Origin of the sequence: Shewanella sp. GutCb, from assembly GCF_002836135.1 — a bacterium.
In the GTDB taxonomy this organism is placed as follows: domain Bacteria; phylum Pseudomonadota; class Gammaproteobacteria; order Enterobacterales; family Shewanellaceae; genus Shewanella.
In genome coordinates this window covers 1-95,073 of record NZ_PJBL01000011.1, presented here as the reverse complement: position 1 = coordinate 95,073, position 95,073 = coordinate 1, and the positions used below count along the sequence as shown (strand labels likewise).

At 43.3% G+C, this 95,073-nt stretch carries 84 protein-coding genes and 1 pseudogene; 36 read left to right on the top strand and 49 right to left on the bottom strand.

Annotated features, from left to right (window positions below; genetic code table 11):
• Positions 1-302 precede the first annotated feature (302 nt).
• A complete protein-coding gene (gene ccoG / locus CXF86_RS07100; RefSeq protein ID WP_101089506.1) occupies positions 303-1,724 on the bottom strand; it encodes a cytochrome c oxidase accessory protein CcoG in 1,422 nt (473 codons plus the stop codon).
• Between the two features lie 88 nt (positions 1,725-1,812).
• Here ccoG and CXF86_RS07095 point away from each other — a divergent pair, with 88 nt between their 5' ends.
• The 3 genes from CXF86_RS07095 (at position 1,813) to CXF86_RS07085 (ending at position 3,588) form a co-directional block, all read left to right on the top strand.
• Entirely contained in the window at positions 1,813-2,166 is a 354-nt protein-coding gene (locus CXF86_RS07095) for a hypothetical protein (RefSeq protein ID WP_101089507.1), read from the top strand.
• 140 nt (positions 2,167-2,306) lie between these two features.
• Entirely contained in the window at positions 2,307-3,209 is a 903-nt protein-coding gene (locus CXF86_RS07090; RefSeq protein WP_102038667.1) for a 1,4-dihydroxy-2-naphthoyl-CoA synthase, read from the top strand.
• A 181-nt stretch (positions 3,210-3,390) separates the two neighbouring features.
• Positions 3,391-3,588, top strand: coding sequence for a DUF2061 domain-containing protein (locus CXF86_RS07085; protein WP_102038666.1), 198 nt, complete (start codon positions 3,391-3,393; stop codon positions 3,586-3,588).
• A gap of 22 nt (positions 3,589-3,610) precedes the next feature.
• Here CXF86_RS07085 and CXF86_RS07080 read toward each other — a convergent pair whose 3' ends face one another.
• Positions 3,611-4,807: a potassium/proton antiporter gene (locus tag CXF86_RS07080; protein ID WP_101089510.1), complete on the bottom strand. Its 1,197-nt coding sequence runs from the start codon at positions 4,805-4,807 to the stop codon at positions 3,611-3,613.
• A 559-nt stretch (positions 4,808-5,366) separates the two neighbouring features.
• On the opposite strand from CXF86_RS07080, the gene CXF86_RS07075 reads away from it, so the two are divergent.
• The 5 genes from CXF86_RS07075 to CXF86_RS07050 all read left to right on the top strand — a co-directional run bounded on the left by CXF86_RS07075 (position 5,367) and on the right by CXF86_RS07050 (position 9,651).
• Positions 5,367-6,176, top strand: a complete 810-nt coding sequence (locus CXF86_RS07075; protein ID WP_101089511.1) for a phosphate ABC transporter substrate-binding protein — start codon at positions 5,367-5,369, stop codon at positions 6,174-6,176.
• A gap of 97 nt (positions 6,177-6,273) precedes the next feature.
• Positions 6,274-7,179 carry a phosphate ABC transporter permease subunit PstC gene (gene pstC, locus CXF86_RS07070; protein ID WP_101089512.1) on the top strand — a complete coding sequence of 302 codons (906 nt, stop codon included), beginning with the start codon at positions 6,274-6,276 and terminating at the stop codon, positions 7,177-7,179.
• Positions 7,179-8,036, top strand: a complete 858-nt coding sequence (pstA, locus tag CXF86_RS07065) for a phosphate ABC transporter permease PstA (RefSeq protein WP_101089513.1) — start codon at positions 7,179-7,181, stop codon at positions 8,034-8,036. Before pstC ends, pstA begins: the two co-directional genes overlap by 1 nt.
• A 12-nt stretch (positions 8,037-8,048) precedes the next feature.
• Positions 8,049-8,798: a phosphate ABC transporter ATP-binding protein PstB gene (pstB, locus tag CXF86_RS07060; RefSeq protein WP_101089514.1), complete on the top strand. Its 750-nt coding sequence runs from the start codon at positions 8,049-8,051 to the stop codon at positions 8,796-8,798.
• Between the two features lie 577 nt (positions 8,799-9,375).
• The gene (locus CXF86_RS07050; protein WP_101089516.1) at positions 9,376-9,651 is read left to right on the top strand and encodes a hypothetical protein; all 276 of its coding nucleotides are present in this window, start codon (positions 9,376-9,378) and stop codon (positions 9,649-9,651) included.
• Positions 9,652-9,729: 78 nt separating this feature from the next.
• On the opposite strand, the gene glmS is transcribed toward CXF86_RS07050, so the two are convergent.
• The 21 genes from glmS to CXF86_RS06935 form a co-directional block, all read right to left on the bottom strand.
• Positions 9,730-11,559, bottom strand: coding sequence for a glutamine--fructose-6-phosphate transaminase (isomerizing) (gene glmS, locus CXF86_RS07045; protein ID WP_102038665.1), 1,830 nt, complete (start codon positions 11,557-11,559; stop codon positions 9,730-9,732).
• An 80-nt stretch (positions 11,560-11,639) separates the two neighbouring features.
• Positions 11,640-12,410, bottom strand: a complete 771-nt coding sequence (locus CXF86_RS07040; RefSeq protein ID WP_101089518.1) for a DeoR/GlpR family DNA-binding transcription regulator — start codon at positions 12,408-12,410, stop codon at positions 11,640-11,642.
• Positions 12,411-12,560: 150 nt separating this feature from the next.
• Positions 12,561-14,723 carry a TonB-dependent siderophore receptor gene (locus CXF86_RS07035; RefSeq protein WP_102038664.1) on the bottom strand — a complete coding sequence of 721 codons (2,163 nt, stop codon included), beginning with the start codon at positions 14,721-14,723 and terminating at the stop codon, positions 12,561-12,563.
• Between the two features lie 297 nt (positions 14,724-15,020).
• Positions 15,021-16,388, bottom strand: coding sequence for a bifunctional UDP-N-acetylglucosamine diphosphorylase/glucosamine-1-phosphate N-acetyltransferase GlmU (gene glmU, locus CXF86_RS07030; protein ID WP_102038663.1), 1,368 nt, complete (start codon positions 16,386-16,388; stop codon positions 15,021-15,023).
• A gap of 99 nt (positions 16,389-16,487) precedes the next feature.
• Positions 16,488-16,862, bottom strand: coding sequence for a DsrE/DsrF/TusD sulfur relay family protein (locus CXF86_RS07025; RefSeq protein WP_374702328.1), 375 nt, complete (start codon positions 16,860-16,862; stop codon positions 16,488-16,490).
• Positions 16,863-17,170: 308 nt separating this feature from the next.
• On the bottom strand, positions 17,171-17,599 hold the full coding sequence (locus tag CXF86_RS07020; protein ID WP_101089522.1) for a F0F1 ATP synthase subunit epsilon: 429 nt from the start codon (positions 17,597-17,599) through the stop codon (positions 17,171-17,173).
• Between the two features lie 59 nt (positions 17,600-17,658).
• Positions 17,659-19,035 (bottom strand): F0F1 ATP synthase subunit beta, encoded by a 1,377-nt coding sequence (atpD, locus tag CXF86_RS07015; protein WP_101089523.1) that lies wholly within the window; start codon positions 19,033-19,035, stop codon positions 17,659-17,661.
• Between the two features lie 35 nt (positions 19,036-19,070).
• A complete protein-coding gene (gene atpG / locus CXF86_RS07010; RefSeq protein WP_101089524.1) occupies positions 19,071-19,931 on the bottom strand; it encodes a F0F1 ATP synthase subunit gamma in 861 nt (286 codons plus the stop codon).
• 48 nt (positions 19,932-19,979) lie between these two features.
• On the bottom strand, positions 19,980-21,521 hold the full coding sequence (atpA, locus tag CXF86_RS07005; protein WP_101089525.1) for a F0F1 ATP synthase subunit alpha: 1,542 nt from the start codon (positions 21,519-21,521) through the stop codon (positions 19,980-19,982).
• Between the two features lie 14 nt (positions 21,522-21,535).
• Entirely contained in the window at positions 21,536-22,069 is a 534-nt protein-coding gene (gene atpH / locus CXF86_RS07000) for a F0F1 ATP synthase subunit delta (protein WP_101089526.1), read from the bottom strand.
• A gap of 16 nt (positions 22,070-22,085) precedes the next feature.
• Positions 22,086-22,556: a F0F1 ATP synthase subunit B gene (gene atpF / locus CXF86_RS06995; RefSeq protein ID WP_101089527.1), complete on the bottom strand. Its 471-nt coding sequence runs from the start codon at positions 22,554-22,556 to the stop codon at positions 22,086-22,088.
• A 37-nt stretch (positions 22,557-22,593) separates the two neighbouring features.
• Positions 22,594-22,845 (bottom strand): F0F1 ATP synthase subunit C, encoded by a 252-nt coding sequence (gene atpE, locus CXF86_RS06990; protein ID WP_011639455.1) that lies wholly within the window; start codon positions 22,843-22,845, stop codon positions 22,594-22,596.
• A 63-nt stretch (positions 22,846-22,908) separates the two neighbouring features.
• Complete coding sequence (gene atpB, locus CXF86_RS06985; RefSeq protein ID WP_101089528.1) at positions 22,909-23,703, bottom strand: F0F1 ATP synthase subunit A; 795 nt, start codon at positions 23,701-23,703, stop codon at positions 22,909-22,911.
• A gap of 12 nt (positions 23,704-23,715) precedes the next feature.
• Positions 23,716-24,099 (bottom strand): ATP synthase subunit I, encoded by a 384-nt coding sequence (locus CXF86_RS06980; protein ID WP_101089529.1) that lies wholly within the window; start codon positions 24,097-24,099, stop codon positions 23,716-23,718.
• Between the two features lie 223 nt (positions 24,100-24,322).
• Positions 24,323-25,210, bottom strand: a complete 888-nt coding sequence (locus tag CXF86_RS06975) for a ParB/RepB/Spo0J family partition protein (RefSeq protein WP_101089530.1) — start codon at positions 25,208-25,210, stop codon at positions 24,323-24,325.
• A gap of 9 nt (positions 25,211-25,219) precedes the next feature.
• Positions 25,220-26,008, bottom strand: a complete 789-nt coding sequence (locus CXF86_RS06970; RefSeq protein ID WP_101089531.1) for a ParA family protein — start codon at positions 26,006-26,008, stop codon at positions 25,220-25,222.
• A gap of 227 nt (positions 26,009-26,235) precedes the next feature.
• Positions 26,236-26,859 (bottom strand): 16S rRNA (guanine(527)-N(7))-methyltransferase RsmG, encoded by a 624-nt coding sequence (gene rsmG, locus CXF86_RS06965; protein WP_102038662.1) that lies wholly within the window; start codon positions 26,857-26,859, stop codon positions 26,236-26,238.
• A gap of 109 nt (positions 26,860-26,968) precedes the next feature.
• Positions 26,969-28,858, bottom strand: a complete 1,890-nt coding sequence (gene mnmG / locus CXF86_RS06960; protein ID WP_102038661.1) for a tRNA uridine-5-carboxymethylaminomethyl(34) synthesis enzyme MnmG — start codon at positions 28,856-28,858, stop codon at positions 26,969-26,971.
• 460 nt (positions 28,859-29,318) lie between these two features.
• Positions 29,319-29,759 (bottom strand): FMN-binding protein MioC, encoded by a 441-nt coding sequence (gene mioC / locus CXF86_RS06955; RefSeq protein ID WP_101089534.1) that lies wholly within the window; start codon positions 29,757-29,759, stop codon positions 29,319-29,321.
• A gap of 962 nt (positions 29,760-30,721) precedes the next feature.
• Positions 30,722-32,125 (bottom strand): methyl-accepting chemotaxis protein, encoded by a 1,404-nt coding sequence (locus CXF86_RS06945; RefSeq protein WP_101089535.1) that lies wholly within the window; start codon positions 32,123-32,125, stop codon positions 30,722-30,724.
• Between the two features lie 658 nt (positions 32,126-32,783).
• A complete protein-coding gene (locus CXF86_RS06935) occupies positions 32,784-33,428 on the bottom strand; it encodes a LysE family translocator (protein ID WP_101089537.1) in 645 nt (214 codons plus the stop codon).
• A 284-nt stretch (positions 33,429-33,712) separates the two neighbouring features.
• Here CXF86_RS06935 and CXF86_RS23150 point away from each other — a divergent pair, with 284 nt between their 5' ends.
• Both CXF86_RS23150 and CXF86_RS06925 read left to right on the top strand, forming a co-directional pair.
• Positions 33,713-34,234 carry a type II secretion system protein gene (locus CXF86_RS23150; RefSeq protein WP_101089538.1) on the top strand — a complete coding sequence of 174 codons (522 nt, stop codon included), beginning with the start codon at positions 33,713-33,715 and terminating at the stop codon, positions 34,232-34,234.
• A gap of 316 nt (positions 34,235-34,550) precedes the next feature.
• Positions 34,551-35,480 carry a DUF1186 domain-containing protein gene (locus tag CXF86_RS06925; protein WP_101089539.1) on the top strand — a complete coding sequence of 310 codons (930 nt, stop codon included), beginning with the start codon at positions 34,551-34,553 and terminating at the stop codon, positions 35,478-35,480.
• 242 nt (positions 35,481-35,722) lie between these two features.
• Here CXF86_RS06925 and CXF86_RS06920 read toward each other — a convergent pair whose 3' ends face one another.
• On the bottom strand, positions 35,723-38,881 hold the full coding sequence (locus CXF86_RS06920; protein ID WP_102038660.1) for a DUF3427 domain-containing protein: 3,159 nt from the start codon (positions 38,879-38,881) through the stop codon (positions 35,723-35,725).
• A gap of 132 nt (positions 38,882-39,013) precedes the next feature.
• On the opposite strand from CXF86_RS06920, the gene CXF86_RS06915 reads away from it, so the two are divergent.
• Both CXF86_RS06915 and CXF86_RS06910 read left to right on the top strand, forming a co-directional pair.
• Positions 39,014-39,361 (top strand): hypothetical protein, encoded by a 348-nt coding sequence (locus CXF86_RS06915; protein WP_102038659.1) that lies wholly within the window; start codon positions 39,014-39,016, stop codon positions 39,359-39,361.
• 739 nt (positions 39,362-40,100) lie between these two features.
• Entirely contained in the window at positions 40,101-42,689 is a 2,589-nt protein-coding gene (locus CXF86_RS06910) for a helicase-related protein (RefSeq protein ID WP_102038658.1), read from the top strand.
• A 457-nt stretch (positions 42,690-43,146) separates the two neighbouring features.
• Here CXF86_RS06910 and mnmE read toward each other — a convergent pair whose 3' ends face one another.
• From mnmE to rpmH, 5 genes are all read right to left on the bottom strand, one after another.
• Positions 43,147-44,508, bottom strand: a complete 1,362-nt coding sequence (mnmE, locus tag CXF86_RS06905; RefSeq protein WP_101089162.1) for a tRNA uridine-5-carboxymethylaminomethyl(34) synthesis GTPase MnmE — start codon at positions 44,506-44,508, stop codon at positions 43,147-43,149.
• A gap of 115 nt (positions 44,509-44,623) precedes the next feature.
• Positions 44,624-46,258 (bottom strand): membrane protein insertase YidC, encoded by a 1,635-nt coding sequence (gene yidC / locus CXF86_RS06900; RefSeq protein ID WP_101089163.1) that lies wholly within the window; start codon positions 46,256-46,258, stop codon positions 44,624-44,626.
• A 3-nt stretch (positions 46,259-46,261) separates the two neighbouring features.
• Entirely contained in the window at positions 46,262-46,516 is a 255-nt protein-coding gene (gene yidD, locus CXF86_RS06895) for a membrane protein insertion efficiency factor YidD (RefSeq protein WP_101089164.1), read from the bottom strand.
• On the bottom strand, positions 46,483-46,839 hold the full coding sequence (gene rnpA, locus CXF86_RS06890; RefSeq protein ID WP_101089174.1) for a ribonuclease P protein component: 357 nt from the start codon (positions 46,837-46,839) through the stop codon (positions 46,483-46,485). Before rnpA ends, yidD begins: the two co-directional genes overlap by 34 nt.
• A gap of 12 nt (positions 46,840-46,851) precedes the next feature.
• Positions 46,852-46,989 carry a 50S ribosomal protein L34 gene (gene rpmH, locus CXF86_RS06885; protein WP_101089165.1) on the bottom strand — a complete coding sequence of 46 codons (138 nt, stop codon included), beginning with the start codon at positions 46,987-46,989 and terminating at the stop codon, positions 46,852-46,854.
• A 445-nt stretch (positions 46,990-47,434) separates the two neighbouring features.
• Here rpmH and dnaA point away from each other — a divergent pair, with 445 nt between their 5' ends.
• The 5 genes from dnaA (at position 47,435) to CXF86_RS06860 (ending at position 54,747) form a co-directional block, all read left to right on the top strand.
• Complete coding sequence (dnaA, locus tag CXF86_RS06880) at positions 47,435-48,820, top strand: chromosomal replication initiator protein DnaA (protein WP_102038657.1); 1,386 nt, start codon at positions 47,435-47,437, stop codon at positions 48,818-48,820.
• A 19-nt stretch (positions 48,821-48,839) separates the two neighbouring features.
• On the top strand, positions 48,840-49,940 hold the full coding sequence (gene dnaN / locus CXF86_RS06875) for a DNA polymerase III subunit beta (protein WP_101089167.1): 1,101 nt from the start codon (positions 48,840-48,842) through the stop codon (positions 49,938-49,940).
• A 116-nt stretch (positions 49,941-50,056) separates the two neighbouring features.
• Positions 50,057-51,139 (top strand): DNA replication/repair protein RecF, encoded by a 1,083-nt coding sequence (gene recF, locus CXF86_RS06870; RefSeq protein ID WP_101089168.1) that lies wholly within the window; start codon positions 50,057-50,059, stop codon positions 51,137-51,139.
• Between the two features lie 16 nt (positions 51,140-51,155).
• Positions 51,156-53,573 (top strand): DNA topoisomerase (ATP-hydrolyzing) subunit B, encoded by a 2,418-nt coding sequence (gene gyrB, locus CXF86_RS06865; RefSeq protein WP_101089169.1) that lies wholly within the window; start codon positions 51,156-51,158, stop codon positions 53,571-53,573.
• 133 nt (positions 53,574-53,706) lie between these two features.
• Positions 53,707-54,747: an HDOD domain-containing protein gene (locus tag CXF86_RS06860; RefSeq protein ID WP_102038656.1), complete on the top strand. Its 1,041-nt coding sequence runs from the start codon at positions 53,707-53,709 to the stop codon at positions 54,745-54,747.
• Positions 54,748-54,828: 81 nt separating this feature from the next.
• On the opposite strand, the gene glyS is transcribed toward CXF86_RS06860, so the two are convergent.
• Entirely contained in the window at positions 54,829-56,898 is a 2,070-nt protein-coding gene (glyS, locus tag CXF86_RS06855; RefSeq protein ID WP_101089170.1) for a glycine--tRNA ligase subunit beta, read from the bottom strand.
• Positions 56,899-56,909: 11 nt separating this feature from the next.
• Positions 56,910-57,815 (bottom strand): glycine--tRNA ligase subunit alpha, encoded by a 906-nt coding sequence (glyQ, locus tag CXF86_RS06850; RefSeq protein WP_101089171.1) that lies wholly within the window; start codon positions 57,813-57,815, stop codon positions 56,910-56,912.
• 117 nt (positions 57,816-57,932) lie between these two features.
• On the opposite strand from glyQ, the gene CXF86_RS06845 reads away from it, so the two are divergent.
• A complete protein-coding gene (locus CXF86_RS06845; protein WP_101089172.1) occupies positions 57,933-58,493 on the top strand; it encodes a DNA-3-methyladenine glycosylase I in 561 nt (186 codons plus the stop codon).
• Between the two features lie 7 nt (positions 58,494-58,500).
• On the opposite strand, the gene CXF86_RS06840 is transcribed toward CXF86_RS06845, so the two are convergent.
• The 6 genes from CXF86_RS06840 to CXF86_RS06815 all read right to left on the bottom strand — a co-directional run bounded on the left by CXF86_RS06840 (position 58,501) and on the right by CXF86_RS06815 (position 64,696).
• Positions 58,501-59,151, bottom strand: a complete 651-nt coding sequence (locus CXF86_RS06840; RefSeq protein WP_102038655.1) for a hypothetical protein — start codon at positions 59,149-59,151, stop codon at positions 58,501-58,503.
• A 227-nt stretch (positions 59,152-59,378) separates the two neighbouring features.
• The gene (locus CXF86_RS06835; RefSeq protein WP_101089006.1) at positions 59,379-62,579 is read right to left on the bottom strand and encodes an amidohydrolase family protein; all 3,201 of its coding nucleotides are present in this window, start codon (positions 62,577-62,579) and stop codon (positions 59,379-59,381) included.
• A 280-nt stretch (positions 62,580-62,859) separates the two neighbouring features.
• The gene (locus CXF86_RS06830) at positions 62,860-63,303 is read right to left on the bottom strand and encodes an MOSC domain-containing protein (RefSeq protein ID WP_101089007.1); all 444 of its coding nucleotides are present in this window, start codon (positions 63,301-63,303) and stop codon (positions 62,860-62,862) included.
• A 36-nt stretch (positions 63,304-63,339) separates the two neighbouring features.
• Positions 63,340-63,585: a sulfurtransferase TusA gene (gene tusA / locus CXF86_RS06825; RefSeq protein ID WP_101089008.1), complete on the bottom strand. Its 246-nt coding sequence runs from the start codon at positions 63,583-63,585 to the stop codon at positions 63,340-63,342.
• Positions 63,586-63,736: 151 nt separating this feature from the next.
• A complete protein-coding gene (gene ybaK, locus CXF86_RS06820; RefSeq protein WP_101089009.1) occupies positions 63,737-64,204 on the bottom strand; it encodes a Cys-tRNA(Pro) deacylase in 468 nt (155 codons plus the stop codon).
• Between the two features lie 30 nt (positions 64,205-64,234).
• A complete protein-coding gene (locus CXF86_RS06815) occupies positions 64,235-64,696 on the bottom strand; it encodes a GNAT family N-acetyltransferase (protein WP_101089010.1) in 462 nt (153 codons plus the stop codon).
• A 289-nt stretch (positions 64,697-64,985) separates the two neighbouring features.
• Between CXF86_RS06815 and CXF86_RS06810 the strand changes: the two genes are divergently transcribed.
• The 5 genes from CXF86_RS06810 (at position 64,986) to CXF86_RS06790 (ending at position 69,820) form a co-directional block, all read left to right on the top strand.
• Positions 64,986-65,735, top strand: a complete 750-nt coding sequence (locus CXF86_RS06810) for an ETEC_3214 domain-containing protein (protein WP_101089011.1) — start codon at positions 64,986-64,988, stop codon at positions 65,733-65,735.
• 15 nt (positions 65,736-65,750) lie between these two features.
• The gene (locus CXF86_RS06805) at positions 65,751-66,719 is read left to right on the top strand and encodes an LPP20 family lipoprotein (protein WP_102038654.1); all 969 of its coding nucleotides are present in this window, start codon (positions 65,751-65,753) and stop codon (positions 66,717-66,719) included.
• 32 nt (positions 66,720-66,751) lie between these two features.
• Positions 66,752-67,792: a hypothetical protein gene (locus CXF86_RS06800; RefSeq protein WP_101089013.1), complete on the top strand. Its 1,041-nt coding sequence runs from the start codon at positions 66,752-66,754 to the stop codon at positions 67,790-67,792.
• A gap of 9 nt (positions 67,793-67,801) precedes the next feature.
• The gene (locus CXF86_RS06795) at positions 67,802-68,398 is read left to right on the top strand and encodes an LPP20 family lipoprotein (RefSeq protein WP_101089014.1); all 597 of its coding nucleotides are present in this window, start codon (positions 67,802-67,804) and stop codon (positions 68,396-68,398) included.
• A gap of 90 nt (positions 68,399-68,488) precedes the next feature.
• On the top strand, positions 68,489-69,820 hold the full coding sequence (locus tag CXF86_RS06790; RefSeq protein WP_101089015.1) for a transglycosylase SLT domain-containing protein: 1,332 nt from the start codon (positions 68,489-68,491) through the stop codon (positions 69,818-69,820).
• Between the two features lie 73 nt (positions 69,821-69,893).
• Here the strand turns inward: CXF86_RS06790 and fadA are convergent, their stop codons facing one another.
• Positions 69,894-71,057 carry an acetyl-CoA C-acyltransferase FadA gene (fadA, locus tag CXF86_RS06785; RefSeq protein ID WP_101089016.1) on the bottom strand — a complete coding sequence of 388 codons (1,164 nt, stop codon included), beginning with the start codon at positions 71,055-71,057 and terminating at the stop codon, positions 69,894-69,896.
• Positions 71,058-71,075: 18 nt separating this feature from the next.
• Positions 71,076-73,229: a fatty acid oxidation complex subunit alpha FadB gene (gene fadB, locus CXF86_RS06780; RefSeq protein WP_102038653.1), complete on the bottom strand. Its 2,154-nt coding sequence runs from the start codon at positions 73,227-73,229 to the stop codon at positions 71,076-71,078.
• Positions 73,230-74,124: 895 nt separating this feature from the next.
• On the opposite strand from fadB, the gene pepQ reads away from it, so the two are divergent.
• The 4 genes from pepQ to hemG (CXF86_RS06760) all read left to right on the top strand — a co-directional run bounded on the left by pepQ (position 74,125) and on the right by hemG (CXF86_RS06760) (position 78,312).
• The gene (pepQ, locus tag CXF86_RS06775; RefSeq protein ID WP_102038652.1) at positions 74,125-75,447 is read left to right on the top strand and encodes a Xaa-Pro dipeptidase; all 1,323 of its coding nucleotides are present in this window, start codon (positions 74,125-74,127) and stop codon (positions 75,445-75,447) included.
• 57 nt (positions 75,448-75,504) lie between these two features.
• Positions 75,505-76,125 (top strand): YigZ family protein, encoded by a 621-nt coding sequence (locus tag CXF86_RS06770; protein ID WP_102038651.1) that lies wholly within the window; start codon positions 75,505-75,507, stop codon positions 76,123-76,125.
• 92 nt (positions 76,126-76,217) lie between these two features.
• Positions 76,218-77,675, top strand: coding sequence for a TrkH family potassium uptake protein (locus CXF86_RS06765; protein WP_101089020.1), 1,458 nt, complete (start codon positions 76,218-76,220; stop codon positions 77,673-77,675).
• 109 nt (positions 77,676-77,784) lie between these two features.
• Positions 77,785-78,312, top strand: coding sequence for a menaquinone-dependent protoporphyrinogen IX dehydrogenase (hemG, locus tag CXF86_RS06760; RefSeq protein WP_101089021.1), 528 nt, complete (start codon positions 77,785-77,787; stop codon positions 78,310-78,312).
• Between the two features lie 76 nt (positions 78,313-78,388).
• Here hemG (CXF86_RS06760) and CXF86_RS06755 read toward each other — a convergent pair whose 3' ends face one another.
• Positions 78,389-78,694: an ArsR/SmtB family transcription factor gene (locus tag CXF86_RS06755; RefSeq protein ID WP_101089022.1), complete on the bottom strand. Its 306-nt coding sequence runs from the start codon at positions 78,692-78,694 to the stop codon at positions 78,389-78,391.
• Between the two features lie 199 nt (positions 78,695-78,893).
• On the opposite strand from CXF86_RS06755, the gene hemG (CXF86_RS06750) reads away from it, so the two are divergent.
• Positions 78,894-79,436 (top strand): menaquinone-dependent protoporphyrinogen IX dehydrogenase, encoded by a 543-nt coding sequence (gene hemG, locus CXF86_RS06750; protein WP_101089023.1) that lies wholly within the window; start codon positions 78,894-78,896, stop codon positions 79,434-79,436.
• Between the two features lie 85 nt (positions 79,437-79,521).
• On the opposite strand, the gene CXF86_RS06745 is transcribed toward hemG (CXF86_RS06750), so the two are convergent.
• The 5 genes from CXF86_RS06745 to def are packed head-to-tail and all read right to left on the bottom strand — an operon-like array spanning position 79,522 to position 85,178.
• A complete protein-coding gene (locus CXF86_RS06745) occupies positions 79,522-80,964 on the bottom strand; it encodes a TrkH family potassium uptake protein (protein ID WP_101089024.1) in 1,443 nt (480 codons plus the stop codon).
• 28 nt (positions 80,965-80,992) lie between these two features.
• Positions 80,993-82,402, bottom strand: a complete 1,410-nt coding sequence (gene trkA, locus CXF86_RS06740) for a Trk system potassium transporter TrkA (RefSeq protein WP_101089025.1) — start codon at positions 82,400-82,402, stop codon at positions 80,993-80,995.
• A gap of 7 nt (positions 82,403-82,409) precedes the next feature.
• Positions 82,410-83,690, bottom strand: coding sequence for a 16S rRNA (cytosine(967)-C(5))-methyltransferase RsmB (gene rsmB / locus CXF86_RS06735; RefSeq protein WP_101089037.1), 1,281 nt, complete (start codon positions 83,688-83,690; stop codon positions 82,410-82,412).
• A gap of 5 nt (positions 83,691-83,695) precedes the next feature.
• On the bottom strand, positions 83,696-84,661 hold the full coding sequence (gene fmt / locus CXF86_RS06730; RefSeq protein ID WP_101089038.1) for a methionyl-tRNA formyltransferase: 966 nt from the start codon (positions 84,659-84,661) through the stop codon (positions 83,696-83,698).
• A 4-nt stretch (positions 84,662-84,665) separates the two neighbouring features.
• Entirely contained in the window at positions 84,666-85,178 is a 513-nt protein-coding gene (gene def, locus CXF86_RS06725) for a peptide deformylase (RefSeq protein ID WP_101089026.1), read from the bottom strand.
• A gap of 135 nt (positions 85,179-85,313) precedes the next feature.
• Here def and CXF86_RS06720 point away from each other — a divergent pair, with 135 nt between their 5' ends.
• The 3 genes from CXF86_RS06720 to CXF86_RS06710 all read left to right on the top strand — a co-directional run bounded on the left by CXF86_RS06720 (position 85,314) and on the right by CXF86_RS06710 (position 88,055).
• On the top strand, positions 85,314-86,414 hold the full coding sequence (locus tag CXF86_RS06720; RefSeq protein WP_101089027.1) for a LysM peptidoglycan-binding domain-containing protein: 1,101 nt from the start codon (positions 85,314-85,316) through the stop codon (positions 86,412-86,414).
• A gap of 145 nt (positions 86,415-86,559) precedes the next feature.
• Positions 86,560-87,579: a DNA-processing protein DprA gene (gene dprA, locus CXF86_RS06715; RefSeq protein WP_101089028.1), complete on the top strand. Its 1,020-nt coding sequence runs from the start codon at positions 86,560-86,562 to the stop codon at positions 87,577-87,579.
• A gap of 2 nt (positions 87,580-87,581) precedes the next feature.
• Entirely contained in the window at positions 87,582-88,055 is a 474-nt protein-coding gene (locus tag CXF86_RS06710) for a DUF494 family protein (protein ID WP_101089029.1), read from the top strand.
• Between the two features lie 68 nt (positions 88,056-88,123).
• On the opposite strand, the gene CXF86_RS06705 is transcribed toward CXF86_RS06710, so the two are convergent.
• Entirely contained in the window at positions 88,124-89,905 is a 1,782-nt protein-coding gene (locus CXF86_RS06705) for a collagenase (protein WP_102038650.1), read from the bottom strand.
• Positions 89,906-90,028: 123 nt separating this feature from the next.
• On the opposite strand from CXF86_RS06705, the gene CXF86_RS06700 reads away from it, so the two are divergent.
• From CXF86_RS06700 to hemF, 3 genes are all read left to right on the top strand, one after another.
• Positions 90,029-90,592, top strand: coding sequence for a DNA topoisomerase family protein (locus tag CXF86_RS06700; RefSeq protein WP_102038649.1), 564 nt, complete (start codon positions 90,029-90,031; stop codon positions 90,590-90,592).
• 92 nt (positions 90,593-90,684) lie between these two features.
• Positions 90,685-91,248 carry an L-threonylcarbamoyladenylate synthase type 1 TsaC gene (locus CXF86_RS06695; RefSeq protein WP_101089032.1) on the top strand — a complete coding sequence of 188 codons (564 nt, stop codon included), beginning with the start codon at positions 90,685-90,687 and terminating at the stop codon, positions 91,246-91,248.
• Between the two features lie 12 nt (positions 91,249-91,260).
• Positions 91,261-92,175, top strand: coding sequence for an oxygen-dependent coproporphyrinogen oxidase (gene hemF, locus CXF86_RS06690; protein ID WP_102038648.1), 915 nt, complete (start codon positions 91,261-91,263; stop codon positions 92,173-92,175).
• 52 nt (positions 92,176-92,227) lie between these two features.
• Here hemF and CXF86_RS06685 read toward each other — a convergent pair.
• Positions 92,228-92,479: pseudogene (locus CXF86_RS06685) on the bottom strand (globin); the annotation flags it as partial.
• Positions 92,480-92,691: 212 nt separating this feature from the next.
• Positions 92,692-92,928, bottom strand: a complete 237-nt coding sequence (locus CXF86_RS06680) for a globin domain-containing protein (protein WP_102038647.1) — start codon at positions 92,926-92,928, stop codon at positions 92,692-92,694.
• 140 nt (positions 92,929-93,068) lie between these two features.
• On the opposite strand from CXF86_RS06680, the gene aroE reads away from it, so the two are divergent.
• Entirely contained in the window at positions 93,069-93,884 is an 816-nt protein-coding gene (aroE, locus tag CXF86_RS06675) for a shikimate dehydrogenase (protein ID WP_102038646.1), read from the top strand.
• Between the two features lie 10 nt (positions 93,885-93,894).
• Complete coding sequence (locus CXF86_RS06670; protein WP_102038645.1) at positions 93,895-94,173, top strand: DUF1488 family protein; 279 nt, start codon at positions 93,895-93,897, stop codon at positions 94,171-94,173.
• Between the two features lie 9 nt (positions 94,174-94,182).
• Here the strand turns inward: CXF86_RS06670 and CXF86_RS06665 are convergent, their stop codons facing one another.
• Positions 94,183-94,740, bottom strand: a complete 558-nt coding sequence (locus CXF86_RS06665; protein WP_101089036.1) for a gamma carbonic anhydrase family protein — start codon at positions 94,738-94,740, stop codon at positions 94,183-94,185.
• Positions 94,741-95,073: the final 333 nt, after the last annotated feature.

Sequence of the window (95,073 nt, the reverse complement as noted above, 5' to 3'; positions counted from 1 at the left end):
TTTAAGAAGTTTTTCGAGTGATGCTTTCTTAATCAGAAGTCAAAACCGAAGCCCTTAAAGCGCTTGTCACCTGAATCAAATCTCCGAAGAGTTTTAACTCTCTAACACCGCTGCAAGTCCCGTACTACCTAAGTAGCTGGCCTGCTGTGCTGTGTCAGTGGGTGCGAATTATAGGGAATTCCTCAGTAAGCGCAAGGGTCTTTCTTCATAAAAGTGAAACAATCATGCCAACCGCATGGTTATCAAACGATACGTACAAAAAAGGGGCTGAAAGCCCCTTTTTTACCATTTATATCGCTAGATTAGTTACCAAAAAAGCGCGATTCTTGTTTAGCTTCTATAGCACCATCATTAGTTTCTACTTCAAAGTTGATATGTGTCATCGCTCTGGTGAGATCAACTGGGTCAACAGCGATACTGATCGGAAGTGTTAATACCTCCCCGCCATTTAAAGTCACTTGTTGTGGGCCAATCCATTCATAGTTAGTTAAGCCTGCCACTGTCATATTATAGATATGGGTACTTTCGGTCTTATTAAGGATCTTTAGCGTAAAGGTGTTCTCAATTAAACCTTGGTCAGTTTCTCTAAACAATAGGTTACGGTCACGGATAACATCAATGCGGATCGGAGCAATTGTCGCAGTGGCATATATAAAGACTAAAATCATCACCGATAGAATGACACCGTAGCCAACAAGCTTAGGACGTAAGACTTTCTCTTTTACCCCTTCTAACTTGTTCTCAGTGGTATAACTGATTAAACCTTTGTCGTATCCCATGCGTTGCATCGTGGTATCGCAAGCATCAATACATGCACCACAGTTAATGCACTCGTACTGTAGACCGTTACGTATATCGATACCCGTTGGGCAAACCTGTACACATAAGTCACAATCAATGCAGTCGCCTAAGCCCATCGCTTTATGGTCCGCTTTGCGTGATCTTGGCCCTCGCGTTTCACCGCGCTGAGTATCGTAGCCCACTATATAGGTATTTTTATCAAACATAGCAGCTTGAAAACGGGCATAGGGGCACATATGAATACACATGATCTCGCGCATCCAACCGGCGTTACCGTAAGTCGCAAAGGTAAAGAAGATCACCCAGAAATAGATCCCACCACTGGCACTTAAGCTGAATACTTCTAAGTAGACTTCTCGTGTAGGCACAAAGTAGGAAACAAACGTCATTGCGGTTAATAACGATACCAGCAACCAAGCCGCATGTTTTGCCGTTTTACGCCAAAGCTTATTAAAGCTCCATGGCATCTGATCTAGCTTTATACGTTTATTACGTGCGCCTTCGAGCTTCTCTTCAAACCAAATAAAGATAAAGGTCCAAACTGTTTGGGGGCAGGTATAACCGCACCAAACCCGCCCTAGATAGGTGGTAATAAAGAACAATCCAAAAGCTGCTATCATCAGTAGTGCGGCAAGCAAAGTGAGGTCTTGTGGCCATATAGTTAAGCCGAACACATGAAACTTTTGCTCTGCTAAGTTAAACCATACAGCTTGCCTGTCTCCCCAAGGGATCCAAGGCAACAGTAAAAAGAACAGCATCGCGATCCAACCTAAACGTCGACGCAGTGTGCTCCATAAGCCTTCTACAGCCCTTACATAGATTCGATTTCGAGGATTAAACCTATCCGCTTTACTAGCATCTGGTTGATGGATTTTGATTCTTTCTACTTTTGAAAAATCTTTTTTATTTTGCTCTTCGTTCATTTTGTAGCCTTACAGCTTTAATATTGCTAGAAAACTAGCTTATTATAACGCTTATAATACAAGTTATTCACCTATATAGGACTAATTGATGAAAGGCTGGATTTTAATAGCGTTAATTGGCGGTATCCTTTATTACCTCTATACCGAAACGGACACACTTGATGAACCTGTTGCCGAAGTACAGGCTATTTATCAACAAGCTGAGGACAAACTTGATAGCATGACTGGCACGCAAATGAAGCGTATTGACGCTAAAGTTAATCTCTTAACGACTGATATAACAGAACGACTATCGGTTACAGAGCAACAAGCCCTAAAACTCATTAGCCAGTCACAGGTAAAACTAGATGACTATAAAGAGCGCTATTGTGGCAACGGTGCCGAGAGGCACAGTAGCTTTAGTAAAGAAAACCAAACTTATCTATGCGACAAATTGAATTAGGCAGCGATAGCCTAACCAATAAGCCATTGCGATAGATCTCAGTTCACGCATTAGCGATTAATGTTAATTGACCTGAGATCTGATTCCGCCTAGCCTTTACTCATTACTGTTATATAACGAAATGAAAAGGCTAGCTGCTCATGACTGAAAAAGTATCTGATATTTTTGACCCCGCATTATGGGATGTCGTTCCTGGATTTGATTTCGAAGATATTACCTACCACAGAGCTAAAGCTCAGGGAACCGTTCGCGTTGCGATTAACCGTCCTGATTGCCTGAACTCGTTCCGACCAAAAACGGTAGATGAACTTTACACGGCACTCAATCATGCTCGCCAATGGTCTGATGTAGGCTGCGTGTTAATTACCGGCAACGGCCCATCTGCTAAAGGGCAACACTCTTTCTGTGCTGGCGGTGATCAACGGATCCGCGGCAAAGATGGTTACAAATACGAAGGGGCTGAAGAGGGTACGCCAGATGTCGCTCGAATGGGCCGCCTACATATTCTTGAAGTACAGCGCCTAATACGCTTTATGCCTAAAGTGGTTATCGCGGTTGTACCTGGTTGGGCTGTGGGCGGAGGGCATAGTTTGCACGTGGTCTGTGACTTAACTTTAGCTTCAAAAGAACACGCAGTATTCAAACAGACAGATCCTGATGTTGGTAGCTTTGACTCTGGCTACGGCAGCGCTTATTTAGCCAAGATGATTGGCCAAAAACGTGCTCGAGAAATCTTCTTCCTTGGTTTTAACTACACAGCAGAAGAAGCCTTCGATATGGGTATGGTTAACCGGGCTATTCCTCATGTAGAGCTTGAGACCGAAGCGTTAAACTGGGGGAAAGAGATTAACTCCAAGTCGCCAACGGCTATGCGCATGCTCAAATATGGGTTTAACTTACCTGATGATGGTTTAGTGGGACAACAGCTTTTTGCAGGTGAAGCAACACGTTTGGCTTATGGTACAGCGGAAGCTCAAGAGGGACGTGACGCATTCTTAGAAAAGCGTGATAAAGACTTCTCATCATTTCCATGGCACTACTAATTGACAGATTGAGCAATTAATCAGAGATGATGTAAACCCATCAATACATTAAAGATGTTGATGGGTTTATACCCAAAAAGACTTTCCAATCGAATATTCCTATCAAACTTATCTATATAAACCTCTTTCAATTGCAAATGATAATCGTTATCATTTGATTAACTTTTAAAGGAGTACCCTCATGACCAAGACTATGACCTTTGCGATTATTCATTTTAGCGTCGCCTTCACAGTGACTTATTTGCTAACCGGCAGCGTTATCATTGGTGGTGCAATAGCCTTAATAGAGCCCGCTATTAATACCGTAGTGTTCTATTTCCATGAAAAAATCTGGAAAAGTATTGAGTCTAAAAACGCCTTACAAAGCGCCACGGCATAAAGAGTTAGGTTCCAGTGCCACTTTAGTCTTTATCTGAATTGTTCAAACCGAGCTTGTTCGCTAGAGGCGCTATCGCCCCACCTTGGATAAACACAGAGAACAGCACGATAAAGAACACCATATGCACGATTTCGAGCGAACCTGGAACACCCGCTGCGGCAGGAATTAATGCAAATACAATAGGGGTAGCCCCTTTTAAGCCAATGGCCGAAATAAACAATCGCTTCTTCCAGCTCGCTTTTACAAATGGCAGATAACAAAGTTGCACAGCCAATGGCCTTGCAACCAACATCAGCAATATTGCAGGTAATAATGAACTCACAAATACCGCTGCTAGCGACTGCGGGAAGATCTGTAAGCCCAACACAATAAACATCAGTGCTTGAGCTAACCAAGACAAGCTATTAAGGAAGTGTTGATTAACCGATTGCCCACGCTTAATACCATTGCCTATCACTACACCCGCTATATAAGACGCTAATAAGATATTACCGCCGAGCATTTCAGCGCCATAAGTTGCCACCACAAAGCTTGCGAGCACAAAAACAGGGATAAGACCGAACTCGGAAAGATGAATTCGATTAAGTAACGTAACAGCCAGCTTAGCCACCAGCCCACCGACGATTATCGCCACCGATATCTGTGTTACTAATTCAAGCGCAATTTCAGAGGCTATTACCGTTTTACTCGCAGAAAGTGCCATATCGGTTAAGAAAATCACCAGTAACATAGCAACCGGGTCATTAGTTGCAGATTCAAATTCCAATATGGTGTCAGTTTGCTCTTTCAGCTTTAACTTTTTAGATTCTAAGATAGAGAATACGGCGGCGGCATCGGTCGATGACACGATGGCAGCAAATAGCAGGCAGGTGATAAAATCGAAATCAAGCAGCCAATATAAAATGACCGCAAAAAACATCGTGGTAAACAAGACCCCAAAAGAAGCCAATACACCGCCTTCTTTATAGGCCACTTTAATCTTATCAGTTGATGTGTTTATGCCACCAACAAAGACAATAATATTTAGCGCCAGCCCACCAATCCAAGCCGTTTTACCCAAGTCATCATAAACAAAGTTGAACTCACCGTTGCCTAACACTAAGCCCACAGCCATAAAAATAAGCAGTGATGGGATCCCTAATGTTCTTGAAGGGTGATGCAGTAATATTCCGACTAAGATCAAAATAGACATACCAATCATGATCATTTCAGTCGTCATAAAACGTCCTTAAGTAAGTAGAGCTAATGAGAGTGTTAAAACCTAGCGCGTGCGGTGAGCGAAATATAAATCCGCTTTATAACCATTTATGTAGCTTAGTAGACTAAATTGCAATAACCGAATAGGTTGCAATTATCAGCTAATAATTAATGCGGCCAACCGATTACTGTCATAAAAGTTTAACAATAAATTTATCAAGCATTCTTCAACGTTAAATATACTACAAAACACTAGGTTAACCCTTAAATTAAGCTTAACGCTAAGTGAACCCCATGAAGCACACTAGTAAGTTAAGTCACCAAAACCAACTGCAACACATACCAAGCCCTCAAAAGTGGTTTTAAAATAGCATTTAAGAAAAGTCGTCTTAAATGTTACCAATCTAATAAAGTCCCTGCATTTCACTCAAGTAAAGCGCATTTACATTTTCAATTCAGCTTTTACATCAATAAAACACTGTCACCTAACTGTCATATATCTCTGTCTTAATGCAATCGCCTTCAGTGAGGCACTCATTTGGTTTCGTATTTAGACAACTTATAACAGAGTAGGAAAAGTAATGAAAAAAGTTATTAGCTTATTAACCGCTGTCGGTTTGATGGTATCGCCACTGGTTCAAGCTGGCACTGTTACCGTATCGGGTTCAACTTCAGTAGCACACGTAATGGAAGTGCTGGCAGAGAATTACCAAAATACCACGAAGAACAATGTTGAAGTGCAGAGCACAGGATCTTCAGCGGGTATTCGCGCCGCTAAAGATGGCACCAGCATGATAGGCATGTCATCACGCAACGTAAAACAAAGTGAGCTTAGCAGTGACACCAAAAAAGTTGTTATCGCACGCGATGGCATCGCAGCGGCTGTTAACAATGCCAACTTAGTAACAAGTTTAACCCAAGCTCAAATTTCGAAAATCTATCGCGGTGAAATTAAAAACTGGAGTGAAGTTGGCGGCGAGTCACGCCCTATTGTGGTCGTTACTCGTGAAAATGGATCAGGAACTCGCGGGGCTTTCGAAGAGATAATGAAGCTACAACGTAACATCAACGGTCATAAAGTTACCGCTATCACCCCTAGAGCCCAAGTCGGTAATGGCAACGGCATGATCAAGACCATTGTGGCTAACAACCCATATGCCATCGGTTATATTTCATTAGGCAGCGTCGATGACAGCCTACGTGCAATCGATGTTGATGGGGTTGCCGCAACAGATGACAACATTGCCACAGGTGACTATCAAATCGCTCGTCCCTTCATTGTGTTAATGGACAAGAACGCACCGAGTAATGCGCAAGACTTTATTAAATACATCTTGTCTGAAGACGGACAGAACATTGTCGCAAGCGAAGGTTATATCCGCGTTCAATAAGCTTACAAGGTCATAAAAAAAGAGCAGCTTTGCTGCTCTCTGTTTAGTTAATTGATCAGCCGATTATTTATAAGCCGTAAGATATCGAGGCCAAGTGATGAGCACTGCCAGTAAAGCCCGAGCGCAAGGACTGCAACTCGCCCCAGCAAAAAAACATGATTGGAAAGAGCTCTTTTTTCATCTGTTATTTCTAGCCAGTGCCATGATTGGCGTGGTGTCCGTCGCCACCATTGGTTGGTTTGTATTCCAAGAGGGACTGCCTGCGTTTAAAGAAGCTGGCATATTCAACTTGGTTTTTGGTCGTGAATGGTTACCACCAGCCCTTTACGGCATTTTTCCGATGATAGTCTCGACCCTCATATCAACAACGGGCGCAGTAATCATTGGTGTACCTATTGCGATTCTAACAGCGGTCTTCTTAGCGGAGCTCGCTCCTAAATGGTTGGCTGATATTGTACGTCCTGCAGTCGAGCTGTTAGCCGGTATTCCTTCAGTTGTATACGGATTTTTTGGTCTCGTCATTATTGTTCCTGCAATCGAAGTCATCTTTAACATTCCAGCGGGTAACACCATTCTTGCGGGGATCATTGTATTGGCAATCATGATTTTGCCCACTGTAATCACCATCTCAGAAACCTCACTACGCGCGCTACCTCCGGTGTATAAAGAGAGTGCATTAGCGCTTGGCGCATCGCATATTTACAGTATTTTCAAAGTGCTTATACCTGCGGCACGCAGCGGTATATTCACAGGTGTAGCGCTCGGTGTTGCCCGCGCAATTGGCGAGACGATGGCCATTATTATGGTGATGGGTAACGCGCCAGCCATGCCAGGGTCGTTACTTGAGCCCGCAAGAACATTAACGGCCAATATCGCGATGGAGATGTCTTATGCCACAGGCATTCACTCCAGCGCCCTTTACTCAACAGGTATCGTGTTATTGGTGTTCATCGTTTTACTTAACGCTAGTTTGTTATATCTAAACCGTAAGAGGAGCGACTAATGCTTCAAGATAAGCGTATTTTTAATAGAGGCATACAAGACAAATTGCTGTTTGGCGCAATTTGGGCCGCGGCTGCCATCACGATTTTGTTCCTCCTGTGGGTTGTTTGGCACATTTTAAGTAATGGCTTGGCCTATGTTAGCTGGGAGTTCATCACAGGATCCTACACCCGTATTGGTGAAGCCTCGGGTATTTGGGCAATGATAGTATCAACCGTATATATGGTGGGTCTGTCACTCAGCATCGCCGCGCCTATCGGCATTATGACGGCCATATACCTAACCGAATATGCAGCTCCGGGCAGTAAAGTGGTTAAAACCATTCGTTTCTGTACTGAATCACTTGCTGGGATCCCATCCATCGTTTATGGCTTATTTGGTATGACTTTCTTCGTCACAACCTTAGGGCTGGGCTTCTCTATTCTTTCAGGCTCCTTAACACTGGCTATGTTGATATTACCTGTGATTATCCGAACCACAGAAGAAGCACTACTCGCGGTACCTATGAGCTACCGTGAAGGCGGTTATGCCCTTGGCAGCTCAAAAATCTACACTATCTGGCGCCTTATTCTCCCCAGTGCTCTACCCGGTATTGTCACCGCAGTGATCTTAAGCACAGGTCGAGTCATCGGTGAGTCTGCTCCGGTATTTTTAACGGCGGGAATGGTAACGCAAATACCCGAATCAGTTCTTGATTCGGGCCGTACCTTAACTGTTCACCTCTATAAGCTCACGCAAGAACTCTTTACCCAACATGAGTGGGATCAGGCTTATGCCACCGCAACTGTGCTGATTGTATTAGTGCTGCTGCTCAATATGACCACCAAATTCATTGCTACACGTCTAAGCAAATCTTAAAAGGCTATCCCTATGAATAAGCTAGAAGTGAACAACTTAAACCTATTTTACGGCGATAACCATGCGCTAAAAAATATCTCAATGGCAATACCATCACGCCAAGTGACCGCACTTATTGGCCCCTCTGGCTGCGGAAAATCAACATTGCTTCGCACTCTCAATCGCATGAATGACTTGGTCGCAGGCGTGAAGATTGACGGTGATGTGATGTTTGAGGGAAACAATATCTATAAAGATGTTGATGTAAAGCAGCTTAGAATGCGCGTGGGTATGGTTTTTCAAAAGCCTAACCCATTTCCAATGAGCATTTTTGAGAATGTCGCATTTGGACTAAAAGCCCAAGGTGTCAGAGATAAACGAGTTTTAGCTGAAGCAGTAGAGGAATCGCTTCGTAGCGCGGCCCTTTGGGATGAAGTCAAAGACAGGCTCGACTCACCAGGCCAAGGCTTATCTGGAGGTCAGCAACAAAGACTGTGTATTGCCCGTGCCATAGCAATGAAGCCAGAAGTGATCTTGATGGATGAACCCACCAGCGCCCTTGACCCTATTGCAACTCATAAAATTGAAGAGTTAATGGATGAACTGCGTAAAAAATTCACCATAGTGATAGTGACCCATTCTATGAACCAAGCAAAACGCATCTCAGATAAAACCGCTTTCTTCTGGATGGGTGAGTTGGTCGAACACGGTGAAACAAGTCAGATATTTAATCATCCGCTAGACAAACGTACTCAGGGTTATGTCAGCGGAGAGTTTGGTTAAGCTCGTATCTTAAATTTAGACGCCCATTTTCTTACGTGGGCGCACCAATTCTTCGCTTTATCCCCACTGAACAGATTATTTATCATTAGATAAGGATCTACTTAACGTACTAAAAAGCTAACACTTGATAAATTAAACCATTATTGTAAATTCTGTCATTCCGCTTGTGACCAACGTCAGCAAGCACTTCTTTTCAGCCAAAAGTTGATATCGACAGAGTCAACACAGTGTTTTTAGGGTGTATATGCAGGTCGAAATCTATAACAATAAATCACTTTGTTCAGAAACCAAGCACCTTTCTCAAGCATTACTTATCTTACTCTCTAAAGGGCTACCTCTAGATCAACTCCCGCAAGTAAAGGAGTCTATATTGGCAGGCAACGAGTTCGAATTTAAGAACTCTTATATTATTCGCCTATATAAGAAGCCCCTTAAACCGTAAAAATGAGTACAAAAGGTAATCTACAAAAACACATCCCCCTCTAACGGATTAACTTTTGCCGAGTGACTTGTTTAAATTTTGTTAATAAGTTAGCTTCGAGTTATGGGTTAATCATATACAGGGGTTAGAACTTATATGGAAAGAATCAGAGAAGCTCAAGAACACTTAAAAAGTGAGTTCGAAATCTATAATAATGCGGCAGCTAAAAAGCTCCCTCCTCTCGATATTGATTGCCCGGAAAAACTCGAAACCATGCTTGAGTTTGTCACTCGACGAGAGTCATTAAAACAAGCTAAAAAACTCAGCTCGCCACCCGCAGGAAAACTCAAAGCAGCAATCGCTGATACCTTGTTACTGCTGGATAATTTCGATATAAAAATAGCAAAAGAGAAAGGAGCTGCTGAGAAGTAGTTCAAAGCGTTTTTATCTGCATTAAAAAAGCCTCCTAAATTTAGGAGGCTTTTTTTGTTTATGAGTATTTAATCGGGCTTACTCTACGGTGACGGACTTAGCCAAGTTACGCGGCTGGTCAACGTCAGTCCCTTTGATCAATGCCACATGATATGACAATAACTGCAAAGGAATAGTGTAGATAAGCGGTGCCATAAACTCATCACAATGAGGCACAGGGATCACCTTCATAGTATCGTCTGACTCAAACTCAGCGTCTTTATCGGCAAAGACATACATTAAACCGCCACGAGCACGGACCTCTTCAACGTTAGACTTTAGCTTTTCAAGTAGCTCGTTGTTAGGTGCAACGACGATAACGGGCATATCAGCATCAATCAGCGCAAGAGGACCATGTTTAAGTTCACCCGATGCATACGCTTCAGCGTGAATATAAGAGATCTCTTTCAGCTTTAGCGCACCTTCCATCGCAATCGGGTATTGATCGCCGCGACCTAAGAATAGTGCATGGTGCTTATCTGCAAAATCTTCAGCCAGTTCCGCAATCGCATCATCTAAACTTAATGCTTGTTCGACTTTAGCCGGCATCGATTGCAAGCTTTGCGTAATATTAGCTTCCATCTCTGCTGACATACCATTATGGCGGCCAATCACGGTGGTTAGCATTAACAATCCTGCGAGCTGCACCGTAAACGCTTTAGTGGATGCAACACCAATTTCAACGCCCGCTTTCATCATGTAAGCCATATCGGACTCACGTACTAACGATGAACCGGCTGCATTACAGATAGTCAGTGTGGCTTTGTAGCCCATCTCTTTGGCTAAACGCATTGCCGCTAATGTGTCAGCGGTTTCACCAGACTGTGAAATAGTCACTAATAAACTATTCGGGAACAAATGCGATTTACGGTAACGGAATTCAGAAGCAATTTCGACGTTACAAGAAACGCCCGCCCAATCTTCTAACCAATAACGCGCCGCCATACCCGCATGGTAGCTGGTACCACAGGCGATGATCTGTACGTGCTTAATATCTTTTAAGAATTCAGCGGCATTTTCACCAAATGCTGAATCTAGAACTTTACCACCTGCAATGCGGCCTTCAAGCGTATGGGCAATTGCTGTTGGCTGCTCATAGATCTCTTTTAGCATGTAATGACGATATTCACCTTTATCACCCGCATCATGGGTAACTTCAGACTCTTTCATTTCACGCTCAACGGCGTTGCCATCAATATCAAAGATATTAACTTCACGACGAGTCACTTCAGCAACATCACCCTCTTCAAGGAACGCAAACGAGCGAGTAACAGGCAGTAACGCTAGCTGATCAGAAGCGACAAAGTTTTCGCCTAAGCCATAACCAATAACCAATGGGCTGCCACTGCGTGCCACAACCATGCGCTGGCTGTCACGGCGGTCGATAACCACAGTACCGTAAGCGCCTTCTAACTGTTTAACTGTTACTTGAACCGCTGCAAGTAAAGTGTCATGAGTTTTAAGTTCATGATGAACCAAGTGACAAATAACTTCGGTGTCGGTGTCAGATGCAAAGGTATAACCTAAGCCTTTAAGCATGACGCGCAGTTTATTGTGATTTTCGATAATACCGTTATGGACCACGGCAATATCACCTTCTGACTCATGTGGATGCGCATTACGTTCACTCGGCTCACCATGAGTAGCCCAGCGCGTATGAGCAATACCAGTACCGCCAGTCAGCGGCTGCTCTTCTAGTGCTGATGATAATTCCTGCACTTTACCTACTCGACGAGTACGGCTTAATTCACCATTATGAAGTACAGCAACACCTGCTGAGTCATAACCGCGGTATTCAAGTCGTCTTAATCCTTCAACTAGAATTTCTGCAACATCCCTTTGCGCTACTGCGCCAACTATTCCACACATTTTGATTACCTAGACTCTCTAACGAAGAGTTAATTTGAGATTAAAAACTAAAAATTGAATTTAAAAATGGATAACCTCAGTTACCCCACATACGGCGCAAGAATGACTCGCACCCCATGCTTTGAAATACTCTCAACCGCCTCAGTAGGTAGCTTGTCATCAGATACAAGCACACTAATATTGCTCCAAGGCAGTTCTAAATTTGGGATACGTCGACCCAGTTTTTCAGATTCGAGCATCACGATCACTTCGCGTGAGACTTCAGCCATCACCTTACTCAGGCCGGTTAACTCATTGAAAGTGGTTGTGCCACGTTCAAGGTCAATACCATCGGCTCCAATGAACAGTTGGTCAAAATTATAGGAGCGTAAAACCTGTTCCGCTATTTGGCCTTGAAATGATTCCGAATGCGGATCCCAAGTCCCGCCAGTCATTAATAGCGTAGGCTCATTCTCGAGATCATGTATCGCATTGGCCAGAGTGAGAGAGTTAGTCATGACTAACAATCCACGCTTAGCATTTAACTGCGCAATTAAGCCTGAAGTTGTACTGCCGCTATCGATGATAATGCGGTTATGATCTCTTATCAGTTCAGCTGCAACCCTAGCGATAGATAGCTTATTCGGTGCGATTTTGGCACTAAATTGCTGAGTCACTTCATCAGGTACGGCTACCGCGCCGCCATAACGCCGAAGCAAGAGGCCTGTCTTTTCTAACGTGCCGAGATCTTTACGAATGGTGACTTCAGAAGTTTCAAAACGTAAGGATAACTCTTCAACACTCACCTCGCCTTGCTCATTAAGCAGGCTAATAATGCTGTGACGTCGTTGTTGAGTGTTACGTTTATTCATAATTTAGCATTTAAGTTTCGTTTCGAAAGGTGGATTATAGACAAACGAAACTTAAAAGCCAGTTTTGAAACTTATAAAACCTATATAAGCTGAATTTTAGTCAAAAAAAAGCCCCTATCTTTCGATAGGAGCTTTTTGTTATAAAAGAGCTTAGAACTTAGCTTCTAATGCCAAGCTAAAGTTACGACCTTCACCCACTGTGACATCAGTGTTAGTACCACCCGCTAGATAATCAACATCGAATAGATTTTTCACGTTCATACGAACACTGACATCGCTACCCATTATATCCATGGTATATGCCGCGCCCATATCGAAACGAACATAACCGTCTTTACTGATGGTATTGCTGGTATTAGCAAAACGCTCACCCACATAGATAGCACCAAAGTTAAGTGCTAGTGCTTCTGTCATCTCATAACGCGTCCATACGTTGGCAGACCACTCTGGTGCATCAACAGGTGTCAAACCATCTAAGCTATCTCGATCATTTGCGCTAGTTATATATTCAGCATCAAGATACATCATTGAGCCGGTCATAAACCACTTCTCACTCACTTGACCTTGAGCACCCATTTCAAAACCTTTATGGCGTTGCTCACCTTGTTGAGTCGTTTTGTAGATATTGCCATCTTCATCTGGCGTTTCTAGCTCTTGCTGCACGGTAACGTTTGAAACGGTAATATCAAATATGGCACCGGTTAATAGCAAGCTGCCATCAAACAGTTCCCACTTGGTGCCGATCTCGTATTGCTCGCCATACTCTGGGTCAAGGTTCATACGATTGTTAACATCATCTTCATTGTTCACAATCCCTTGTGGAGTGAAGCTCTTAGAGTAGTTTACATAGATACTGCCATTTTCAGCGGGTGAATAGATAACACCAAACTTTGGTGAAACGGCGTAACTGTTACCACCGTCGCCATCTTTCTTTTGTTCGTCATAACGCACACCAGCAAGGACTTGCCATTCATCGTTAATCGTCACGAGATCTTGAACATAGAAACCATAATGCTTATAGCTACTCTCGTATAACGTTTCATCGCGATTATAATCAAGATCAGGCTTAGGTAACGGCTGACCTGGCACTACAGGGATCATATTTTTATCTTTTGGATCCGCTGATACGTAGCTTTCTTTTAACTGACCATAATAGTAATCAAGCATGTTGGCACCAATAAGTAATTGATGCTCAACATCACCAGTGTATAAATTACCAGTGAAATCGATATAACCCGTTTTATGCTGCCAATCATCATAGCGATCGAATGGCTTAATATTGTATCCGTCAGTCATTGCTGTTTCAGAATACTGAGGTGAAGAATCTAAACGCTGACGATTAAACTGTTGATCGTTAAAGCCCGCTTTAACTTGCCACTCATCACTTAGATGGTAAGTTAAGTCAGCCCCCATATTAGAGATGGTATTATCGGTGAACGCCCACGGCTGATCCCAAATAATGTCACTGCCACCAATCAAATCCCCGCTGCTATCTAACCAACCACCACGGTCGATGCCAGTCTTGTCTTGAGTATGGTCATACTTAACTGACAGTAGTAAATCATCAGTGATATCAAACTCAAGGTTTAGATAGCCTAACCAACGATCACGTTCCTGATTAGTGCCATCTTGGTATTCACGCCAGTATTGCGTGTCTTGCTTAACAAGCACGGTGCGATAGCGAATCGTTTCTGATTCATTCAAGCTACCACCGGCATCAAGCTGAAAACGGGTAGAACCATGTTCATCAGTATCAAAACCAATATCTAGCATAGTGTCATATGTCGGCTTTTTGCTAACCATATTGATCAAACCACCAGGGCCAGATTGACCATAGAGCATACTTGAAGGGCCTTTCAACACTTCAACTTGTTGCAAGGTTTCAATAGGCTGTACGTAGTGAGACCATTGCTGTTGACCGTTGATCAAATAACCTGAACCTGACGACAACTCAAAACCACGGATGCTAAATACTTGGCGGTTCCACTTTTCACTGCCTCCCGTCACACTAGAATCGTTAACCAGTACTTCACCTAAATTAGTCGCTAACTGCTCATCGGTAACAAAATCTGGAATAACGGTTACCGATTGCGGAGTGTCAAGAATATCGATATCACCACGCATTGCGCCTGAAGATGAGCCCACTTTATAGTCGTTAAAACTACGTCCAGTAACCGTAATACGCTCGATGTTACTCTCTACAGCAACGTTAGATTCTGCTGTAACTTCTTCAGCAAAAGTCGTTGATGATGCTAAAGCAGCAACAACGGCAAGACCGATACGAGAAAACTTAAAAGACGTCTGAAAAGACATAGCCAACCCCAAAAATGAAACCTAAATGTAATAATTGGGCGTAATATAAATGAGAATTGTTTTTATTTAAGTTTATTTACGCTCCTTTACAAAAATAAGTGACACTCATCAAGCGAAGGTCGAAAAACAATCAGGGAAAGATAGAGTGCACAACATAAGTAACTAAGCGTTACAGAGGCTTAAACCAATGTCTAAGTGGAGAGACCTATAGCGTATAACGAAGTAAAGAGGATTTTAGGATGCAGATGCTAAGTAAAAAGCGACCATAAAGGTCGCTTTTTGGCAGGAGATGTTTAGTTACTTCTTCGAGCGTTTTACCGGTCGTGCCCAACCCGATATATGACGCTGCTTAACACGGGTGATAACAAGCTCATCAGCAGCAACATCTTTGGTAATGGTAGAACCAGCACCCAGTGTCGCGCCTTTACCAATCGTCACCGGTGCAATAAGTTGGGTATCGCTGCCAACAAAGACGTTATCTTCGATAACCGTTAAGAACTTATTAGCGCCATCATAATTACAAGTAATGGTACCTGCACCAATATTGACACCACTGCCTATCTGCGCATCACCGATATAAGCTAAGTGACCCGCTTTAGACCCTTTACCTAATACGGCTTTCTTGATCTCCACGAAGTTACCTACATGGGCATCTTCTTTTAGTTCAGCACCTGGGCGTAAACGAGCAAAAGGCCCCGCACTAGCACTAACACCTACTTTGGCATTCTCGATAATAGAATAAGGTTTAATAACCGCATTATCACTAATTTCACAATCAATAAGAATGGCACCAGCACCAATAGTGACGTTATTCCCAATAATCACTTTGCCTTCGATAATCACGTTGATATCAATCATCACATCCATACCAACAGTAACATCACCACGGATATCAATGCGGGCAGGATCACGCAGGTTAGCGCCTTCAAGCATGAGTTTTTCAGCAGCACGTACTTGGTAAGCACGTTCTAGTTGTGCCAACTGCACGCGGTTATTAGCGCCTTCAACTTCTACCGCAGATTCAGGCTGAGCGGTCGTAATTGCCACGCCGTCTTTATGTGCCATAGCAACAATATCAGTGAGATAGTATTCACCCTGTGCATTGTCTGATGACAATTGGCTCAACCAAGATTTAAGTTGCTTACCGGGAGCTGCCATAATGCCGGTATTGATCTCATTGATAGCTAACTGTTCTGTAGTAGCATCTTTCTGCTCAATAATGCCAACCACTTTATCTGCTTCGCGTACGATGCGACCATATCCCATTGGATTGGGTAGGTTAACGGTCAGAATAGCTAGACCACCGTCTTCTCGCGCTGCGAGCAAGGAATCAAGCGTAGCGGCTTGTATTAATGGCACGTCACCGTAAAGGATTAACACAGTGTCATCATCAGCTATATTGTCATTGGCCTGTGCCACAGCGTGACCAGTACCCAATTGCTCAGCTTGTAAAATCCAATTAAGTTGTTGTTCGCCAAGCTTAGCTTGTAGCTTATCCGCACCATAGCCATAAACAAGCTGAATAGCGTCACTGCCAACGTCATGAGCGGTATCAATCACATGTTGAACCATACTCTTATGAGCAATTGGGTGAAGAACTTTGGGAAGATCTGAGCGCATGCGGGTTCCCTTGCCTGCGGCCAAAATCACGACATTCAGTGCCATTACTAAATCCTTGAGCTGATGCTTGTTTAAAAAAATTTGGAACGCTAATTTTAAGCTAAATGCCCGCTAAAAGCGACTCTACCGTAAAGACTGCAACGATTAAAAGGTCAGCGTTTTGTCAGCCATTAACACCCATTGAGCAAGATCATCCATAGTCGCCACTTCACAGCCATCAATCACCGTTAATTCAGTTAATCCACGAGCATGCATACATGAACCACAAAATTTAACTTCCGTTTTTTGTGCAATGATAATCTCAAGCATTTGCTGAATGTTATAACCTTCGGCTGGATTCTGTTTTGGCAGTACTGCTGTAATAGCATCTGATAACAAAAACAGACTCACCTTCGCAGTTGGACTCTCTTGCTCATTGAGTTGTATCGCCAAACGCAGTGCGTTAAAAAGCTTCTCTGAACCATAAGGGGCATCATTGACGATGATAAGAACGTGTTGCATAGATAGATTCTCTAGCATTAAATAATCACCAGAGGGTAGCATTCAAACAGGAGAGAGGGTTTTACTTAGATCACGTTCTTCCACTAGGTTCTAGGCTTGAGTATTAGTGCTTCTTAGGTGCTAGGTAGGAAGAATAGCGGCGCATAAACCTAATTCAAGTTACCAATTAACTTTTTATGCTTTATCTTTTTTGCTTTATCGGCTCTCATCCTGCTTCTAGACTGGCTTTCCTAGGACCTTTATTAGCTTTTCCTAGAGCCTGCTTTTAACCTTTTTTAAAAACAAAAAAGGCGCCCTTAGGCGCCTTTTTTCATCAAACAATAACCTTATCTGGCAATGTTTTTCTTGATGGTTTCAACAACGCGCAATTGAGCCATAGCCTGAGCTAGTTCAATCGCAGCGGCTGCATAGTTGAAGTCAGCGCCAGCATCTGCCATAGCAGATTCTGCACGACGCTTGGCTTCTTCAGCAGCCTTTTCGTCAATTTCATCGGCACGCAATACCACGTCAGCCAATACTGAAACAGAAAAAGGTTGAACTTCCAGGATACCACCCGAAAGATAAAACACCTCTTCTTTCCCATCTTGCTTGACGATGCGTGCCATGCCAGGTTTGATATGTGTCAGTAGTGGCGCGTGACCAGGCATAACGCCTAGATCACCTTCTGAACCAGTCACTTGTAGATGTGCTACAAGGCCAGAATAGATGCTACTTTCTGCACTTACTATATCAAGTTGTACTGTCATGGCTGCCATCAGTTCTCCTTAAACTAGTGTTCTGCACCAATGTTTTCACATCAGTACAGAATACTCAGTTATTTTTTGTTAGCTTTCTCAACGGCTTCGTCGATTGAACCAACCATGTAGAACGCTTGCTCTGGAAGGCTGTCAAACTCACCCGCTAGAATGCCCTTAAAGCCACGAATAGTGTCTTTAAGAGAAACGTACTTACCTGGAGAACCAGTGAATACTTCAGCTACGAAGAAAGGCTGAGAAAGATATTTTTCAATCTTACGAGCACGAGATACGGTTGTCTTATCTTCATCAGATAATTCATCCATACCAAGAATCGCAATAATATCTTTCAGCTCTTTATAGCGCTGAAGTACAGTCTGCACACCGTTAGCAACATCATAATGCTCTTGACCAACAACCAAAGGATCTAATTGACGTGAAGTCGAGTCCAATGGGTCAACCGCTGGGTAAATACCCATAGAAGCGATATTACGTGACAATACAACAGTCGCATCTAAGTGAGCGAAGGTTGTTGCTGGTGATGGATCCGTTAAATCATCCGCAGGTACGTAAACGGCTTGAACAGAGGTAATAGACCCTGTTTTAGTCGATGTAATACGCTCCTGAAGTACACCCATCTCTTCAGCCAATGTTGGCTGGTAACCTACTGCTGATGGCATACGGCCTAGCAGTGCAGATACTTCAGTACCTGCCAAGGTGTAACGATAGATGTTATCAACAAAGAAAAGAACATCTTTTCCTTCGTCACGGAATCTTTCGGCCATAGTCAGACCAGTAAGTGCCACACGTAGACGGTTTCCTGGAGGCTCGTTCATCTGACCATAAACCATGGCCACTTTGTCGAGAACACCAGAATCTTTCATCTCGTAGTAGAAATCGTTACCCTCACGAGTACGCTCACCTACACCAGCGAAAACTGATAAACCTGAGTGTGCTTTAGCGATGTTGTTAATAAGTTCCATCATGTTGACGGTCTTACCTACACCAGCACCACCAAACAAGCCAACTTTACCACCTTTAGCAAACGGACAAACAAGGTCAATAACCTTGATACCCGTCTCTAAAAGTTCAGTAGAGCTTGATTGATCTTCGTATGAAGGAGCTTCACGGTGGATCACATAGCGATCTTCTTCACCGATTTCACCACATTCATCAATAGGCTCGCCCAATACATTCATAATACGGCCAAGGGTTTTATCCCCAACCGGAACAGAAATTGGTGAACCAGAGTTTACGACCTCAAGACCACGACGCAGACCATCTGAAGTACCCATAGCGATGGTACGAACTACACCACCACCAAGTTGTTGCTGAACTTCCAGCACCAAGCCTTCACTTTCGATCTTTAGAGCGTCATATATCTGAGGTACGGCATCTTGTGGAAACTCAACGTCCACAACCGCGCCAATGACTTGGACAACAGTACCTGTGCTCATGATAAATCCTCTAAAACTTGTATTCGTTACCTAGCCTAAACGGCTGCAGCGCCAGCAACAATTTCCGACAGTTCTTGCGTAATCGCAGCCTGACGAGCCTTGTTGTAAACTAACTGCAAGTCACTAATAAGATCACCAGCATTGTCGGTTGCAGACTTCATAGCAACCATACGGGCTGCTTGTTCAGACGCAATATTCTCAACAACACCTTGGTAAACTTGCGACTCCACATAACGAACCAATAAAGTATCCAAAAGTTCTTTTGGATCTGGCTCGTATAGGTAGTCCCAATGATGAGAAATCTCATCCTCTTCTGACTTTGGCAAAGGTAGCAGCTGCTCGATCACCGGCGTTTGGGACATAGTATTAACGAATTTGTTAAATACCACATACAAACGGTCCAGCTTGCCTTCGTTGTATTCTTCTAGCATCACACGTACTGTTCCGATCAGGTCAGCGAGCTTTGGAGCGTCGCCTAAACCAGATGCATGAGCAGGTACTATTCCGCCAAAATTAGTGAAGAACTGTACGCTACGAGCGCCGATTGGGCAGAATTCAACTTCTACACCAGCTGCACGTTGCTTCTTCACGTCTGCGACAACCTTTTTGAAAAGGTTAACGTTCAGACCACCACAAAGACCACGGTCGGTTGACACCACAATGTAACCAACACGCTTAGCCTCTCTCACCTCTAGATAGGGGTGTTTATACTCGAGAGAACCTTGCGCTACGTGACCGATCACCTTACGCATATTTTCTGCATATGGACGGCTTGCGGCCATGCGTTCCTGCGCTCTGCGCATTTTGCTGGCGGCAACCATTTCCATAGCAGACGTGATCTTCTGAGTGTTTTGAACACTCGCGATCTTGGTTTTAATCTCTTTAGCGTTGGCCATCTTAACTCTCCAATCTGGACCTGAGGTGCCTTACGACACCTCTTTCGATTACCAGGTTTGGGTTTCGACGAACTTGTCCAAGCTAGCCTTTAACTCACCTTCGATATCGGCATTATAGTTGCCAGTATCGTTAATGGTCTTCATAAGGTCAGCATGTTCGCTGTTCATGAAAGAGAGCAAAGACGCTTCGAAATCACCAATCTTATTAAGCTCAACGCTCTTTAAGTAACCTTTTTCAGCTGCGAAAATAGACACAGACTGATCAGCGATACTCATAGGGGCATATTGCTTTTGCTTCATAAGTTCAGTAACACGCTCACCATGCTCAAGCTGAGCACGTGTTGCATCATCTAAGTCAGATGCAAACTGTGAGAACGCTGCAAGCTCTCGATACTGTGCAAGTGCGCTACGAATACCGCCTGACAGTTTCTTGATGATCTTAGTCTGAGCCGCACCACCTACACGAGAAACAGAAATACCAGGGTTAACAGCAGGACGTAGTCCAGAGTTAAATAGGTCTGTTTCAAGGAAGATCTGACCATCAGTAATCGAAATTACGTTAGTCGGTACGAATGCAGATACGTCACCCGCTTGAGTTTCGATAATCGGCAATGCTGTCAAAGAACCAGTTTGGCCTTTAACTTCGCCTTTAGTGAACTTCTCAACATACTCAGCGTTAACACGTGAAGCACGTTCTAACAGACGAGAGTGAAGATAGAATACATCACCTGGGTATGCTTCACGTCCTGGTGGACGCTTAAGTAGCAATGAGATCTGACGGTAAGCAACTGCTTGCTTAGAAAGATCATCATAGACAATAAGTGCATCTTCACCGCGGTCGCGGAAATACTCACCCATTGAACAACCAGAGTATGGAGCCAAATATTGTAGAGCAGCAGCTTCAGAAGCTGTAGCAACAACAACAATGGTGTTCGCCAAAGCGCCATGTTCTTCTAGCTTGCGTACCACGTTAGCAATTGTAGAAGCCTTTTGGCCTACAGCTACGTATACACACTTAATGCCAGTATTTTTTTGATTAATGATTGAATCGATCGCTAGAGCGGTTTTACCGATCTGACGGTCACCAATAATTAATTCACGTTGTCCACGACCGATTGGGATCATAGAGTCAACGGCTTTATAACCAGTTTGCACTGGTTGGTCTACTGACTGACGTTCAATAACACCTGGTGCGATAACTTCAACAGGAGAGAAACCATCGTTGTCGATAGGTCCTTTTCCGTCGATTGGCTCACCCAATGTGTTGACTACGCGGCCTAATAGACCACGGCCAACTGGGACTTCCAAAATACGACCAGTTGTTTTAACTTTATCGCCTTCTGCCAAAGTGGCATAAGGACCCATTACTACGGCACCGACAGAATCGCGTTCTAAGTTCAACGCGATTGCGAAACGGTTACCAGGCAGCTCGATCATTTCACCTTGCATCACATCGGCTAGGCCGTGGATGCGGATGATGCCGTCACTTACTGCAACGATTGTACCTTCGTTGCGAGCTTCACTAACGACTTCGAACTGCTCGATCCGCTGTTTAATCAGATCGCTGATTTCAGTGGAATTCAGTTGCATGCTCAAACTCCCAATTACGACTGCAGCGTATCAGACAGACGCGAAATTTTTCCGCGGACCGAGCCATCAATGACTAAGTCTCCTGCCGTGATAATTACGCCAGCAATAAGGCTGGCATCTATGCTGCAATTCAGCTTAACTTTGCGTGCTAGACGTTTCTCTAAAGAAGCGCTCATGGCCTGTTGTTGCTCAGAGGTTAGCTCTGTAGCTGAAACGACGAACGCTTCAACTTCTTTCGCATGCTCATGTTGCATCTCAACAAATAGTTGAGCAACAGCTGGTAGCACTACTAAACGACCGTTTTCAGCCATTACCTTTAACAGATTATGAGCTTGCTCATTGACCTGCTCACCACAAACTCCAATAAAGAGTTCTGCAAGCTGGTTACTGGCTAAAGAGCCAGCCAATAGAGTCTGCATAGTTTCGTTTTCACTAACTTGTGCGGCAAAATTAAGCATTTCTGCCCAATTCTCTATTGCATCTTTTTCAAGAGCAAATTCAAAAGCTGCCTTTGCGTAAGGACGAGCGATGGTGGTTTGTTCAGCCATAACTCCAACTCCTTATTTAAAGTTCAGCAACAAGTTTATTAACTATGTCACTGTGGGCGGCTTCATCAATCGAACGTTCAAGAATTTTTTCAGCGCCGGCAATAGCCAGTACAGCGACTTGCTTACGCAGGTCTTCTTTTACGCGATTACGTTCAGCTTCAATTTCTGCATAACCTTGCGCGATAATCTTAGCGCGCTCAGTATCAGCTTCGGCTTTAGCTTCATCAACGATTTGAGCTTTACGCTTATTAGCTTGCTCAATAATTTCGTTAGCAGTCGCTTTTGCATCTTTGAGTTGATCAGTGGCTTTCGCCTGTGCCAACTCAAGGTCTTTCACGGCACGGTCAGCATCAGCTAAACCGTCGGCAATCCTTTTTTGACGTTCTTCGATGGCATTCATCAAAGGAGGCCAAACAAACTTCATGCAAAACCACACGAAGAGTAAAAAGGCAACCGTCTGACCGAGTAGGGTAGCGTTGATATTCACAACAGCCTCCTATTAAGTTTAAAGACAGAAGCGTTTATTAAAGCATTGCACCAAGAGGGTTAGTAAAGAGCATAAATAATGCTATACCAACACCGATCATAGTTACGGCGTCTAAAAGACCCGCTACGATGAACATTTTAACTTGTAGCATAGGAGCCATTTCTGGTTGACGCGCAGCGCCTTCCAAGAACTTACCACCTAGTAGGCCGAAACCGATAGCAGTACCTAATGCACCCATACCAATCAACAGAGCAACAGCAATAGCTGTCATGCCTAATACAGTTTCCATCTCTATCTCCAATATTCTAAATCGTTGTTATTAATGATTTAGTTTAAAAATTTACAGCTTTCCTTAATGATCTTCATGCGCCATGCTTAAGTAAACAACGGTCAACATCATGAAGATAAACGCCTGTAAAGTGATAACCATAATATGGAAAATTAACCAACCTAGCTGTAATGTTACACCTAGAGTAGATAATGCCCAGTTAGCACCGTACATCAACGCAATAAGGATGAAAATCAACTCACCCGCATACAAGTTACCAAACAAACGCAGTGCCAATGAAATTGGCTTAGCGATCAAAGTAACTGTTTCTAGCAGAAAGTTGACGGGTATCATTGCCCAATGGTTAAAAGGCTGCATGGTCAGTTCTTTAACAAATCCTGAAATACCCTTGACCTTAATGCTGTAATAAATAATCAGCACAAACACACCTAAAGCCATACTAAAGGTAATGTTTAAGTCAGTCGTTGGTACAACTTTCATGTAAGGGATACCAGCAGCAAGTGCTAGTGATGGGATCCAGTCAACTGGAACCATATCCATGAAGTTCATCATGAATACCCATACAAAAATCGTTAATGCCAACGGAGCAATAACAGGATTGCGGCCATGGAAGGTTTCCTTAACGCTACTGTCAACGAACTCAACTATCATCTCGACAAAACACTGAAGTTTGCCGGGAACACCGGTAGTTGCTTTCTTGCCAACGCTACGGAATAGCCACAAGAACAAAACACCAAGCCCAACCGAAAAGAACAATGAATCAATGTGCCATGTCCAGAAGCCTTCGCCAACACTTAGGTTGGTAAGGTGGTGCTGGATATAGCCCTGCGGTGTTAACGCTTCACCAGTTGCAGCCATGATTCATCCCACTTAACTTTGCTTGAAATATAAAGGAGCTGTCCAATGCATCACTAACGCCAGGGTGTAACATACAAAAAGAGGCATAAAACCAATTTCTATATTGATAAACACAAACGAAAACATTGCTATGGTTAACAGCATCTTTACCGCTTCCCCCCAGTAAAAAGTCTTAACAACTTTAGCTGCGGAGCTTGCTCCCGTATGGGAAAAAGCGAGGGTTGCGAATACAAAATTAGGGAGTACAGCAATAGCACCACCTGCTAATGCAGATATACCATACTGAGCTCCCCACATGGCGAAAAAGAAAACAGAAACACTTCCAGCCACCGCCGCCTGTATCAAAACTAATTTATAGGCTGACCAACGGCCACGACGTGCTAAAACCTTGCTCAATTTATCTTCTCCGCATTATAACTTCCTGTTTCGATGACCGGACGACATATATCCGTATAAACCCGAGGTACAAAAAGCTTGCGAAAGTATACCGTTTCAGTGTTTCAAAGCAAGTTTAACCGTTAGAAAAAGGAGACTTTTAGCGTGATCTACGCCAAAAGTCTAAAAGTGGAGGATTAACAGATGTCACAAAATTACATAATATTGTCGTAACGTCGGTTTTTTAGCGGATTTTACTGATAATACCCTCTAATTCAGCCAAATTTTGATAGTTAATTACCATTTTCCCTTTACCTTTCTTATTATGGGTAAGAGAAACCTTGGCACCTAGTCTTTCAATTAATTGGCTCTCTAGACGGACTACATCGTGATCTTTAGGTGCTTTTTCGACGATTTCAGTTTGATTTAAGGTTTGGTTAACTAATCGTTCGGTTTCGCGAACAGTCAATTCTTTAGAAACGACTAATCGAGCCAAATTTGTCTGCTCGTCACCTTCAATAGCTAACAAAGCACGACCATGGCCCATATCAATATCGCCATACTCCAACATACGCTTAACATGCTCATTGAGACCGTTTAAACGCAGTAAATTGGATACTGTGGCACGTGACTTTCCTACAGCATCAGCAATTTGTTGATGTGTAAGATTGAACTCTTCAATCAAACGATTTAATGCAATAGCTTCTTCCATCGCATTCAAATCTTCACGTTGAATATTTTCAATCAAGGCTATCGCGACTGCAGCTTCGTCAGCGACTTGTTTAACAATACAGGGTATCTTTGCCAGCCCAGCAAGCTGCGAAGCGCGCCAGCGACGTTCACCCGCTATAATTTCAAAGTTTTCAACAGAGACTTTGCGTACCACAATCGGTTGGATAATCCCTTGAGCACGAATTGACTCAGCAAGTTCTTCAAGCGCTTCGGCCGACATGTCTTTTCGAGGCTGATACTTGCCAGGTTGAAGCCTATCAATGTCTAAGGTGATCAGATCATTATTTTTAATATCTTGCTCACCTTCAAACGTTTTAGGTTCAAGTCGCTTGCTGGCGGCATGGCTAGTACTCAATAAAGCATCAAGCCCTTTGCCTAAACCTCTTTTCTTCACTGTCATTTCTCTTCCTTAATCCTGCTCAGCCAGTTCCAATTGCTCTGCTCGGCGAATAATTTCACCAGCCAATGCGAGATAGGCTTTTGCTCCTGCGCTCGATTTATCGTAATACATTGCTGGGGCACCAAAACTAGGCGCTTCAGCTAGACGCACATTTCTTGGGATCACAGTGCGATAAACTTTATCACCAAAATGCTGTTTTAGTTGATCGGATACATCGTTAGACAAACGGTTACGAGGATCGTACATGGTCCGTAAAATCCCTTCGATGTGCAAACCATTGTTTACCATAGAGCCTAACTTAGTGATGGTATCCATCAACGCGGTTAAGCCTTCTAATGCGTAATACTCACACTGCATAGGGACCAATACAGAATCAGCCGCAGACATGGCATTAACGGTCAGCATGTTGAGTGAAGGCGGGCAGTCGATAAAGATATAATCGTAATCATCTTTAATCGGCGCAATAGCATTACGCAAGCGAACTTCTCTGGCGAAAAACTCCATCAGCTTAATTTCAGCGGCAGTGACATCGCCATTGCCTGCAATAAGATCATATTTTCCGCTAGTGTTTCGGCAAACAACTTCTTCGAATGACTTCTCTTCAACCAATAATTCATAGGCGGTGTTTTCGACGGTATATTTATCGATACCACTGCCCATGGTTGCGTTACCTTGCGGATCGAGATCGATCAGCAGCACACGACGTTTAGTTGCAGCTAGAGAAGCCGCTAAATTAACACAAGTTGTTGTCTTTCCGACGCCACCTTTTTGGTTGGCTACGGCAATCACTTTACCCACAATATCACCCTGTAAGTCACTGTTATTGTATTCCGGTCCTCTCTCATTGGCTGTCTAAAAAAAATGAGGGGGAATTAATGCGCATATTTTATATAATTGCTTGAAGCGCTGAAAGATTGCAACCGTTCAGTACGTTTTATCGCTAATGGTTCAAAAAACCATCGTTAAAGATGGTCTAAACCACGACATCAAGCGAGTATATTTCCAGTTTAGAGATGCAGCTTAGATTAACTAACCTTCACTACACGCAGCAAATGACGCTGCTCATCAAGCTTAGGAACAACAAGTTCGATGGTGTCAGCAACAGTAAATCCTGCTGGCAAGTTTGCCAACTCATCCTGACTTAGCTGGCCCTTTAACGCATAAAAACAGCCGTCAGCTTTTGGCAAATGGTGGCACCATTGCAACATGTCTTGAATCGAGGCAAATGCACGGCTCAATACACCATCAAATAACTCTTCAGGTTGATACGCTTCTACCCGACTCTCAATCGATGAAATATTGTTGATCCCAAGTTCAAATTGAACCTGCTTTTGAAAACGAATGCGTTTGCCTAAACTATCAAGCAATACAAATTCTTTATCAGGATTTAAGATCGCCAACGGGATCCCCGGTAAACCCGGGCCGGTACCGACATCAATAAAACGCGATCCTTGCAGGTGTGGCGAAACCACTAAGCTGTCCATGATATGTCGAATGAGCATCTGCTCCGGATCACGTACAGAAGTTAGGTTAAATGCCTTATTCCATTTATTGAGCATGCTAACAAAGTCAACAAGTTGCTTTTTTTGCTGCTCGGTAGCCTCTAGGCCAACTTCAGCCATGTATTCGTTTAACTGGGCAAATAACACTGGTAGTGTCCTCAAAACAATTTAAATCAGATATTCATCGGTATGATGAAGCGCAAAAAAGATGAAAGGAAGCCTCAAAGCTTCCTTTCATCGTGCATAACAAGGTTATTTAGGCGCTTTTTCTCAGTAAACCGCGTTTTTTCAAATGAACTAATAATATTGAGATTGCAGCTGGCGTCATGCCAGGGATACGCGAGGCTTGACCAACCGTTTCAGGTTTGTACTCATTCATCTTTGCAATGACCTCGTTAGACAAGCCTGGGATCTCTTGATAATCAAGATCCAGCGGCAACCCAGTCGTTTCGTTACGGATCGCTTTATCAATCTCGTCTTGCTGTCGCTGAATGTAACCAGAATACTTAACTTGGATCTGTACCTGTTCAGCAGCACGTTGATCTTCAATACCTGGACCAAATCCGTCAATTGACATCAATGTTGGGTAATCTAGCTCTGGACGACGCAGTAGATCTTCAAACGTGGCTTCGCGTGCAATCGGGGTTTTTAGATGTGGATTTAACACATCAACAAGCGGTGATTTGGGGTGGATCCACTGGCCACGTAAACGCTGTAGTTCAGTTTCGATCGATTCCACTTTTTCACTAAATAGCGCCCAACGATTGTCGTCAACTAAACCAAGTTCACGACCTTTTTCGGTTAAACGAATATCAGCATTGTCTTCACGTAGCAGCAAGCGGTATTCCGCACGGCTAGTGAACATGCGATAAGGTTCTTTAGTGCCTAATGTCGACAGATCGTCAACCAACACGCCAAGGTAAGCTTGGTCGCGACGAGGGCACCAAGTGTCTTTGCCTTGAACTTGCAATGATGCGTTCATGCCCGCTAATAAGCCTTGTGCACCCGCTTCTTCATAGCCTGTGGTGCCGTTAATTTGTCCGGCAAAGAATAAACCATTGATGGTTTTGGTTTCTAATGAATTTTTAAGATCGCGTGGGTCAAAATAATCATATTCGATCGCGTAGCCAGGACGCATGATATCTGCGTTTTCCATCCCTTTTATCGAACGAACCAAGTTGAGTTGCACGTCAAAAGGTAAGCTTGTTGAAATACCATTAGGATAAATTTCTGTGGTATTTAATCCCTCTGGCTCAATAAATATTTGATGCGAATCTTTATCTGCAAAACGATTAATTTTGTCTTCGATGGAAGGGCAGTAACGTGGGCCAATGCCCTCGATAACACCTGAATACATCGGGCTACGATCCAGTCCTGCACGAATAATATCGTGGGTTCGCTCATTGGTATGAGTGATATGACATGAGACTTGTGCTGGATGCTGGCTAACGTCACCTACAAACGACATAACCGGCAAAGGATTATCACCTTTTTGCTCTGTCATTTGAGAAAAATCAATGGTGTTTGAGTCTATGCGTGGTGGTGTTCCGGTTTTTAAACGACCCACTCGAATAGGTAACTCACGCAGACGATGAGCTAGGGCAATCGCCGGAGGATCGCCAGCTCGGCCGCCGCTGTAATTTTCTAATCCTATGTGGATTTTGCCACTCAAAAAAGTACCTGTCGTTAACACGACTGCAGGGGCTTCGAACGCTAAACCCATTTGGGTAACAACACCCACCACGGTTTCATTTTCAACCACAAGATCGTCTACCGCTTGTTGAAAAATACGCAGGTTGGGTTGGTGCTGTAAAATCTCTTGGATCTTATGTCGATAAAGGGCTCTATCCGCTTGAGCACGAGTTGCTCGTACTGCTGGGCCTTTGCTCGAATTTAATGTTCTAAATTGAATACCCGCAAAATCCGTGGCAATTGCCATGGCTCCGCCGAGCGCATCAATTTCTTTAACCAGGTGTCCCTTTCCGATGCCGCCGATAGCTGGATTACAGGACATCTGTCCTAAGGTATCTATGTTGTGGGTTAGCAAAAGTGTTTTGGAACCCATTCTGGCAGAAGCTAACGCAGCTTCAGTTCCAGCATGACCACCACCAACAACGATTACATCAAACCGTTCATGAAAATGCATTCGACAGCCTTCGATTGTTAAAAGGATAAAATTCTGTTTCTGAGCGGATCATTTTAGCATTTGCTTTGCCTAAGGTGAACGATCAATTTTGCTTGTTTTGATCAACACTGATCTGCTTAATAGATCTTAAGATCTTTAGATAGATCTCTTATTATGTTTATTATTAAGGGCGGCTTTTTCGGTGGATAACCCGAATTCCTTATTAGAATCATGAGTTAATGAGCGATCAAACCTGTTATTAGATCGCGATCAAACTCACCTAAGCTTGGGGATAGATCGGCTAGTTATCCACAGGGTGGATCATTGACCAGATCGAGGGTGAATTAATACAGAGGTTAATCAGATCTAAATAATAGGTTATCCACATATTTGTTATTTTTTGACTTAATATGTGGATAAGTATGATCTAAACTGTGAGTGCTTTAAAAGTTAATAGGTAAAAGCGATCAAGAAAAGGATCTTAAAGTTGATCTTGCCAGCCGCTCAACCAAGCTAGGGCGGGTTCTTCTGGAATTGGATCGTATTGTACATCGATCTGGATCTTATCCACAAAAACTTGTGCACCGCATAAGGCCAGTGCTTCCACTAATTTTTCGGGGCCTTGGCAAAAAGTATCGTAACTCGAATCACCAATCGCACATAATGCAAATTGGGTGGTCAGCAGATCCGGTTTTTTAGCTAAGATCTCGTCCATAAATGGCACTATATTGTCTGGAAGATCGCCTGCTCCATGAGTTGAACAGGCGATCAACCATAGCGATTTTGGGTCCAGATCATCCAAATTAGGAGCCAAATGTACGATAGTTTCATGGCCTAGATCGTTCAATTGCGCCGACATTTCATCAGCAACATACTCTGCACTTCCTAGCGTTGTGCCTACTAATAGTTCTACTTTTGCCATATATGTTCCTGATCTCATCTTCAACTGAGCTATTTAGTACGTGTTTAATGCATAAGATCGCCACTAATCTATCTAATTTATCGTTACGATCTGCATTATGTTTGCGCTAATCATAAGGTATAAGCCGATTTTTACTAAGCAGATTACCGTTTAATATGTGTAAATGGGGACTGAGGCATTGTCAGTTAACTAAAGTGAAAACAATATAATAGGGTCTATGAAAGTGTGAACATCGACTATGTTAGGTCAGTACTGGCTTGATTTTAATGGAATTGAAGCACTCAATCGAACGATGCCAATAGGTTTATAAGAGTTGCCTAGCAAGAGTGATTACAGTGCTAATCATTGGGTTTATAGAGTGAACGTATTAGCTTTTTATCGCATATAGCAGGTAGTTTTCGTCAGCGTTATTGGTCATTTTCCACAGGGTTAAAGCTCATTCCTTCTGCTTTTACACTGCGTAAACCGTGGGGCGTGAATCTCTTTCGGTGTAACGAAAAAAACGCCAATCGCGAGTCCCTATGGGTAGGTAATGCATCAGATATTCGGCGCTGATATGCCTATCAGGTATGATTTTATTATGCGGTTAAGTGTCGGCATGATCAGCAATCTACCCGGCTTAAGTCATTGGCAGCAGGTATTAATCAATGCTTCTTGATCGTCTACATGTTCGATGACCTCAGTGTTGAGTACAACATCATACTGATTAGTCACACTTATTAGCTCTTTCTCTCCAGTAGTTAATAGTGATTCAGCTAAACGATGCCGATAGTCTACCGTCACGGAGTTACTGTGAGCATGCCAGAACCGAGGCGCAATAGAGGGCCTTGCCTCTGAAATACTACATTCTCGCTGAGCGAACAATTTTTATTCTGATTGGTATAAGATTGATTTTAATGAAAAAAAAGCTGTCGAGTCACGAATGACATCGACAGCTTACATTAATATTAGACGTTAAGATCTTAGACTTTGAGATCTTTCATCAGATTTTCTAGCACATCGGCTTGGCTGTTTAAGGTTTCTATTTCGCTGGCTGTTTGAGTCACCATTAAGGCAACACTTTCTGAACCTGTTCGCACCAGATCCACATCGGAGGCGATATTGTCTGCCACGGCGCCTTGTTCTTCGGCTGCTGCGGCAATTTCAACACTGCGATCGGCGATATATTGGTTCTGACTCGTTATTTGGCTGATGTTCTTACTCACCGACTCCATGAGGGACTCACTGGTTTCGGCTTCCGCGACCGTCTGCTTCATCACTGTAATGAGGCCCTGACTGTTACTCTGCAGTGCTTCGATCATCTTCTGAATTTCTACTGTGGCAGTTTGTGTTCGACCGGCCAGGGTGCGTACTTCATCCGCGACAACAGCAAAACCTCGTCCCTGTTCACCCGCTCGAGCGGCTTCGATAGCGGCATTGAGTGCGAGTAAGTTTGTCTGCTGAGAGATGGCATTAATAGTGGAAACTACATCATCGATCTGTGAGGCACTCGAGTCCAAATCTGCTACGGCACCGGATGCGGCATTAATTTCTGAGGTCAGCTTTTTAATTGCTCTCTGAGTCGACTCTACCTGAGATAGTCCTAATGTTGCGGTTTGGGTAGCATCACTGGTTTGAGTCGAAGAATCATGGGCATGACTCGCCACCTCACGAATAGAGGAGGCCATCTGTTCGGTTGCACTGGCCAGTGAATCGATACGTTCTTGCTGTTGACTGGTTAATGTGGCGTTTTCATTACTACGTTGACGCAACTGAGAACTGATCTGTTGAATAAGGGCGATGGCTTCCTGAGTGGTTTTTACCAATACATGTTCACGTTCCGAAACTCTATCGATCGTCTGAGCAATAATGTTGAATTCATTACGCGCCGGAGCATAAGCAATGCGGGATGCGAGATCGCCATCGGCCAGACGTTTAACAGCATCGTAGATATTAAAGAGGGCACCGCCCATAAATGATCTAATGTAATAATAGCTGATGATGATAAAGCCGATACAAAACAGGATGATGGCGTAATGGCCGAGACCTAAGGTAGAGAAAATCCCTGGTAACGGTTTGGCGCTTATAGACACGTTTGTATTGGGAACTTGAGTGGCGTATGCCCCCTGATTTCCAAGCTTGAGGTTACTGTTAGCGAGAATACCAGACAGCTCATTTTGACTTAATTCTGTTTTAGATATCAGATTAGATACCAAATGAATTTCTTGCTGTAATTGTTTATTTTTCTGATCTTGTTCGGCACTGATTAAAGTTAGGCTAACGATAAGCATTACCAGCAGCGAAGAGAAAAACAGGATTAAAAAATTCTCCTGTAATTTGATATTTACCAGAAACTTGTCTATCCAACGGAAAGCGACTTCTTTCATTATGATCATCCTAAATTTGGCGTGATAGTTGGCTGGCCATCCTGGCTCAAATTATATTGCTTTAACAGTAAGCAGCACTTTGTCTACTTGTTGCTACAGCTTGAAAATATTTTACTTCAATAGATGCTTTGTTAGAACAAGATTGAGGTAAAAGTGTTAATGAAAATTCGATCTAATATCAGGTTTTTCTTCATTTTTTCTGTCACAGAACAAAAGAAAATGGAGTGTTCATTAGCCATCTTCATGATGGTGAACATATCAACTCTTGCTTTATAAAAGTAAAATACCGAGCCTCAAATCAACAAAGTATTAACAAATAAATTATTTGAATACAGCTTATTAAAATAATTTGAAGGTATTTATCTGGCCATCTCTTTTATCACTTTCGAAAACACTATGGCTGGGGGGGAATGAGGTCATCGCTGCCCTCAGCGTATGTTCTTTATCGACCAAACTCGCCAAATATTGAGGGAGTGTTCGCTAATAAAAAAAATAGTTCTAGGTGACTCTTCTGTAAAACGGCTGGGAAAATCTTATGGTTTTGTTTTTGCGGGAGTTGTATCTGAGGATCATGACGGCAAAAAACGAGAAATGACTACGGGAGATTTATTCCCGTAGTCATCTATAACCGGCTGTGCCAGTTTATCAATTATATTACTTAGCTCATGGTTTGAACTTGGGAGGCCAACAACCAGATGGCGAGGGCAAAGAATATAAAGCCCATAAACTTATTCTGATTCGCCCTGAATTTCTCATTTTTCAATAGTGGTTTACCCAGGCTTCCAACCATAGCGACAAGCAGTAGGTTAAACAGTAATCCCATCACATTGAGCAATAAGCCCAAAGCTAGCATCTGCTCACCTGAACTTGCGCTTAGTTGAGTTGAAACAAACTGTGGTAGAAACAATACAAAGAAGATCAGTGCCTTTGGGTTTAACAAATTACTCATCACCGCTCGGCGATATAACTGTTTAGCCAGATTATGTTGTTGTTCTATCTCTGGTGTTTCAGCTGCAGAACTGCGCATGCAATCCCAACCCATCTTCAGTAGATAGGCGGCACCTAAAATGCGTAATAACTCTAGTGCCATTGGGTTCATAGCCACTAAAGCTGACACGCCCATAGCTGCAAGAAAAGTCAAAATAAGGCCCGATGTGGCATTACCTAAACTGGCATACACGCCTACTTTTTTACCATAGCTCAAGCTTGAGCTGGCGATAAGTAACATGTCAGGCCCAGGAATTAACAGCAGGGCGACTACGGTAGTTAAATAAAGAGGAAGTAAAGCCAGATCGATCATCATTAATGCACTATATAAAAGGAAAGAATCAAACAAGGCGCGGATTCTACAGTTATCCAACATGAATGAAAGTCATGTAGTGTTTAAATGAGAGCTACAGTTGGCAGGCTTTGTTTACGCGAGTACAAGCCGCTTTAGGCCTGGCGCGACTCAGGTTGATATTTTTAATAGGTTAGAGGCTGTATTTATTCCTTTTTGCATAATTTGAGTTAGTTAACCATTTGCGAATTACCTTTTTAAAATGGATAGTATTCAATATAATAGTGTTCCACTTATTGTTTAATAAAATGAACTATTCAATGCGGAAAAATGGTTTTACTCTTATAGAGTTAGTTGTGACTATTATTATTTTAGGCATACTTTCTGTGATCGCAGTCCCTCGTTTTATTGAACTACAATCAGATGCTCGAATTTCATCTTTAAAAGGCTTAAAAGCCGAGATGAATGGCGCTATGAGTGTGCTATATGCCAAGTCAGTTTTACAAGGCTTAGAGAGCAAGCCTAAACCCGCTCCAGGTGAAGATAACGTTATCATTATCGATGGTGAAGACATTGATTTAGTTTACGGTTATCCCGCTGCTGATGCCGCTAATAGCTGGAGTAAACTGATCATGGCCAAGTTTGAAGATTCGGTGTTTAACTCCGAACGACCAGCTGATTGGTATTTTAATAATAATCCAGCCAAGCCATTTATCCGTTTTATGCCACAAACTAAGAAATTCAGTGGTGATAATTGCTACCTCAAGTATACCGAGGCACAAAGCCCTACCACACCACCAGTATTTGAGATTGTCGATTCAGGTTGTTAATACGACTCACGTTAATTAGCCACTAATGTTGCAGCATCTTTCCAAAGGGAACTGGGCATAGGGTCATGCCGTTCCCAAGTTATATTCATAGCTTGCGCACCGTTGGTTCCGATTTAGTTAATCTAATTTAAGTTTATAAATCCCATGGTATTTCCATTCTCGTCTCTATTGGACTCTCGCAGCCACTGCATGAGTTGTTTAACCATTTTTTATGCTCAATATTGGCCTATCCGTTGCTATAACCATTTTACTTGGGGCTTTAGGGTCCTCTTTTGCTACTCTATGAGACAACATCACCTTTTACCTTGAATGTAATATGAAATTAGCTGAGATAATGACCACTCTAAGTCGTGGCGACTTAACAACACTCCCTATTGATGCTTTGCAGGCGGCAAGGCTGCAGTGGCCTGAGCTACTGCCGGTTATCGATGAATTGATGCAGAGGTTTATCGTTAAAGAGGAGTTGACCGATCCTGAGTCGAACCTTCTTTTCTTCGGGTTATGCCTTATTGTCGATCGTAAGCAATATAGTTGTTTTGATTCGCTGATCAATCTCACTAACAAGGACGACTGTAATAGTCCGTTAGAAGTGCTACTCGGTGACTTTATCGCTTCAGATCTTTCCACTGCTTACTACATTTTGGCCGAGGGTAAGCCTGAGCAACTTTGTTTATTAGTTAACTCTGATCAAGCGGGCGAAATCGTTAAGATGTCAGCCTTAAGTGCGCTCTTTTCTCAGCTGCATACCGACCAAATTGATAGAGAGACACTTAATCAAAGTGTTCCTGGCTTTATCGAAAATCTGCTCAAAAGTAATCACTCAATAGCACTTTTTGAATTGATTAATCTGTTAATTTCTAATGAGTTTAATCAATACCATAGCCAGTTTGTTGGTTATGTTAAAAGCAAAGTGATAGACGAAGGCCCTGCAGAGAATCAGTGCATCATCGATTGGGATAATCAGTCTATCGGTTATTCAGAGTGGGAAAGTGGTCTAATTAGCGGGGATTATGATGTTATCGACTCCCTAAGCCAGTGGGCGGGTTTCAACTCAGAATCTGATATGAATGATGATGACCTAATGGCAGTTTTTGACGACCTGATGAATACGCCAAAGGAACTTGACGATAGCTATTTTGAAAACCTTGATGCTAAGCAGCCTTTTGTTGCCGATATTCAAGCCGGTCGCAATGATCCCTGTCCCTGTGGCAGTGGCAAGAAATACAAGAAGTGTTGTTTGAATTAGACCGCTGCTAAACAAAGAGTTGGTTGTTGTATATTCATACGGTTGAAAGCATTTTTTGTTAGGTGTTGGTTTAATTTATAATCCGCGGTTCGCAGAAAGTGCAGATGCTTCAGCGAGTAGCCGCAAGTACTTCTGACCTAGGAAATGCCTAATAATGTCGGGAACATTATTGGCCTTGTTTTGGAAGCTCGCAGCCGTATCTACACTTATTATCTAAAAGCTGAATACTTCGGCAATTTTATTTAGCTATTTGCTAGTTTTGCAGCATCTTTCCATAGATAGCTGGGCATAGGTTCATGCAACTCCCAAGTTATATTCATAGGTTGGGAGCCGCTAGTTTCTGCCAAATTGACCCAACCTAAGTTTACAAATCCCATTGTATTTCCATTCTCGTCCTTATTGGACTCTCGTACCCAGAGCATGAGATTTTTACCTATTTTTTTATGCTGAATATAGGCCAGTCCTTTGCCTTTATCTGGTCTGGCTGAGTTCTGAGTTTGCCAATGGAAGTGAGTAGGGCTCATTGCATAATCGTGATAAAGCGTTGTTGGTGAAAAATGTTGATCCGACTTCTGCAAAGTAACAAACAAGAGTTCGACATTGAGCTCTTGTAAATTGAATACTCCTTCGCGACTCACCGCTTGTTTTTCGAAACTTGAACCACCTAATCCCGTAATAATTTGCTCTCGTGTATAGCGAGCATTAAGCTGAATTGGACAGGGAAAGTCTGCTTCAAGTTTTTGAATTTTGGTATCGTTATTATCAAGTAAATAATTGATAATCTGTATTAATTCACTTTGATATTCAGGATGATAAAGTGCAGATAAGCTTTCAGATAAGGATTTATAACCTAGTTTATCACCTGCACAATTCCAAAAATCATAGTGACACATCAAAGCCATTTTCTGCTCTATTGGATCGTCATTATCGATCCACTTAAAGTTATTTATTGCTAGTGAACGAATAAAAATTAGGTAAGTTCTAGCATCACAGCTCATTAAACTGTTGCTAATGGCTTTGTGATAATTTTCGGCGATTGGGGTTTCATCTACTTTTTCTATTAATTTTAGATCGCTTAACAAACGAGTCCACCCTCCACCATCTTTAGGTTTTTTCTTATAAATATCATTAAGCTGAATATTAGGATTAAATTTTAAAAAATTACTCAACGTCAACTTTTGATTTGTATGATGTTGAAAATTATTAATATATGATTTTAATCTTTGCTGGTTTAATGTTGCTTTCCTAATATTTTCTAAGATTATCTCTTTGGTTTTTTTCTGCAGTTCAATGTGGCATCCAAGTGGAAGGTGCGGAAAACCGTGCTCTATTTCTTTGCTTATGGCGGTATGTGTCTTTCCTATTAGGGCTCTGAACTTCTGTGAAAAATCATATTCGGCTCTAGCATTACCGACAAAATCCAACACAGTGACACATTCTTTGCCATCGTTATGGCGTAAGCCTCGGCCTAGCTGTTGCAAAAATATAGTTAAGCTTTCTGTTGGTCGTAAGAAGAGTAGGGTATCTATTTCTGGAATATCGACGCCTTCGTTGAATATATCGACAACACAGAGAATATTAATATTTCCTAATTGCAGATCTTGTCTTACAGCATGCCTTTCAGAAGCATTTTTGCTGGTAAGTACCGCGCTCGGTATTCCTTTGAGGCAAAACTTTTCAGCCATATATCGAGCATGATCTTGGTTGACACAAAAAGCCAATGCACGCATTTCTAAAGGCTTAGTTACAAGCTCATCAATATTTTGAAGTATTTTCTGTAGCCGTTGATCATTTTGGGTATAGAGCTGAGTCAACTCACTTGGGTTGTAACGGCCATTTTCCCACTTAACCTGTCGTAGATCGGTATTATCGTCTATGCCAAAATATTGAAAAGGGCATAAATGCCTTAGATTTATTGCTTCAGGTAATCTGAGTTCTGCTGCTATCACACCACCAAAATCATCCAATATACTTTTGCCGTCATGACGTTCGGGTGTAGCGGTGAGTCCGAGCAAAATAGTGGGGGTAAAATGGTTGATGAATTTTCGATAACTATCAGCTGATACATGATGAACTTCATCAATCACAATAAAATCATAATAATCTGAATGTAGCTTTATATTGTCTATTTGATTATTAAAGCTCTGAATTGATGCAAAAAGTTGATTGTATGAATCTGGTTTATGTTGTCCTACCCATAACTCGCCAAAATTAGGCTGTTTTAGTACAGCTCTAAAACTTTCGAGTGCTTGTTTTAATATCTCTTCTCTATGAGCAATAAATAGAATTTTTGCTGTAGGGTTATTTTGATAGAAACGTTTGAAATCAAAAGCTGATATCAGCGTTTTCCCCGTACCTGTAGCGGCGACTATCAGGTTCCTATTTCGACCATGAATATTCCGCTCAGCATCTAATCGTTCTAATATTTCAATTTGATGTTGATGAGGCGCTAAATCGAAAAATACGGTACTTGAAAGATCTTTATCTCCACGACCAACACTAAGTGAACGCTTTAGCTTGCTACTCGCTTTATCTGAACCATCGAAAAACTCAAATTCAGGTTGCTGCCAGTATGTTTCAAATGTACTGAATGTCTTCTCAATTATGTGTGGGATTTCTTGATTGGTTATCTTTAAGTTCCACTCGAGTCCATTAGTGAGTGCTGAACGTGAAAGGTTTGATGATCCAATATAGCCAGTATGAAACCCTGAATTTCGCATGAATAGATAGGATTTAGCATGAAGACGTTCTTGGTTATGGTTATAGCTTAATTTAACTTCGGTGTTAGGTAACTTAGCTAGCCATTGAACGGCTTTAAGATCCGTTGCCCCCATATACGATGTCGTAATAATTTGAAGTTTATGTTTGTTATTACTCGTAAAAGTTCGAAGTTCATCCATGAAAATTCTGAGGCCGGTCCATTTAATAAATGAAACAATCCAACAGATTCTATTGGAAGATAATATTTCACGCTTTATTTCACTTTCCAGTGAAATGCCTTGGTTACTACCGCAGAATAACTCGCTTTGTGTGAGGCCGGTAAGTGGAGTTATTTTATCAATATGTGCGGATAATTTGGCAGCAACAGGATCTTGTTTATCAAAGATGGCTGTAAGCAGTTTTGCCGGTTGGGCTACGGTGTAATCTGATAAATCTAAATTATCGACCTTTTCCTGAAGCCAATAGATAAGCTCATTAGCAAGCCCTATTTGGGCTAATGGTGAGTCTTTTGTATGTTTTGATTCAGATATTGCGAGATGAAAAACATGAACTAATGCGCGAGTTAACCAAAGAGTTTGCTCGGTGGTTTCTATCTTTCGCTCTGAAAAATAGAAATTATCTTTATCCAGCTTATTACTGATAACTTTAGTTATTAGTTGTTCATAAATACCTGTTTGCATTAAAAAACTCAATTATGCCTAGATTGATAGGAACTATGCCAGGTAGGTTGTTTTTTGCAAGTTACATGTATCAAACTAGTAATTATTTAATAAACTATAATTAAGTATCGAAAAGCTCGTGGGTGTTTCTCTATGCTGCAATACAAACAAGAGTTTGGTGAAGGTTTTGATCTGGGGTTTGAGCTTCGTGACTTCCCGTTTCTGGAGGATAAAAGTTGGAAAGATGAAGCTTGTCCGAGCTTTATGCTCAAAAGTGGGGATAGATACCTAGTCCTCTGGGTCGATTATCCAAATAAAGAGGAACGAGAGAACACGATTACGAGTCGCTACTCCATCGTTACCGCCACTAATCTTGGCTCTGCACACGAACCTGAAATCTACCATGATGAGCATAGTTTCACCCTGTTCGAAACCGAAGAGCCTGAATCGCTGGCTCTATATCTATCCAATTTATCAATCGAACCTTTTTATCCCGTTTAGAAATATCTAAGTCATTCAATCGAAGTGATAATTTAGCATGAGGCAAATAATAGGTTTAATCGCCTCATTTGTTGAGGCGAATAGCCTATTTAATTGACTCATCACTGAAAATATCCGAATCGGTCATCATAAATAAATGCTAAATAGAAGTGATACTCTGCTTATAAGCAGCCAGTGTAGATACAGCTGCGAGCTTCGATGACAGGGTGAGGTATCACGAAGTGATAGTCTTCGAACGTGAGGCAAGGATGCCGAACTGGCTTTTAAACATGGAGGTTGTTTGAAATCGCTGAGCCCACAGGGCCCATTTTGTTCCTTACAAAATTTGGCATTTCCTCCACTGACCCATAGGGATATGGGAAATGTCTTTAAAGCGTCTGGAACGCTTAAGACCCTGTAGGTCAGATGTGCTTGCGGCGACTCGCAGAAGTATCTGCATGGAGGCGATAGATTACCTTTCTGCTAAGCCAAGCATAACTTTATCGAAGAATACAAAAGCTGATGAAACCTAAAAGTTCTTTCAATCTTGTGAACAGACAAGGTGCAGACGACAGGTGTACAATATGTCAAAGCCATGAATAACATCTTCATAAGCCAGCAAACAGATCCATTAGTCCTCAAGTAGCCCAATAAGATCAGCGCCAACATCGCCGGCCCCAAGAATCGTAAATACTTCGATTATAAATTAGCCGATAAGCCTTCCAACCTCTATGTTAATAATTAGCCATACGCGACCACTATGAAAAAGCAGCCTCAAGCCGAACAGTGTCAATCACCGCAAGCTCCTCTTCCCAGCGATTCTTTCGCTATCGACTCTTTACCGATAGATGCACTCTATGATGAGTTTAAATCTGCCATTAAAGACCATCACTTGGTGGTTGAGTCTGATACGGGGTCGGGTAAATCGACGCGTTTACCGCTTTGGTGTGCTGAACCTGAGAGTGATGGCAGAAGAAGGCGAGTGTTGGTGGTGGAGCCTAGGCGGGTGGCGTGCTTGGCGTTGGCGAGTTTTGTCGGCGAGTTAGCTAAAGGCTCTTTATCAAAAGGTGCTAGGCCGTTAAACGTAGGCCATGCCATTCGTTTTGATTCAACTGTTGATGAAAATACCGATATTGCCTTTGTGACGCCGGGTATCGCGTTGCGTTGGCTGTCTATGGAGGGGTCGTCACTGCAACACAATGGTATAGATGAAAAAGCGGGCTTGGCTTGTTTTGATACGGTGATTATTGATGAGTTTCATGAGCGCCGTTGGGATACCGATTTACTGTTAGCATTACTTAAAAAGCGTGCACAACACCGTTTAATTCTCACGTCTGCGACGATTGATGGTGCAAGGTTGAATGACTACTTGTCTGATTCTATTGGAGTTAAGTCCAAGAGGTTGTTGGCAAAAGGTAGAATGTTTCACGTGGAACTAACGTACCAGTCAATGGACAGTCAGCAGTTACCGGATATATCCAGTTTAGAGCAAAAGGTCAAAACCGCACTGACATCACTTCTGAGTAAAACGACTGGCGATGTTCTGGTGTTTTTACCCGGTAAACGCGAAATCCAATCTTGTTTACAGGCGTGTCAGTCTTTATCTCTATCAACGTCATCAACGGGTAGCACACCCCATATTGATCTGGTTGCGCTACATGGCGGAATATCTGCCACTGAGCAACAGTCGCTGTTAGCCAATGCGGATACACAGCGGGTTATTTTTGCGACCAATATTGCTGAAACCTCTTTGACTATTCCTGGCGTGACGGCCGTGATTGATTCAGGGCTTGAGCGGCGCACACATCAACGTAATGGTCGAACGGTGTTGTCGTTGGCCCGAATATCAAGAGCCAGTACTGATCAACGAAAAGGGCGCGCGGGCCGAACTCAAGCGGGCTTATGTGTGCGTTTATGGGGTGAGCACGCGCCATTAGAGGCGATGACACCACCAGAACTACAGCGCGAAGAGTTAGTTGAACCTATGTTGGCCGCGGCATGCAGTGGTGTGCGCTTAGCGGAATTAACCTTTGTTGATGCGATTAACAGTAAACCGCTAGCAATAGCAGAAAGCCGCTTACTTGCTATGGGGGCCATTGATAATCAGGGCAAAGTCACTGCTCATGGCAGAAAGTTATTCCCGTTGCCGATAGATACGCAGTTCGCGCATTTGATTAGTGCTATGCCAGATGATGAATGCACTGAGTTAATGGTGGATTTAGCTGCGGCGATTAGTGTGCCACAGCGTTTGTATCAGCAACCAACGGCAGAATACGATGTTAAGTCGCTGCATGAATGGGAACCGCTGGGATGTGACGCATTTACCCTGGTTAAATTGATTCGAGAGCCGGCTGTCGATTTTGTTAATATTGACCATCACGGCATTAAAGAAGCCCGCAGGCTAGCGAACCAAATTAGACAAGGTTTAGGTCTGCCTAAACTGAATAAGGCCGCGGTGTTAGATCGTAAATCAGAGGCTTTGCGAACTCGTTGGTTGTTGGCGGTGATTAAGGCACTACCAGAACTGGCGTTTGTTCGGCGTATTAAACGGGTACAAGCGTTAGGTAATGGCTTTAGTGAAGTACAGATAGGCCGTGATAGCCGCTTTAGTGCTGAACTTAAAGATTATGCCGGTAAAGAGGCGGCAATTGCTGCGGTGGTATTTGACCAACACTCTATTGCGGGTAAAGGGGTGAAGCAAACATTGAACTTGGCTTCAATAATGGCGCCCATTTCAACTCAGCTAATTTGCCAAGCGGGATTAGGTGAAGACAGGTTAGCTGAAAATAAAGAGCGCTCATCGACGCGTAAAGTGCTTATCGAGCGGCTATATGCTGGCAGAGTGATAGATTCTCGTTTTGAGCGGGCATCGGGTGAGCAGGCGACAGAGGCTATTGCCCGTAGCATTATACAAGGGCGTGAATTGTCAGGTGTTGCTAAGCGCTTAACGGCTGATATTGCGGCATGGAATATATGGTTTGCACTGGGAAAAACAGCAGAGTTTGAAAATGAGATTAAACAGCCTTTAGTGCTCGATACTTATCTTAAAGACAAGCTGGTGCAATTAGGGGTTGAGAGCTTTGAGGATTTAAGCTTGCTTGAGGGTGATGATTTACTGTTTGACGGTATCCCTGATTGGCAGCGCGAAGAGTTTGATCAGCTCTATCCTGCGGTACTGCAATTGCCTGAGCTTAAGTTGACGGTTGCGTATGAACCAAAACGAAAGCTGGTTATTTTAGATTACGTTAAAGGTGGCCGTAAGCAGGGGCCTACACGTTGGGAATTACCGCGCTGGATAGGTTGGAAGATCCAATACCGCAAAGCGAGTCGTGTTATTGATATCAAGTAATATTGGCGTAGATCTTCGAGTAAAGATCAATACGACTAATTGATGATCTTAACTACTGCTGATCCACTTTTACACAGGCTGAAATATTTAAAGTTTTTTTTCTGAGTATAACTTATCAAGAAAGATCTATTTTCTGCATTTTTTTTGAGGATCGTTATTAATGTTCCATCAGATTTAATCATTAAATAACAGTGGTTTATGTAATTTTAGTGCAGAGGGGGAGATCTGTTCACCGATCGTGTTTGCTTGTTGATATCTCTGTTGATACTTGTATTTAACGATCTTACTTTTAGTGGTCTATAAAGGGAGGTTTACAGTTGGCGATCAATTGCGATCGCGGTGTAAATATAGGCTTACATTGGGGGCTTGAATGTCAGTCTAGATCCTGACATTAAGATCTAGACTAAGGGATGTTTTACTGCTGTAGCGGAGTTACAGAACAATATTTTGCAGGGCGTTATTTACCAATACAAAAAGAGCTAAAAATCTTTCCTAATAGGTCATCTGAAGTAAATTTGCCAGTGATCTCCGATAATGCCATTTGAGTCATGCGTAGTTCTTCGGCCAATAACTCGCCTGCTTGATAGACTTCGAGTTGTTCTTTACCTAATTGGAGATGGCTGCTAGCAAGGTCAAGTGCTTCTAAATGGCGACGACGCGCGATAAAACCACCTTCTAGATTACTTTGATAACCCATTAAGGATTTTAGGTGTTGTTGCAGCGTTGCTACACCTAGGCCCGTTTTAGCCGATATACGGTGAACGGGGTGTCCTGCTTCTTCGGTAACATCCAATGTTTCGCCAGTGAGATCGGCTTTATTACGGACGACTGTTATACCTAAGTTTTTTGGTAGGCGATCGATAAAGTCTGGCCAAATTTCGTGAGGATCAACGGCGGTCGTCGTGGTGCCATCAACCATAAACAATACTTGATCGGCGGTTGTTATCTCGTCCCATGCGCGTTCAATACCTATCTTTTCAACGGTATCGACAGTATCACGCAAGCCCGCGGTATCAATGATGTGCAGTGGCATGCCGTCTAGGTGAATATGTTCGCGCAATACATCGCGAGTGGTGCCTGCTATTTCGGTGACAATAGCGGACTCTTTACCGGCGAGAGCATTGAGTAAGCTTGATTTACCTGCATTAGGACGGCCTGCAATAACCACTTTCATGCCTTCACGGATGATAGAACCCTGTTTGGCACTTGCTTGCACTGAATCGAGCTGAGTGATGATCCGGTACAGCGATGCCGCGACTTTGCCGTCAGATAAAAAATCGACTTCTTCATCTGGGAAATCAATGGCAGCCTCAACGTATAAGCGTAGGTTGGTGGTCTGTTCGACAAGTTCGTGTACTTGGGTTGAAAATTCGCCCTGTAGCGAGTTTAAAGCACTTTTAGCTGCTTGTTCGCTAGTGGCATCAATTAGGTCTGCAATCGCTTCTGCTTGCGTTAGGTCAAGCTTGTCGTTCATAAAAGCTTGCTCGCTGAACTCACCGGGTTTGGCGATACGCAAGCCCGTGGTTTCCATCACACGCTTAATGAGCATATCAAGCACGATTTGGCCACCGTGACCTTGAAGTTCTAGTACGTCTTCACCGGTAAATGAGTTAGGGCCTTTAAAATATAAAGCGATACCTTGGTCGATAACCTCGCCTTGGTCATTTTTAAAGTCACAGTAGTCGGCATAACGGGTTTTAGGTATGCGCCCAATTACCGCCATAGCCACATTGCTAGCTAAGTCGCCAGACACTCGAATAATACCGACACCGCCACGACCTGGAGCGGTCGCTTGTGCCACGATAGTATCTGTTGTCATTACTGTGTTTCCTAGTTCAAATATGAAAGGTGATTAACAAAAAGTGTTTCTCATTAAATGAGAAAAGCGGCTGATACCGAAGTATCTAGCCGCTTTGCTTAGTTGGAACTAAGAGTTATTTTAACCCTTTCTTCGCCAAGCCAGCATAGATAATCTTCTGCTGTGTAATCGCGACTAAGTTACCTACCAACCAGTATAGAACCAGACCCGCTGGGAACCATAAGAAGAATACAGTAAAGATAACCGGCATCCACTGCATCATCTTAACTTGCATTGGATCCATAGTCGGTGCCATTGGCTGCATTCTTTGCATCACAAACATTGAGATACCCATTAGAATAGGCATCACATAGTATGGATCTTGTACTGATAAATCAGTAATCCATAACATGAATGGTGCATGACGTAGCTCGTAACTTTCTAACAATACCCAGTATAGAGCGATGAAAATTGGCATTTGTAGCAAGATTGGTAGACAGCCACCCATAGGGTTAACTTTCTCTTTCTTGTACAGTTCCATCATCGCTTGACCCATCTTCTGACGGTCATCACCCATGCGTTCTTTCATTTCCGCAAGTTTAGGCTGTAGATTACGCATCTTCGCCATAGAGGTGTATTGCGCTTTCGTTAGTGGATATAACATGCCACGAACGGTAAGCGTAATAAGGATAATTGCCACACCCCAGTTGCCCACAAATGATTGATAGAACATCAATAACCAGTGAATTGGAATGGCTAGCCACCAAAGGAAACCGTAGTCAACAACCAGATTTAATGATTCAGAGATAGCAGATAGCGCTTCTTGATCTTTAGGGCCGACATAGAACTGGGCTTTAATGGTCTGTTCGCTACCAGGTGCGATATCATATAGCGCGCCACGGAAACCGATGTTAGCTAATCCGCCCGCGCTTACGCTTGAGAAGATAACGTTTTTATCAGTTGCTGGTGGTACCCAAGCAGAAACGAAATAGTGTTGTAGCATTGCTGCCCAACCACCAAGAGTCGATTTGTCTAGGTTCTTATCAGCCATATCGTCGAAGCTGTATTTCTCATAGCGTGTATCTGCTGTTGAGAATGCGCCACCACGATAAGTCGGCATCATCATGCTGCTTTCGCTTTTCTTGATGCTGTGCTTGATTTGGCCATACATCTGAACTTGAAGCTGTGCACTAGAGCTGTTGTTGATTTGGTAAGCAACATCAACATTATGTTTACCGCGGTAGAAGGTAAACATTTTAGTGTAGGTCACACCGTTAGGTGCTAAGTAGGTTAATGGCACATTTAATGTGTCTTGGCCTGCTGCTAAGTCAAAATCACGGGCTGTGCTATCGAAATGTGCACGACCTGTAGTACTGCTGTCGATACCATCACGACCAATTAGACCACTTTGAGCGACATAATAGATGTCATTAGTTTGCTCTAGCAGAACAAATGGGTCTTCAGCTTCTTCTTTCAGTTTATGAGACAGCAAAGCTGAATAAACGATGTCACCGCCAATTGGATCAATTCTGATTTCAAGTTGGTCAGTGGTCACAGTGATGAGTTCTTTAGAAGCGGTAATCACTTCTGGTAATGCTGAATCAGCATTTGGAACATCTGAACTATGAGCATCGGCGACAGTAGACGCCGCTACTGAAGATTGAGTTTGCGCTACAACCGGTTGAGGAGCTTGATCCGTTTGCCATTGTTGCCAAAGTAAAAAGCTGACAAAAAGCAGACCGATAAGCAATATATTGCGTTGAGATTCCATAGCCTATTTATCGCACCTATTTTTTTTGTGAGGGACGGGGTCTTCACCACCCGGATGTAAAGGGTGACATTTTAATATGCGTTTCGCTGCAAACCAACATCCTGTCACAAATCCATGCAAACGAATTGCTTCTATTGCATAGTGTGAACATGTTGGATTGAACCTGCAACGAGGTCCCAGCATGGGACTTATGAGTACTTGGTAGCCACGAATAATCGTAGTTGCTAGCCATTGTAACGGCGAGAGAGTTTTCGCCATAGCTTTTCTACCAATTTTTTGAGTTCTGCACTTTCCATATCAAGTACGCCATTTCTGACGAGCACAACGATATCTACAGCGGGAAGATCATGCTGATGTAAACGAAAATTATCTCTAATTACACGTTTAATACGGTTTCGTTGATGAGCTTTCTTTACATAACGCTTAGCAATCGTTAGTCCTAAACGTGGATGTTGTTCAGAATTAGGAATAGCAAGTAAGGTTATTTCAGCGGAAGACGCTTTGATAGGTTTGGTAAAGACAGATTTAAATTGCGCGGGAGTTAACAAACGTAACTCCCGCGTAAAGGTATAGCTGGTCACTTGCATCTCTACTTAAGCAGAAAGACGAGTGCGACCTTTAGCACGGCGACGTGCGATAACCTTGCGGCCACCTACAGTAGCCATACGAGCGCGGAAGCCGTGAGAACGCTTGCGCTTCAGGTTGCTAGGTTGAAAAGTACGTTTACTCATTATGGCAATCCGTCTTTGTTAGGTTAATAAACCTTAGTCTCTAGAAATTAGAGGTAAGGGCAAAAAAGAGGCCGAATTGTAATCACTTTAATTGAGCACGTCAATACGCAATCGACTTAAGTGATTAAATAATGCCATCTCCGTTTTTTCTTCGAACATTAAAAACTACTATAAAATGTGGATAACTCTGTGAGTTACCACTATATCTAGTGGTTCCACTGATCTAAAAGCAGATCGAAGTTAATCTATTATAGATCGTTCTGGATCGCTTTATAAAGCTGGATTTGAGGGTTTTTGCTATATTTTTGATCGCAGCAGATCCCTTAAGATCGAGATCTTATCGATTGCCTTATCTATCTGGGGATAAATATATTTAAAGGATAGCGATCAGCGTGATCTCACTATAGAATACACCTCTTTTGTAAGATGTTTTGGGGATAAGTACGTGGCGGTTTCACTTTGGCAACAATGTATCGCAAGGCTGCAAGATGAGCTTTCTGCTCAGCAATTCAGTATGTGGATAAGACCGTTACAGGCAGAGATGGAAGGCGATACGCTTGTCATATATGCACCTAACCGTTTCGTTTTAGATTGGGTTAGAGACAAATACCTTAATATCATCAATCAATTCTTTATTGAACAAATGGGTGCTGATGCACCTAACTTGCGCTTTGATATAGGCAGTCGTCCATCGGCTAAGCCAATTGTGCAGGCTACCGCTTCGATCAGAAGTCGACCTGCGGTTAGACAAGCGGTAGAGAAACCTATTTTTAATACTCCGCATTCTGCTCCAGCGCCCTCGGCTAATCATCGTAGCAACATTAATCCGACCTACCAGTTTGATAACTTCGTTGAAGGTAAATCAAACCAATTAGGTAAAGCGGCTGCAATGCAGGTTGCTGAGAATCCGGGCGGTGCTTACAACCCACTGTTTCTTTATGGCGGTACTGGTTTGGGTAAAACCCACCTTTTGCACGCCGTGGGTAATGGCATTATTAAGAACAAGCCTGATGCTAAAGTGGTTTACATGCATTCAGAGCGTTTTGTACAGGATATGGTTAAAGCCCTACAAAACAATGCAATTGAAGAATTTAAGCGTTACTACCGCAGTGTTGATGCACTCTTTATTGATGACATTCAATTCTTTGCCAACAAAGATCGTTCACAAGAAGAATTTTTCCATACCTTTAACGCACTATTAGAAGGTAATCATCAGATCATTCTGACGTCAGATAAGTATCCAAAAGAGATCGACGGTGTTGAAGATCGTCTTAAATCTCGTTTCGGTTGGGGCTTAACGGTTGCTATTGAACCACCTGAACTAGAAACTCGTGTGGCGATCTTGATGCGTAAAGCACAAGAGAGTGGCATTAACTTACCTGATGAAGTGGCATTCTTTATTGCTAAGCGTTTGCGTTCTAATGTTCGTGAGCTTGAAGGCGCGTTAAACCGTGTTATCGCTAATGCGAACTTTACCGGTCGTCCAATTACTATCGATTTCGTCCGCGAAGCATTACGTGACTTACTTGCACTGCAAGAAAAGCTGGTCACTATCGATAATATTCAAAAGACCGTGGCTGAGTACTATAAAATTAAAATGGCTGATATGTTGTCGAAGCGTCGTTCACGCAGTGTGGCACGTCCAAGACAAATGGCGATGGCATTATCAAAAGAACTTACCAACCAAAGCTTGCCTGAGATTGGTGATGCATTTGGTGGCCGTGACCATACAACCGTTTTACATGCATGTCGTAAAATTGCGCAGTTGCGTGAAGAAAGTCATGACATTAAAGAAGATTATGCTAACTTGATAAGAACCTTATCTTCTTAATATCAGGGAGTTGAAACGAATGAAATTTTCTATTGATAGGGATGCCCTATTAAAGCCACTTCAGTTAGTTAGTGGAGCGGTGGAGAGACGTCACAACTTGCCTATTCTGGCGAACCTTTTAGTAGAAGTAAGTGCTCACTCACTTAAGTTGACTGGCACCGATTTAGAAGTTGAATTGGTGGGTGAAGTTCAACTTGAGGGTGACGTCATTGAAGGGCGAACCACGGTTCCAGCGAAAAAATTTCTAGATATTGTTAAGTCTTTACCTGATCTGGTCGAGCTTAAGATTGAACAGCAAGAAAACCGTTTATTGTTACGTTCTGGTCGCAGCCGTTTTACGTTGGCAACCTTGCCTGCTGAAGAGTACCCGAATGTAGAAGCGTTTACAGCTGATATTGAATTTACCCTCAAGCAAGGCACGATGAAGTCCTTGATTGATGCGACTCAGTTCTCAATGGCTAATCAAGATGTACGTTACTACCTCAATGGCTTGTTATTAGAGACCGAAGGTAATGTTTTGCGTGCTATCGCAACCGATGGTCACCGTCTTGCTTTGAGTCATCGTATTATTGACGCCACTTTGCCTGAAAAGCAGGTAATTGTGCCGCGTAAAGGCGTGTTAGAGCTGATGCGCTCGTTCGAAGGTGATGATTTAGATGTCACCATCGCTATTGGTGACAACGCCATTAGAGCGACGACAGCGACTGCTGTGTTTACCAGTAAGCTGGTCGACGGACGTTTCCCTGATTATCGCCGAGTGTTGCCAAAAGGCGGCGATAAGATTGTTATTGCCAACCGTCTGCAGCTTAAACAGGCGTTGCTACGTGCTTCTATTTTATCGAATGAAAAGTTCCGTGGTGTGCGAGTACAGTTAGAAAACAACCTGATTAAGATCACTGCCAATAACCCTGAACAGGAAGAAGCGGAAGAGATCTTAGATGTTGAATACGAAAACACTCCGTTAGAGATTGGTTTTAACGTCAGTTATCTACTGGATGTATTAAACAACTTACCTTCTGATGACGTGCGTATTACGCTTATTGATGGTAATTCAAGCGCACTTATCGATAATCACATAGAGCAGAACTCTATGTATGTTGTTATGCCAATGCGCTTATAACAGACTGTTTTATTCTGCTTTAGAGACCAGATAAAGTACTTCGACACACCGTCGGCTTTATCTGGTATAAATGACCACTTCAGAAAAATCCTCCCCGTTGCATTTAAAGGGTATTAATGAGCCTTAACCGTCTTCATATTGAAGCTTTCCGTAATATTGTCTCTGCCCAGTTGCAGCCAGGTGAAGGGCTCAATTTAATTTATGGCAAAAATGGCAGTGGCAAGACCAGCATTTTAGAAGCCATCTATTTTTTGGGAATGGGGCGCTCTTTTCGCAGTCATCTGTCGCAGCGAGTTATTCAACATGATCAAGATGCGCTGACGTTATTTGCCAATATGCAAACCGGTGAAGAGGACAGTAAGATAGGCCTCAGACGTTTTAGAAGCGGCGAGATTGAAGTTAAAATTAATGGCGATAAAGTGAAACGTTTATCGACGTTAGCGGAAACATTACCGATTCAGGTGATCACTCCCGAAAGCTTTTCATTGCTTTTTGAGGGGCCAAAAGCCAGACGGCAGTTTATTGATTGGGGTGCGTTCCATTCTGACCCTCGTTTTTATGCGGCATGGGTAAATGTACGACGAATTATAAAGCAACGAAATCAGTTGCTCAGGGATGAATCGCCCTATAGTTCGATACAATTTTGGGATAAAGAATTTATTCGTTATGCTGAACTGGTTACCGATATACGAAAGCAATATGTAGACTCGTTAAATGAGCTACTTAAGGGTATAATCGAAGAGTTTTTACCTCAGGTTGATGTGAAGGTTTCTTTTACCCGAGGATGGGATAGTAAAACAGAGTATGCACAGCTGCTCGAGACGCAGTATCCCAGAGATTTAGCCACAGGCTTTACCGTCAGCGGACCTCATAAAGCGGACTTAAGGTTGCGGGTAGGAACACTACCTGCACAAGATGCTTTGTCCCGCGGACAGTTGAAATTGTTAGTCTGTGCATTGCGTATTGCACAAGGAAAGTTGCTCAAACAACAAATAGATAAAAAAAGTATTTATCTGGTGGATGATCTTCCATCGGAATTGGATGCACAGCATAGAAAACTATTGCTACAGCAGTTAGCAGATACCGGGGCACAAGTTTTTGTCACGGCAATCGAACCAGCAGCAATAGTCGATTCGTTAATCACGCCGCCAAGTAAGGTGTTCCATGTGGAACATGGGTGTGTAACGGTAATTGAATAACCGACGAGAGTATAATATGTCAGAGAATAGTTATGATTCTTCGAGTATTAAGGTATTAAAAGGCCTTGATGCGGTACGTAAAAGACCAGGAATGTACATTGGTGATACCGATGATGGCACCGGTCTACATCACATGGTATTCGAAGTGGTCGATAACTCTATCGATGAAGCATTAGCCGGCCACTGTAACGACGTCATTATTACTATTCATGCCGATGGTTCCGTTTCGGTTAAAGATGATGGACGTGGTATCCCAGTTGCGATTCACCCAGAAGAGGGTATTTCTGCGGCTGAAGTGATCATGACGGTACTGCATGCTGGCGGTAAGTTCGATGATAACTCGTATAAAGTTTCTGGTGGTCTTCACGGTGTAGGTGTTTCAGTGGTAAACGCACTCTCTAGTAAGGTGCAGTTGACCATTCGTCGTGACGGTAAGCTTTATGAGCAATTTTACACCCACGGTGTACCTGATGCGCCTGTTAAAGAGATTGGTGATTCGACTAATACCGGTACTGAGCTAAGATTCTGGCCAAGTACCGATACGTTCACCAATGTCCTGTTTCATTTTGAGATTCTTGCCAAGCGTGTCCGTGAACTGTCTTTCCTAAACTCAGGTGTAGGTATTCGCTTAATTGATGAGCGTGATGATAAAGATGAGTTCTTCAAGTACGAAGGCGGTATTAGTGCGTTTGTTGACTACTTAAACGTTAACAAGACACCGGTAAACAAAGAAGTTTTCCATTTTATTCATGAGCGTGACGACGGTATTACCGTTGAAGTGGCTATGCAGTGGAATGACGGTTTCCAAGAGAATATCTTCTGTTTTACTAACAACATTCCTCAGCGCGATGGTGGTACTCACTTAGCGGGTTTCCGTGGTGCGTTGACGCGTAACCTGAACAACTACATGGAAAAAGAGGGTTATAACAAGAAGGGCAAGACTAACGCGACTGGCGATGATGCTCGTGAAGGTTTGACCGCTGTTATCTCTGTTAAGGTTCCAGATCCTAAATTTAGCTCACAGACCAAAGACAAATTGGTGTCGAGTGAAGTTAAAACGGCTGTTGAGCAGACAATGGGTGAGCAGTTAGCTGATTACCTAGTTGAACATCCAAATGAAGCTAAGTTGATTGTTGGTAAGATCATCGATGCATCTCGTGCTCGTGAAGCGGCGCGTAAAGCCCGTGAATTGACACGTCGTAAAGGCGCATTAGATTTAGGTGGTTTGCCAGGTAAGTTGGCCGATTGCCAAGAGAAGGACCCAGGTCTTTCTGAAATATACATAGTGGAAGGTGACTCTGCTGGCGGATCAGCCAAGCAGGGACGTAACCGTAAGAACCAAGCGATTCTTCCGCTTAAAGGTAAGATCTTAAACGTTGAAAAAGCACGTTTTGATAAAATGTTGTCTTCGCAAGAAGTGGTCACGCTGATTACTGCACTCGGTTGTGGTATTGGCCGTGATGAATATGATCCTGATAAGACCCGTTATCACAACATTGTTATCATGACCGATGCCGACGTCGATGGCTCGCACATTCGTACCTTGCTATTGACCTTCTTCTTCCGTCAAATGCCTGAGCTTATTGAACGTGGTTATATCTATATTGCACAGCCACCTTTGTACAAAGTGAAAAAGGGTAAGCAAGAGCAGTATCTAAAAGATGATCCTGCACTAACTGAGTACCTAACGACTCAAGCATTGGATAACGCTAATGTTTATCCTTCGCAAGGTGCACCAGGTATGTCTGGCCAGCCGCTAGAGACATTGGTTAAGCAGTACCGCGAAGTAGAAGCGGTTATTAAGCGTCTTGAAAAGCGTTACCCAACTAACATTGTTGACTTGATGTTGTACCACCCAACATTAACTAACGAGATGTTGAGTGATGAAGCACAAGTTAAAGTTTGGTCTGATGCCTTTATTGCTGACTTAATTGAAAAAGAGTCTGGCGGTATCTTGTATAGTGCAGAGCCTATTCTTGATCCAGAGCGTCAGGTTTATCTACCAAAAATTACTATTCGTAAGCATGGTATTGATACTAACTATCTGTTCACATATGACTTTTTCCAGTCTACCGATTATCAGCGCATTGTTAAGTTAGGTGCTGAGATTGATGGTCTAGTTGAAGCTGGCGGTTATGTTCAGCGTGGCGAACGGACTAAAGATGTCACTAGCTTTATTGAAGCACTTGATTGGTTAATGAGTGAAGCTAAACGTGGTCAATATATCCAACGTTATAAGGGATTGGGTGAGATGAACCCTGAGCAGTTGTGGGAAACTACAATGGATCCAGAGTCTCGTCGTATGCTGCAAGTGACCATTGAAGATGCGATTGGTGCTGACCAGTTATTCACTTGTTTGATGGGTGATCACGTTGAGCCTCGTCGTGAGTTTATTGAGTCTAACGCGCTTAACGTGGCTAACTTAGACGTATAGTCTTATTGCGAAAGTACTTACTTTGCAAATAGTGAAATCGGCGCATACAGCGCCGATTTTTTTTGTTGTATTGCATATTAGTCTTTACCACAGCCTTAACAGTGGTGGATATTATTACTCCCGGTCATCGAAATTGTTCAAAAAAGCGTTTAAAAAGCTGTTTAATATCAGAGATAAAGTGATCATTGAGAAACCTAAAAGTTTCAGCGGTCAAGCAGAATACTCTCAAGCTATCTCATCAGTACCTCCAATAAACAATACTCCTTCAGCCATACCGCCTGTAGCGCCCATCGATATATCAGCACTGTTTTATAGTTTGTTATTTCCTAGCACCTTACAAAATGGTGTGGCTAACGAGTTAGAAAAGAGCGTATTTAGACGGGTAGAGGCAGCACTGTCTTCTCCTAAAGCCATTGCGGAAAGAGTGTTGAAACTCCCGACACAAGTGGCGGCGCTAGATAAACAGTTAGCAGATGAATCCAGCAACACTAAGGTTTTACTGGCGCTCATAGAAAAAGACCCTGTGCTGAGTGTTGAAGTGCTAAAGCTATGTAATGCTCCTTTGTTTAGGCGCAGTGAAAAAGAGATCACCAGTTTACAACTGGCTATTGTGCAACTTGGCCGAGAGCAGATAAGGCGCTTTATTACTACGGCGTTATTGCGGGACTGTATCGAGATCAAAGCCATCTATTTTCGCCGTTTTGGCTCACAGATCTGGCGTCACTCAATGCAAGTCGCTTACCTTGCAAGCGAGTTAACTGATGAAGATGCTGACAGTGCATTTCTATTAGGGCTTATTCATGATGTTGGTAAAATCGCTATCTTCAAGTTGCTATTAGAAGCCTTTAAGCAGGCCGATCCGGGTGAGCAACCTTGCTCAAGCTTATTTCGACAGGTTATGACGGCGAAATCGTTAAGTTTAAGCGCCTTACTTGCCCAGCACTGGCAGTTGCCCGCGATATTTGACGCAGAGCTTGGTCGTTTGGCTGTTGTGGATTCTAAGCCTGTTGGTGGCTTAGCTGAAGTTGTTTGGCGGGCTAACTTAATCAGTGAATGCTCTATGTTGTTTGAAGCCGATAAGCTCAATGAGCAGCAACTTAATCGGTTGTTGCTAGAAGCTGGTCTTGATAGAGGCGGTTTTGATGAGCTACATCAAAAGCTTATTATGTTTTAATTTGCGGTTATCACCTAGGGGCAGATACAAAAAAGCCCCTAATTAAGGGGCTTTTTATTGGGTTACAGTAACAAAATTACATTACTGCAGCAGTGAGATATCAGCAGCATGTAAGAACTGTTCACGTAGGCTAGTAAGTAGCGCTAGGCGGTTGTTCTTAAGGGCTTCATCGTCATCCATCACCATCACATCTTCAAAGAAGGTATCCACGCTTTCACGTAGGTTTGCCAGTAATGCTAGCGCTTCTTGATAGTTAGCCGCAGCAAACAGCGGTGCTAATTGTGGTTGCAGTTCATTTAGCTTAGTGGCGAGGGCTTTTTCTGCTGGTTCAACGAGCAGTGCACCGTCGATAGTCGCAGGAAGTTCACCTTCTACTTTAGCCAAGATGTTTGATACACGCTTGTTAGCGGCAGCCAGTGCTGATGCTTGCTCTAACGTTCTAAAGTGAGCAACAGCTTTAATGCGGCTTTCAAAATCTGCAGGTGCGGTAGGGCGACGAGCCAATACGGCTAGAATAACGTCTACACTCACTCCTTGATCTTGGTACCAAGCACGGAAGCGACCCATAAAGAACTCAAGTACTTGCTCTGCAACCTTGTCGTTCGTTAACGTTTCACCATGTAACTCTTGTGCTTTAGCTATCAAATCAACAAGATCGAGTGGTAAATTGTTTTCTAAACAGATACGTAGAATACCAATGGCAGCACGACGTAGTGCAAATGGATCCGCTGCGCCTTTCGGTGCTTGGCCAATACCAAAAATACCCACTAAGGTGTCTAGCTTTTCAGCCAAGGCAACACTAATTGAGATAGGGGCGGTTGGCACTGTATCGCCTGAGAACTTAGGCTTGTATTGCTCTGATAATGCCACGGCTACCGCTTCAGTCTCACCATTAAGACGTGCGTAATGCATACCCATGGTGCCTTGAAGATCGGTGAATTCCATGACCATGTTAGTCATCAAGTCAGACTTAGATAAAAGTCCTGCACGCGCAGCTTCTTCGCTATTAGCACCAATGCTGGTGGCGATATAACCGGCCATTGCTGATATGCGTTCTACGCGCTGCTTGATGGTGCCAAGCTGCTTTTGGAATACCACAGTTTCTAAACTTGTAAGACGAGACTCTAGTGAGTTTTTCTTATCGGTTTCGAAGAAGAATTCTGCATCGGCAAGACGTGGGCGAACCACTTTCTCGTTACCGGCAATAATCTGCTGCGGATCTTTAGATTCGATATTGGTGACAAAGATAAAGTTAGGCATTAGCTGGCCCGCTTTATCAAATACTGGGAAGTACTTTTGGTCGCCTTTCATGGTGTAAACCAAGGCTTCAGCCGGCACGTCTAAGAACTTCTCTTCGAAGCTCGCCGTTAGCACTACTGGCCATTCAACCAGTGATGTAACCTCTTCCAGTAAGTCGTCTTCTAGATCGGCCACGCCACCTAGTTTAGTCGCTGCTGCTTCTGCATCGGCTTTAATCAGTGCTTTACGCACCTCATAGTTGGCCTCTACTTTACCTTGTTCTTTTAGTGCTGATAGATAGTTGTCGGCATGATCAAGCTCGAAGCTTGGTGTGCCCATAAAGCGATGACCACGAATAACGCGAGCCGACTTTATACCTAACAACTCACCTTCAACAACATCGCTGCCAAGCAGCATCGTCACTGTGTGAACAGGGCGAATAAATTGAGTGGTGTTGTTACCCCAGCGCATAGGCTTAGGGATAGGCAGCTTGTCTAAAGAGCGTTGTGCCATCGCGGCAATAAGGCTTTTTGTTTCAACACCAACCACTTTAGCTTGATGTAGTAACCATTCACCTTTATCGGTTTTAAGACGATCAGCTTGCTCTACAGTAATGCCATTACCACGGGCCCAGCCCATAGCGGCTTTAGTGGGGTTACCGTCTGCATCGAATGCTTGTGCTACTGCTGGTCCACGTTTTTCGACCACTTTGTCAGCCTGAGCTAAAGCAAGTTGGTTAATGCAGATAGCTAAACGGCGAGGGGCTGCATGCCATACCGCAGTTTCAAAGCTAAGCTCAGCTTTTTTTAGTTCATCTGTAAAGTTGCTAAGAAAAGACTCAGCAAGCTTACGCAAAGATTTTGGAGGTAGTTCTTCAGTGCCTACTTCAATCAGTAAGTTTTCAAAATTCATAAGTTATTCCTCTACTTACCGATTGGGAAGCCAAGAGCTTCACGTGCTTGATAGTAAGCTTCAGCAACACCCTTAGCCATGGTACGAACGCGTAAGATATAACGCTGGCGTTCAGTAACCGAAATAGCGTGGCGTGCATCAAGCAAATTAAATGCGTGAGAGGCTTTCATGACTTGCTCGTAAGCAGGTAATGGTAGCGGCTTTTCAAGTGTTAGCAGATGTTGGCAGGCTTTCTCGCAGTCATCAAAATTTCTGAATAACACTTCAACATTAGCATGTTCAAAGTTATAAGCTGATTGCTCAACTTCGTTCTGGTGGAAAATATCACCATACATCACTTTGCCCAATGGGCCGTCTGTCCATACGAGGTCGTACACGTTGTCGACTTCTTGAATGTACATTGCAAGACGTTCAAGGCCGTAAGTGATCTCACCTGTTACAGGCTTACACTCCAATCCACCTACTTGCTGGAAGTAAGTAAATTGCGACACTTCCATGCCGTTTAACCAAACTTCCCAGCCTAGACCCCAGGCACCTAGAGTCGGTGATTCCCAGTTGTCTTCAACAAAGCGCACGTCATGAATGTTCATGTCGACACCTGCGGCAGCCAAAGAACCCAGATAAAGCTCTTGAATATTATCTGGAGATGGCTTTAACACGACTTGGAATTGATAGAAGTGTTGTAGGCGATTCGGGTTGTCGCCATAACGGCCATCAGTAGGGCGGCGACTAGGTTGAACATAGGCACAGCTCATTGGCTCTGGGCCTAAGGCTCGTAAGAAGGTCATAGGGTGGAATGTTCCAGCACCTACTTCCATGTCCAATGGTTGTACGATTGCGCAACCTTGCTGCGCCCAGTATTCCTGAAGGGTCATTATGAAACCTTGGAATGTTTTTACGTCGTGTTTGGTCGTCATATCCGCTTGTCTACTGCCTGGAAGCTTAAATAGAAAATGGTGTCGATTATACCTTGTAGGATTAAGCTTATATAGGTTATTTTTTATCTCATAGATTAAAAATATAGGATTATGACAATGGAAGTGACACGTTGCGGTTGGGTCGGAAAAGATCCTATCTATCAAGAGTATCACGATAAAGTGTGGGGTCGACCTGTATACGACAGCCATGAACTGTTTGCCAAACTCTGCCTTGATGGACAGCAAGCAGGGCTGTCGTGGTTAACTATTTTGAAGAAACAACAGAATTACGAAGCTGCTTTTGCCCATTTTGACCCGGCAATTATTGCTACTTTTGATGACGATAAAATAGAAGAACTGTTGCTTAACCCTGGGATTGTTCGCAATCGTTTAAAGGTGAATTCGATTATTAAAAACGCCAAGGGCTACATGGCTTATGTAGAGCATGGTAATGATTTTTCAGAGTTTTTATGGAGCTTTGTTGGTGGTGAACCCATAGTGAATCATTTTACTTCAAGTAAAGATTTCCCTACACAAACTAGTGAATCAGAAGCAATGTCAAAAGCGCTAAAAAAAATGGGATTTAACTTTGTCGGGCCGACAATTTGCTATGCGTTCATGCAAGCCGTTGGTATGTTCGATGACCACACAATAGATTGTTTTTGTTACAAAAAATAGGTTTTAACTAAGGTTGTGTCATTACTAAATTCGATGGGTCGTCAGTGTGTAAGTAGATAGCCTTAAATTCCACTTCACCAGACTCATTTGTATTCAAACTTACAAAGCTGATGTTGGAGTCAAACCTAGCTAAGTGAGCTTTATTTTCTGCTGATATCTCATCTGCTATTAGCGAGATGGCACATATTCGACCTGCGCATGCTAGGTGTTGGTCAAATATATTCGCCTCTTTAAGTTCTAATAGCTGTTGCTTGAGCTGGCTGTCTCTTTTGATGGCGAGCTCACTGTCTAAAGGTAGATTAGATATGTGCTGAATAAATTTATTCATATTCTTCGCTACCTTTGTTATTGCTCCGCTATTTACAGTACCTTGGCTATTAATAAAGAAGGCATCTGTTGATTGATGATCAGTGATCTCAGAGTATATGCTTGTGTTTGCAATCGGTTGAATTTCTACCTTTTGGTTTTCTTCTGGGCTTTGTTGATTAGATGAGACGAGAGTTGCTGTTATTTTTTGATTGATCACATCTGTAGAATCAAGTGGGGCTATAGACGTTAACTCTGGAGTGGTTGTTGGTTCTTTTATAAAGTAGTTAGTAAAGATGACCGATACGATTATGGTGGCGAATATTAGCGCTATGACATTAACTATTTTCATTTATATATTCCGTTAATTTTTGACAAAGAAGTCCTTTCTCTGTTTTGCAGCATAGAGCAATTAGTCCGTTAGCGGAAGTTTTTGGCATTAAAGAAAAAAGGATGTTCCACGTGGAACATCCTTTTTGGTTACTGGCTTAAAATCTTGATTTTTGTGTCAAAAATAAATTTTCATGAAACTAAAAATCCAGAGCTAAGTTAGCCAGATTGTAAAATTTAAAATAGAGTTTATTTTTCAAAAAAGAATGGTTTTCTCTCTTTCCCATTATTTTTTGAACCGCCATTTAACTGGTCCATCGTTTCCGCATTGTAGAGCTTACCGTTAACCATGGTATAAGTGACGCGATCTGTTACACGGATATCTTCAAGCGGATTGCCGTCGATAACAATCAAGTCGGCCAACTTACCTTGCTTGATTGAACCAATTTGATGATCCATTGCAAAGTGCTTAGCCGGATTAATGGTTGCTGTTTTTAGCACTTCAAGATTACTCATTCCACCTTGAGCGAACATCCACATTTCCCAATGGGCTGCTAAACCTTCTCGCTGACCATGAGCACCAATATTTGACTTAACACCGATTTCGTTCAGTTCATTGGCTACACGTGCAACATTGAAATGATTGTAATGTTCATCGGGTGCAGTAGGGCGACGCATTGAACGCGCATTCAAAATGTCTGATGGGACATACATTGAAAGACGTGGGTGAGCCCAAACATCTGTTTTGTCGTACCAGTAGTTTTCACCTGAGATGCCACCATAAGCCACAACGAGTGTCGGTGTATAACCCACATCAGTTTGACTCCAGAACTGTTTTATATCGCTATAGATATTAGCCGCTGGTAAAGAGTGCTCAATACCTGTGTGACCATCTGCAATCATGGTGAGGTTATGTTGCAGCAAACTACCACCTTCAGGAACGACCATCATCTCAAGTTCGCGGGCTGCGGCGATAACTTGTTGACGTTGGTTACGACGCGGTTGGTTATAACTCTTCACGCTAAAGGCGCCGACTTTCTTTAGGCGTTCTAAGTGGAATTTCGCATCATCTAGTGAGTCAATATGCGATGTATAACCAGGCGCATTGGCACCATACAAGATGGTTCCGGTTGAGAAAATACGTGGGCCAGCGATGTTACCTGCTTTTTGCTGCTCCGATGCGGCAAAAATTTCGGTAGTATCGTTTGATGGATCATGAATCGCGGTCACACCAAGAGATAAGTTCGAGTAAAGTTCCCAGTTCTGCTGTGGGATAATTTCACTTTCACCTTGAGCTCCGTGTGCATGGGCGTCAAACAAACCAGGCATTAGTGTCTTGCCTTTAATGTCGATGACCTTGGCATCACTTGGAATATCGATTATAGATGCAGGACCGACACTGACAATATGGTTATCTTTGACGATAACAGTGCCATTTTCGATGACTTCATCATTCTCCATAGTGATAATGTTGCCGCCAACAAAAGCAATTGTTCCACGTGGAACATCAGCTTTTTTAGTAAAGCCTAGATCGGTAATCTTTGGCTCGACCTTATTGGTATCATCAGTCGCAGTTTCTTTATATTGAATATCGACTTTAACTTGGTAAAGTTCAGGGCCAAGCGTCCAATAAATCTGGTCGTTAGTGTTATTCCAGCTAATGCTTTCGCCTGCGCGAACACTGAGTTGAGTGACGGGTAAATTACTCGCCTTGGGTCCAATTTCAACCGTTTCGCCATGCTTAGCAAAAGGGGTAACATAAACCCTAAAGCGCTCGGCAAAAGCGAGTTGCTTGCCGTCTGGTGAAACTCTAAATTCAGTTGCATGCTTACTGGTGTAATGGACTCGCTTTTCAAATCCGTTTAAGCCAATTGATGCTAACTGCGGTGTTTCGTCACTTTCCATAAAGTAGACGCGTTGGTTATCTGCGCCGAATTGAGGTTGGTAACCCGAAGCTGTGATCTTAGTATTTTTATCGCCATCAACATCAACTTGGTAAAGGCCTGTTTCCTGCGACCAAGTTTTTGGGGTGATATAGCCACCTTTAGCTTTGCGATAAACGACGGTTTCGCCATCGGGTGAAAAGGTAGGTTCTACATACTTACCTGGCTCTTTAGTCAGCACTTTTACGCGCTTATTGCGCACCGTTGCTAGACTCACCGTTCCTTGTTCTTGGTCATCCCAAGTGGTGAATACAATACGCTTGCCATCCCGAGACCATTGTGGGAATAGTTCGCGAAGTTCACTGTCTAGCTTGGTTAAGCGTTCCATTTTTCCATCTGGTAGGCTTTTAACCCAAATCTTACCCAGTGCTTCAAAAGCGACCTTTTTACCGTCTGGTGAGACTTGCGCCATTCTCAACATCTTCACATCGAAGACATCTTTATCAAGATCTTGTTTAAAGCGAACGGCAGGCTGTACTGTGCGTTCTGACTTTACACTGAAAGGGATCTGCTTAACTGTCTTAGACTCGACTTCGAGTTTATTAATTTTACCGTTAGCCCAGAATACAATCTCTTCATTGTCGGCGGTCCAACTCATCGTAGGATATACACCATGAATAGCCCAGGTTTCTTGCATATCACGATCTAGCTCGCCATAAAGTTTTTCTGTTTTCCCTGACTTCAAGTCGAGTAGATACAGAGATGACTGGAAGCCATCGCGTTTGATATAAGCCAGCTTTTCACCATCAGGACTTGGAGTTGGACGGATTGCGCCGCCAGTGCCTTGGATAATAACTTCGATATCGCCCGTTTGGGTATCGTAACGTTTGATTTTGTAGATGCCCTTCACTGAATCTTTAGAATAGTGAAAGGTCTTCCCTGGAGTAGCGTCTTGGCTAAAGTAGATGTAACGGCCATCAGGCGAGTATGCAGGTTCGCCCAAGTCTTTTTGTTCATTCGGTCTTTCAGTTAATTTTACGCCTTCACCACCCGCAACGTGGTACATCCAGACTTCGCCAGCGCCTAAACTGCGGCTACCAGTATAATGTTTACGTGCAACTAGGTATTGTCCGTCAGGACTCCATGCAGGGCTGTTAAGCAGACGGAATGTTTCTTCGGTGACAGCGCGAGGGTTACTACCGTCGGCTTCCATAACCCAAATGTTGTCGCCGCCATCTTCATCAGAGGTAAACGCAATATACTTTCCATCTGGGCTATAGACTGGTTGCATCTGCCAAGCAATACCCTTGGCTAATGGTATTGCGTCGCCACCGTCGACAGGTATCTGGTAGATATCTCCGAGTAGATCAAACACGATGTGTTGACCGTCAGGGCTGACACTGACATTCATCCAAGTGCCTTCATTAACCTCAATCTTAACTTGCTGAAGTGGTGCATTTGCCGGTGCATTCACTTGCCATGTTTTTTTGTCTTCTTCGGCGACAATAGGGGTACTGAAGCTAAGTGCAATTGCTGCATATAGAGGGGTAAGCTTATTTTTTAACATGCTTGTCCTATTTTTTGTTGTAATTGTTCAGGAGTTGGCAGTATTGGTAACAAGTAGAGTCTACTGCGATAACTGTTATCGCATAAATTCGTTAACAGTAAAACAGAAATACTGTTTCAATTAGTTAAGATCTGCTGAACGGTGCAGCGCAGTAAATTAGAATATGGGCCAGTAGGATTTTATTGTGTAGAAGAGGTTGAGTTGAATGATCTGGTGGGGTGTTCAAGGGGACGGCAACCGCTTTGTTTTTACTTAAAGCGGTTATCTACAATATGAGTTGTTATGCTAATTTGAGTGAAACCGTGTCGTTAATAGCAATACAGGCGTTAGTTATTACACGGCAAGTAACTCCGCCGCGCCAATCTGGCTGCAGTGCTTTTTCTAAACCGGGATAGGCGATTTCCATTTTTTTACACGGATCTGTTTCACCTGTTATCTCTAGGGTGAGTTCACCGATGACAAGTTGCTTGCCTTTATCTTCTGCAGAAAACGCAATGCCTTCGACTAGAATATTGGCTCTGCGGGTAAACCAAGGAAGACGTTTATCAACCTCATTACAGGCCAGTTGCCACTGCTCGATAGACATTACGGTCACTTGACGCTTACCTGGACGGCCAAATATGTCATTTTCAACACCCTTGGCTTGAGTCACGGCTGCATGTTCTACCGTTATCATCTCGCCACGTTTTTCTGTTTTATATGCAATACCAATTAGCTTTGCCATCGGAAAAGTCCTTATGTCCGTTTCAGGTAATTAAGGCTATAAGCCTTTCTTTATCAAATATTGATAAGGGGTTGCTTCTGTTTGACTAGCAATAAGAGTGTGGTCCATGAATTCACAAAAGCTAGGGATGTCACGAGTCGTCGCTGGATCATCAGCAATGATCAATAAAGTTTCACCATTGTTCATGCGTCTAACTGACTTACGCACCATCATCACGGGTTCAGGGCATCTTAGCCCTAAAGCATCGAGTTGGTGTTGTGCAGTATTAAATTGGTCGCTCATATTACCTCAGCAGAACGATTAAACAGAAGAGGCTAATATTACTCCAGCGGATGGGTATATCCAAGCTTGTCGCCAGATTTTGTGAACTTGGATTTATTTGCTGAAAACGCTAGGTTCCACGTGGAACATCTTTAAGGATTAAAATCCTATTTTAGGCCGTTATTGAGGTGATATCGGCATTGAGTAATTGCTGTAAGTCGGTCGGTGCTATCTCGATATCTAACCCGCGACGTCCGCCACTAACGTACATTTGAACCAATTGTGCACAGCTATTATCAATGATGGTGAGTAGCTGCCGTTTTTGGGCTAAAGGGCTAACGCCGCCTAATACATAGCCAGAGCTACGCTGAACTTCGATAGCCTCAGCCATAACAGCTTTTTTAGCTTTGCATGCCTTGGCGATAGCTTTTAAGCTGAGCTTATCCGCGACTGGGATAATTGCCACAGCAAGTTGCTTGCCGTCTAGCTTTACCACTAAGGTTTTAAAGACCAAACCTATTTCGACTCCGATTTTTTCAGCTGCTTCTAACCCATATGCTTGGCAAGCAGGGTCATGTTTATACTCATGAACTTGATGTGTAATATTGTGCTTAACGAGCAAGTCTATGGCTGGCGTCATTTTATAACCTAGTGTGGACTGTAGTTAACTTTAAAGTGATTTTTCCATAACTAATACATCAATACCGTGATAAGTCACTTGTTCTACTGTTTGCCAACCTAAGCTGCGATAAAGGCCACCAGAGATATCTTCTGTTTGTAGGTTAATACTTGTTACGCCTAACGCTTTAGCTTTCTCTATAATGGCTTCAACGAGCGCTTTACCTACACCTATACCGCGAGATGATGGTGCAACGTAAACGCCGCCAAGCCAATGTTCACGCTGTGGATAGATGTCCATTTCATGACAACGCAGTTGCGCCGCCCCGAAGAATGTACCTTTATCAAATGCCACCATGATAAGCGGTAGCTTATCGTGATTAAGATACTCTTTAAGTTTTAGTTCAAGCTCACCAACGCTACGACCTTCACCAATATATCCCCACTCATTGCTATACCATGTCGCTATCTGGTGTATTGCTTGTGGCTTTTCTGCGAGTAAATACAGCTGCATCTACGCTGAACCCCTTTAGTGATTAACGCTACTTTAATTTAACAATTACTTATATAGTATCGAGTAAAACAGATCGAGAGTATGGTTTTTTATATCGAAAACAGGTCAATATACCCGATCGAAGGATGAATAAAACTCAATTTTGGGAGCTATCACCTGTTTTATTATAAGTTATAACTTTTACATGCCTTTTACTTAACTTACTCTAAGTTGTTGTGATATCTTATGTTTATTGTAATTGGCTAGTGTGTTCAGCCATCATTGTTATTTCAAGGAAGATTACACCTACATGGACAGTTGTGAACAACCAATCAAGGTTAGTTTCTGGAGCAAGCTACAAAGTGTCGCCCTGACAGTTGTTGCTATTATGTTGTCTCTGGGCCAGTGGAATGACACTAAAGATGCACTTAGTGCAGTTTATGAATCATTTGTCGCAAACTGGACTAACGATATTGAATATAAGCAAATATCGACTCTACACGTTGGCCAAACTCAGGCTTACATAACCAGTGTTTTCGGCAATCCTCACGTATCCAAAAAATCTAAGTCTGATACCGGTATCGTTTATTTTTATTACGGTAATAAAAAATACCAACTAACACTGGCCATCAAAGATCAACGTTTATCTGGCTATGCTGTTGTTGGTTTAAAAGCAGATTTCCAAGTCTCCGTTCCCTACACTGAGCAGGCGTTACTATCGAGTCCGTTAGACAGCTATTTTACTCAAACAGATAGCTACTTTTCTGACGCAAATAACATTGAGTATTACGCTGAATCACATGATTTAGGCAAGAAAGTGATGTTTTATAACTTAATCATTGGCTCGGTGAATTATGGCAACTTTAGCCATGACGACAGTTCAGCTGTAAAAAAATTGAATGCAGATTTGGACCGTGGCATTGAAGATGTCAGCAGTGCTTTAGAGGCCAGCAGAAATTTAAAGCCTAATTATTTTGCCGTTACGGAGCTCGCCCCTAAAGTGATGATTGAAGGGCTATTAACGCATTTTGAATATAAAACACTTTTAAAAATAGATTAATATCAAGGACGAAACATGAATCTAAAACTTAGCGCTATTTTCCTGGGGCTAACACTGGTTGTTGCTTGTCAGTCGACAAGTAAGACGCCTGATTGGTACTTAGAGCCTATCGTGACAAATGCTGCGGAGTTAGTTGCTGTTGGTCAAGGCACATCTCTTGATAAAGCCAAGCAGAAGGCAATGAGTGCGCTGAATCAACAATTGTGGACTGAAGTTGAATCGAGTGGGCAGAGTCGCAATATAGCCAATGATATCAATGGTAAAGAGCATTATCAGCAACTTAATGATTTTAGTGTTAACACCAAAACATCGGCCGTTATCCTAAACGGCGTGACCTTTTCTAAAGCTCAGCAAGCGGGTGATACGTTTTACGTTGAAGCTAAAGTGGCTAAGGATAATGTTAAAGCTCAGCTAATGGCGGACGTTAAAAACTACAACGGACTAGCTCAATTTGAATTGGACACCTTAGCGCAAACTGACCCATTAGTTTGGTGGTTAAGAAATGTCGATGTGAGTGACCTTGAGAGCAACATGGCCAGCAGGTTATCAATGCTATCGGCTCTGTCATCAACAGAAAAAACACCTAACAATCTCATTCCTAAATTGAAAGCTAAAGTGGCTGAAGTGCACTCCGGCATTAAGGTCGTGATAGCTGCAAATCCACAAGATCGGTGGATGAAAAAGTCGATAACGGCTTATTTAACTAAGTATAAAATTCAGGTCGTTGACAGTGCTAAAAGTCATTTTAGCCACCAGCTTATTCTTGATACTGATTGGCGTAAGAGTCATATCTCCGATATGTACATCTCTACAGTGCAAGTGAATCTTGTACTTAAAGATAGTCATAATTTAGTTGTTGCGAGTAACGAAATCATCGCCAACGCCAATTCAGTGACCAGTTTTGAGCGCGCCAATGAAGGTGCCTCACGCCATTTCTCTGCCAAATTAAAAGAGCAGAACTTTTGGAAAGCTTTAGGGCTTTAGTAAGATTTTTATAAATAAATATGGATATTGATATGTTAAAAAAAGCTTTTGTTGCCGTTGCCGTGTTAACTGCTATTACAGGGTGTAAGTCAACGGGTCCTAATGTTTGTTCTGCTTCAACACGAGTAGAGCTACCTGTCAGCAGTCATGTGGTTAAGGGAACTGCAAACACTAAGGTCATCATTTTTGAACCTGATCTTAAAGTTGACACCCGCACCGCTAAGAGTATTACAGCCTCTTTTCATCAGTCACTAAGCAAACAAGTCGATATGACGGGGTCAACAATTGTTGATCGAAGCTTAGCTACAAAATTGAAGTCAGAGTTACAGATTGCAGAAGCTAGCGGTCGATACAGCTCAGAAGGCGTGCCTATTGCTGATTTTGCTATTTTTACGGATATTGGTGTCGCAAATTTTTCTCGAGAATTTAGTGCTGCTCATGAGTCTTACGATCCGATAAAAGATAAGCGCGTGATGGTTGCAGCAGCGTGTAACTTTGAGGCTAAAATCGAAGCTAGTACACGCGCTGTATCATTACCTGACATGATAACGCTGGACCAAATTCAATTTGCAGGCGACAGCACCTACTCTTTTGATACCAATAACTCACGTTGTCCTATCTCTCAAGAGCAAATTAATAGCATGATTGCCGAAGCGGCTAAATATGCGGTGACACGTAACGATGATCTTAAGAACTTATTGGCGCCACGTGCCAGTGTTGTTGAAATGCGTCAATGTGATGCTGGCACTATGGTGCGTATCGATATGGGAAGTCGCAGCGGTGTAGAACCTGAGTGGGAAGTTGATTTTATTACCCATGAGAAAGTGACTAACTATGCTGGTGAAATTGAAATTGAGACCAGCGGATACGGTGAAGGTGAGGTTATTAATAATGCCGAACATGGCATTAAACCAGATTATGCATGGGTTATGATCGATAAGGACATGGCGGGTAAAGTAAAGCGTGGCGATACCGTGAAAGTAAAGTTTGAAGATGACTGTAATGAAATGGGTTTTCTTTCTAGCTTGTGCCATAAAACATCAGAATCAATGTCAAAAACATTTAGTTTTTAAGGGAATAGAATGAAAAAATTATTAATTACAACTGCTGTACTCGGATTGTTGGGTGGTTGTTCAAGTAACGATACAGTTCAAAATGTTCAACAAATAGACTGTTTTTATCCTGATGCACCAACGGTAAGTGCACCTCGTTGGGTGTGCGATGTAATGCCTGAAGGCATAGAGATGGGAGCTGTCGGTTATGCTAAGAAGAGCGTAGCGGGTTTAAGCATAATGCGTGATGTTGCCACTAACGATGCACGTGCAAGACTTGCTCAGCAGTTCGAGTCCAATGTAAATACACTGTTTAAGCAAGCGACGACAGCAAACATAGTGTCTACGACTGAAAGCGTGTCTGAAGAGGTAAATGAATACTTTGAATCTGTCACTAAAAACGTCACTAGCCGAACCTTGTCTAATAGCCGAGTGATTGTTACTCAGCGCAGCCCAGGTGGCGGACTTTATACGTTAGTGGGTATGGATAAAGCAACTTATGATGAAAACATCGCAAAAGTTGTGACTGCAGCAAGTAAGAAAGATCCTGAATTATGGAACAAGTTTAATAATAAGAAAGCGGCTGAAGAGTTAGATGCAGTGCTTTCAACGTTACAAAAACTTTAGTATTTAGCAGGGAAAGAAGGAAGCGATTCGCTTCCTTCTTGCTTAAGGTTAAGTATTTTACTTTTCAGGTAGTGACGAAAGGATTCAACAATGAAAACTCGTTTAACAGGTTTGATGGCCTGCTTAATGTTGAGCGTGCCGTCAGTTTTTGCGGCTGATCGCTTTGCAGAGATAGATGCTGAAATCGATAAATCGAATTTTACTCAAGAGCAAAAGGATAAGGAATATCAAGATTTTGTTTTTGCGTATATGGCCGAATATGAAAATTGGCGAGTCGAGTACTTAAAAGAGTTTGATGAATATCGAGCCGAAATCATCAAGAAATGGGGTGTTGGTGATGTATCCGAACGCCACAAAAATGTTGAGTATTCAGCGGATCAAACCGTAAAATCAATCATTGATTATGACAAAAATGAGGTATCGATTTCGATACTTGTTGATAGTAATACCTCTGATGAAGATGCTAAAGCGGAGTTACAAAAGCAGATTGAGCTGCTTGTCGCTGTGCCAACGTCTAATGCGTCGAAAGTGATTATGTCAGTAGAGCCAAAAGCGATAGCCGCGGTTAATATCACGCCAGTGGCATTCTCAGCAGAGAATGAAAAAGAAGCTAAACAGGTCATTATTGAGCAAACAAAAGCGCAATTAAGAGAGATAGATAAAGAGTCTGATAAGGCGCAGCTGACTAAAGCTGACAATTTATCTATTGATATGATTGAGCAAGTTTCTATTCAGAAAAAGAAAAAGCTAATTATTGTGGCCAAGGAGAGGCTCGTCGCAGTGGCAGATGATTACGATAAGCAAAGAGCGCAAAAGACGGCGACATTGACTGAAAAGAAGATCGTTGAGTACAAGGTTAAATTGCCTAAGAATGGCCTTAGCTCACGAGCCAGTGCTGTGGTTGATTTTGCTCAAACTGAGGGTGAAAAATGGCATATTTCTTCAGCGCTGATCATGGCGGTTATTCACTCAGAATCGAGTTTCGACCCTAAAGCCACATCACCGATACCCGCTTATGGGCTAATGCAGATTGTCCCTACAACAGCAGGTTATGATGTAAATCAGATCGTTAGGAAAATTAGCGAACCTATGTCTTCGGGGGATCTCTATGTTCCCGGCATCAATGTTGAAACAGGCGCTGCTTATCTTAATATTTTGGATAAACGTTATCTTAAGTCTATTGAAAATGACGAGAGTCGACTGTATTGCATGATCGCAGCGTACAACACTGGCGCGGGTAATGTGGCGAAAGCTTTTAATGCTGATGGTGCTAGAAATATCAGAAGGGCTGCTAAAGTGATTAATAAGATGGCGCCAGATGAGGTTTATCAGCACTTGTTACATAATCTACCTTATGATGAGACTAAGCATTATCTTAAGAAGGTCAGTAGCCGAATTGAGCTTTATCAAAATAAGATCTAACCTGAATTAAGGCTGATAATTGAAACAATAAAAAAGCCAGCGAATGCTGGCTTTTTTGATCCGCGAAGAAAGCTTACGGACGTTCAAATATGGTTGCGATACCTTGGCCTAAACCAATACACATAGTTGCAAGACCATATTTTGCATCTTTTGCTTCCATTAGATTGATAAGGGTCGTCGAGATACGCGTGCCTGAACAACCTAGCGGGTGACCCAATGCAATAGCGCCGCCGTTAAGGTTAATCTTCTCGTCGACAACATCCATCAAACCTAGCTCTTTAACGCAAGGGAGCGACTGTGCAGCAAAGGCTTCGTTGAGCTCAATAACGTCTAAGTCGTCAACCGTCAACCCAGCGCGAGCCAGAGCTTTCTTAGTTGCAGGTACTGGGCCATAACCCATAATAGCGGCATCACAACCGGCAATCGCCATCGAACGAATACGCGCTCGAATAGGCAAACCGAGTGCTTTGGCTTTTTCTTCTTCCATCACCAACATGGCAGATGCGCCATCAGACAATGCAGATGAAGTACCTGCGGTAACTGTGCCGTTGACAGGATCAAAAGCGGGGCGTAGTCCAGAGAGTGATTCCATTGATGTTTCAGGGCGGATCACTTCATCATGCTCAACTTTAATCAGTGCGCCGTCTGCGTCGTGGCCTTCAATGGCAACGATTTCATTGGCGAAGCGACCTTCAACCGTTGCAGCTTGTGCACGTTGATGTGAGCGTACTGCAAATGCATCTTGCTGTTCACGGGTAATGCCATGCATTTTACCGAGCATCTCAGCGGTAAGGCCCATCATACCCGACGCTTTAGCGACGTTATTAGCAAGACCTGGGTGGAAGTCCACTCCATGGCTCATTGGTACGTGGCCCATGTGCTCAACACCACCGACGATAAACGTATCGCCTTGGCCTGTCATAATTGCACGGGCAGCTTGGTGAAGTGCATCCATTGATGAACCACACAGGCGGTTAATAGTAACAGCACCGACTTGCTTAGGAATACCTGCAAGTAGCGCAGCGTTACGTGCGATGTTGAAGCCTTGCTCAAGAGTTTGTTGTACACAACCCCATAGCACATCTTCAATGGTGTTCGGGTCAAGCTGAGGGTTACGCTCAAGCAGTGACTTCATGAGTTCAGCAGAAAGAGTTTCTGCACGTACATTTCTAAATACACCAGCCTTTGAGCGGCCCATTGGAGTACGAATGCAATCTACGATTACGGCATTTTTCATTGTTCTAATCCTTGCTGCTTAAGCCTGCTGGTAGTAGCTGCCATTGTTGGCGGCGAGTTCACGCATAGTGTCGGTTACTTGATATAGGCCACCTAGGTGAGCATATTTGTCAGCGAGAGCGACAAAGTTAGCGACACCCATAGTATCTAGGTAACGGAATACACCGCCTCTAAATGGTGGGAAACCAAGGCCATAAACTAAGCCCATATCCGCTTCAGCAGGCGAAGCGATAATACCTTCTTCAAGACAGCGTACTGTCTCGATAATCATTGGGATCATTGTACGAGCGATGATCTCATCTGACTCAAATGCTTTCTTCTCACCAAACTCAGCTTGCAGTAACGCATAGCTCGTTGGGTCTAAATCTTTCTTTGGCTTACCGCGACGGTCAACTGAATATTGGTAGAAGCCTTTGTTGTTCTTCTGACCAAAACGCTGGGCTTCAAACATAACGTCAATGGCATCTTTACCTGTTTTACCCATACGCTCTGGGAAACCTTCCGCCATAACGGCTTGAGCATGGTGACCCGTATCAAGGCCAACAACATCAAGTAAGTATGCAGGACCCATAGGCCAGCCAAACTGCTTCTCCATCACTTTATCGATAGCCGCAAAGTCTGCGCCATCAGCGAGTAGGCCACTGAAGCCTGCAAAATATGGAAACAATACACGGTTAACGAAGAAACCAGGGCAGTCGTTAACAACGATAGGGGTTTTACCCATCTTGCTGGCGTAAGCAACAACGGAAGCAATCGTTTCTTCAGAGCTGTTTTCGCCGCGAATAATTTCTACTAAAGGCATTTTGTGCACTGGGTTAAAGAAGTGCATCCCACAGAAGCGCTCAGGCTTTTTAAGGCTCTTAGCAAGTAGGTTGATTGAGATAGTCGAGGTATTTGAAGTGATGATCGTATCTTCACTAACATGCTGCTCAACTTCTGCTAGCACCATCGATTTAACTTTTGGATGCTCAACAACGGCTTCAACAATAATATCAACCGCTTTAACGGGAGCGTAATCCAGCGTTGGGGTGATGTTATTGAGTACCACTGCCATTTTAGCAGGGGTAGAACGACCACGTTTAACTTGTGCGGTTAGCAGTTTAGATGCTTCGTTAAGGCCTAAATCTAGCGCAGGTTGCGCAATATCTTTCATCACAATTGGGGTGCCTTTACTTGCACTCTGGTAAGCAATACCCCCGCCCATGATCCCAGCCCCTAATACTGCGGCTGAATTAACTTTCTTAGCAAGTTTGCCTGCTTTCTTGGCTTTACCTTTAACCAACTGGTCGTTTAGGAAAATACCAATCAGTGCTTGAGCTACTTCGGTTTTAGCCAGTTTCACGAAGGCTTGATGTTCAATTTTTAGTGCCGCAGCGCGATCGCATTGTGCCGCTTGCTCGATAACACTGACGACAGCCATTGGTGCTGGGTAGTGTTTTCCTGCAACTTTAAAGACCATGCCTTTAGCGGTTGCAAATGACATCATCGCTTCAAGTTTTGGCAGTGTTAGTGGCGCTAGCTTTCTAGCTCGGCGCGTCTGCCAATCGAGCTTTTCTGCGATGGCATCTTTCAACATTCTAAGTGCTGCACTTTGCAGCTTTTCTGGTGCGACAAGCGCATCGATAGCACCCATTTTTAATGCGGCGTCTGGTCGTTGATCTTTGCCTGACGTGATCCACTCAAGGGCATTGTCTGCGCCGACTACGCGAGGTAAGCGAACAGTGCCGCCAAAACCTGGAATGATGCCTAGCTTAGTTTCTGGTAGACCAATGCGAGCGGTGGTGTCTGCAACACGGAAATCGGTGGCTAGAATGGTTTCACATCCAGCGCCGAGTGCAAATCCATTAATGGCTGAAATCGTCGGGAAAGGCAGATCTTCCAATTTGTTGAAAACAACATTAGCTTCTTCCAACCAAGACAGTAGTACTGAATCTTCTTCAGCAAAAAGCCCCAAGAATTCAGTAATGTCAGCACCAACAATAAATGCAGATTTTGCTGACGTTAGCATTAAACCTTTGATATTGTTATTTTGCTTAATGCTGTCGAGCGCAGCATTTAAAGAGTCGATGGTTTCTCTATCGAACTTATTGACCGAACCTTGTGCGTTAAAACACAAATGAGCGATATTGTCCTCAAGTAACTCAACCTCAATTGTAGGGCTTTGGTAGATCATTGCTTGCTTCCTTATAGCTTAAGTTAAATATCCACTCTTACTTTTGTGAGTAAATATAACTCTCTTCTTCACAGCAGCTTCGGCCATCATTTGACCAGTTGTTGCTCAGTGTGCGACTAATCACATTAAATTACAACACCCAATTTAAACGACCGTTTTGTTTTTGCTTGTGCGTTACCATTAATGGTTTTATATCAGTGGTTTAATGTGATTGTTTTGTGTGTGCCTCTTGTTTTAACCTAAAACTATAGTGTTAAAATAGGCATTAAATGTTTGAAGTGCTAAATTTTTATATTAAATAAACCAGGGTGTACGCTTTCTCATTTGTAAATCACTCTGGTTAGAGCTGCTGTGATTAAAGCGCGACTTTTTTGTTATCAGCGCAACAACTTTACGTGGTTTTTGGTGGAGGCATCCGCTGATAGTTAAGCCAAAAAATAAGATTTAGAGGGGATTGCTGAATATGTATTTAATGCTCAGGGCGATAGTGCTAAATCCAAGCGCAGAATGACCTGTTTATAGGCAATAGACTTCATTGAAAACGCAGCTCAGGTAAGAGTGCTATACCGCTATGATTTGGAATATGCCAGTCAATACGCTGAACTGCCAATATCGATTGAGTGATTTGCGGATTAAAGTCAAATGATGGGCGTGCTGCCTGTAAATCTGGATGTTTGACGCTTATATGCATTAAAAGTGAGGAGTTTGCTAAGTTTAGCCTTCACTACGCCTTTTAATGCCGGATGAATATTATCCCTTTACCTATGCCTTTATACATCTCTGTAAACATGCTTTTTTAGGGGCAGTCCTACTGCGACAAATCTAGAGTTTTACCGACCTTGTGATAGACTGAGCCAACGTCGATACCAGACTATATAACAATAAGGTAACCCTCATGGAACAGTTAGCGCATCTTTATCGTGACCATATTAGCGAGTTAAATCGCCGCGTGGCTGATATCACTTCACGTGAAAACTTGTCAGGTCTAGTGATCCACTCTGGCCAACTACATCGACAGTTTTTAGATGACATGGACTATCCGTTTAAGGTTAATCCTCATTTTAAAGCTTGGTTACCGGTGACGGATAATCCCAACTCTTGGTTAGTGGTTAATGGTCGAGATAAGCCTACTCTCATTTTTTATCGTCCTGTTGATTTCTGGCATAAGGTTGCAGATAAACCAACGGACTTTTGGGCTGAGCATGTCGATATTAAATACCTTACCAAAGCCGATAAAGTCGCAGAGTTGTTGCCAAAAGATATCAATGATTGGGCCTATATTGGTGAGCATTTAGATGTTGCTGATGTACTTGGGTTTACAAGACGCAATCCAGATTCAGTCTTAAGTTATCTTAACTACCATAGAGCCAATAAAACGGCCTATGAGTTAGCTTGTATGAGAAAGGCTAACGACATCGCAGTCACCGGGCATCAAGCTGCAAAGACGGCTTTTTACAATGGCGGCAGCGAATTTGAAATCCTGCAAGTCTACCTCAGCGCTATCGCGCAAGGTGAAAACCAAGTGCCATACGGTAGTATTGTGGCATTAAATGAAAATGCGGCGATATTGCATTACACCGCACTTGAACAAACAACACCGGCACATAGGCACTCATTTTTGATTGATGCAGGGGCTAATTTTCATGGTTATGCGTCAGATATCACTCGAACTTACGCATTTGAAAAAAATATTTTCGATGATCTGATCACCGCGATAGACACCATGCAGCAGCAGATCATTACCATGATGAAACCCGGGGTTAATTACGCCGATTTACACGTTGCGACGCATTATAAACTCGCGCAAATACTGATTGATTTTGATATCGTTTCAGGTGATATAAATGGTTTGGTTGAGCAAGGGATCACCAGTGTATTTTTCCCTCATGGGCTAGGGCATATGCTTGGTTTACAGGTTCATGATATGGGGGGATTCCTCGCCGATGAGAAAGGCACCCATATTGCTTCCCCTGATGCGCACCCATTTTTGCGTTGTACTCGCACTTTAGCTGAAAACCAAGTGTTAACGATTGAGCCCGGTGTTTATATTATCGACTCTTTGTTGAATGAGTTGAAGCAAGATAAGCGTCAGCAACAGATAAACTGGGACACGGTTGATATATTGCGTCCTTTTGGCGGGATACGTATTGAAGATAACGTGATCGTACATAGCGACCGTACTGAAAATATGACACGAAACTTTGGGCTTAATCGGTAACGTTATGCGTTGTCCTAGTCCAATATTAATCCTAAGAACTTCAATGAGTCGTTTATTTTGAGTGAGAGTTATCTTATCCCTGCTGCCGAATTATTGATTGAGGAAGAGATAAAACATAGCCGATTTATCTCCTGCGTATTTCATTGCGGTTCAGCTGTAGAGTTTAAACGTGAACTCTCTCAATTAAAAATTAAGTATCCAGGGGCAAACCATTATTGTTATGCGTTTGTGGCAGGAGCACCGTCTGACAGCATCAATATTGGTTCTAGCGATGACGGTGAGCCGTCAGGGAGTGCGGGGCGTCCTATGCTGGCTTCGCTACAAGGTGCCAATATTGGTGAGATCGGTGCTGTTGTTATCCGTTATTTTGGCGGTACTAAACTCGGTGTCGGTGGACTTGTGCGCGCGTATAGCTTGGGGCTTAAAAAAGGGCTACCTTTACTAGAGACTCAGCTAAAACAGATCCGTTACCCAGGTCAACTGGTGTGTGGATACCATCAGTTGAAAGATGTTGAACATCTTTTTTCACAGCTTGATGTCGTTATTGAAGATAAAGTCTTTAGTGACACCATCAGTATTCAATTTGCGATCCCCAAGTGCTTTAAAAAGGACTTGAACCAAGAATTGGCAACCATGAGTCAAGGGCAGTTGATTGCGGTATTTAAGTCAACTGAATAGGATGACTGTTACTGGAAGTGAATCGGTTGTGAACAAAACCACTAAGTATGCGAAAATGCGTTTGAGCAAAAATGTGCTAGTAATGGAATCGAATGCAATATAGAACAATAATAAGAATAACAGGCCTATTAATGGGATTGTTTTCCTTGTCTTTACTTCCGCCAGCCCTTGTTGCTGTTATCTATAAAGATGGTGGCGGCATGGCGTTTATTCAGGCATTTGTTTTGTGTCTCATACTCGGGTTTACATTTTGGTATCCTAACCGCCATCATCGTAAAGATCTGCGTACCCGAGAGGGGTTTCTGTTAGTGGTGCTCTTCTGGGTGGTACTGGGCTCTATTGGTGCGGTGCCGTTTATTTTCTCAGGTCAACCCTCCCTTAGCCTTACCGATAGTTTTTTCGAATCCTTCTCAGCGTTAACCACAACGGGGGCTACCGTTATCGTCGGGTTAGACGCCCTCCCAAAAGCCATCCTTTTCTATCGACACTTACTGCAGTGGCTTGGTGGAATGGGGATTATTGTACTCGCCGTAGCCATTTTGCCTGTACTGGGTGTGGGGGGGATGCAGTTATATCGTGCCGAAACACCAGGGCCTGTTAAAGACAGTAAGATGACACCGAGAATTGCTGAAACAGCCAAGGCGCTTTGGTATATTTATTTTGCATTAACGGTAGCATGTGCAGTGGCCTATTGGGCTGCAGGTATGGATGTATTTGATGCAATATGTCACTCGTTTTCAACCATTGCGATAGGCGGTTTCTCAACCCATGACGCCAGCATAGGCTATTTTGATAGTCCCGCGATAAATATGGTCTGTGTCGTTTTTCTGTTAATCGCCGCCCTAAATTTTAGCCTGCATTTTGCTGCTTTTTCACGTCGAGGGATCAACCTCAAAGTCTATTTCAAAGATGCTGAATTTAAAGCGTTGATTGCCATTCAGTTGGCATTAACAACAGTCTGTTTCTTGACTCTGTATCATTCTGGCATTTATGACTCAGCTGAGGAAACACTTGATTACGCACTTTTTCAAGCGGTATCAGTGTCTACTACGGCAGGTTTTGGGACTGAAAGTTTTCATACTTGGCCGCTATTTTTACCGATTCTGTTGATTTTTTCGAGTTTCATTGGTGGCAGTGGCGGATCAACGGCAGGCGGTATTAAGGTGATGAGAATGATTTTATTGCTGCTGCAGGGGTCTCGTGAGCTTAAGCGATTGGTACATCCACGTGGCATGTTTTCCATTCGAATTGGTGGTAAAGCATTACCCGATCGGGTCATCGATGCAGTGTGGGGTTTTTTCTCTGCCTACGCCTTAGTCTTTGTGGTGTGCATGCTCATTTTAATGGCGATGGAAATGGATGCCATTACCGCATTTAGTGCGACAGCGGCATGCTTAAATAACTTGGGTCCAGGCTTAGGTGAGGTTGCCAGTAACTATGCCAGCATTGGTGATGGCGCAAAATGGGTACTGCTGTTTGCCATGTTATTTGGTCGCTTAGAGGTCTTTACGTTATTGATCTTGTTTACACCGACATTTTGGAAAAACTAAAAAAAGTACAGCACGACGTTCGCGACTAAGCTAGCTTTAATCATTGAGTTTTATATTAATCAGTCGTGGCCCTTTGCCATAATTTGAATCAGAAAATAGCAGGACGTTAATGAGTAATACACTAGTTATCTATTCGACCGTTGATGGTCAAACCAAAGCAATTTGTGAGCAGGTTAGGAAAATAAATCAAGAACTTGGCGCGACGGTAACGCTGGCATCATTAGATGAAGCGGAAAGCTTAGGTTTGGCTCAATTTGACAAAATATTAGTTGCCGCGAGTATTCGGTATGGCAAACATCGACCAGAGTTGTACCAATTTATAAATCGCCACCATGCGGTATTAGATGCGAAGAAAAATGCCTTTTTTACGGTTAATGTGGTGGCGAGAAAACCTGAGAAAAATACCCCTGAAACTAATCCTTACGTGAAAAAGTTTTTAGCGCTTTCATTGTGGCAACCGCAGCAACTAGCCGTGTTTGCTGGTAAAATTGACTACCCTAAATATCGACTCTTCGATAAGACCATGATCCGTTTTATTATGTGGATGACCAAAGGGCCGACGGATACCAGTGGTACGTTCGAATTTACTGATTGGAATAAAGTAGACGAGTTTGCCCGTGCTTTTGCCGAGCGCTAATTTTTACAGTGGTTTCAATTCTATAAGACATAAAAATGCCTGCTCACTCGCAGGCTTTTTTATGTCTAAAATAAGCTTAAGCACAATATTTACGATACAAAATTGAGATAACTTCGGTCACTTCTTTGTTCTTTAAGGTGTAAAAAACCACTTGAGAACTCTTGCGTGTAGCGACCAAGTCTTCAGAGCGTAATACAGCTAAGTGCTGTGATAATGCTGATTGGCTCAGTGGCACCGTTGCATTTAACTCGGTTACGCTTAACTCTTTGTCTAGCAGTAAGCACAAAATCATTAACCGGTATGGGTTGGCAATTGCTTTTAGCCATTTTGCAGCGCTTTCGGCATTAGTCACCATTGCACTTACATCAATTTCTTTTTGCATACGGTTACTCTCTTTTATCGCCTTTAATTAGTTAATTCTAATTGAGTTGTGATTATAAAACAATATACCTCTGCAACACAGGGATCTCAATTTTTGATGCTGATAATATGAGCTATACCTAATTTGTGATCTATTATCCTGTTAAATCGCTAATTTACTGTAACAATGAATTCAATATGGAATCTTCCGAGTTTGAATAATGAATAAATCAGTATTGGTCCTGTACTACTCTCGTGGCGGTCATACCGCTAGGATTAGCCGCGCGATTGCCGACCGTATCGTTAGTGAAGGGCATCAGTGCGATATGATGCACATTAATGAAGCTAAGGCTGAAGGGCTGGACTGGTCAAAGTATGACGTTGTTGCCCTTGGCGCGTGTGTGCTTTATGGCTCATATCATAAGTCGGTGTTTGAATTTGTCACTGAGCATCAGGCGCAGTTCACGGCAAAATCGGCCAGTTTTTTCAGTGTTAACGTGGTTGCGCGTAATCCTGAAAAACGTATTCCAGAAAACAATAAGTACCTACAAAAATTTATTGAGCTTTCACCTTGGAAGCCACTAGACGTTAAAGTGATTGCGGGTAAAGTCGATTACCCATCATGGCGCTGGTATGATCGTTGGATGATCCAATTTATTATGAAGATGACTAACGGTCCAACCGATCCAACATCGGTCATTGATTACACCGATTGGGAAGACGTTAATGTTTACGCCGACCATCTCATTAAGTTAGCCAAATAATCGAGTTTAAGGTTAATCGCTTGAGTGAAATGAAAGCCGCATTTGATGCGGCTTTTTAGTCTCTGAGTTTAATAGACTCAGAGTTTTAGTACTTCCAAAAGCTGGGGTGGAACAGCACTGCAACGGTTAAGATCTCCAACCGCCCGAGTAGCATCCCGATTGAAAGTGCCCATTTGGCGGTATCGGGCAGCGTAGAGAAATTACCTGCGGGGCCAATTGTCGCTCCAAGTCCTGGCCCAACGTTTGTGACGGCAGTAATCGCACCGGTAAAACTGGTGACTGGATCTAATCCCGTTAGCACTAATACGATAGATAAACCCACAATGACCATGGTAAAGAGCAGCATAAAGGTGACCAGCGAGCGCACAATATCATCTCTGATTATGCGGTTGTTATAGCGCTCTTTAAACACCCCATTCGGATGGAATTGTTGTTTGAGCTGCTCACGCATAATAACGCCAGCAATTTGGAAACGGAAAATCTTAATCCCACCGGATGTCGAGCCCGAACAACTGCCAACAAACATTAAGAACAGAAATACAATATTGGCCACGGCGCCCCAAGCGGAGTAATCCGTTAAGCCATACCCTGTAGTGGTCACTACGGAGACAACGTTAAAACTGGCTAGACGAAGGGCATCAATAGGATCGATTTCTCGGCTGCTCCATAACCAAAGCGCCAGTAATGAAGATACTAAAAATATAAACTTTAAAAAGCCTTTTACCTGCGCATCATTCCATACCTTTAGCGACTTCTGCTGCACCATATAGACAAACATTAGCAAAGGTAGACCACCAGCAAGCATAAAGGTAATGCCGACCCAGTGTGCTTGATTAGAGAACGCCGCCATTGAATTGTCAGATGTGGAATAGCCGCCAGTTGAAAGGGTTGTCATGGCGTGGTTGATGGCCTCAAACCAACTCATACCGCTGTTGTGATAAGCCAGAAAACACAGAAAAGTGAGTAGGGTGTAAACAATAAACAGGCTCATTGCCATATGTTGGGTGCGAGGAGTCGCTTTGTCGCCCCAATCGGAGGATTCTGTTCTAAATAGCCGCATACCGCCGACGTTGAGAAATGGCAGTACCGCGACGGCCATGACGATAAAGCCGATACCACCAAGCCATTGCAATAAGGAACGCCAAATCAGGATGCTATGATCCATGCTATCGAGCCCCGAAAGCACTGTTGAGCCGGTTGTGGTGATCCCTGACATGGTTTCAAAAAAGGCATCGGTGTAATTTATGCCGTGATATAGGGTAAAAGGTAGCGCGGCAAATAAGCTGACAATAAACCAGGTCAGGCTGGTGAGTAGAAACATATCTCTGATGTTGAGGTGCAGTGTTTGGGATTGACCTTGGCGCATGCAAAAGCTGGCCGCAGTACCTGCAACCAGAGATGAGATCATAAATGCACCGACGGTTTCTTCACCGTAATAAAGTGCAAACGCACCGGGGATTAACATAAACGCGGTTAGCGTTGATAGAAAAATCCCCAATATAAACAGCAGAGGCCTAAAGTTCAGCATAGTGTTGAATTAAGTTCCCTGAACAGCTTTAAAAGAAGAAGGCGCTAGGTTGGAATAGCTTTTCTACTTCACCAATAAACTTCTTGTTTACTAAGAATAGGATGACATGGTCACCTTGCTCAATAACTGTTTTGTCGTGTGCCATTAACACTTCATCATCTCTGACAATTGCGCCAATAGTCGTACCTGGTGGTAGCTTTATATCGCTGATTTTCTTACCGACAACTTTGGACGTATTTTTATCGCCATGGGCAATGGCTTCAATGGCTTCTGCAGCCCCACGTCGCAGTGAGTAAACATTACAAATATCACCTTGGCGGATATGGGTTAATAATGCAGAGATAGTGGCTTGCTGCGGGGAGATGGCGATATCAATATTGGCCTCTTGCACAATATCAACATAAGCTTCTCGCTGAATCAGCACCATGACTTTTTTAGCCCCCATGCGCTTAGCGAGCAATGCGGCCATAATATTGGCTTCATCATCGTTAGTGACCGCAATGAATACGTCAGTTTGGTCTATGTGCTCTTCAAGTAGCAATTCTTGATCTGAGGCATCGCCACAAAATACCGTGGTATTTTCTAACTTTTCTGATAGCTCTTCAGCGCGTTCTTGCTTATGTTCAATCAGTTTCACCGAGTGGTTACGTTGCAGTTGTTTCGCTAACCCAAGGCCAATATTACCGCCGCCGGCAATCATAATATTGCGATAAGAGTTATCGAGCTTTTGCATTTCACTCATAACTGCACGGATATGGCGACTATCGGCCACAAAGAAGACTTCGTCATCAGCTTCAATAATCGTGGTGCCACGCGGCATGATGGGTCGACCTTGCCTAAAAATAGCGGCAACCCGGGTATCAATATTAGGCATGTGCTCTCGTAGCGCAGCTAAAGCATTACCGACAAGTGGGCCACCATAATAGGCACGAACGGCAACAAGGCTTAATTTACCTTCAGCAAACTCAAGTACCTGCAGTGCGCCAGGATATTCAACTAAACGGCCAATATAAGCCGTGACCAGTTGTTCTGGGGCAATGAGCTCATCAATAATAAAACCGCCTCGTGGGCGATTTTCTGAGTGCTTAGTTTCGCTATCGATAAACAATTTATCGCGAAGGTTTAAATACTGCTCTGAACGGATCCGCGCAATTTTGGTTGGAGTACCAAACAGTGAATAAGCAATTTGGCACGCTGCCATATTACACTCATCACTGTTGGTGACCGCAATCAGCATGTCGGCGTCTTCGGCTCCAGCTTCTTTTAATACATCTGGGTGAGCACCATGGCCAACAATCACGCGTAAATCGTACTTATCTTGTAAGGTACGTAAGCGCTTTTTATCGGTGTCTACGATGGTGATATCGTTATTTTCACCGACTAAGTTTTCGGCCAATGTACCGCCAACTTGTCCTGCACCCAAAATGATAATTTTCATTGCCGTACTAATCCTTCACTAGGCGAGCGTAATAAAAGCCATCCATGTTTTCTTGTCCAGGAACAATTTGCCAACCCACATCACTCGGGTTTGGTTGTTGTTCGATTGGAACTAAAGTCGCGTCAGGTGTTCTTTGTAAGAAGGCACTGATCTGATCTTTGTTTTCCTGAGGCAAAATAGAACAGGTCGCATATAAGAGCGTGCCACCAGGTTTTAGCCACTTCCAGCAATGATCAACTATTTGTGATTGCAATGCTGCCAGCTCTTCGATGTCGTCGTTTTTTCTGAGCCATTTGATATCTGGATGACGTCGAATAACGCCCGTTGCAGAGCAAGGTGCATCTAATAATATGCGATCAAACTTATCACCTTGCCACCAGGAATCAATATCTGCAGCATCACCATGTATCAATTCTGCTTTCAATGATAGTCGGTCTAAGTTTTGTTGTACTCGTTCAAGTCTTTTGGCGTCATTATCAACCGCAACCAATTGAATGTTAGGAGCAAGCTCTAATAGATGACAGGTTTTACCGCCCGGTGCTGCGCAGGCATCGAGAACGAGCTCGTTACCCTGTGGTGCCAGTATCGTTGCCGCCCATTGTGCTGCCCCATCTTGTACCGAAGCCGAGCCTGTCTCAAAGCCAGGGAGCTGCATTACATCGCGTGGGCTTGCCAATAAAATCGCGTCACTGCTGCTGCCTGCTGAAGCTTCGACTTCAATATCGGCCAATGCACTTAAATAGGCATCACGCGTTTGTGATTGCTGATTGTTACGCAACCACATTGGCGGGCGCTGATGGCTTTGCTCAATAATCTCTTGCCAGTTTTCTGGATAAGCATCTTTAAGCCGCTTAATGATCCATGCGGGAGTATTATGCGCTAGCGTATCGTTATCGGTGGATAGTGGTTTTTCTTGGCGCTGGATGGTGCGCAATACCCCATTGACGACCTTAACCATACCCTCGAATTTTAACTGACGACATGCTTCTGCTGTTTCTGATATAGCGGCATGACTAGGTATGCGGGTGAAGTAAAGCTGATAACAGCCAACTAATAACAGTTGATGCACAATGCGTTGTTTGCCCTTAAGGGGCTTGCTCATGCAATCACTCACTTGCTTATCAATTTGTGGCAAGTGGCGCATTACGCCGTAGCAAAGTTCGGCCAACAGGGCCTTGTCTTTACCACTTTCAATATGTCGCTGTTGATCGGGTAGGGCGACTGAGAGTGATATCCCTTTTTCAAGGACCTGAAATACCACTTTTGCGGCAAGCGCTCTTAAATTCATTGCCATTAGGCTTGGTCGTCCATTTTATGAGTGAGTTGGGTGCCTGGTATAAACCAGTCTGCTCGAGAGTTAAGGATGTCGGCCACACTGAGTGGTTTTTTACCTGGAAGTTGCATACTGGTAATGGTTAATACGCCATCACCAGTAGCGATACTGATACCGGTTTTATCTGCTGAAATAATCGTGCCTGGCGCTGCAGTGGTGCTGCTGGCACTGACATGACTTTGCCACACTTTAATGGTGTTAGCTTCATGCTGATAGTGACTCACTGGCCACGGATTAAAGGCTCTGATTTCACGCCACAGTGCCAGTGCTGATTTTGACCAATCTAAGCGCGCTTCCTCTTTTGAAAGCTTGGCGGCATAATTTGCTAAGCTTTCATCTTGCTTTTCAGCGGGTAAGTTGTCTTCCGCTAGCGCGGCAAGTGCTCCAATAAGCGCGTCAGGACCTTGCAATGCTAATTTTTCATATAGAGTCGCAGAGGTATCTTCATCTTCAATGGTGAGCTTAGTTTTGAGTAGCATATCACCGGTATCTAAACCAACATCCATCTGCATAATCGTGATGCCAGTTTCGTTGTCTCCCGCCCACAAAGCGCGTTGAATTGGCGCAGCGCCTCGCCAGCGAGGCAATATCGAACCATGCACGTTAATACAACCTAGGTGTGGAGTATCGAGTACCACTTTAGGTAAAATCAAACCGTAGGCAACAACGACCATGATATCTGCATTGAGGGCGGTAAGCTCTTGTTGCGCTGCTTCATCACGTAAAGATTTGGGTTGTAGCACTGGAATGTCATTTTCGAGTGCCAACGCCTTTACTGGACTCGATTGCAGTTTCTTACCTCGGCCGGCAGGGCGGTCGGGTTGAGTATATACAGCGACAACATTATGCTGCGATTCGATTAGTGCTTGAAGGTGACGAGCGGCAAAGTCAGGCGTGCCCGCAAAAATGACATTTAATGGTTTCAAAAATTTATCCTTGTTTTGCATCTAATCGAGCTGCTTTTTCTAGCTTTTGCTTAATACGTTGACGTTTTAATGGTGATAAGTAGTCAACAAACAGCTTTCCTGCCAAATGGTCGAGTTCATGTTGCAAGCAAATCGCAAACAAGCCTTCTGCTTCTAACGTAAACTCATTACCGTCACGGTCAAGCGCTTTGATGGTGACAAACTCTGCCCGATCCACTTCGGCATATATCCCTGGAACAGACAGACAGCCTTCTTCATTACGAAAATCACCACTTTTGGCGGTAATCTCTAAATTAATGAACACTTTTGGCCGCTCGACCTCATCTTGTAAGTCTAATACGATGAGTTGCTGATGAAAATCAACTTGGGTGGCTGCTAGGCCAATGCCCTTTTCTTCGTACATGGTTTCAAGCATATCGTCGATTTGCGTCTGCAGTGCAGCGCTAAACTCAGTGATTGGCTGGGCAATCGTGCGTAATCTTTCATCTGGAAAACGTAACACTTTTAGTAAACTCATACCTAAACTCTTAACAGGTCTGTCAAATCTAAGTCAGTTGGTTATACTGGCTTTGGCTAATGACTCAATTTTAGTCTTTAGCGGCATTCAATAACAGCAAAAGCTCTACTTATAATCTAATAAAGAGCAAATAGCATGGATACCCTGATGAAACGGTTACTATTACTTGCCTCACTTATGCTTGGTTGTACGTTCGTATTCGCTGATACCTTGACACTTAAATCTGGACACCCTGAGTCCTATGTTGTCAAAAAAGGCGACACCCTTTGGGACATATCAACTTTTTTCCTAAAGGATCCTTGGCGATGGCCAACATTGTGGGGAGCGAACCCGCAAGTGGCGAACCCGCACTTAATTTATCCCGGTGATAAACTGACGTTGGTGTTTATTGATGGTGTGCCACGTTTGGTGGTTAAACCTCATTTAAGCAAGAGCCCTGCTGGGCGTATCTCGGCAAAGAACGGTGCCATCCCCGCGGTCGATTTGTCACTTATTCAACCTTATTTACTGCAAAACAGAGTTGTCGATGCAGAGTGGTTTGAAGCGCAGCCTATGATTATGGGCGGTGAAAGTCCGTCTAAATATCATGTGGTGTCAGATATTGTCTATGTTCAAGGTGAGCTGACCGTCGGTGATAAATTTGGCGTTTATGCGCAGGGCCGTGAGTTCTCTAATGCTGAGGGCGAGTCTCTTGGGTTAGAAGTGGTGTTGGCGGCCAGTGGTCGAGTGGTTGAATCCGGCGCTGTTTCTAAGGTTGAATTACTCAGTAGCTTACGCGAAACAAGAGCTGGCAACCGTATCTTACCGATTGAAGATGACTCGTTGATGTCAGCCTACTTTATGCCGAGAGCTGCGGAGTTAACCGCTGTTACGACCGTTTTGGCATCGGGTAAAGACATTCGAGCAATGGGTAAGCTAGATGTCGCCTACCTTGACCGAGGCTATATTGACGGTGTTGAAACTGGGCATGTGTTCTCTATTTTCAAAGAGGGTGATGTCGTCGTTATCGATGGTGATGGTATACCTGTACAGCCTAACGATCGTAATCGTTACGAGAAGATGTTAGCCAATGTCTCGGCGGATAATGCAGTACAAATGCCGGATCTATATCGTGGTAAGTTAATGGTCTTCAAAGTTTTCGAAAAGGTCAGCTTAGGAATTATCCTCAAAAATGAAAGGCCTGTCCGCATTGCGGATAAACTCACTATTCCCGATTCGCTGATAGCGGGTGAATAGTCTAGAGTTAGAGCTTATACCAGTGCAGCGATAGTGCTGCACTGACATTAGAGGCTAAGTTATTAATGACAAGCTGGTCGATTGGCTAGTTGTTTCTGCTGTATCCGGGTTAGGACCCGCTCGGATTAAACAATTAATAAACTACATGGATGTGGAAGAGCTAAGGCAAAGGTTAACCCATGAACCCGATGCATTACCTCTACCAGAGTCATTACTCAATGCTAATTTAACCCCCGATTACGCCTTAGTTGATACTGCACTTGAATGGCAACAACAAAGTGAGTTCAACCACTTATTGTGTTTGGCTGATCCTCTCTATCCGCCTTTGCTTAAACAGATTAGTGACCCGCCAACCGTCCTGTTCATCAAAGGTAATATCACCAGTTTAATACGCCCGGGTATTGCGATAGTTGGTAGTCGTAATGCCACGCCGGGGGGATTGAAAATGGCTTACTCGTTGTCTTCGCAGCTGGTGGATCAGCAGCTTTGCATTGTCAGTGGTATGGCGTTAGGGATCGATGGGGCTGCGCATCAGGCAGCTATTGATAACAGAGGCGTCAGCATTGCGGTTCTGGGCACAGGGGCTGAAGTTATTTATCCCAAAAGGCATCGGAGTATTTATCATGATATTCAGAATGATGGCTGCGTTATGACCGAATTTTGGCCGCAGGTGAAACCCTATTCTGGTAATTTCCCGAAACGAAACCGGATCATTAGCGGTCTAACTCTAGGAACCCTTGTTGTAGAAGCTAGCTTAAAAAGTGGTTCTTTAATTAGTGCTAGGTTAGCGAATGAGCAAGGGCGAGAAGTGTTTGCGATGCCGGGAAGTGTATTGAGTGGTCAGAGTGAAGGCTGTCATCAACTTCTTCGTGATGGGGCCAAATTAGTGGAGTCTGCTGGCGACATTTTAGAAGAAATCGCGGTTTTATCTGGCTACCACCTTGAAGAAGTGAAGGCCTGCCACCATATAGGGGGTGAGATAGTCTCTGATTTGCCATTTGCTTCGCTGTTAGCTAGTGTAGGTTATGAAACCACAACGATCGATAACGTGGTTGAGCATAGTGGAAAAGCCATAGAGCTAGTATTGGAGCAGTTGCTTGAGCTTGAATTACAAGGTTGGGTTACTGCTGTACCCGGTGGTTATGTAAGACTTAAGAGGAGCTAGCCATGTTTGATATCCTCATGTATCTATTTGAAAACTATGTGCATAGTGAAGCTGAGTTTTTAGTCGATGAAGACGAACTCACAAAAGAATTAACGCGTGCTGGCTTTCACCAGTCGGAGATAATTAAGGCTTTGACTTGGTTGGAAGGCCTAGCCGAGTTGCAAGAGGCGGGAACACCTTACCTTTGCAATCATGATCAACAATCTTTCCGTATTTATACCAAAGATGAGATAAATAAAATTGATGTGGAGAGCCGCGGCTTTCTGCTGTTTCTAGAGCAAATTAAAGTGCTCAGTGTCGAAACGCGTGAAATGGTTATCGATCGGGTGATGGAGCTCGACGAAACGACGTTAAATTTAGATGATCTAAAATGGGTTATCTTAATGGTGTTATTTAATGCGCCAGGCCATGAGTTGGCCTATGAACAGATGGAAGATCTCATCTTTGAGCAACCTGATGGTCGTCTACATTCATAAGTAAGCATCTGTTTGAGCATATAAAAAGGAGGCTAACGCCTCCTTTTTAGTATCATTATTAGCTAGCACTAAAAATGTAAGTGTTTGCTGTCTTGAGTTAAGTGCTCTGGCTGCAAGTAGTCACGATAAGCATAGCGGTTCTGTTTATGCAGTCTAGGCTTAGCTTTTTCTTCACTGTCATCGAATTGTTCGAATTGTTCGACTTGGGCTGCAAGCCAACCTGCAAACTCCTGCTGATGTTGAGTCAACTCGGCGAGTAGTGACTCATAACCTTCAAAGTAATCTGTTTTCAAGAACTGGCTCAGCTTCACGTAATCACTATGGTGATGCTCGGCAAGAAAACGCACCGCCATGTAACTCCATTTGTAGGTCATATCTACGCCATCTTTGTACTCAGTCGCGAATATATCTTCTAATGACGGGGCCTCTTCGATGTCGCGCTTGATGATTTTAAGCGTGGTTGGGTTTTGATCTCCCCGCGCAATGTATTCAGCTAAGCCTTCTGACCACCACACCATTTTGCTAGGGAAGTGTCCGAAACCGCCATACTTTACAAAGTGGCCATCTAAATAATGAACATATTCATGATTTAAGTTCCAAATCGCAAACTCAGGCTCTATCCACCATTGGCGATAGGCAAAGAAAGTCGCTTGGTTGCCCGGTTTGGACGGTTTTCCTTCGATATACATGCCGCCGTTATCGGTTTGAATGTCGAAGACTAACTGGCCATAGTAGTGATATTGGCTCCAGTTTTTGAATGCCACGACTCTTAATGCATCATTGTTATCGTTGGCTGTGGGCTGCTGCTGTGTTTCAAGCAGTTGATGAAAATGCGACTCTTGAGATGTGAGCTTAGTACAGCTGTCAGTTAGCTCTTGTTGGTTAAGATCTTGCGCTAAAATAAATAACGAGTCAGAGCAACGGTGCTCTATCGGCAGCGCTTCTTTAAGTTCTGGGATACGGCATATTTCGCTATTTTCTTGGCAACGCTCTTGGGCTGCAAAGGTATTAACATGATAGCCCTTGCTGTATGCATCTTTGGCGCTCTCTCCGCGTATAGCGACATCTTGCTTAGCAATATTTGCAACGGCCTCATCGACGGCTTTTTCAAGTGCAGTTGTTTCGCCATCCTCTGATGATGGTAATGATAGTCTATAGAGTGCTAACGCCCAATATGCATTGGTTCGCGGCCAGTCTTTATCTGCGCGAATACTTGCATCGCTGGCTGCAAATGAAACTAAAGGCTCATTGAGCTGTGCTGAGAGTAACGTGGCATTGAGTTCGCCATCAATCTCCTTGCGACTGACGTTAAACAAAAAACCATAGGCTTTTAATGTTTCAAGCAAAGCGTAGTCGTTTGACTGTAGGCTGGCAGTGCTTGCCAGTTGGGCTAGTTGAGTGTTTAGCTGCGGTAGTAATGGTGCGAGTTGCACTGCACGTTCATTGCTTGAGAAATAGCGATAAACCGTTACCGCATACTGCTCCTGCAAGCGAGCTTGGTTATTTAATTGACCTGAGCTTGCAAGTTGTTCAAGCGCAACAGATAACCCAGCATAGTCGGTCGCTTCTAGCTGTTCTATGGGACCATAATAACTAAATGCACGGAAGTAATAGAGTAGCTTATCAAGGCTATTAAATTCAGTTGTGGTTGCTAAAGCCGCGCTTGCTTGTTGGAAATGAGCAACGGTTAACAGTGGGCTTGAAGCATCAAAGAGTGTACTTTCTGAAGCTGTAGATATTTGTTGTACTAGTTCTGGCTGAAGTGGGGGATTGTTTGTGCTTGAACAGCCAGATATTGAGCCAGATAGCGCCGCTATGATAGTTAAAGCAATTTTATTTTTTGTATTCATCAATTAACCCTTTATTTTTTTGGATACAATATACCACCACTTTTTATCAAAACCTATTAGATGAATACAAAAGTTACGCTAATACTTGGTAGAATAGCGCTATATTGAAGAACTGAGATAATCATGGCTAAAATCGATAAGCAACTGTTTACAACACATGAACACGCATTAGAAAGAGAGTATGAACTCTGTCCTAAGTGTGGCAGTGAACTGTCAGTAAGACACAGTAAGCATGGTGGGTTTATCGGCTGTAATAACTATCCTAGTTGTGATTACACTCGGCCATTAGTGCAGCATGAGTCTATAGAAACTCAAGTGATTGAAGGCTCAAGCTGCCCCGAGTGCGGTAATGAGCTTGCCGTTAAGTCTGGTCGATTTGGTATTTTTATTGGTTGTACCAATTACCCTCAATGCAGTCACATCGAAAAACACGATCAAGCCGACGCAGAAGATGAAATTGATTGTCCAAAGTGTAAGTCGGGTCATGTTGAGCATAGAACCAGTCGATTTGGTAAATCATTCTATGCTTGCAGTGCTTATCCTAAATGTAAGTTTTTGGTGAACTATCCACCTAGAGCTGAAGCGTGTCCTGATTGTGGTTTTGGGATTTTAGTTGAGCGTAAAGGGGCGGCAGGAATGCGCTTAGAATGTCCCGAGAAAACGTGCAAATATAAACGGCCTGTCTAAATAATCATATTACCTTCCACTAATGTCGCTTTTGAGTAATCATAGTGACATTAAACAGTGCAGCTTATATTGAGTAAGGAACAGTGAGATAAATGTTAGAAGTATTGCCTGCTGAAGTGGCTGAGCTTATTGAACAAGGAGGCATCATCGCCTACCCAACGGAGGCCGTTTATGGTTTAGGTTGCGATCCCGACAATGATGAAGCTATTCATCAGTTGCTGCAAATAAAGCAGCGTCCTTGGCACAAAGGCTTGATACTCGTTGCGGGTGACTATCAACAACTCCTTCCCTATATTGATGAATCTCAGCTTAGTGTTGAGCAGCTAGCATTTGTTCACAGTAAATGGCCCGGCCCTTTTACCTTTATCATGCCAATCAAATCTGGGCTGTCTAAATTATTAAGCGGTACCTTTAATTCCATAGCCGTACGAGTTACCTCGCATATCGGTGTGAAAGGGCTATGCGCTGCAATCAATAAACCCATTGTTTCAACCAGTGCCAATTTATCAGGTCAAGAGCCCGCGTTATCACCTATAGCCGTTCGACAGCAGTTTGAGGGCATTATTGCTGGGTTAGTGGTTGGAGAGCTAGGAAGTCAGACTGCTCCTTCAACGATTATCGATGCCAAGAGCGGCAACATTATAAGAAAAGGTTAATCAAGGAAAAGTATGAGCACACCAGATTCTGCAATAGTAAAAGCTTTCTTACTCGATCTTCAAACTCGAATTTGTAATGGACTCCAAGCACTAGATGGTTCTGCACAATTTGTGGAGGACTCTTGGAAACGTGAAGAGGGCGGTGGCGGACAAAGTCGCGTATTGACCAATGGTGCGGTATTCGAGCAAGCGGGGGTTAACTTTTCTCATGTGACAGGTGCATCTATGCCTGCATCGGCAACCGCTCACCGTCCTGAACTCGCTGGGCGTAGCTTCGAGGCGATGGGGGTTTCGTTAGTTATTCATCCAAAGAACCCACATATACCAACAACTCATGCCAATGTACGCTTTTTTATCGCGCATAAAGAGGGCGCGGATCCGGTATGGTGGTTTGGTGGTGGTTTTGACTTGACCCCTTATTACCCTTACCTAGAAGATGTTGTGGAGTGGCACCAAAATGCCAAGTCTTTGTGTGAACCCTTCGGCGATGAGGCATATCCAAAATATAAGCAATGGTGTGATGAATACTTTTGGTTACCACATCGCAATGAAACCCGTGGTGTTGGCGGGTTATTCTTTGATGATCTCAATAAAGAGGGCTTTGATAAGAGTTTTGCCTTTATGCAAGCAGTAGGTAATGGCTTTATAACAGCTTACGCACCCATTGTTGAACGCCGTAAGGATACTGAGTATGGCGAACATGAACGCCAATTCCAACTGTATCGCCGTGGTCGTTATGTTGAGTTTAATTTGGTTTATGATCGTGGCACCTTGTTTGGATTACAGACCGGAGGCCGTACCGAGTCAATTTTGATGTCTATGCCACCACTGGTACGTTGGGAATATGCCTACACTCCAGAAGCCGGCAGCCCAGAAGCCGCGTTATACAGTGACTTCCTTAAGCCAAGAGAGTGGTTAAGTGCATAAACTGCAATGATTATATAGAAGGTGAAATCAGTCACGCATCGATAAAAGGGCGTTACTGGTTTCGCATATGATCCGCAAGTGTCGATATAGCAGCGTAAATGGCTTGTTGGTGTTGCTTATCTTCTATCTCTATTTCAATAGCCGTTTTCATACAAGCTAACCATTGCTCGCGCATGTTCTCGTCAATGTTGAACGGCATATGTCTTGCTTTTAAAGCGGGGTGGCCATGTTTCTGCTGATATAGCTGCGGTCCGCCTAACCAACCGCTTAGAAATTCAAATAACTTTTGTTCTGATTCATTAATACCAATTACCTTTAGTATTTAGTCAATTCAGAATCGCTCACGCTTTTCAATTCAAAGCGCATTGACGACAGAATGGTATTCCCTTGTGAGTCAATGCAAAGCAGAAGTGGAATGCATGGGCGCTTCCCGTAGGGTGGGTTTCAAAGCGCTGCATGCTGCGACGAAAACTCTCGATATAGAATCGCTATTAGCTTCACGTCTCCGACTTGCCTTCAGCACTTTGAATTCCCACTGAATGAACAGATACTGAATGCAATTGGTATCATTGGCGCTCTGTGAATATTCAGCAACTCTTTACTGGCTTGTTTAGACTGCATCTGCAAATAAAACTGATGAGCAACTGCGCGAATGGTTTTCTCGCCACCAATACGATCATAAGCATTCGATTGCTGCGGATCTTGCTCTTCTGTGGTCTCTTTTTTACTTACCAGGCGTTTTAACCAATTCATCTTTCATCTTCTATTACCCGTCATGCCGCCATTATAGCAATTATGCGCAGTGAAGATAACGGCGACAGAATAGATTGCTAGTCGCTCAATCCGCGGTAAACTAACCCTCACTAAGTTTAGCTAACAACAGAGTGTTGATCATGACGGATAGATACGCAGTATTTGGCAACCCTATTGGGCACAGTAAGTCACCGAAAATCCACGCCGTGTTTGCTGCTGAAACAGAACAGTCATTACGTTATGAAGCCATTTTGGCGCCAGTGGATGCATTTGAAGTTAGCTTTCGTACTTTTGTTGCCAACCAAGGCTTGGGGGCAAATGTTACCGTGCCTTTCAAAGAACAAGCGTTTGCACTGTGCGATGAATTAAGTGACCAAGCGCAGCTTGCTGGGGCAGTAAACACGCTATCAGTATTAAGCAATGGCACAATTCGTGGGGATAATACCGACGGGCTGGGCCTGGTTACCGATCTACAGCGACAATTCGGTAGCCTAAAAGGCTTAAATATTTTGCTGGTGGGTGCGGGAGGAGCGGCTAGAGGCTGTATATTGCCATTATTGCAGGCAGGTATCGCTAAGTTGACGATCGTTAATCGCACTCAATCTAAAGCTAAAGCATTGGTCGATATATTTGCTGAGTACGGTGATGTCGTCACATTACCTATCGGGCATACAGGGCAAAGCTACGATATTATTATCAATTCGACCTCATCTAGCTTAAGCGGTGATGTACCCAAGATCAGTCATCAAACAATAGCTGGTGACACTGTTTGCTACGATATGATGTATGGCAAAGAACAAACCGCCTTTAACGCTTGGGCACTAGCGCAAGGCGCCAAGCAAGCAGTTGATGGTTTAGGGATGCTGGTGGGACAAGCTGCGCAGAGTTTTTTGATTTGGCGTAAGGTTAAACCTGGCGTTGAAGCAGTTTTAACGCAGTTGAGAGCAGAGCTTTAATAGGAGCAAAATGAATCAAAGTATATTGTTTCCTGACTTACAAGATTGGGAACCACAAGCCCTGAGTGTTGTTTTCCCCGTTCAGGTGGAAGGCGTCAATATAGAGTGTCGAATAGGCTTAGCAAAGTTAGCTGAATTGTCTGCGACAGTACTGAGTGCCGATCAACATGATATCGCTAGCAAGGCATTGGCTATTTTTGACGAGTACCGATTTGATATTGAAGATGAGATTGAGCAACTCATCGAACAAGAGGCATTCGATGAGTTAGATGGGGTCAAACTTATATAGCTAGGTTCTTTATTCGCCTTCTTGCAAATATTCATTTTTAAGTCTGACATAGTTGTCAGCAGATTGAGGTAAGAAGGCAAGCTCAGCTTCGGTCAGTGCGCGGATCTGCTTAGCCGGGCTACCGACATAAAGATAACCACTTTTTAATACTTTATTGGGCGGCACTAAAGAACCCGCACCCAAAATCACATCATCTTCTAATATCGCACCATCAAGGATGATCGCCCCCATACCGACTAAAATACGATTACCCACTTTACAGCCATGCAGCATCGCTTTATGCCCAATCGTGACATCGTCACCAATAATTAACGGCTGACCCTCAGGTAATGAAGGAGACTTGCGAGTGACATGTAGTACAGTGCCATCCTGAATGTTTGTACGTTTGCCAATGCTAATATGGTTAACGTCACCTCTGGCAGCAACTAAAGGCCAAATACTCGAATCATCATCTAAGGTGATATCACCTACCAAAACACATGCTTCATCGACATAAACATCATTTTTAAGCTGTGGCACCGTTCCTTTGTATGAGCGTAGTGACTTGTTATTTTGCGAGCTAGTCATCTTAAAATCCTTAAAGTGGCTGTTTTAGGCATTATAAAGCCTAAAAAGTAGCTAGTCAGGGTGTTTTATCATCAAACAGCAACAATAGAACCTTTTTATTCAGAAAGCCTCTTGTGCTCCATCAGTATTCCCCTATAATGCGCATCCACTGACACGGCACAGCAGGCCAACTACTTAGGTAGTACGGGACTTGCAGCAGTGTTAGAGAGTTAAAAATCTTCGGAGATTTGATTCAGGTGACAAGCGCTTTAAGGGCTTCGGTTTTGATTTCTGATTAAGAAAGCATCACTCGAAAAACTTCTTAAAATAAGCCCTTGACGCCGCCACTGGAGG

What these genes read in the sequence shown, in the direction of transcription:
- ccoG (WP_101089506.1), bottom strand. Translation starts at nt 1,724, where the DNA reads ATGAACGAAGAGCAAAATAAAAAAGATTTTTCAAAAGTAGAAAGAATC.
- CXF86_RS07095 (WP_101089507.1), top strand. Translation starts at nt 1,813, where the DNA reads ATGAAAGGCTGGATTTTAATAGCGTTAATTGGCGGTATCCTTTATTAC.
- CXF86_RS07090 (WP_102038667.1), top strand. Translation starts at nt 2,307, where the DNA reads ATGACTGAAAAAGTATCTGATATTTTTGACCCCGCATTATGGGATGTC.
- CXF86_RS07085 (WP_102038666.1), top strand. Translation starts at nt 3,391, where the DNA reads ATGACCAAGACTATGACCTTTGCGATTATTCATTTTAGCGTCGCCTTC.
- CXF86_RS07080 (WP_101089510.1), bottom strand. Translation starts at nt 4,807, where the DNA reads ATGACGACTGAAATGATCATGATTGGTATGTCTATTTTGATCTTAGTC.
- CXF86_RS07075 (WP_101089511.1), top strand. Translation starts at nt 5,367, where the DNA reads ATGAAAAAAGTTATTAGCTTATTAACCGCTGTCGGTTTGATGGTATCG.
- pstC (WP_101089512.1), top strand. Translation starts at nt 6,274, where the DNA reads ATGAGCACTGCCAGTAAAGCCCGAGCGCAAGGACTGCAACTCGCCCCA.
- pstA (WP_101089513.1), top strand. Translation starts at nt 7,179, where the DNA reads ATGCTTCAAGATAAGCGTATTTTTAATAGAGGCATACAAGACAAATTG.
- pstB (WP_101089514.1), top strand. Translation starts at nt 8,049, where the DNA reads ATGAATAAGCTAGAAGTGAACAACTTAAACCTATTTTACGGCGATAAC.
- CXF86_RS07050 (WP_101089516.1), top strand. Translation starts at nt 9,376, where the DNA reads ATGGAAAGAATCAGAGAAGCTCAAGAACACTTAAAAAGTGAGTTCGAA.
- glmS (WP_102038665.1), bottom strand. Translation starts at nt 11,559, where the DNA reads ATGTGTGGAATAGTTGGCGCAGTAGCGCAAAGGGATGTTGCAGAAATT.
- CXF86_RS07040 (WP_101089518.1), bottom strand. Translation starts at nt 12,410, where the DNA reads ATGAATAAACGTAACACTCAACAACGACGTCACAGCATTATTAGCCTG.
- CXF86_RS07035 (WP_102038664.1), bottom strand. Translation starts at nt 14,723, where the DNA reads ATGTCTTTTCAGACGTCTTTTAAGTTTTCTCGTATCGGTCTTGCCGTT.
- glmU (WP_102038663.1), bottom strand. Translation starts at nt 16,388, where the DNA reads ATGGCACTGAATGTCGTGATTTTGGCCGCAGGCAAGGGAACCCGCATG.
- CXF86_RS07025 (WP_374702328.1), bottom strand. Translation starts at nt 16,862, where the DNA reads ATGCTAGAGAATCTATCTATGCAACACGTTCTTATCATCGTCAATGAT.
- CXF86_RS07020 (WP_101089522.1), bottom strand. Translation starts at nt 17,599, where the DNA reads ATGGCAGCCATGACAGTACAACTTGATATAGTAAGTGCAGAAAGTAGC.
- atpD (WP_101089523.1), bottom strand. Translation starts at nt 19,035, where the DNA reads ATGAGCACAGGTACTGTTGTCCAAGTCATTGGCGCGGTTGTGGACGTT.
- atpG (WP_101089524.1), bottom strand. Translation starts at nt 19,931, where the DNA reads ATGGCCAACGCTAAAGAGATTAAAACCAAGATCGCGAGTGTTCAAAAC.
- atpA (WP_101089525.1), bottom strand. Translation starts at nt 21,521, where the DNA reads ATGCAACTGAATTCCACTGAAATCAGCGATCTGATTAAACAGCGGATC.
- atpH (WP_101089526.1), bottom strand. Translation starts at nt 22,069, where the DNA reads ATGGCTGAACAAACCACCATCGCTCGTCCTTACGCAAAGGCAGCTTTT.
- atpE (WP_011639455.1), bottom strand. Translation starts at nt 22,845, where the DNA reads ATGGAAACTGTATTAGGCATGACAGCTATTGCTGTTGCTCTGTTGATT.
- atpB (WP_101089528.1), bottom strand. Translation starts at nt 23,703, where the DNA reads ATGGCTGCAACTGGTGAAGCGTTAACACCGCAGGGCTATATCCAGCAC.
- CXF86_RS06975 (WP_101089530.1), bottom strand. Translation starts at nt 25,210, where the DNA reads ATGACAGTGAAGAAAAGAGGTTTAGGCAAAGGGCTTGATGCTTTATTG.
- mnmG (WP_102038661.1), bottom strand. Translation starts at nt 28,858, where the DNA reads ATGCATTTTCATGAACGGTTTGATGTAATCGTTGTTGGTGGTGGTCAT.
- mioC (WP_101089534.1), bottom strand. Translation starts at nt 29,759, where the DNA reads ATGGCAAAAGTAGAACTATTAGTAGGCACAACGCTAGGAAGTGCAGAG.
- CXF86_RS06945 (WP_101089535.1), bottom strand. Translation starts at nt 32,125, where the DNA reads ATGAAAGAAGTCGCTTTCCGTTGGATAGACAAGTTTCTGGTAAATATC.
- CXF86_RS06935 (WP_101089537.1), bottom strand. Translation starts at nt 33,428, where the DNA reads ATGATGATCGATCTGGCTTTACTTCCTCTTTATTTAACTACCGTAGTC.
- CXF86_RS23150 (WP_101089538.1), top strand. Translation starts at nt 33,713, where the DNA reads ATGAACTATTCAATGCGGAAAAATGGTTTTACTCTTATAGAGTTAGTT.
- CXF86_RS06925 (WP_101089539.1), top strand. Translation starts at nt 34,551, where the DNA reads ATGAAATTAGCTGAGATAATGACCACTCTAAGTCGTGGCGACTTAACA.
- CXF86_RS06920 (WP_102038660.1), bottom strand. Translation starts at nt 38,881, where the DNA reads ATGCAAACAGGTATTTATGAACAACTAATAACTAAAGTTATCAGTAAT.
- CXF86_RS06915 (WP_102038659.1), top strand. Translation starts at nt 39,014, where the DNA reads ATGCTGCAATACAAACAAGAGTTTGGTGAAGGTTTTGATCTGGGGTTT.
- CXF86_RS06910 (WP_102038658.1), top strand. Translation starts at nt 40,101, where the DNA reads ATGAAAAAGCAGCCTCAAGCCGAACAGTGTCAATCACCGCAAGCTCCT.
- mnmE (WP_101089162.1), bottom strand. Translation starts at nt 44,508, where the DNA reads ATGACAACAGATACTATCGTGGCACAAGCGACCGCTCCAGGTCGTGGC.
- yidC (WP_101089163.1), bottom strand. Translation starts at nt 46,258, where the DNA reads ATGGAATCTCAACGCAATATATTGCTTATCGGTCTGCTTTTTGTCAGC.
- yidD (WP_101089164.1), bottom strand. Translation starts at nt 46,516, where the DNA reads ATGGCGAAAACTCTCTCGCCGTTACAATGGCTAGCAACTACGATTATT.
- rpmH (WP_101089165.1), bottom strand. Translation starts at nt 46,989, where the DNA reads ATGAGTAAACGTACTTTTCAACCTAGCAACCTGAAGCGCAAGCGTTCT.
- dnaN (WP_101089167.1), top strand. Translation starts at nt 48,840, where the DNA reads ATGAAATTTTCTATTGATAGGGATGCCCTATTAAAGCCACTTCAGTTA.
- recF (WP_101089168.1), top strand. Translation starts at nt 50,057, where the DNA reads ATGAGCCTTAACCGTCTTCATATTGAAGCTTTCCGTAATATTGTCTCT.
- gyrB (WP_101089169.1), top strand. Translation starts at nt 51,156, where the DNA reads ATGTCAGAGAATAGTTATGATTCTTCGAGTATTAAGGTATTAAAAGGC.
- glyS (WP_101089170.1), bottom strand. Translation starts at nt 56,898, where the DNA reads ATGAATTTTGAAAACTTACTGATTGAAGTAGGCACTGAAGAACTACCT.
- glyQ (WP_101089171.1), bottom strand. Translation starts at nt 57,815, where the DNA reads ATGACGACCAAACACGACGTAAAAACATTCCAAGGTTTCATAATGACC.
- CXF86_RS06845 (WP_101089172.1), top strand. Translation starts at nt 57,933, where the DNA reads ATGGAAGTGACACGTTGCGGTTGGGTCGGAAAAGATCCTATCTATCAA.
- CXF86_RS06840 (WP_102038655.1), bottom strand. Translation starts at nt 59,151, where the DNA reads ATGAAAATAGTTAATGTCATAGCGCTAATATTCGCCACCATAATCGTA.
- CXF86_RS06835 (WP_101089006.1), bottom strand. Translation starts at nt 62,579, where the DNA reads ATGTTAAAAAATAAGCTTACCCCTCTATATGCAGCAATTGCACTTAGC.
- CXF86_RS06830 (WP_101089007.1), bottom strand. Translation starts at nt 63,303, where the DNA reads ATGGCAAAGCTAATTGGTATTGCATATAAAACAGAAAAACGTGGCGAG.
- tusA (WP_101089008.1), bottom strand. Translation starts at nt 63,585, where the DNA reads ATGAGCGACCAATTTAATACTGCACAACACCAACTCGATGCTTTAGGG.
- ybaK (WP_101089009.1), bottom strand. Translation starts at nt 64,204, where the DNA reads ATGACGCCAGCCATAGACTTGCTCGTTAAGCACAATATTACACATCAA.
- CXF86_RS06815 (WP_101089010.1), bottom strand. Translation starts at nt 64,696, where the DNA reads ATGCAGCTGTATTTACTCGCAGAAAAGCCACAAGCAATACACCAGATA.
- CXF86_RS06810 (WP_101089011.1), top strand. Translation starts at nt 64,986, where the DNA reads ATGGACAGTTGTGAACAACCAATCAAGGTTAGTTTCTGGAGCAAGCTA.
- CXF86_RS06805 (WP_102038654.1), top strand. Translation starts at nt 65,751, where the DNA reads ATGAATCTAAAACTTAGCGCTATTTTCCTGGGGCTAACACTGGTTGTT.
- CXF86_RS06800 (WP_101089013.1), top strand. Translation starts at nt 66,752, where the DNA reads ATGTTAAAAAAAGCTTTTGTTGCCGTTGCCGTGTTAACTGCTATTACA.
- CXF86_RS06795 (WP_101089014.1), top strand. Translation starts at nt 67,802, where the DNA reads ATGAAAAAATTATTAATTACAACTGCTGTACTCGGATTGTTGGGTGGT.
- CXF86_RS06790 (WP_101089015.1), top strand. Translation starts at nt 68,489, where the DNA reads ATGAAAACTCGTTTAACAGGTTTGATGGCCTGCTTAATGTTGAGCGTG.
- fadA (WP_101089016.1), bottom strand. Translation starts at nt 71,057, where the DNA reads ATGAAAAATGCCGTAATCGTAGATTGCATTCGTACTCCAATGGGCCGC.
- fadB (WP_102038653.1), bottom strand. Translation starts at nt 73,229, where the DNA reads ATGATCTACCAAAGCCCTACAATTGAGGTTGAGTTACTTGAGGACAAT.
- pepQ (WP_102038652.1), top strand. Translation starts at nt 74,125, where the DNA reads ATGGAACAGTTAGCGCATCTTTATCGTGACCATATTAGCGAGTTAAAT.
- CXF86_RS06765 (WP_101089020.1), top strand. Translation starts at nt 76,218, where the DNA reads ATGCAATATAGAACAATAATAAGAATAACAGGCCTATTAATGGGATTG.
- hemG (WP_101089021.1), top strand. Translation starts at nt 77,785, where the DNA reads ATGAGTAATACACTAGTTATCTATTCGACCGTTGATGGTCAAACCAAA.
- CXF86_RS06755 (WP_101089022.1), bottom strand. Translation starts at nt 78,694, where the DNA reads ATGCAAAAAGAAATTGATGTAAGTGCAATGGTGACTAATGCCGAAAGC.
- hemG (WP_101089023.1), top strand. Translation starts at nt 78,894, where the DNA reads ATGAATAAATCAGTATTGGTCCTGTACTACTCTCGTGGCGGTCATACC.
- CXF86_RS06745 (WP_101089024.1), bottom strand. Translation starts at nt 80,964, where the DNA reads ATGCTGAACTTTAGGCCTCTGCTGTTTATATTGGGGATTTTTCTATCA.
- trkA (WP_101089025.1), bottom strand. Translation starts at nt 82,402, where the DNA reads ATGAAAATTATCATTTTGGGTGCAGGACAAGTTGGCGGTACATTGGCC.
- rsmB (WP_101089037.1), bottom strand. Translation starts at nt 83,690, where the DNA reads ATGAATTTAAGAGCGCTTGCCGCAAAAGTGGTATTTCAGGTCCTTGAA.
- def (WP_101089026.1), bottom strand. Translation starts at nt 85,178, where the DNA reads ATGAGTTTACTAAAAGTGTTACGTTTTCCAGATGAAAGATTACGCACG.
- CXF86_RS06720 (WP_101089027.1), top strand. Translation starts at nt 85,314, where the DNA reads ATGGATACCCTGATGAAACGGTTACTATTACTTGCCTCACTTATGCTT.
- dprA (WP_101089028.1), top strand. Translation starts at nt 86,560, where the DNA reads ATGGATGTGGAAGAGCTAAGGCAAAGGTTAACCCATGAACCCGATGCA.
- CXF86_RS06710 (WP_101089029.1), top strand. Translation starts at nt 87,582, where the DNA reads ATGTTTGATATCCTCATGTATCTATTTGAAAACTATGTGCATAGTGAA.
- CXF86_RS06705 (WP_102038650.1), bottom strand. Translation starts at nt 89,905, where the DNA reads ATGAATACAAAAAATAAAATTGCTTTAACTATCATAGCGGCGCTATCT.
- CXF86_RS06700 (WP_102038649.1), top strand. Translation starts at nt 90,029, where the DNA reads ATGGCTAAAATCGATAAGCAACTGTTTACAACACATGAACACGCATTA.
- CXF86_RS06695 (WP_101089032.1), top strand. Translation starts at nt 90,685, where the DNA reads ATGTTAGAAGTATTGCCTGCTGAAGTGGCTGAGCTTATTGAACAAGGA.
- hemF (WP_102038648.1), top strand. Translation starts at nt 91,261, where the DNA reads ATGAGCACACCAGATTCTGCAATAGTAAAAGCTTTCTTACTCGATCTT.
- CXF86_RS06680 (WP_102038647.1), bottom strand. Translation starts at nt 92,928, where the DNA reads ATGAATTGGTTAAAACGCCTGGTAAGTAAAAAAGAGACCACAGAAGAG.
- aroE (WP_102038646.1), top strand. Translation starts at nt 93,069, where the DNA reads ATGACGGATAGATACGCAGTATTTGGCAACCCTATTGGGCACAGTAAG.
- CXF86_RS06670 (WP_102038645.1), top strand. Translation starts at nt 93,895, where the DNA reads ATGAATCAAAGTATATTGTTTCCTGACTTACAAGATTGGGAACCACAA.
- CXF86_RS06665 (WP_101089036.1), bottom strand. Translation starts at nt 94,740, where the DNA reads ATGACTAGCTCGCAAAATAACAAGTCACTACGCTCATACAAAGGAACG.